This window comes from Rhodococcus sp. 66b (assembly GCF_002076325.1).
Classification (GTDB): Bacteria; Actinomycetota; Actinomycetes; order Mycobacteriales; family Mycobacteriaceae; genus Rhodococcus_F; species Rhodococcus_F erythropolis.
The window spans coordinates 387,431-472,106 of sequence record NZ_MUZB01000003.1 but is presented as its reverse complement, the minus strand read 5'-3'; the positions used below and the strand labels follow the sequence as shown (position 1 = coordinate 472,106).

General features: G+C 62.5%; 74 protein-coding genes (1 of these 74 only partly in view). 36 read left to right on the top strand and 38 right to left on the bottom strand.

Annotated features, from left to right (window positions below):
• Nucleotides 1-117: 117 nt before the first annotated feature.
• Both B0E55_RS07885 and B0E55_RS07880 read right to left on the bottom strand, forming a co-directional pair.
• Nucleotides 118-1,596 (bottom strand): amidase, encoded by a 1,479-nt coding sequence (locus B0E55_RS07885; RefSeq protein WP_080909445.1) that lies wholly within the window; start codon nt 1,594-1,596, stop codon nt 118-120.
• A gap of 137 nt (nt 1,597-1,733) precedes the next feature.
• Nucleotides 1,734-2,843, bottom strand: coding sequence for a ring-opening amidohydrolase (locus B0E55_RS07880; RefSeq protein WP_003946033.1), 1,110 nt, complete (start codon nt 2,841-2,843; stop codon nt 1,734-1,736).
• Between the two features lie 223 nt (nt 2,844-3,066).
• On the opposite strand from B0E55_RS07880, the gene upp reads away from it, so the two are divergent.
• The 4 genes from upp (at nt 3,067) to B0E55_RS07860 (ending at nt 8,504) form a co-directional block, all read left to right on the top strand.
• The gene (gene upp / locus B0E55_RS07875) at nt 3,067-3,690 is read left to right on the top strand and encodes a uracil phosphoribosyltransferase (RefSeq protein ID WP_019746096.1); all 624 of its coding nucleotides are present in this window, start codon (nt 3,067-3,069) and stop codon (nt 3,688-3,690) included.
• 92 nt (nt 3,691-3,782) lie between these two features.
• Nucleotides 3,783-5,480 (top strand): PucR family transcriptional regulator, encoded by a 1,698-nt coding sequence (locus B0E55_RS07870; protein WP_080909417.1) that lies wholly within the window; start codon nt 3,783-3,785, stop codon nt 5,478-5,480.
• Nucleotides 5,481-5,769: 289 nt separating this feature from the next.
• Complete coding sequence (locus B0E55_RS07865; protein WP_020909750.1) at nt 5,770-6,996, top strand: CaiB/BaiF CoA transferase family protein; 1,227 nt, start codon at nt 5,770-5,772, stop codon at nt 6,994-6,996.
• The gene (locus B0E55_RS07860) at nt 6,993-8,504 is read left to right on the top strand and encodes a carboxyl transferase domain-containing protein (RefSeq protein WP_080909416.1); all 1,512 of its coding nucleotides are present in this window, start codon (nt 6,993-6,995) and stop codon (nt 8,502-8,504) included. Before B0E55_RS07865 ends, B0E55_RS07860 begins: the two co-directional genes overlap by 4 nt.
• A 103-nt stretch (nt 8,505-8,607) precedes the next feature.
• Here B0E55_RS07860 and B0E55_RS07855 read toward each other — a convergent pair whose 3' ends face one another.
• The 3 genes from B0E55_RS07855 to B0E55_RS07845 form a co-directional block, all read right to left on the bottom strand.
• Nucleotides 8,608-10,041 carry a uracil-xanthine permease family protein gene (locus B0E55_RS07855; RefSeq protein WP_020971407.1) on the bottom strand — a complete coding sequence of 478 codons (1,434 nt, stop codon included), beginning with the start codon at nt 10,039-10,041 and terminating at the stop codon, nt 8,608-8,610.
• 148 nt (nt 10,042-10,189) lie between these two features.
• Nucleotides 10,190-11,833 (bottom strand): PucR family transcriptional regulator, encoded by a 1,644-nt coding sequence (locus tag B0E55_RS07850; protein ID WP_019746100.1) that lies wholly within the window; start codon nt 11,831-11,833, stop codon nt 10,190-10,192.
• Nucleotides 11,834-11,935: 102 nt separating this feature from the next.
• Nucleotides 11,936-13,051, bottom strand: a complete 1,116-nt coding sequence (locus tag B0E55_RS07845) for an XdhC family protein (protein ID WP_007735213.1) — start codon at nt 13,049-13,051, stop codon at nt 11,936-11,938.
• 282 nt (nt 13,052-13,333) lie between these two features.
• Between B0E55_RS07845 and B0E55_RS07840 the strand changes: the two genes are divergently transcribed.
• Genes B0E55_RS07840 through B0E55_RS07830 form a run of 3 tightly spaced genes read left to right on the top strand, consistent with a single transcriptional unit; the run spans nt 13,334 to nt 15,880 of the window.
• On the top strand, nt 13,334-14,521 hold the full coding sequence (locus B0E55_RS07840) for a CaiB/BaiF CoA transferase family protein (protein WP_080909444.1): 1,188 nt from the start codon (nt 13,334-13,336) through the stop codon (nt 14,519-14,521).
• A gap of 43 nt (nt 14,522-14,564) precedes the next feature.
• Nucleotides 14,565-15,224, top strand: a complete 660-nt coding sequence (locus tag B0E55_RS07835) for a TetR/AcrR family transcriptional regulator (protein ID WP_021346115.1) — start codon at nt 14,565-14,567, stop codon at nt 15,222-15,224.
• Complete coding sequence (locus B0E55_RS07830) at nt 15,221-15,880, top strand: enoyl-CoA hydratase-related protein (protein ID WP_020971410.1); 660 nt, start codon at nt 15,221-15,223, stop codon at nt 15,878-15,880. Before B0E55_RS07835 ends, B0E55_RS07830 begins: the two co-directional genes overlap by 4 nt.
• On the opposite strand, the gene B0E55_RS07825 is transcribed toward B0E55_RS07830, so the two are convergent.
• Complete coding sequence (locus tag B0E55_RS07825; RefSeq protein ID WP_230091044.1) at nt 15,848-16,393, bottom strand: hypothetical protein; 546 nt, start codon at nt 16,391-16,393, stop codon at nt 15,848-15,850. The genes B0E55_RS07830 and B0E55_RS07825 overlap by 33 nt on opposite strands.
• 97 nt (nt 16,394-16,490) lie before the next feature.
• Between B0E55_RS07825 and B0E55_RS07820 the strand changes: the two genes are divergently transcribed.
• Nucleotides 16,491-17,222 (top strand): hypothetical protein, encoded by a 732-nt coding sequence (locus tag B0E55_RS07820; protein ID WP_020909757.1) that lies wholly within the window; start codon nt 16,491-16,493, stop codon nt 17,220-17,222.
• Here B0E55_RS07820 and B0E55_RS07815 read toward each other — a convergent pair.
• Nucleotides 17,214-18,605 carry an amidase gene (locus B0E55_RS07815; RefSeq protein WP_080909415.1) on the bottom strand — a complete coding sequence of 464 codons (1,392 nt, stop codon included), beginning with the start codon at nt 18,603-18,605 and terminating at the stop codon, nt 17,214-17,216. The two genes, B0E55_RS07820 and B0E55_RS07815, sit on opposite strands and share 9 nt — an antisense overlap.
• Before the next feature lie 150 nt (nt 18,606-18,755).
• On the bottom strand, nt 18,756-19,067 hold the full coding sequence (locus tag B0E55_RS07810; RefSeq protein WP_007735219.1) for an ArsR/SmtB family transcription factor: 312 nt from the start codon (nt 19,065-19,067) through the stop codon (nt 18,756-18,758).
• A gap of 91 nt (nt 19,068-19,158) precedes the next feature.
• Here B0E55_RS07810 and B0E55_RS07805 point away from each other — a divergent pair, with 91 nt between their 5' ends.
• A complete protein-coding gene (locus tag B0E55_RS07805) occupies nt 19,159-20,217 on the top strand; it encodes an SDR family oxidoreductase (protein ID WP_080909414.1) in 1,059 nt (352 codons plus the stop codon).
• 142 nt (nt 20,218-20,359) lie between these two features.
• A complete protein-coding gene (locus tag B0E55_RS07800) occupies nt 20,360-21,658 on the top strand; it encodes a T3SS (YopN, CesT) and YbjN peptide-binding chaperone 1 (RefSeq protein WP_080909413.1) in 1,299 nt (432 codons plus the stop codon).
• 24 nt (nt 21,659-21,682) lie between these two features.
• On the opposite strand, the gene B0E55_RS07795 is transcribed toward B0E55_RS07800, so the two are convergent.
• From B0E55_RS07795 to B0E55_RS07770, 6 genes are all read right to left on the bottom strand, one after another.
• A complete protein-coding gene (locus B0E55_RS07795; RefSeq protein ID WP_041815441.1) occupies nt 21,683-23,872 on the bottom strand; it encodes a transglycosylase domain-containing protein in 2,190 nt (729 codons plus the stop codon).
• A gap of 112 nt (nt 23,873-23,984) precedes the next feature.
• Nucleotides 23,985-24,194: a hypothetical protein gene (locus B0E55_RS07790; RefSeq protein WP_019746112.1), complete on the bottom strand. Its 210-nt coding sequence runs from the start codon at nt 24,192-24,194 to the stop codon at nt 23,985-23,987.
• 22 nt (nt 24,195-24,216) lie between these two features.
• Nucleotides 24,217-25,053, bottom strand: coding sequence for a carbohydrate ABC transporter permease (locus B0E55_RS07785; protein WP_019746113.1), 837 nt, complete (start codon nt 25,051-25,053; stop codon nt 24,217-24,219).
• The gene (locus B0E55_RS07780) at nt 25,050-26,225 is read right to left on the bottom strand and encodes a carbohydrate ABC transporter permease (protein ID WP_020971415.1); all 1,176 of its coding nucleotides are present in this window, start codon (nt 26,223-26,225) and stop codon (nt 25,050-25,052) included. Before B0E55_RS07780 ends, B0E55_RS07785 begins: the two co-directional genes overlap by 4 nt.
• A 20-nt stretch (nt 26,226-26,245) precedes the next feature.
• Entirely contained in the window at nt 26,246-27,535 is a 1,290-nt protein-coding gene (locus B0E55_RS07775) for an ABC transporter substrate-binding protein (protein ID WP_003946022.1), read from the bottom strand.
• 170 nt (nt 27,536-27,705) lie between these two features.
• On the bottom strand, nt 27,706-28,779 hold the full coding sequence (locus tag B0E55_RS07770) for an ABC transporter ATP-binding protein (RefSeq protein WP_003946073.1): 1,074 nt from the start codon (nt 28,777-28,779) through the stop codon (nt 27,706-27,708).
• A gap of 114 nt (nt 28,780-28,893) precedes the next feature.
• On the opposite strand from B0E55_RS07770, the gene B0E55_RS07765 reads away from it, so the two are divergent.
• Genes B0E55_RS07765 through B0E55_RS07755 form a run of 3 tightly spaced genes read left to right on the top strand, consistent with a single transcriptional unit; the run spans nt 28,894 to nt 30,639 of the window.
• Nucleotides 28,894-29,718 (top strand): DUF2786 domain-containing protein, encoded by an 825-nt coding sequence (locus B0E55_RS07765; RefSeq protein WP_024487897.1) that lies wholly within the window; start codon nt 28,894-28,896, stop codon nt 29,716-29,718.
• Entirely contained in the window at nt 29,715-30,212 is a 498-nt protein-coding gene (locus B0E55_RS07760; protein WP_047889992.1) for a TIGR04338 family metallohydrolase, read from the top strand. The genes B0E55_RS07765 and B0E55_RS07760 overlap by 4 nt, the downstream gene beginning before the upstream one ends.
• A gap of 58 nt (nt 30,213-30,270) precedes the next feature.
• Complete coding sequence (locus tag B0E55_RS07755) at nt 30,271-30,639, top strand: helix-turn-helix domain-containing protein (protein WP_031332119.1); 369 nt, start codon at nt 30,271-30,273, stop codon at nt 30,637-30,639.
• Here the strand turns inward: B0E55_RS07755 and B0E55_RS07750 are convergent, their stop codons facing one another.
• Together B0E55_RS07750 and B0E55_RS07745 are read right to left on the bottom strand one after the other, a co-directional pair.
• Complete coding sequence (locus tag B0E55_RS07750) at nt 30,640-31,227, bottom strand: ATP-dependent Clp protease proteolytic subunit (protein ID WP_003945993.1); 588 nt, start codon at nt 31,225-31,227, stop codon at nt 30,640-30,642.
• 4 nt (nt 31,228-31,231) lie between these two features.
• Nucleotides 31,232-31,840, bottom strand: a complete 609-nt coding sequence (locus B0E55_RS07745) for a ClpP family protease (RefSeq protein ID WP_020909763.1) — start codon at nt 31,838-31,840, stop codon at nt 31,232-31,234.
• A gap of 302 nt (nt 31,841-32,142) precedes the next feature.
• On the opposite strand from B0E55_RS07745, the gene B0E55_RS07740 reads away from it, so the two are divergent.
• On the top strand, nt 32,143-32,937 hold the full coding sequence (locus B0E55_RS07740) for an LLM class F420-dependent oxidoreductase (RefSeq protein WP_080909443.1): 795 nt from the start codon (nt 32,143-32,145) through the stop codon (nt 32,935-32,937).
• On the opposite strand, the gene B0E55_RS07735 is transcribed toward B0E55_RS07740, so the two are convergent.
• Genes B0E55_RS07735 through B0E55_RS07725 form a run of 3 tightly spaced genes read right to left on the bottom strand, consistent with a single transcriptional unit; the run spans nt 32,859 to nt 37,170 of the window.
• Nucleotides 32,859-34,088: a CaiB/BaiF CoA transferase family protein gene (locus tag B0E55_RS07735; protein ID WP_080909412.1), complete on the bottom strand. Its 1,230-nt coding sequence runs from the start codon at nt 34,086-34,088 to the stop codon at nt 32,859-32,861. The genes B0E55_RS07740 and B0E55_RS07735 overlap by 79 nt on opposite strands.
• Nucleotides 34,085-35,800 carry an acyl-CoA dehydrogenase family protein gene (locus tag B0E55_RS07730; RefSeq protein ID WP_080909411.1) on the bottom strand — a complete coding sequence of 572 codons (1,716 nt, stop codon included), beginning with the start codon at nt 35,798-35,800 and terminating at the stop codon, nt 34,085-34,087. Before B0E55_RS07730 ends, B0E55_RS07735 begins: the two co-directional genes overlap by 4 nt.
• The gene (locus B0E55_RS07725; protein ID WP_080909410.1) at nt 35,800-37,170 is read right to left on the bottom strand and encodes an MFS transporter; all 1,371 of its coding nucleotides are present in this window, start codon (nt 37,168-37,170) and stop codon (nt 35,800-35,802) included. The genes B0E55_RS07730 and B0E55_RS07725 overlap by 1 nt, the downstream gene beginning before the upstream one ends.
• A 146-nt stretch (nt 37,171-37,316) precedes the next feature.
• Between B0E55_RS07725 and B0E55_RS07720 the strand changes: the two genes are divergently transcribed.
• Nucleotides 37,317-38,195, top strand: a complete 879-nt coding sequence (locus B0E55_RS07720) for a LysR family transcriptional regulator (RefSeq protein ID WP_080909442.1) — start codon at nt 37,317-37,319, stop codon at nt 38,193-38,195.
• Here B0E55_RS07720 and B0E55_RS07715 read toward each other — a convergent pair.
• From B0E55_RS07715 to B0E55_RS07705, 3 genes are read right to left on the bottom strand one after another with little or no spacing between them, the layout of a single operon-like run.
• Nucleotides 38,192-39,883, bottom strand: a complete 1,692-nt coding sequence (locus B0E55_RS07715) for an acyl-CoA dehydrogenase family protein (RefSeq protein WP_080909409.1) — start codon at nt 39,881-39,883, stop codon at nt 38,192-38,194. The two genes, B0E55_RS07720 and B0E55_RS07715, sit on opposite strands and share 4 nt — an antisense overlap.
• A 10-nt stretch (nt 39,884-39,893) precedes the next feature.
• Nucleotides 39,894-41,399 (bottom strand): class I adenylate-forming enzyme family protein, encoded by a 1,506-nt coding sequence (locus tag B0E55_RS07710; RefSeq protein WP_080909408.1) that lies wholly within the window; start codon nt 41,397-41,399, stop codon nt 39,894-39,896.
• Between the two features lie 36 nt (nt 41,400-41,435).
• The gene (locus B0E55_RS07705) at nt 41,436-42,071 is read right to left on the bottom strand and encodes a TetR/AcrR family transcriptional regulator C-terminal domain-containing protein (RefSeq protein WP_007735239.1); all 636 of its coding nucleotides are present in this window, start codon (nt 42,069-42,071) and stop codon (nt 41,436-41,438) included.
• A gap of 175 nt (nt 42,072-42,246) precedes the next feature.
• Between B0E55_RS07705 and B0E55_RS07700 the strand changes: the two genes are divergently transcribed.
• The 11 genes from B0E55_RS07700 to B0E55_RS07650 all read left to right on the top strand — a co-directional run bounded on the left by B0E55_RS07700 (nt 42,247) and on the right by B0E55_RS07650 (nt 54,435).
• A complete protein-coding gene (locus B0E55_RS07700) occupies nt 42,247-43,227 on the top strand; it encodes a helix-turn-helix domain-containing protein (protein ID WP_080909407.1) in 981 nt (326 codons plus the stop codon).
• A 204-nt stretch (nt 43,228-43,431) separates the two neighbouring features.
• Nucleotides 43,432-44,493: an aliphatic aldoxime dehydratase gene (oxdA, locus tag B0E55_RS07695; RefSeq protein ID WP_080909406.1), complete on the top strand. Its 1,062-nt coding sequence runs from the start codon at nt 43,432-43,434 to the stop codon at nt 44,491-44,493.
• 115 nt (nt 44,494-44,608) lie between these two features.
• Nucleotides 44,609-44,977, top strand: coding sequence for an ArsR/SmtB family transcription factor (locus tag B0E55_RS07690; RefSeq protein ID WP_019746129.1), 369 nt, complete (start codon nt 44,609-44,611; stop codon nt 44,975-44,977).
• A gap of 45 nt (nt 44,978-45,022) precedes the next feature.
• A complete protein-coding gene (locus B0E55_RS07685; protein WP_080909405.1) occupies nt 45,023-46,429 on the top strand; it encodes a substrate-binding protein in 1,407 nt (468 codons plus the stop codon).
• 114 nt (nt 46,430-46,543) lie between these two features.
• Nucleotides 46,544-48,109: an amidase gene (locus B0E55_RS07680; RefSeq protein WP_080909404.1), complete on the top strand. Its 1,566-nt coding sequence runs from the start codon at nt 46,544-46,546 to the stop codon at nt 48,107-48,109.
• A 73-nt stretch (nt 48,110-48,182) separates the two neighbouring features.
• A complete protein-coding gene (nthA, locus tag B0E55_RS07675) occupies nt 48,183-48,806 on the top strand; it encodes a nitrile hydratase subunit alpha (protein ID WP_080909441.1) in 624 nt (207 codons plus the stop codon).
• 26 nt (nt 48,807-48,832) lie between these two features.
• Entirely contained in the window at nt 48,833-49,471 is a 639-nt protein-coding gene (nthB, locus tag B0E55_RS07670; RefSeq protein ID WP_019746133.1) for a nitrile hydratase subunit beta, read from the top strand.
• 98 nt (nt 49,472-49,569) lie between these two features.
• Nucleotides 49,570-50,769 carry a zinc metallochaperone GTPase ZigA gene (zigA, locus tag B0E55_RS07665; RefSeq protein ID WP_080909403.1) on the top strand — a complete coding sequence of 400 codons (1,200 nt, stop codon included), beginning with the start codon at nt 49,570-49,572 and terminating at the stop codon, nt 50,767-50,769.
• Between the two features lie 31 nt (nt 50,770-50,800).
• Nucleotides 50,801-51,715, top strand: a complete 915-nt coding sequence (locus tag B0E55_RS07660; RefSeq protein ID WP_080909402.1) for an SMP-30/gluconolactonase/LRE family protein — start codon at nt 50,801-50,803, stop codon at nt 51,713-51,715.
• A 151-nt stretch (nt 51,716-51,866) separates the two neighbouring features.
• Nucleotides 51,867-53,684 carry an ABC transporter substrate-binding protein/permease gene (locus B0E55_RS07655; RefSeq protein ID WP_021346139.1) on the top strand — a complete coding sequence of 606 codons (1,818 nt, stop codon included), beginning with the start codon at nt 51,867-51,869 and terminating at the stop codon, nt 53,682-53,684.
• A 4-nt stretch (nt 53,685-53,688) separates the two neighbouring features.
• On the top strand, nt 53,689-54,435 hold the full coding sequence (locus B0E55_RS07650; protein ID WP_019746137.1) for an amino acid ABC transporter ATP-binding protein: 747 nt from the start codon (nt 53,689-53,691) through the stop codon (nt 54,433-54,435).
• Here B0E55_RS07650 and B0E55_RS07645 read toward each other — a convergent pair.
• The 7 genes from B0E55_RS07645 to B0E55_RS07615 all read right to left on the bottom strand — a co-directional run bounded on the left by B0E55_RS07645 (nt 54,421) and on the right by B0E55_RS07615 (nt 59,850).
• A complete protein-coding gene (locus tag B0E55_RS07645; RefSeq protein WP_070386712.1) occupies nt 54,421-55,602 on the bottom strand; it encodes an RNA polymerase sigma factor in 1,182 nt (393 codons plus the stop codon). The two genes, B0E55_RS07650 and B0E55_RS07645, sit on opposite strands and share 15 nt — an antisense overlap.
• A gap of 8 nt (nt 55,603-55,610) precedes the next feature.
• Nucleotides 55,611-56,018, bottom strand: coding sequence for a YciI family protein (locus B0E55_RS07640; RefSeq protein WP_021346141.1), 408 nt, complete (start codon nt 56,016-56,018; stop codon nt 55,611-55,613).
• A 97-nt stretch (nt 56,019-56,115) separates the two neighbouring features.
• A complete protein-coding gene (locus B0E55_RS07635) occupies nt 56,116-56,730 on the bottom strand; it encodes a response regulator transcription factor (protein WP_019746140.1) in 615 nt (204 codons plus the stop codon).
• Nucleotides 56,727-57,869, bottom strand: coding sequence for a sensor histidine kinase (locus B0E55_RS07630; RefSeq protein ID WP_047889971.1), 1,143 nt, complete (start codon nt 57,867-57,869; stop codon nt 56,727-56,729). Before B0E55_RS07630 ends, B0E55_RS07635 begins: the two co-directional genes overlap by 4 nt.
• Nucleotides 57,870-57,890: 21 nt before the next feature.
• The gene (locus tag B0E55_RS07625) at nt 57,891-58,682 is read right to left on the bottom strand and encodes an ABC transporter permease (protein WP_080909401.1); all 792 of its coding nucleotides are present in this window, start codon (nt 58,680-58,682) and stop codon (nt 57,891-57,893) included.
• On the bottom strand, nt 58,679-59,617 hold the full coding sequence (locus B0E55_RS07620) for an ABC transporter ATP-binding protein (protein ID WP_080909400.1): 939 nt from the start codon (nt 59,615-59,617) through the stop codon (nt 58,679-58,681). The genes B0E55_RS07625 and B0E55_RS07620 overlap by 4 nt, the downstream gene beginning before the upstream one ends.
• Nucleotides 59,614-59,850 (bottom strand): hypothetical protein, encoded by a 237-nt coding sequence (locus B0E55_RS07615; RefSeq protein WP_019746144.1) that lies wholly within the window; start codon nt 59,848-59,850, stop codon nt 59,614-59,616. Before B0E55_RS07615 ends, B0E55_RS07620 begins: the two co-directional genes overlap by 4 nt.
• A 234-nt stretch (nt 59,851-60,084) precedes the next feature.
• On the opposite strand from B0E55_RS07615, the gene B0E55_RS07610 reads away from it, so the two are divergent.
• Nucleotides 60,085-62,166, top strand: a complete 2,082-nt coding sequence (locus B0E55_RS07610; protein ID WP_080909399.1) for a PhoX family protein — start codon at nt 60,085-60,087, stop codon at nt 62,164-62,166.
• Between the two features lie 79 nt (nt 62,167-62,245).
• Here B0E55_RS07610 and B0E55_RS07605 read toward each other — a convergent pair whose 3' ends face one another.
• The 3 genes from B0E55_RS07605 to ggh form a co-directional block, all read right to left on the bottom strand.
• Nucleotides 62,246-67,450, bottom strand: a complete 5,205-nt coding sequence (locus tag B0E55_RS07605) for an isopeptide-forming domain-containing fimbrial protein (protein ID WP_241896029.1) — start codon at nt 67,448-67,450, stop codon at nt 62,246-62,248.
• 979 nt (nt 67,451-68,429) lie between these two features.
• Nucleotides 68,430-69,125, bottom strand: a complete 696-nt coding sequence (locus B0E55_RS07595; RefSeq protein WP_370334015.1) for a glycoside hydrolase family 25 protein — start codon at nt 69,123-69,125, stop codon at nt 68,430-68,432.
• Nucleotides 69,126-69,232: 107 nt separating this feature from the next.
• On the bottom strand, nt 69,233-70,570 hold the full coding sequence (gene ggh, locus B0E55_RS07590) for a glucosylglycerate hydrolase (protein WP_080909398.1): 1,338 nt from the start codon (nt 70,568-70,570) through the stop codon (nt 69,233-69,235).
• Between the two features lie 110 nt (nt 70,571-70,680).
• Between ggh and B0E55_RS07585 the strand changes: the two genes are divergently transcribed.
• From B0E55_RS07585 to B0E55_RS07575, 3 genes are all read left to right on the top strand, one after another.
• Nucleotides 70,681-71,379 carry a haloacid dehalogenase type II gene (locus B0E55_RS07585; RefSeq protein WP_080909397.1) on the top strand — a complete coding sequence of 233 codons (699 nt, stop codon included), beginning with the start codon at nt 70,681-70,683 and terminating at the stop codon, nt 71,377-71,379.
• 72 nt (nt 71,380-71,451) lie between these two features.
• Complete coding sequence (locus tag B0E55_RS07580) at nt 71,452-72,363, top strand: cation transporter (RefSeq protein WP_080909396.1); 912 nt, start codon at nt 71,452-71,454, stop codon at nt 72,361-72,363.
• A 119-nt stretch (nt 72,364-72,482) separates the two neighbouring features.
• Nucleotides 72,483-73,844, top strand: a complete 1,362-nt coding sequence (locus B0E55_RS07575) for an HNH endonuclease signature motif containing protein (protein ID WP_080909439.1) — start codon at nt 72,483-72,485, stop codon at nt 73,842-73,844.
• A gap of 49 nt (nt 73,845-73,893) precedes the next feature.
• On the opposite strand, the gene B0E55_RS07570 is transcribed toward B0E55_RS07575, so the two are convergent.
• Nucleotides 73,894-74,895, bottom strand: coding sequence for a PHP domain-containing protein (locus B0E55_RS07570; protein ID WP_019746152.1), 1,002 nt, complete (start codon nt 74,893-74,895; stop codon nt 73,894-73,896).
• A 60-nt stretch (nt 74,896-74,955) separates the two neighbouring features.
• On the opposite strand from B0E55_RS07570, the gene B0E55_RS07565 reads away from it, so the two are divergent.
• The gene (locus B0E55_RS07565; protein WP_020971441.1) at nt 74,956-75,366 is read left to right on the top strand and encodes a TIGR03668 family PPOX class F420-dependent oxidoreductase; all 411 of its coding nucleotides are present in this window, start codon (nt 74,956-74,958) and stop codon (nt 75,364-75,366) included.
• Nucleotides 75,367-75,510: 144 nt separating this feature from the next.
• Entirely contained in the window at nt 75,511-76,263 is a 753-nt protein-coding gene (locus tag B0E55_RS07560; RefSeq protein ID WP_021332577.1) for a cyclase family protein, read from the top strand.
• Here B0E55_RS07560 and B0E55_RS07555 read toward each other — a convergent pair.
• From B0E55_RS07555 to B0E55_RS07540, 4 genes are all read right to left on the bottom strand, one after another.
• Entirely contained in the window at nt 76,260-77,792 is a 1,533-nt protein-coding gene (locus B0E55_RS07555; RefSeq protein WP_080909438.1) for a GGDEF domain-containing protein, read from the bottom strand. The two genes, B0E55_RS07560 and B0E55_RS07555, sit on opposite strands and share 4 nt — an antisense overlap.
• Nucleotides 77,793-77,941: 149 nt before the next feature.
• Entirely contained in the window at nt 77,942-78,820 is an 879-nt protein-coding gene (locus B0E55_RS07550) for a metal ABC transporter permease (RefSeq protein WP_020909820.1), read from the bottom strand.
• Nucleotides 78,821-78,823: 3 nt separating this feature from the next.
• A complete protein-coding gene (locus B0E55_RS07545; protein ID WP_019746157.1) occupies nt 78,824-79,555 on the bottom strand; it encodes a metal ABC transporter ATP-binding protein in 732 nt (243 codons plus the stop codon).
• A complete protein-coding gene (locus tag B0E55_RS07540) occupies nt 79,552-80,478 on the bottom strand; it encodes a metal ABC transporter substrate-binding protein (RefSeq protein ID WP_029256784.1) in 927 nt (308 codons plus the stop codon). Before B0E55_RS07540 ends, B0E55_RS07545 begins: the two co-directional genes overlap by 4 nt.
• Before the next feature lie 77 nt (nt 80,479-80,555).
• Here B0E55_RS07540 and B0E55_RS07535 point away from each other — a divergent pair, with 77 nt between their 5' ends.
• The 4 genes from B0E55_RS07535 to B0E55_RS07520 all read left to right on the top strand — a co-directional run bounded on the left by B0E55_RS07535 (nt 80,556) and on the right by B0E55_RS07520 (nt 83,977).
• On the top strand, nt 80,556-81,233 hold the full coding sequence (locus B0E55_RS07535) for an SDR family oxidoreductase (protein WP_070796666.1): 678 nt from the start codon (nt 80,556-80,558) through the stop codon (nt 81,231-81,233).
• 139 nt (nt 81,234-81,372) lie between these two features.
• Entirely contained in the window at nt 81,373-82,152 is a 780-nt protein-coding gene (locus tag B0E55_RS07530) for a TIGR04222 domain-containing membrane protein (protein ID WP_060938774.1), read from the top strand.
• Nucleotides 82,086-83,072 carry a TIGR04222 domain-containing membrane protein gene (locus B0E55_RS07525; RefSeq protein WP_225989606.1) on the top strand — a complete coding sequence of 329 codons (987 nt, stop codon included), beginning with the start codon at nt 82,086-82,088 and terminating at the stop codon, nt 83,070-83,072. Before B0E55_RS07530 ends, B0E55_RS07525 begins: the two co-directional genes overlap by 67 nt.
• Nucleotides 83,069-83,977: a TIGR04222 domain-containing membrane protein gene (locus B0E55_RS07520; protein WP_080909395.1), complete on the top strand. Its 909-nt coding sequence runs from the start codon at nt 83,069-83,071 to the stop codon at nt 83,975-83,977. The genes B0E55_RS07525 and B0E55_RS07520 overlap by 4 nt, the downstream gene beginning before the upstream one ends.
• On the opposite strand, the gene B0E55_RS07515 is transcribed toward B0E55_RS07520, so the two are convergent.
• Nucleotides 83,906-84,676 carry the 3' portion of a Glu/Leu/Phe/Val dehydrogenase family protein gene (locus B0E55_RS07515; protein WP_069146759.1) on the bottom strand. The gene runs 336 nt beyond the window's last position, so 771 of the gene's 1,107 nt are visible here — the last part of the coding sequence; its start codon lies off the right edge, out of view; its stop codon occupies nt 83,906-83,908. The genes B0E55_RS07520 and B0E55_RS07515 overlap by 72 nt on opposite strands.

Sequence of the window (84,676 nt, the reverse complement as noted above, 5' to 3'; positions counted from 1 at the left end):
CGCGAGAGACGACAAACGCGCCGTTCTTCTCCACAGCGCCCATGTCCGCGAACCCGTGCCACAATGCCGAAGCCATCGTCGTTCTCTCCCAACTGGATACGTTCGAAATAGATTAGGTCAGTTCACGCGGAGTGCGGGAGGAAGAACCCGCTCGACCCACTGGGTTGCCTGCTCGAATGCGTAGGCGAGTTGGAGTACGTCCAAGTCGGCTCCGTGCCGACCGATGATCTGGATACCCATGGGAAGCGAACGATCGTCGAAGCCGACCGGCATCCCCGCAACCGGAACCCCGGCCATCGTCCAGGGAACAACCGTCTCCATCCACCGGTGATACGTGTCCATCGACCGCCCGTCGACGGTCTCGGGCCAGTGAGTGTTCTTGTCGAAAGGAAACACCTGAGCACTCGGCGCGAGAATGTAGTCGTAGGTTTCGAACATCTTGGTAATGGCCGACAGCCAGCCGTTGCGGGCCTCCGCAGCCTTGGTCACGTCGAGTGCCGAGAGGGTGACCGCATGCCCGAGTTCCCACAACAGTTCGGGCTTCATCAACTCACGCAAACTCGGATCGTTGTACTGATCGATCAAACCGAGCTGCGCCCACCAACGCCATCGCAGGAACAGTTGCCAGATGTCCTCGGGTTTGAAGTCGGGAAGCGCAGCCTCGACGCGGCACTCCAACTGTTCGAAGACCTCGAACGAGGATTCGCACAACTCGAGAACTCCAGGTTCGGTTGCCAGGTACCCGTTCCAGTCACCGACCCATGCGATCCGAGAGCCCTTCAGATCCCGTGCGAGGCTTTCGGCGAACACAGCGGGATTCTCACGAATCCCCAACGGTGCATAGGCATCCGGTCCCGCCATCGTGGAGAGCAGGTGAGCCACGTCGGTGACGGTTCGGCCCATCGGACCCACAACAGCGCCCTGAGCGATGAATCCCGTCTCCGGTATCCGACCCCAGGAAGGTCGAAACCCAACAACGTTGTTGAACGCCGACGGGTTTCGGAGCGAACCCATGTAATCGCTTCCATCAGCCACCGGCAGCATGCGAAGCGCCAACGACGCTGCGGCGCCTCCGCTGCTACCGCCGGCAGTGCGCGAATTGTCGTACGGCGACACCGTCGTACCCCACACCGGGTTGTACGTCTGCGATCCGAGCCCGAACTCCGGTGTGTTCGTCTTGCCGATCACGATGGCACCGGCAGACTTGATCCGCTTGACGAACAGGTCGTCCTCTTCGGCGATTCGATCCGCGAACATCGGCGACCCGGACGTGAACGGCAGACCCTTGGCTGCCGAAAGATCCTTCACCGCATGCGGAAACCCGTGCATCCAACCGAGATACTGCCCACTCGCCAACTGCGAATCACGCTCGCGCGCCTCCGCCGTCAACGCTTCCCGATCCCGCAATGCGACGATCGCGTTCACCGCCGGGTTATGTACTTCGATCTGATCGAGGAAGCTGTCCATCACCTCGACACACGACACTTCACGCCTGCGTATCAGACCACTGAGCGTGACCGCATCGGCCATGACGAGCTCGCGATTCTCGGGCGCACCGGAAACGCTCTCGTCGACAGGGTCAGCAGCATGAACCATCGTGAATCCTTTCAAGCAGTGAAGTGGGTTGCGCCGGCAGAATCTCGGTCGGATTCGCCGCCACCGGCAACTGATTCGAGGACGAATTACCGGTGGCGGCGCGCGACTGTCGAAGTTTCCAGCGAGGTTCTTACCGGCTACTGACCGAGATCGACGATGGCGGCGACAGGGCCGCCGCCCTCGGGGCCCTGATGCGCTGCCGAGACCGAGACGAACACTGCCGGATCACCGGTGACAGCTGCCGTGACTCCACCTACGCACGACTTGATCTGGCGGTGCCAGTGCACATCGGAGTCGTCGAGCATCGCATTACGACGGCCGCGGACCGTTCCGTCCTGGCTGGCCTCGCACTTCAAGAACACGTTGACGAGTTGACCGTCCAGGTCGCTCGAGTGCGGCCGCTCCGGAAGTTCGAGTCCGGCGTCACGGATCGCCGCCCAGATGCCGTCCTGGTCGAGCGGATCCTTCATCACGCTGTGGCCGATCCGGTAGCGTCCGCCGACGCCACGTGCGTTACCGACGACAACGATCTGAGCACGGTCCAACTCGACGCCGGACGAGCAGGATGCAACAGAGGAGAAGAGCTCGCGGCTGTGCATGACATCCTCGTCGGTCGGCATGTCGATTTCGCCGAGTGCAACCGCGATTCCGAGCGCCGTACCGCCGTTGGACAGGTCCATCGACTCATGAGTCTGTTCGGTCCACACGGTCTTGCCGCGACTCTTGGCGTCACGGATGGTGTGGATTGTCAGCAACGGAGTCTTGGTCTGTACGTAGTGCACGTCGGCGGGATCGGTGATTCCGGCATCGGCCATCGCATCTTTCACTGCCGCAGCTACTTTGGTGATCATTGCGGTACGACCGATGTCCTCGGGCAGCAGCTGCTCACTCATGGCGACACCCACGGTCAGTCGCGGCTCGTCGGTCTTGGTGACCTTGTCTGCCGGTACCGTCGCGAAGATCGTCGCGTGCGGGCTGATCACACCGTCCGTGCCGCCTGACCAGACGATCGGCACCTCCGCCACCTCTTCGGGGCTGCGATTACCCTTGGCGGAGAGAACCTCTCGAAACGCTCGGTCCGCGATGATTCGCGTGTAGTCGTTGACGCCGCCGTTACCCTCGGTTTTGCCGATGACTGCAATGACGCGGTCGGCCTCGAGGACACCGTCGTCGATCAGCTTGGCGAGCTCACTGGCGTCGGAGACGCTGTGTAGCGGAACCTTACGGACCTCGATTGCTTCGGGCATTGGCATCTCCTTGTATAGGGAATCGTGGAGGCAAAATTGGGCCTTGACAGCTCCTGGCGCCCAGCCCAGCCGAGCGGTTCGGAACTGCCATGCCGACCACGCTATGACGACTCGAACCCTTCGGCATCGTCAATAGTTGCCCAAACGAAAACCGCGATTGGTTATTTCGACTCCAATTCACCGGTTGTGCGCCGCCCCATCGGTTCTCACTTACGATTCGACCATGGACACCACTGTTGTCGACCATCCGCTGGCGGCATCGCTGCTCACGACCATGCGCGACGCTCGCAGCGACAACGCAACTTTCCGGTCCGCCTTGCGCAGACTGACCCATATGTTGGTCTACGAGGCCATGCGCGGCGCAGAAGTGGAACAGTTCGACATCGAGACGCCAGTTGCTCCGACGCTGGGAGTGCGGCTGGCAAATCCACCGCTCCTGGTACCGGTCTTGCGAGCAGGCCTCGGCATGGTCGAGCAGGCGAGTGCCCTTATTCCGCAGGCAGGTGTCGGTTTCGTGGGAATGGCACGAGACGAGAAGACACACCAACCGGTTCCGTATCTGGAGTCCCTGCCCGCTGATCTGTCGGGCACCCCCGTCTACGTCCTCGATCCGATGTTGGCGACCGGTGGATCCATCATCCGCACAATCGATCTGCTCATTGCACGCGGAGCCACCGATGTGACTGCAATATGTGTCGTCGTGGCTCCGGAGGGGATCGAAGCACTGAGGAACTCCGGACATCCAGTCAGGCTCCTCACTGCGAGCATCGACGACGGCCTGAACGAAAATGCTTTCCTGGTACCTGGACTCGGAGACGCGGGCGATCGCCAATTCGGACCACGGTAGTTGGCAGACATACGGAGAACCACTCATTTCGAGAGGCTATTTTCGTCAACTGTTGACAATGTTCGTCGCGTGATCGAGCGTAGTCTCGCGACATGGATAGATCTGCCAAATATTCGAGCGAAGAGCTTCAACATTTGCCAGAAGGTGGCGACTACAGACTGACGGTTCGGGATGTCCTCGAGCTGCCCAGTCTGCGTGGAGCCGAAGTCCTTGCCGGGCACGGGGGCTTGCGCCACCTCGTTCAATCGGTGAACGTGATGGAAGTACCGGACATCCTCGCTTGGGTGAAGCCGAACGAACTGTTGGTGACAACCGGGTTCCCGCTGCGTTACGGGCGAACCGGAGAGCTTCTCGACGATACAGATCTCAGCGACCTCGTCGACGGTCTCGCACGCCGAGGAGTCGCGGCACTTGCCGTTAAAACGGGCCGCTATCTCGACGAACTGCCGGAAGCCATGCTGCACATGGCAGAGCAGCGAGGGCTGCCGTTGTTGGTTCTTCCCGTCACCGCAGGATTCGACGAGGTGATCTCGGAGGTCTTCACCAAGTTGGTGGCGAAGCAGTCTGCGGCACTCGACATTGCCGATCGTCTTCACCGCTCGTTGACGTCGATCGTCTTGGAAGGTGGCGATCTACCCCAGATCGCCGCGGAATTCGCCGCGCTTTTCGACGTCAGCGTTCTCATCTGCTCGCCGGACGGAAGAGTGTTGACGGAGGCCGGAGATTCAGCCGCGCTGAACGCGCTTCCGTTGTTCGAAAGCACCGGTCGGTTCCTGACCGAACGGGTCGCTGTCGGTTTACAGAACGCGCCCAAAGGATTTCCTGGTCAGTTGGCGCTCACCCGGGTGGTGGCCGGCGGCACCGACCACGGCCGAATGGTCGCGTACGCCGGCACCCACGAACTCGGCGCAGTTGTCGTCCAAGCGCTGGAGCGAGCGGCCACCGTTGCTGCGCTGGCCGTCACCAAGCAGCTGGCAGTTGCGGCAGTGGAATCCAAATTCCGCGGCGACTTCCTCCGCGACGCACTGATAGGTGAAGCCGGCTCGCCGGCGGAAGTGAGCGCGCACTTCACCCAGTTGGGGTGGGATGTCACTCGTCCACTTGCCGTAGTGGTTGCAGAACTCGACGTCGATCACCCGGAATCCCAGCACGCGAATTCCACGCGCACGGACCAAGATCGACTCAGCGACGGCTGGCAACAAGTGGTACGCACCCACGAGCGGACGGCACCCTCCGTCGGGTTTCGACACGAGGTGGTCACGCTTTTCCCCACCAGCACCGACCGTGCGGTTCGGGACATCGAAGGGTTGGTGCGCAAGGTTGCCGGAGATCGCACCAGCGGCCGCCGCTCCTTCAGCACGGGAGTGAGCCGGGTGATCTACTCCCCGGCCGATCTACCTGCTGCCTACGACCAGGCCTGTACGGCCGTGGTCGTCGGCCGACGTATCAACGGGCCGGGCCAGATCGCGCACTTCGACGAACTCGGCGTACACCGACTCCTCTCGCTCCAGACGGACAAGAGCGAACTGCGTTCGTTCACCGATGACGTTCTGAAGTCACTGTCGGCGGACAACGCCGAAGCCGCAGATTTGCGTCTGACACTCCAGACGTTGCTCGACTGCAATTGCAATGTCGCCGAGGCGTCCCGGGCACTGCATATGCACTACAACACTTTGCGATACAGAATCGGAAAGCTGGAGAGCGTCGTCGGATCGTTCACCGACGACCCCGTCCTTCGATTGAACGTCTCACTCGCCCTGCAGGTCATGAAGATGCACGAAATGTCATGAAGATGCACCCAATAGGCTGACAGAGCGCCCCAATTACGGTTCGATACAACCGCAATCGCGCCATGCGTTGAGCGTTCGTCACTTCTTACCCACCACTGATACCCGTCATCGGCAAGGTTACCCATGTGCCGTTGACCGGTGCGCGCTTACGGTTCGAAAGACGGGCCGCACATACCTCCTTCAGTGGCCCTGGCCGATTTCTCGGTCCAGTGGACCGGAGTCGACCGAACTACGGAGGCCTCAACCACCAACTGGCTCAGCCAATTACACCAGAACACGGCGGTGCGACATGAACTCGACTTCGAAGCCTCACAACACAAGTGCTCGTAGTGGTCCGCTACACGACGTGATTGTCGTCGACCTCACGCGCGCACTCGCGGGTCCTCACGCGGCAATGATGCTCGGCGATCTGGGTGCCGACGTGATCAAGGTCGAATCACCTCACGGTGGCGACGACACCCGTGGGTGGGGGCCGCCTTTTGTGGAGCCCCCGCTGGAACCACCGAACACGCAACGGGAATCGACGTACTTCCTCTCCACGAACCGGAACAAGAAGTCGATCACGCTCGACCTCAAATCCGACAGCGGGCGCGCAACCCTCGAAGATCTTGTCTGCCGCGCCGACGTTCTCATGGAGAACTTCCGCACCGGAGTTCTCGATCGACTCGGATTCTCCACCGAGCGGCTGGCCGAACTCAATCCTCGACTGATCGTCCTGTCCATCAGCGGTTTCGGCCACGACGGCCCGGAAGGTGGTCGCGCCGGCTACGACCAGATCGCCCAGGGGGAAGCCGGACTCATGTCGCTGACCGGCTCGAGTCCGGACGACGTTCAACGAGTCGGAGTTCCGATCGCCGATCTTCTCGCCGGAATGTACGGGGCGTTCGGCGTCGTCGCGGCCTTGAAGGAACGCGAACAGACGGGGAGAGGCCGTGTCGTTCGAACGTCGCTCTTGGCCAGCGTGGTCGGCGTTCACGCGTTTCAAGGAACGAAGTGGACCGTCGCCGGCGAGGTAGGCACAGCGCAAGGCAACCACCATCCCTCCATCGCACCGTACGGACTCTTTCGTACCGGCGATGGCGCAGTGCAGATCTCGGTCGGCAGCGAAAGCCTGTGGAGAAGATTCTGCGAAGGGTTCGAACTCGATCCCGACGCCCCCGGTATGGCAACAAACGCCGAACGCGTCGAGAATCATTTCCAGGTAGTCGAATTGATCGAACGTACCTTCAAACCGTACTCGCGTGACGAGCTTCTGACCGAACTCGACCGTATCGGAATACCGGCAGGACGGGTTCGGACGATCTCCGAAGTGTACGAATGGGAGCAGACCCGATCACAGGGATTGCTCGTCGACGTCGACCACAGCACGCTCGGCAACATCACACTGCCCGGGCCGCCGCTGCGATTCTTCGATCCGGACGGAACCGAAGTGACGGAGACCCGGCACACCGCACCGCCGGTACTCGGTGAAGACACTGACGAAGTCATGTCGTGGCTACAAGGATTCACCCGATGAACCGCCTGACGGCTCGCGACTTGCTCGACCTGGTGATCGATGCCGGCACCTGGGAGTCGTGGGATACCCCTCCGATCCCCGTCGCGACCGACTCCGATTACGCCGAAGCACTTCTGCGGGCGCAGGAGAAGACCGGGCTCGACGAGTCCGTCCTGACCGGAAGCGCCTCCGTCCGAGGCCGCCGTGTGGCAATCATCGTCTGCGAGTTCGGTTTTCTCGGCGGATCGATCGGCGTGGCGGCGGGCGAACGCCTCGTCGTCGCCATCCGTCGAGCGACGCAAGAGCAGCTGCCCCTTCTTGCGCTTCCCACCTCCGGAGGAACGCGTATGCAGGAGGGGACAACGGCATTTCTGCAGATGGTCAAGATCACCGCGGCGCTCATCAAGCACAAAGAAGCGCACCTGCCCTACATCGTCTACCTCCGAAACCCCACCACCGGAGGCGTATTCGCGTCCTGGGGGTCACTCGGTCACGTGACGATCGCGGAGCCAGGAGCCCTCGTGGGATTCCTCGGCCCCCGGGTGTTCGAGGCTTTGTACAACTCACCTTTCCCCGTCGGTGTCCAGACAGCGGAGAACCTTCACGAGCACGGACTCATCGATGCGGTGCGGCCGCCAGACCAGCTCGCCGAAATCGTCGACCGCGCATTGCGCATCATCACCTCGAGACGTCGTGGGTACTCGTTGCCGAGTGACCCGTGCTCGTACGATTGCCCACCCGATACGTCGGCGTGGGAATCCGTCGTCGCATCCCGACGCGAAGACCGACCGGGAATCCGGGAAGTGTTGCTCAATTCCGCCTCGGACATGCTCCCGCTCAACGGAACCGGCCAAGGCGAGAACGATCCCGGCATCATGCTCGCGCTCGTTCGCTTCGGCGACATGCCCTGCGTCCTTCTCGGACAGGACCGACGCGGACAGACTGCTCACTCCCCACTCGGCCCCGGCGCTCTGCGGGAAGCTCGGCGAGGGATGCGGCTTGCCGCAGAGCTCGACCTGCCGTTGGTGACGATCATCGACACGGCAGGCGCGGCACTGTCGAAGGAAGCCGAAGAAGGTGGATTGGCCGGCGAGATCGCTCGGTGCATAGCCGACATGATTTCACTCGAGGTCCCGACCATTTCCCTCCTGCTCGGGCAGGGCACCGGCGGCGGCGCCCTGGCACTGATTCCGGCCGATCGAGTGCTGGCGGCCCGCCACGGTTGGCTCTCGCCCTTACCTCCCGAGGGGGCGAGCGCGATCATGTTCCACGACATCACGCACGCTCCGGAGATGGCGGCCGGTCAAGGGATACGGTCCTTCGATCTGCTCACGGGCGGCATCGTCGATCGGGTCATCCCCGAATTTCCCGATGCCGCGGACGAATCCGCCGCATTCTGCACTCGCGTCGGAGCGGTACTGCACTACGAGCTGAGCGTGCTCAGTGCTACCGATCCGACTGAACGGCTCATCACCCGCACCGAACGCATCGACCGTATCGGCCTGGTCGAAGCCAGCACTGCCGTCTGATCGATCAGCACACAGAACACAGAACACGCACACACCGCGAAAGGCCGGACATCCTCCAAGGAGGATGTCCGGCCTTCGACAATCGAGCACACTCAGCCAAGCGTCACGTGAGCTGCGGGGCGGGTTCTTCCCGTTCGCCGCCGGGAGCCTTCGAATCCGGCTTGTTCGGTTCCGGATTCTTCGCATTCAGCTCCGGGTTCTTCGAACCGATGAACTGGCACAGGTGGTACATCCCGATCACGACGATGGTGCCGAGCGCGATGCCGCTGAGCGAGAACGTGTCACTGAACTTCAGAGCCGTGTCGCCGATACCGATTATGAGGCCGGCCGCGATCGGCATGAGGTTGAGCGGATTGCCGAAGTCGACACCGTTCTCCTTCCAGATCTTGGCGCCGAGCAGACCGATCATGCCGTAGAGCACCACGGTGATTCCGCCGAGAACACCGCCGGGTGTCGCCGAGATGACGGCACCGAACTTGGGGGAGAAGCCGAGCATCATCGCGACGATGCCGGCGACCGCGTAAGCGGCGGTGGAGTACACACGGGTCGCTGCCATGACACCGATGTTCTCGGCGTACGTCGTGGTGGGCGAACCGCCGACGCTGCTGGCGATAGCGGTGGCGAAACCGTCACCGGCGAGCGCGCGTCCCATGTACGGATCGAGATCGTCGCCGGTCATCTCTGCGACTGCCTTGACGTGGCCGGCATTCTCCGCGATCAACGCGATGACACCGGGAAGGACCAGGATGATGAATGTCAGGCTGAACGACGGGGCATGGATGCCGACGATTCCGTTGGCCTCGTCCGAGAACGGGGGCAGGCCGAACCACGACGCCGACTGCACCGAATCCCAGTTGACGCGGAAGTGCTCGGTGATCTGACCGGTGCCTGCGTCGTACGAGGTGATCGTGCCCGAGACCCGGTCGAGGATCCAGGAGAGGACGTAGCCGAAGATCAGCGCGAGGAAGATGGCGATGCGCGCCATGAAGCCACGTAGCGCGATACTCATGACGATCAGGGCCACCATGACGATCAGAGCCACCCACTGGTCCTGCGGCCAGTACAGCCCCGCGACGACGGGTGCCAGGTTGAATCCGATCAGCATCACCACTGCGCCGGTCACCACCGGGGGAAGAACCTTGAATACGACCCGGCCACCGAGGAAGTGGATCGCGATACCGATGGCTGCCAGGACCAGTCCGGACACCAGGATCGCGCCGGTCACCTCTGCGGACGTTCCGCCTTGGGCACGAATGGCGGCGATACCGCCGACAAAGGCCGCCGACGTACCGAGGTAGCTGGGAATGCGTCCCTTGACCACCAGCAGGAAGAAGAGCGTACAAAAGCCCGACATCATCACGGCAAGTTGAGGATTGAGCCCCATGATGATCGGGAAGACGAACGTCGCGCCGAACATCGACACCACGTGCTGGCTGCCCAGCCCGATGGTTCTTCCCCAGCTGAGCCGCTCGCCGGGAGCGACCACTTCACCCGGTCTGATGTTCTTTCCATCTCCGTGCAACGTCCAAATCGGCATGATGGGACCTTTCGTGCAGAGGAAGGTGTCCGAACGCTGAGTGTGCTCCAGCTCACAAAACACCGTGACTGGAGTGAAACGCTATTACAGCGCAGGGGTATCGACGTGATGACAATCTGCCAGAACCCACGGACTCGGATTGGCAATATTAGTGATTGATGCCGCGCATCGCGGTTATCTTCAGTGCTAGAGACAGATCCAGCCGGAGCTCGGGTTGCGCCGTGAAGGGTCCAAGCATTTTCTCCAGCTTAACGACCCTGTAACGCAGTGTGTTGTAATGGAAGTGGAGCTTGCGCGCTGTCTCGGCGATGTTGATGTTGGTCGCGAGCAAGACTTCCAATGTCTTGCGCATGTCCTGCGCTTCGGCAGTTTCCTCCGTCAGTTCCCGCAGTGTCTCCCGCGCGAACGTCTCCAGCTCGTTTTCGTCCTCGACCAGACTGAGCAGTCTGTACACACCGAGATCGTCGAACTGAGTCACCGTCCACGGACCGGAGATCCGGCGTCCGACGGTCAGTGCGGTGCGCGCCTGACTGTAGAGCGCGGGGACGGCGTCGATCGCCGCTGTCGGCCGGGACACCCCGACACTGAACGGCCTTCTCCCGCCGCCACCTTCACCGCGAACGACCGTGACGAGGTCCCGCACCAATGCCATCGTGTCGGTGCCGACGCCCATGACGATCACCGTCTCGCCCGTCAGCGCGGTCACCGCCGCACCGGGATCGCGGTGGGCGATCGCCCCGGAGAACGCCATCGCCTGGCGATCGACGACGGGCAGCCGAGCGGGCGCCGCAGAGGCCGGTTCGTCGATCGGGTCCGGCTCGATCGAGACGATCACCAGCGGGCGATCGAAGTCCCAACCGAACGTCTTGGCGTGGGAGACAACGTGATCGTGGTCCCCGGCCCGGCCGAGGAGCAGGTCGTGAACGAAGTTGGCGCGATGGCGTTCTTCCACCGACGCCACGGCCTGCTCACGGGTGATGACCAACGCGCACACCGACGCCGCTCGCTCGACCAGGTACTGGTCGTAACTCGTCATCACGCGCTCACCGGTGAACAACGCGAGACGCCCGTGGTCGATGTGATTGGCGGAAATCGCGGACACCGCGATGAATTGACCGTCGAACTCGTGCAGACCCAACCCGCCCTCGACGGTGTCGGTCCGCAGACGACCGGTGGAATCGACGGCGGGACAGGCAGACAGATGCTTGCGCTCCGCGGCATCCCCGGCGCGGCAGATCTCGCGTCCGTCCGAGGTGGTGATCAGGGCGGCGCCCTTCATCTCCCGTGCGATGACCTCGGTCAATTGTGGGAGGCCACCGCCGCCCATCACGACGTCGACCAGCAGCCGTCGCAAGCGCTCGGCCCCGAACATGGCGTCGATCTGGGCCGACTCCGTCTGCTCACGGTCTCTCGCCGCAGGGTGATCGCACGCACCGTGAAAAACCAGGAGCGGGAAGCCGGCGCTTTCGGCCGCGTCGACCAGTTCCGGCGCGAGAGTGTCCCCGTCTGCGCCGAATTGGACGGCGAGCGCTGCAACTCCGCGCGTCGACAACCGTCCGACAAATGCTTTGAAGGTTTCGGTGACCCGGGCGAGGGTTTCCGGCGTGGTGATCAGCAACTGTCCGTGTCGCAGCCACGGTCCGATGTCCGGAACCGCCATGAATCCCACCCGGGCTACCGTCGGGTCTTCGGAGCCGCCGGCGACCTTTCGAACACCAGGAAGGAGCGGGGTTCGAAGAAGTTCGGAGAGAACAGCATTCACCTCGGATGCCGGTACGGCCGGGTTTGCCACTTGGCAGGCACCTCGATTTCATTCGGATCACGGAAGATGGTTCACGAAAGAAACGATCCTATCCCCACCGAACACAAGATGTCCGAATTCAGCGCAGTCGACTCAGGCCGTTCGATGCAGGGCGGTCGGATTCTCCTGAGGTGGCGGGTGGATCGGCCCCTGCAGATCCCGCAGTTCCAAACCGGATGCATTGCGCAGGGTCTTGGTCATCTCGGCGAGGATCGACACTGCAGTCTCCTCCGGCGTCCTGGCGCCGAGATCCAACCCGATCGGTGAGTGCAGACGCCCCAACTCGGCGTCGGTAACGCCTCGCTCCTTCAACAGCGCCACCCGACGCTCATGCGTCGCACGACTTCCCATCGCGCCGACGTATGCAGCCGGCGAACGCAGAGCGATCTCGAGCAAGGGGATGTCGAACTTCTCGTCGTGCGTGAGCACGGCCAGGACGGTTTTGTTGTCGATCGGTGCGGTTTCGAGGAACTTGTGTGGCCACATCACGACCAGATCGTGGGCGTCGGGAAAGCGCGCCCGTGTCGCGAAGACCGGCCGTGCGTCCACGACGGTCACTCGGTAACCCGCAAAGGCGCCCAACGTACACATCGATGCCGCGAAGTCGATGGCCCCGAACACGTACATCCGCGGTAGTGGCGCGAAGATCTCGACCAGCAGGTCGTGCTGCGAATCGATGAGGGTTCCCGCCGGCGCGACAAAGGCTACGGACTCACCGGTGTCCATCGTGCGCAACAGGATGGAGACCTCGTCCTCCGTGGCATCCAGATCCCCGCTTCGTCGGCCGTGCTCGACGACGAGGTGCCGCGCCGGCGCTCCCGGACGCACTTCGGTGACCACGACGACGGGCGTATCGGCTTCGATCCGTTCACAGACCTGACCGAACTCGACGAAATCGGCTCCGACGGCCTGGACGAACACTTCGATGGTTCCGCCGCAGGTCAGACCTACTCCGATGGCGTCGTCGTCGGAGACGCTGAAGACCTCGACGCGACTGGTGCCGTCGGCGAGAACCTCCTGGGCGATCTCGTACAGTGCACTCTCGATACACCCGCCCGAGACGCTGCCGACTACCTCCCCGGAGCGTGAGACGGCCATCGAAGCACCGGGCATGCGCGGTGAGGATCGCCAGGTACGGACAACCGTCGCCAGTGCAAAATCCTCGCCGCGGGCGTGCCACTGCGCCAGCTGAGTGGAAATGTCGCGCATCGCCTCGCCTCCCGCTTGCATCGCCGTCCGTAGAGAGTTCACGGTATCGGCCCACCGCAATCCTGCCTGTCACACAATGCGCCTAAATCCGGGCCCTGCAGTTGTGCAATGTCGCCGTCGCATCACCGTGCGCTCTCGACCAGTGTTGTCACCGAGCCCAGCCGAAAGCAGGCCTGACCTTCATTCTTCCCCTCTCCGACGATCACTGCAGCGGTAATTCACGCAGATGGTGCGACGGATCGAGTGGGCGACGTTGCACACCACAGAACCGAGGTTTCTCCCATGGACCAATTGCTCAGCGGTATCAAAGTTCTCGACCTCACCCGCGCTCTCGCGGGCCCTCTGTGCACGTCGCTGCTCTCGGACTTCGGCGCCGACGTGGTCAAGGTCGAAACCCGTGGCTCCGGCGACAGTTCGCGTCAGTGGCCGCCGTTCGACGGCGATCGAAGCCTCTACTTCGCTTCCGTGAACCGCGGCAAGAGGTCGATCGCCATCGACATGCGCAGTGACCGCGGGCGGAAACTGCTTCGCAGCCTGGCCCTCGACGCGGATGTGCTGGTCGAGAACTTCCGTCCGGGAGTGCTGGCCGACATGGGGCTCGATCCCGATTCGCTCGAGCAGGAGAATCCGGGTCTCGTCGTGATGAGCATCAGTGGTTTCGGCCCGGTGGGCCCGGACCAGTTCGCGCCCGGACTCGATCAGGTGGCCCAGGGCATGTCCGGGTTGATGTCGGTCACCGGCGCCGGGGAACAGACCCCGATGCGGGTCGGTATCCCCATCATCGACACGGTCTCGGGCATCTACGCGGCGCTGGGTATCACGGCGGCGTTGGCTTCGCGCGGACGCGACGGTCGTGGGCACCGCGTGCAGACCTCGTTGCTGGAATCCGCGATCTCGATCATGACCTTCCAGGCGCAGGACTACCTGAGCACCGGGCGGGTGTCGACGCCGATCGGCAATACGCACCCGACGATCACGCCGTACGGCGCTTTCGACACTGCCGACTTCCCGATCAACATTGCCACCGGCTCGGACAAGCACTGGATCGCGCTGTGCTCGGTTATCGGCGACCCCGATCTCGCCTTCCGTGCCGAATATGCCACGGGTAAAGAACGTTTGGCGCACCGAGACCAACTGACCAAAGAACTCGAGGACCTACTGACCACGAAGGGCGCCGCACAGTGGATCGCCGAGATCCGCGGTGCCGGAATCCCCTGCGGCCCGATTCATTCGATCGATCAGGTGTTCTCCGACCCGCAGGTCGAGGCATTGCAGATGGTCGAGCAGACCCAGAGCGCCGACGGAACATCGATTCCCGTTGTCCGCGGACCGTTCTGGGTGGACGGCAAGACCCTTCCCGTCAGGAATGCGCCACCCATGACTCTCGGCGGTGACGCCGACGGCGTACTCACCGACTTCGGCCTGCGCCCGGAGGAGATCGAGGATCTTCGCGCAAATTCGGTGATCTGACCGCACACTAGTAACAGAGCAGACGCTCTGTTACTGTGCGTTCATGCCTCGGCCACGCGTCCACGATCTCGACACGCTGCTCGACGCTGCCGAAAAACTTGCCGCCACTGCCGGGCCGAGCGCTGTCACGGTCAGGGCGGTCTCCGACGCCACCGGTGTATCCAACGGGGCGATCTATCACGCATTCGGCTCTCGCAGTGGACTGGTCGGTAGCGCGTGGCTGCGTGCCGCGCAACGATTTCTCGCGCTTCAGCAATCGAGAGTGGACGACGCTCTCGCGGACCCCGCGCCGACCTCCGCGGTTTCCGCCGTCGTCGCAGCCGCCGAAGTTCCGGCCGTCTTCGCGCTCGACTACCCACAATCCGCGTTGCTGCTGCTGACGATTCAGCGCGACGAACTGCTCGGCACCGACGTCCCTGCCGACATCGCCGAGAAACTCACACAACTCGACCGGTCTCTGGTCGACTTGTTCATCCGGTTGTCGACCGCGCTCTGGGGCCGCAAGGACGGCCGAGCCGTCGAAGCAATCGAGGCCTGTGTTGTCGGCCTGCCTACCGGACTGCTCATTCATCCCGCCAAACGCGCCGACGGTTGGCGAGTCCCCGACGCCGCAGCACGCGCGCGGTTGGATGCCGCCGTTCGAGCGGTTCTGCATCTCGACCCACCACTGCCCAAGCCCCGCAACAGGAAAGGCCAATCATGACCGCAACTCTGCGCTTCGAAGACAAGATCGCCGTTCTCGATCTCGGTGAGGACGAGAATCGATTCTCGCCGGATTGGCTCGATTCCGTCGACAAGCTACTCGACCAGGCTTTAAGCGAAGGCGCACATGCCCTGGTCACCACGGCGACGGGCAAGTTCTACTCCAACGGACTCGACCTCGACTGGCTGGGCGCGAACGGCGACAAGGCGAAGTGGTATGTGCAGCAAGTCCAGTCGCTGTTCGCCCGGATGCTGACGTTCCCCATGCCCACCGTCGCGGCGATCAACGGCCACGCCTTCGGAGCGGGCGCCATGCTCGGCATCGCGCACGATTACCGCGTCATGCGCGATGATCGCGGCTACTACTGCTTCCCGGAGGTGGACATCAACATCCCCTTCACCGAAGGAATGGCAGCTCTCATCCAGGCCAAGCTCAGCCCGGCGTCGGCAATCGTCGCCATGACCACGGGGCGGCGATACGGCGGAAGTGACGCATTCGCAGCCGGTTTGGTGGACTTCACCGCATCCGTCGATGCTTTGACCGCGAAGGCCATCGAAATGGTTGCGCCGATCGGCCCGAAGAATGCGGGCACACTTGGGGCAATCAAATCGACGATGTTCGCTTCAGTGGTCACCGCTCTGAACACCGACGGCTAAGAGCGCTGGACTGCGTTCTCGCAGAGCCGCTTCCAGATCATCGGCAACACTTTCGGGATCGCGGCCTTCTGTGCTCAGAACCACGTCGACCCCACTGAGCGTCGGCATCGAACCGGCCAGCAGTTGTGACGCTTCCACCAGATCGTCCAGCCCGGCCCAGCCGGCCGGTTCACGTTCGACGATTCTGGCGAGCAACGTATCCGGATCGGCCTCGAGGCGCGCCAGCAGGTACCCCTCGGCGCCGGTCGCGGCCAGCAAGGCATGCCCGTAGTCGTCGTCTTCGACGGTCGCCGTGAGGAACAGGAGTTCGTACCCCGCTTCCCGGTACGACGCGCACAACATCCCGACGTGTGCGATTGCCCGCTCGGTTCCCAGCGGCGGGTAGCACCGCTCGAGTTCGTCCACCTCGATCATCGCGTTGCTCACCCCGGCCTCGCCGAGTCGATCGTGAAGCGCGGTCAGCACGGAACTCTTCCCCGCGCCCGGCGGGCCTGTCAGCAGTAGTACGAACACGTCCTCCACTATTCCAGAGCCTTGTGCAGGCGCGGGGCGGCGAGAAGGCTGGAGAAGACAGATTGACGTGCACAACAGCCCTGATCGGAGCACAGCGATGACCACCACGATCACCGAAATCGCGCCGGACATCTACCGACTGTCGACCTTCGTGGACGAAGCGAACCTCACGATGAACCAGTTTCTCGTCGACGGCGAGGAACCCTTGCTCTTCCACACCGGGCAGCGAGCGTTGTTCACCTCAGCTTCCGACGCACTCTCCACGCTGATCGACATCGATCGTCTGAAATGGATCACGTTCGGTCACGTCGAGGCCGACGAGTGCGGGTCCATGAACTCCTGGCTTGCGGCGGCCCCCGAAGCACAAGTGGCGCACGGCGCGATGGGGTGCTTCGTTCAGGTCAACGATCTGGCCGATCGGGCGCCACTTCCCTTGCAGGACGGCGACGTCCTCGAAACCGGCAGGCGCCGCGTTCGGCACATCGACACCCCGCACGTCCCGCACGGTTGGGACGCGGGCCTGATGTTCGAGGAGACGACGTCCACGCTGTTCTGCGGAGACCTCTTCACAGCGTTCGGGCACCACCCCGCGACTACCGAGCACGAAATCGTCGGTCCCGCTTTGGAAGCCGAGGACTTGGGCCACGCCACCTGCCTCACCCCGGATCTCGAACCCACGATCCGCGCCCTGGCCGACCTCGAGCCGCGGATTCTGGCTACCATGCATGCACCGACGTACTACGGCGACTGCGTCACCACGCTTCACGACCTAGCCGACTCGTACGCAACACGTTTCGCAGCCGAAACCGAAAGATGGAAGTCAGACTAGAGCTTGCGCATTCGACATGATTCGCGCCGCCACGGACAGCGCAACGTGCTCGTGGAACGGCCGCGCCACCACTTGCACTCCGACCGGTAAACCGTTGCGGGAGAGTCCTACCGGAAGCACGACCGACGGAAGGCCGAGCACACTGATCGCCCGGCAACTCGCGAGCGCGTCCATCCACGTGAGTTCGCGACCGCCCACCTCGAAGCTCTCCACACCGAGCGGCGGAGCGAGCACCGACGCAACCGGCAGAATCAGGACGTCGCCCACCTCGCCGAGGAAGTCGGTGATCAACACCGCGCGATCCGCCCACAGCGCTTCCACCTCGGCGGAACTCCGATCATGGCCTGCCGCAAGCATGGCGGTGATGTCCGCGTCGAAAGAGTGCACTGAACCTGCTGCGAGAGAGTGGATGTCCGCGTGAGTCTCGACCGATCGCAACGCGCCGAACAGTACGTTAGCCCGCGGCAGAGCCAGACCGTCGTACTCGCTCGCATCCAGACTGTTCGCCGCCGAGCGAACCGCCGCCAGGATTTCTTCGTCGACAGGCATGGTCCCTTCGCCGGGTGCCCAGCGGATGTCGAGGTGTTCGACGTCGACCGACTCCGGCTCGGTCCACGAGAAATGCGGCTTCGACAGGACGCGCAGCGCAAGCGTCGCATCACCGAGGTTGCGGGCCAGTGGGCCGATGGTCTGGATCGTGCCGTGCATCGTCGCCGGATTGGCGAGTACCCGTCCATCCGAAAGCACGCCGGGGTATTGCCCTTCCGGGTCGATACGGCCGAGCGTCGGGCGAACCGAAGTGAGGCCGGTGCAGTGGGCGGGCCAACGCACCGAGCCACCAAAATCCGTACCGAGTCCGAGCACGCTCATTCCGGCAGCAACCGACGCGGACTCACCGCCACTCGATCCGCCGGGGGACCGGACGACGCCGTCCGGTCGCACCGGGCTGGCCGTGGTTCCGAACAGTTCGTTGCGCGTCAGGCCGCACGCGCCGAATTCCGGCGTGTTGGTCTTGCCGATCAGGATTGCGCCGGCAGCCTTGAACGCTGCAACGGCCGGGGCGTCGACGGCCGGTATGTTGTCCGCCAGAGTGCGAGAACCGGCGGTGGTACGCACGCCGGCAGTAGCGATCAAGTCCTTGACCGTGAACGGAACCCCGGCAAGGGGACCGAGTGTCTCGCCGAGAAGGCGACGTTCGTCCAGGCTGTCTGCGGCCGCACGCGCGTCCTCGGCGCACACGGCGACCAGTGCGTTGAGCTCGCCGTTGCATTCGTCGACCCGTGCGAGATGATCTTCGACGACGGTCCGCGCCGACGCCTGACCCGATCGCACGGCTTCGGCGATGGATCGGGCATGACGGCCCACCCAGCTCTCACGACTCATCGCATGCCTCTCCTCGCCGGACTCCTCTGCCGAGCGTAAGGACCGCGAGCAACCCGAGAAACGACCACAATGCACATACCGACAGCTCCGGCGATGTGAGGTTTTGCCACAACGTCCGCGGTTCCGGAGGGATCGGTCAGGTGCTGGTACCTACAAGCCCTGCCTGATGAATGCAGCAAGCTTCTCGATCTGTTGCTCGTTTCGTTTGTAATGCCTCCACTGGCCGATTCGTGTGGTGGTGACCAGATCCGCAGCCTGGAGTGCGGCCATGTACTGAGACGCAGTCGATTGCGACACCTTCGCCCTCGCTTGTATGTGCTTGAGGCACACTCCGACCTCCTCGGCAGGCTCGAGCTGAGGGGGAAAGCTCCCGGGGTCTTTCAACCACTGCAGGATTTGTACACGCATCGGGTTGGCCAGCGCCTTGAACGCCGTTTCCCACTCGGTTGTTGCGTCTTCCATGCTCGAGATCATACCGCTAGATCGCGAAATGCCGATATATATGGTTCACTCCCTATATCGCAACATCGCGATATTCCAATGGGAGGCTGAAATGGTGCATCACAATAAAGTCGCACTCGTGGTCGGAGCCCGAGGTGTGATCGGTGGGAACTTGATCGATCACCTCGAATCAACCGGCGAATGGAAGATCATCGGACTCTCGCGCCGAGGCGGCACGAACACCGACCGGGTCGAACACATCGCAGTCGACCTGCTCGATCCTTCCCGGACTGCAGCGGCACTGAGCGGACTGGACGACGTCACCCACGTCTTCTACGCCGCCTATCAAGACCGCCCGACATGGGCCGAGCTGGTTCCGCCCAACTTGGCGATGCTGGTCAACACTCTCGACGCCATCGAACCCGTTGCCGGCGGACTCGAGCACGTCAGCCTGATGCAGGGCTACAAGGTTTACGGGGCACATCTCGGACCGTTCAAAACTCCGGCCCGCGAGAGCGATCCACCGCACATGCCACCCGAGTTCAACGTCGACCAACAGCAGTTCCTCGAACGCAGGCAGCTCGGCAAGTCGTGGACGTGGTCGGCGATCAGACCCTCGGTCGTCTCCGGATTCGGATTGGGCAACCCGATGAACCTCGCGATGGTCATCGCCGTCTACGCGACCATCTCGAAGAAACTGGGTGTCCCACTCCGATTCCCCGGCAAGCCCGGCGCGTACACCAGCTTGATCGAGATGACCGACGCCGGACTCCTGGCCGAAGCAACGGTCTGGGCCGCGACCAATCCCGAGTGCGCAAATCAGGCGTTCAACATCAACAACGGCGACCTGTTTCGCTGGCAGGAAATGTGGCCGAAGATCGCAGCCTTCTTCGACATGGACGTCGCACCTCCGCTCCCGATGTCCCTCGATGTCGCAATGGCGGACAAGGAGTCGGTGTGGGATGAACTCGTCGAGGAACACCAACTTGCTCGGACCCCGTATTCCGATGTCTCGTCCTGGGGGTTCGGTGACTTCGTATTCGGATGGGACTACGACTTTTTCGCTGACGGATCGAAAGCTCGGCGGTTCGGATTTCACCGCCACGTCGACACCGAAGCGATGTTCCTCGACATCTTCGCCAATCTGCAGGCTCGGAAGATAATCCCCTGACTACGAACATCGTCACTTCGGATCCTACGAACGCTGTCACTGTCGGACCCCGGGACTACCGTCGTAGGCGGGGTTTGAAAAGCAGGGGTTTCGGCGAGTCGTCGGTAGGGCCCCATGCGCCCCCCGGACCAGAGGAGCGACGATGTCGGACAATACTTTCGATCTGGAAATCCTGAGTGCCTGGACTACTTTCGAGACTCATCTCGCTCGCTACATCTCCGTGATGGAGGACGACGACACTCTCGTGGTGGAGTCGCATTACGACAGCATGGACGAACTGGCCGACGCACCCGCGTGCATCCAGTTCTTCGCGTGGAATCAGACCTCCGTGCGCTGTGAAGTCCCTTCCAACAGGTTTCTGCATCCACTGCGGATGCTCGAACCGGCAGATCACTCCGCACTGCTCGACATGGGGTTCAGCGCTCCCGATCTGTGCGAGCACGAGCCCGAGGGCAACGGGTCCATGTCCTTCTACATCGACGTCGACCGCGCTCGTCCCGAGGAACTGGTGACAAAGGTGCTCCGCGTCTTCCGCGAGATGTGGAGCATTGCGCACCCGTCGTTCCTGCGTGCCAGCACCAGTGGACGCGAGTCGACGCCGGCGTTCGCCACGACGCCGTCGCACGCTCCCTCGGGTTCGGGTGACATGCTGCGGATCCTGGTCGACGGAGCCGTCGAACGCCTTCTCGGTCATCCGCCCAAACGTGACGACGACGGCGACATCCCGCTGGTCCGCGGTGAGCAGGTCACCTATGTTCGTGTCCTCGAGGACGACGAGTACGTGGAGGTGTTCTCGCGGGTCGTGCATTCGGTGGAGAACCTCGATAACGCTGCTGTTGTTCTCGCCCAGCTCAATCGGCAGTGGCCGACCATCAAACTCATTCTCGTCGAGCAGAGTGTGCTGGGCGTTGTGCGGGTGGACGGCGCACCCTTCGTCGCCGAGCACCTCCTCCGGGCTCTGCGCTCGTTCGCCGAATTGGCCGAAGCATCGGAAGAACTCGCCGAAGAACTGGGCGGGCAACCCATTCGCGCTACCGGAGACACCGCCTTCAACGACGGGATGGCCTCCGAGCACGAAGATCCCGGTGCCGAATATGAGTCACACGAGTGCCACGAATTTCCTCCGGCACTCATGGCGCTCCTCGAACTCGACGCCGACGGAACGGGCGAGCTCAGCGCCGAAGAGGTTGCCGTGATCTGTGAGCACGACCGCGACACCATTCTCGACTACCTGAGGATCAGCCAGGAGCAGGAGACGGCGTGGCACGAGGCGTTGACCGAGTCCATCCGGCGCAAGGACGACGACACCGACCTGTGTGCGGGCGAAAAGCGCGCGTGGACGCACGCGATCCGCAACCTCAGGCGCGGACTGCGCGTCGTCGTACTTCCCGCCAAGGATGCAGCGCCGACCCAGCTCGGCCTCTTCGACGATCAGGCCTGAGAGCCGGAAATCGAGCGCTACTTGTCAGCCCGGTAGCGGGATGACGATGCCAGGCAAGATCTCGATCTGACGCGGCAACTGGGGAAGCTGCGGCACTTCGATCGGCGGCAGGCCGGGCACCTCGATGGGCGCTGGGGGAGCGGCCGCGCCCGTCGTGGGCGTGCCCGTCCCGTCACCCGAGGTCACACCGGAGTTGGCGGGAACGCCGGCCTGCCCGCCGATGGGATCGGGCCACGGGAAGCTCTCCCAGTCGGAGCCCTTCAACGCGCCGTCCATCGTGCTCTTCCAAATGTCCGCAGGCACTCCGGAGCCGTAGATCAAACCACCGTAGGAGTTGGTGATGGCCTGCGCGTCGGAAGTCCCGATCCACACCGCGGTGGACAGCGACGGCGTGTAACCGACCATCCACGCATCCTTGTTCTGCCCCGTGTCACCCAACTGCGCGGTGCCGGTCTTGGCAGCAGACGGGCGTCCACCGGCGAGCGCGTGACCGTTCGAGTACGACGCGATCGGCAGCATTGCCTGCGTGATGTTGTCGGCAACGGCAGCATCGAGACGACGCTCACCGGGAGAGACCGGGCGATCGAGCAGGACTTCACCTTCGGCCGTCACGACCTTCTGGATGAAGTGGGGCTGCTGGTACACACCGGAGTTGGCGAGCGTCGCGTAAGCGGACGCCATGTCGATAACACGAGACTGATACTGGCCGAGCACGATTCCGTTCTCCGGTGGGCCACCCTCCTGTGTGAGCGTCGGGTAGTCGAGTCCGGGAATCTGTTCGGGGATGCCGGCCAGATGGGCGGCGTCGGCGATCTTCTGGGCACCGTTCTCCATCGAGAGCATCAACCGGTAGAAGCTGGTGTTCAGCGAACGCTTGAGTGCCTCGGCGATGGTGCATCGACCACAGGATTCGCCGCCGACGTTCCCGATGGTCACACCGTTGATCGTGAGCGGTGAACTGTCGAACCGTGCGGACAGCGGAATGTCTTCCATCAATGCTGCGACCAGGCCGAAGACCTTGAACGCTGAACCGGTCTGCAGCGGCGCCTGGGCGTAGTCGAATCCCGCTCCGTCGTCACCGCCGTAATAGGCGTCGACGCCACCGGTCTTGGGGTCGATGGACACTACTGCGGTCCGCAGGTCTTCCGGTTCACCGTCGAGATTCCGCTTGACGGCGCCCAGCGCAGCTTCCTGCGCAACCGGGTCGATGGTTGTCGTGATTTGCAGACCAGCGGTGTTCAGCGTCTGGTCGCTGATACCGGCCTCGGCCAGTTCCTTGAGTACCTGAGTCTTGATGTGGCCTTCGGGTCCGGGCGCCTGGTTCAGATCGGTCGGCCGATTGGCGGGGGCGACAGCCGGGAACTGCATCGCGTCGCGATCCGTCTTGGTCAGGCTGCCCAGTTCCACCATGCCGTTGAGAACGTAGTCCCAGCGCGCTTGCAGCGCGGACAGATTGGTCTCGGGGTCCAGGAACGACGGGCTCTGGATGACGGAAGCGAGAACTGCGCCTTCCTCGACGCTCAGCTCACTGACCGGCTTGTCGAAGTACGCGTTCGACGCGGCGGCGATGCCGTAGGCACCGCGACCGAAGTAGATGGTGTTGAGATACGCGGCAAGAATGTCGTCCTTGGACCATTCGCGCGCCATCTTGGCGGAGATGACAAGCTCACGCAGCTTCCTGTCGATACTGCGCTTGTCACCGACCAAGACGTTCTTCACGTATTGCTGAGTGATCGTCGAGCCACCGCCGGCGCTTTCCTTGCCCATCACGTTGTCTCGGGCAGCGCGAGCAAATCCGGAGATCGAGAAGCCGGGGTTGGTGTAGAAGTTGCGATCCTCCGCCGAGAGCACCGAATCGCGGACGTGAATCGGGATGGCCGACAACGCGACCTCGGTGCGGTTTCCCTCCGCCGGCACTACCTTGCCGAGCACGGTCGTGCCGTCGGCCATGTAGATGGTGGACACCTGATTGGTCTGCATGTCCGAGGGGCGCGGGACGTCGGTCCGGCTGTACGCGACAGCAAATACCGACGCAGGCACGATGATCATCAGGAGCACGAGAACGTAGATGGTCCGCCGGACGTACCGCCACTTGGAGCGCTGCTTCTTCTCCGGCTTGGCCGACTTGCTCGACCGTGGGGAATTAGCCGACTTGCCCGATCGAGCCGACGACTGATCGCCACCCGTCGCACTCGATCTGTTCGATGGACTCACTCAACACTCCCGGTCGTGGATCCGGACTTACCGGCACCATTCCACCAGGGTGATATCTCGATCAGATAACTCCCGGCAACTGCGATACCGAAATGTCACCCTACCGGGCTGGCTACTCGCGACGTTCTGCTCGGACCGCGTTCCGATATCCGCGGAACGCCAGCCCGAGAGCGACGACGCAACCGAGCAGCACCAAAGACGGCATCACGCCGGGGTCACCCTTGACGATCGCGACCACAGCGCCGATCAACGCCATGAGGGCGAAGACCGAGATGAAGCCGGCGATCAGCTCCATGCGCTGGGCGCGCGAAGCCCGCCTCATCGAAACCGCGCGCAGGCGCGCATCACGACTTGACGCCGCCTGCGGTCAGACCGGCGATGATGCGTCGCTGGAAGATGAGAACCATGATGACCAGCGGGATCATCACAAGGGTTCCGCCGGCCATGATCGAAGTGTACGGCGTGACGAATGGGTCGGTTCCGGAGAATTTGGCCATCGCCACCGTGACGGGCGCGGTTTTGTCACTCGAGAGTTGCAGCGAGAGCAGGTACTCGTTGACCGTTGCGATGAAAGCCAAAATCGCGGTGGTGAACAGTGCCGGCGCGGCGAGCGGCAGCATGATCAGACGGAACGCCTGGCCACGGGTGGCGCCGTCGATACGCGCCGCTTCTTCGAGCTCCCACGGAAGTTCGGAGAAGAACGACGTCAGCGTGTAGACCGTCAGCGGCAGCACGAACGAGATGTTCGGGATGATCAGCGCTTTGTAGCTGCCGATCCAGCCGATGTCGGTGAACAACTGGAACAGCGGGGTCACGAGGGCGACGACCGGAAACATGGACGCGCCGAGGATGATTCCGGTGACGAAGTATTTGCCACGGAAATCGAAACGCGAGAGCGCGTACGCCGTGAACACGCCGATGACCAAGGCGATCAGCGTGGTCGCACCCGCGATGATGAGGCTGTTCATCAGTGCCCGGGTGAAGTTCACCTTCGCGTCGGGATCGAGCGCCGCGGTGAAGTTGGACAGCGTGAGATTGGTGGGCCACAGCGACGTCGAGAACGTGTCAGCCGGGTCGCGCAACGCCGTCACGATCATCCAGTAGCAGGGAGCGAGTCCCCACACGATGATCAGTACGACGCCGATGTAGGTGCCGATCTTGCCGCGTAGTGCCTTGTTCATACCGGCTCCCCCTTCCGCTGCTTTTCCTGCGTGCTGACCGCATTGGCTCCGAGGAATCGGACCAGGATGAAGGCCACAGCGAAGATGATGAGGAACGTGATGGTGGACAGGGCCGAAGCCGAATTAGCGCCGACGCGCATCTGATCGACCACCAGAACCGAGATGGTGGAGGTGGCGGGATTGGATCCCATCATGATCGCGGGCAGGTCGTACATGCGCAGCGCGTCCATCGTGCGGAAGAGCACGGCCACCATGAGTGCGGGCTTGACCAGCGGAAGCGTGATCATGCGGAATCGCTGCCAGGCCGTCGCGCCGTCGACCTTGGCGGCCTCGTAGACGTCGGCGGGAATCATCTGCAGACCCGCGAGAATCAGCAACGCCATGAACGGCGCGGTCTTCCAGACGTCGGCGACGACGATCGCGAATCGTGCCGGCCAGGGATCCGCCGTCCACAGGATGTTGGTGCCGAGGATCTTGTTGGCAATGCCGTCGTTCGCGAAGATGAAGAACCACAGCTTCGCGGTGACGGCGGTGGGGATGGCCCAGGGAATCAGCACGGAGGCGCGGAGCAAACCGCGGCCGCGGAACGTCTTGGCCATGATCAGCGCCATCGACAGACCGATCACCGTCTCGAGCAGAACGGTGACGACGGTGAAGCCGAACGTATTTCCGATCGACTGCCAGAACTGCGATCCGAGCGTGCCGGGCGGGCAGGGAATCGAGCCGTTGGCGGTGTTGCAGGACTGGGTGATCCAGTTCTTGTAGTTCTCGAACCACGTGAACTGACCGGTGACGAACATGCCGGTCTCGGGGTCGAGCTTCTTGCCGTCGCTGTGCATCGACATCCAGATCGCTCGTCCGAGCGGATACAGAATGATGACGGCGAGAACGATCAGCGACGGTGCGACGAACGCCCACACCGGAACTCGTCGACGCTTCTTCGGCTTGTCGGCCGACGCAGGCGGGGGCGAGGTCGGTGGGGGTGGAGTAGCTGCAAGGTCAGGCAGAACCTTGGTCAGGGATGTCCCTGCTGCCTCGGATGCCGACGGCTCTTCTAGCGGTTCCGGTGCACGGTGTCTCCCACCAACGCCCGAACGGTCGGGACCGGTTGAACCGGCCCCGACCGTGGGGTTGGTAGGCACAGCCGCGGAAGGATCCTGCGGTTCTGCCATTGCTTATTGCTCCTGGTAGATCAGTTACCGGCGGTTTCGATGCCGGCCTTGGTGTCCGCCAAAGCCTGCTCGACGGTCTTCTCGCCGCGAATAGCAGCGTAGGTGTTGTCGGAGATCGACTTCGACACCTGCGTGTAGTACGGCGTGACGGGGCGCGGCTGAGCGGTAGCGAGTGCTTCCTTCAGGGTCGCGAAGTACGGGAACTGAGCGAGCACTGCCGGGTCGTCGTAGACAGCCGAGAGGACGGGTGCGCCGCCGACCTCGGTGAAGTACGTCTGCGACTTCTTGGTCTGCATGAACTCGAGGAAGTCACGAGCCGTTGCCGGCGCGTCGGAGTACGCGCTGATGCCGACGTTGTAACCGCCGACGGTCGAAGCGCCCGGTCCGTCGACACCCGGAAGAACGGTGTAGCCGTACTTGCCGGCAACCGAGGTCTTCTCACCGTCGACCGAGAAGCCGGACCACGTGCGCATGAAGAGTGCCTTGCCGTCACCGAACGCGGTCTGCGACTCGCCCTCGGAGTAGGTCAGTGCTTCCTGCGGGATGGTGTTGTCGGCGAAGTTGTCGACGATCGACTGAACGCCTGCCTTCGTCTTGTCGTCGATGGCCGGGGTGAGTCCGTCCGGGCCGACCCACGGGCCGTCGAAAGCGTTGGTGATCTCGGTGGTGTTGACCGTCAGGCCCTCGTAGTTCTTGAACTGACCGATGTAGCAGGAGATGCCGGCTTCGACAGCCTTCGGGCAGTTTTCCTTGAGCTCGGCCCACGTGGTGGGAGCCTTCTCGACGAGGTCCTTGCGGTAGTACAGGAACGCGGCGTTGGTGTTCTTCGGCGCTGCGTAGAGCTTGCCGTTGTAGGTGCCCGAAGCGACGGTCGACGGCAGGAGGCCGGACTCGTCGATCGCGAGGTCACCCTCGAGCGGCAGCAGCCAGCCGTTTGCGGCGAACTGAGCGGTGTTGACGACGTCGACGCCGATGAGGTCGTACTCGTCGCTCTTGGCCTGCATGCGCTGGGTGATGTCGTCGACCTGCGCGTTGGCTTCCTTGGCCAGCGGCTTGAGCGTGACCTTCTCGTCCGGATGCTCCGCATTCCAGTCGGTGATGATGTTTTCGAGCGCCTCGTTCAGGGCATCCTGCCCCTCGACGATCGTGATGGGTCCGCGGCCTTCGCTCGAGGACGATCCCCCGGATGCGGCCGTGGTGCTGGTTCCGCTGTCCTTGTCCGAATCGGACGAGCAGCCTGCCAGTACCAGCATGGACGCTGCCGTGGCTGCAATTGCAGCGCGGCGCATCGCCTTCGAGTTCAGAACCATGGATTCGCTCCCCGTATGTGTATGACAAATAGACGGTCACCGAGAGCCGGCTCACGGCATGCGCCATGGGTGCCGGCTCCCGGCATCGGCCCCTACTGTGGCACGAGACACCCCTACTTGTGGGTATTACGCCGAACCTGAATCGGTCATGTGTCGTTTGACAGGTCCGCCTAACCCAGGCGACGCCCGTCGGTGGTGGCAAAAATGTGCACCTTCTCAGGGTCGACGCGCAGGTTGACTCGCTCGCCCTTCTGCGGCGGGTTGCGCCAGTCACCACGCGAAACGATCTGCTGCAACCGTCCGCCGATCGTGGTGCGTCCGTAGACGTAGGCGTCGGAACCGAGTTCCTCGACGACGTCGACCTCCATCGGCAGGCCTTCGGCGGCGATCTCGAGGTGCTCGGGGCGAATACCCAGAACAACCTCGGTTTCGACGACACCGTTCATCGTCTCGCGCGGAACCGGAACGATCCCGTCACCGAATGCGACGCCGCCGTCGACGACGGGGAGGGTGAAGAGGTTCATCGCGGGTGAACCCATGAAGCCGGCAACGAAGACGTTCTTCGGCTTGTTGTAGAGCTCGCGCGGCGAGGCGCACTGCTGCAGGATTCCCTTTTCGAGGACTGCGACGCGGTCACCCATCGTCATGGCCTCGACCTGGTCGTGGGTCACGTAGACCATCGTCGTCGCGAGGCGTCGTTGCAGCTGAGCGATCTGCGTGCGTGTCTGAACACGGAGTTTCGCGTCGAGGTTCGAGAGGGGCTCGTCCATGAGGAAGACCTGCGGCTGGCGGACGATGGCGCGGCCCATCGCCACTCGCTGACGCTGACCACCGGACAGCGCCTTGGGCTTGCGGTCGAGGTACGGCTCGAGATCGAGCATCTTCGCGACCTCTTCGACGCGGGCGCGGATCTCCGTCTTGTTGGTTCCGGCGAGCTTGAGCGCAAAACCCATGTTCTCGGCCACCGACATGTGCGGGTACAGCGCGTAGTTCTGGAAGACCATCGCGATGTCGCGCTCTTTCGGTTCCTGACCGGTGACGTCGCGGTCGCCGATGAGGATGCGCCCGCTGTGGACGTCTTCGAGCCCGGCGAGCATGCGCAGGGTGGTCGACTTTCCGCAGCCGGATGGTCCGACGAGGACGAGGAACTCGCCGTCCTCGATCTCGAGGTCGAGCTTGTCCACTGCCGGGGTGTTCGATCCGGGGAACAGGCAGGTGGTGCTCTCGAAAGTCACTGAAGCCATGACGGGGTTGATCCCTTCTACCGGCAGGAACGTGCCGGACGATCCAAGTTGAGGGTGAGCGTGTGCGCTAGCAGCATAAACGTCCGTGTCGGCGCGCGAGCGTAGTCTTTCACGGTGAGTTCGGAGAAGATGCTGACCCGCATCGGTGCGCTGCTTCGCCAAGCGGAGTCCACCGACAATCCACACGAAGGTGAAGCCTTCATGGCCGCCGCGCAGCGGTTGGCCACCGGTTCCGCGATCGACCTGGCGGTCGCGCGGGCGCACACCGCGTCCTCGGAAAAACGTGCGACACCCACTCAGCGGCTCATCACCATCGGCGAACCGGGCAAGCGTGGGCTGCGAACGTACGCCCAGTTGTTCATCGCGATCGCCGCTGCCAACGACGTACAGTGCGACATCGCGCAGACGTCGGCCGTCATCTACGCCTACGGCTTCGCCGGTGACATCGACGTGTGCGAAGCGCTGTACTCGAGCCTGCTCTTCCAGATGGTCCGTGACTCCGACGCGTACGTGCGCTCCGGGGCGTACCGCGGCGAAACGTCCGTGCGGACCGTCGTCGAAACTCGTGGACGACGACGCGTCAACACGCAGGTCCGCAAGCCGGTGGCCGGAGTGACGGCGCGCCTGAACTTCCAGATGGCGTACGCGTCCCGCATCGGCGCTCGGTTGGCCGAGACGAAGCAGGAGACGGAGAAGGCAGCGATCGCAGAATCTGCCACGTCGTCTTCGGAAACCGCACTCGTGCTGCGCAACAAGGAAATCGAGCTCAAGGACTACTACTCATCCAACTCCAAAGCGCGCGGGACGTGGCGGGGTGGTGGCCGCGCGAGTGCCGGGCATTCCTCGCATGCTCGACGAGCGGGTGATCGGGCGGCGCGCTCCGCACGTCTGGGAAACCTTCCGGAGATCGGCGGGGTGCGCGGGCAGCTCGACTCGTGAGGGATACGCAGCGGAGCGCCGTTTACGAGGCAGAGACGTTGGTACGCACCATGTTCGATCGCGCCGACGAGCGCGGACTTCGGAGCGTCGAGGTCATGGGTTCCACCATCACGTTGCCGGTCGAGCGCAAATTCGGTTCCGTGGAGTCGGTCCAGGCGTACTGCGATCAGCTACTCGGGCTGAACTGGGTACTCGCGACCTGGCCTCGCGCAACCGTTCCGGTGTCCGTACGCTCCCGCGCCGGCAATGCCGCCGCTCACTACTCGAACGACGTCATCGCCGTCCCGGACGACCGTGACGGCCGGTGGGCGCTACGCGAATTCGTTGTCTTGCACGAACTTGCGCACCACCTCGGCGACCCCACTTCCGACGAGGCCTCCCACGGGCCCGAGTTCGTCGACCGCTATACGAGCCTGGTCGGTGAGATCATCGGACCCGAGGCGACCTTCGTTCTTCGAGCGATGTTTCTTGCTGGTGGTGTTCGAACGGACTAGATGTCAGCCCTCGGTGAACCGGGTGGTGTGCGAACCGGTCGGCTGGAATACTCGGCCTATGGATGCGCCGCGCAGACTGGTCCTGGTCCAGGGTGAGTCGGACCTCCCCGATCCGGCTGTCGCCGTGCGCAAACCCCCGCTGATTCGTGAAGCCTACGGACGAGTGCTGCGGGAGGTCAGACGCGATCAGGACCGAACTCTCGACGACGTGGCCGCAAAGGTCGGGATGTCGAAGCAGTACCTCTCAGAGATCGAACGGGGCAAGAAGGAACCGTCGTCGGAAATTCTGCGCGCCATCTGCGAAGCGCTCGGGATGCCGCTCGAGCACCTGCTGTTCCGAGCGGGCAACAGGATCGTTGCGCTCAACTCCCTCACCTTCGGACATTCTCCCGCACCGATCTCCGGTCCCGTCCTGATGGCAGCCTGATCAGTTCCCTTCGATGAGGGTGTCAGCCAGTCCGTAGGAGATAGCGTCGTCGGCAGTGAAGATCCTGTCTCGATCGGTGTCCTTGCGGAGCCGCTCGACGCTCTGACCGGTGTGCTTACTCAGAATCGCCTCGGTCTGCTCCCGGATTCTCAGGATCTCGGCTGCTTGAAGCGCGAGGTCCGAGATGGTGCCGCTACCTTGCGTCGACGGTTGATGCAGCAGCACCCGCGAATGGGCAAGAACATGCCGATGGCCCGGAGTACCTGCGGCCAGAAGCACTGCAGCAGCCGAAGCCGCTTGACCCATGCAGTACGTCGAAATCGTCGGTTTCAAGAACTGCATGGTGTCGTAGATCGCGAGCATCGCCGTGGTGGAACCGCCGGGAGAGTTGATGTACAAACCGATTTCGCGATCCGGGTTGTCGGCTTGCAGATGCAGCATCTGAGCCATCACGACGTTGGCGACGCCGTCGTCGATCTCTGTGCCGAGAAAGACGATGCGTTCGTTGAGCAGCCTGCTGAAGATGTCGAAAGATCGCTCACCCGTTGGTGTTCGCTCGATGACACTGGGAATCGTGTACTGGGACATGACGTCACAATCCGATCTTGGGGAAGGTGGCTTGCGGTGCGATCTCGGCGAAGGACGTCACGACGCGGTCGACGATTCCGTACTCACGCGCCTGCTCGGCGGTGAACCAGCGATCCCGATCGCTGTCGGTCTCGATCTCTTCGACGGTCCGGCCCGTTTCGGCGGCGAGGATTTCCTGCGATTGACGCTTCATCAGCTCGAGACTCTCGGCCTGGATCGCAATGTCCACCGCAGTGCCACCGATACCCGCCGAAGGTTGGTGCATCATGATGCGGCTGTGCGCCAGGCTGATTCGCTTGCCGTGGGTGCCGGAGCAGAGAAGCACCTGGCCCATGCTGGCGGCGAAGCCCATCGCGACCGTCACGACGTCGTTGGGGATGAGCTTCATCGTGTCGTAGATGGCCAGGCCGGCAAACACCGATCCGCCAGGTGAATTGATGTAAAGCACTATGTCGCGCTTGGGGTCGGTGGTGGCGAGGAGCACCAGTTCCGAACACACACGTTCGGCCATGGCGTCGTTGACCTCGCCAGTGAGCAGAATGGTTCGCTGTCGGAAGAGCCTGTCTGTCAACAGGTCACGGTAGCCGGTGTCGGTGGGCGCTTCAGTAGTCATGAATCCATTCCTACCGGCGCAGCGATGCCGGGGCCCCGCCTGTCTGCTGTGGGCAGACCACCCCTGTTTTTACCCGCCCCTTTTTTTGCCCGCCCCTTTTTTTGCCCGCCCCCCTTTTTGCCTGCCCCCCCTTTTTGAGCGAACGGCATGTTCAGTCCATCTAAGGCGCCGAAAGTACCGTTCGCTCGAAAAGGGGTGGGTACAAGAGCGGGCAAACCCGTCACCGACGGCGGCGGTAGCGGTACCGCGCACACCCGGCCATGATGGGAGAAGACAACCATTCCTCTCGTCAGGAGCGTGGCATGACTCGTCCGGTACGCATCGGTGTTCAACTCCAACCCCAGCACGCACCCGATTACGGGTTGATACGCGACGCCGTCTTGCGGTCCGAGGACGCCGGGGTGGACATCGTCTTCAACTGGGACCACTTCTACCCGTTGACCGGCGATCCCGACGGCGCCCACTTCGAATGCTGGACCATGCTCGGCGCCTGGGCCGAGCAGACCGAACGCGTCGAAATCGGCGCCCTGGTCACCGGTGGTGGCTACCGCAATCCGGATCTGCTCGCTGACATGGCGCGAACCGTCGACCACATCAGCGGTGGGCGCCTGATCCTCGGAATCGGTGCCGGCTGGTTCGAGAAGGACTACGACCAGTTCGGATACGACTTCGGCACTCCCGGTTCACGGCTGAAACTGCTGGGCGAATACCTCCCCCGCATCACAGGCCGCCTGGCGAAGGGCAACCCGCCGCCGACGCGCAACATCCCGGTCCTCATCGGGGGGGGCGGCGAAAAGAAGACTCTGCGCCTGGTCGCCGAGTACGCCGACGTCTGGCACAGCTTCGGTGACCGCGAGACACACCTGCGCAAGTCAGGCATCCTCTCCGACCATTGCGCCGACGTAGGCCGGAACCCGCTGGAAGTAGAGCACTCGGTTCCGTGGCCTGGGCTCGAGAATGCTGCTGACCTGGTCGCCGACGGTGTCTCGCTCTTCACCGTCGGCGTCAGCGGACCGGACTACGACCTCACGACGCTTGCCGAGGCCATCGGTTGGCGCGACGACAACACGCCGCCTGCGTTGAGCGGGCTGGCCTGAGCGGTACCAAGGACTGCGTCGTTGTCGGCGCCGAGAACGGGCGGCGCCGACGTCAGACGTGGCCTCTGGCCGGAGAAGTTGACCGGAAAGGCCACTTGCTTCAACGGTCCGAGCGTCGGATGGTCGACGGTTCCGACCATTCCGAGCGCGGCGGTGTGGGGATCGGAGTAGATCTCGTCGAGATGCCGGATCGGTGAGACCGGTACGGCGCGTTGGGCGAGAAGAGCGCACCAGTGTTCGACGGTTTGCGACGCGAAGGCGCTGGTGAGTTCTCGTTCCAGACTCTCGCGGTTCTCCACCCTGTCGCGGTTGTGGGCAAAACGCGGATCGGTGACCAGTTCACTCCTTCCGATGGCCTCGCACAGCGACGCCCACATCGCGTCGTTGCCGACAGCGATGACGAAGTACCCGTCGCTGGCAGGAAATGCTTGATACGGAGCAAGATTCGGATGACCGGAGCCCAACGCAGTCGGGCGCTCACCGGTGGCGAAGTAACTGGTCGCCCAGTTCACGTGCATTGCGAGTTGGCACTCGTACAGCGACGTGGTTACGTACTGTCCGCGCCCGGTCCGGCCTCGCTCGACCAATGCAGCCAGGACACCGACCAGTCCGAAAAGCGCTGCGCCCAAGTCTCCCAACGCAAACCCGGATTTCATCGGAGCACCACCCGGTTCACCGGTGAGCGACATGAGCCCACCCGCGGCCTGCGCGATCATGTCGTACCCCGGTTCGTCGCGCAGCGGTCCTTCTTCACCGAAGGCAGAGATGTGCAGGGTGATCAGATGCGGGTATCGCTCGGACAGCGCCTGGTAGTCGAAGATCTTCTGTAATCCGCTGCCCGGTTTGAAGTTCTCCACGACTACATCGGTCTCTTCGAGCATGCGGTGGATGATCTCCTGTCCTTCGGTGGACTTGAGGTCGATCGTGACCGACTTCTTACCGCGGTTGATCGCGAGGTAGTAGGCCGCATCTACCCCGACGAAGGGAGGTCCCCACGAACGCGTGGGGTCGCCGCCTTCAGGGTGTTCGATCTTGGTGACGTCGGCACCGAGATCGGCAAGCGACATGGTTGCGTACGGCCCGGCAAGGATCTTCGACAGATCTAGAACACGGACGCCGGCGAGGGGTGTGGGACCTGTTGGCGAGTTCACCGATGACCACCTGCTACAGAGAGGAACTCGGCTACGACGTCACGTGCATCATCCAGCTCGACGTCACCGCCGTCGGTGATCACGTCGAGATTGCCGAGCGCAGCCGACGGCACCTTCCCGGCAAGACCGGCCAGGTAGGAATTCGCCACCAGCAGTGACCGGTACCCATTACCGTGTCGGATGCCGTGATCCGCAAGATCGAAAAGCAGGGTCGCCATGACGGTACGAGCGAGCTCGTCGGCATACTTTGCGCTGGCGGCCTGGGCGGCATCGTCAGATCCGGAGATCAGACGATCTCCTTCCTCTACCAGTTCCTCCCAGCGCCGCAACAGAACTCCGGCCCCGGCTTCGCAATCCGGTCCGACGGTGGACAAGATGTCCGTCATCGCTTCCGCGACCGTGCGGTGCGAGTTGAACTTGCGTAGGCACCGAAGTACGTCCAGCGCAATGACATTGCTCGAGCCCTCCCAGATCGAGCCCAAGTGGGCATCCCGCACTAGTCGCGCGTTGGCCCATTCCTCGATGTAGCCGTTTCCTCCGCGCACCTCCATGGCCTCGCCGGTGACCACCCGCGCGCGTTTGCAGACAAAGTGTTTGGCGATCGGTGTCAGTACCCTGATCAGTGCGCGCGCCTGTTCGTCGCCGCCGTCTGCTGCCTGAAGACACTGTGCGCTGTACGCGACCAGGGCCAGCGAAGCCTCGGCATCGAGTGCAAGGGGAAGAAGCGTCGCCCGCATCAGCGGCTGGTCGAAGAGCTTCTTACCGAACACGACTCGGCTCTTCGAATGCTCGACGGCTTCGCGGACTGCTCGGCGCATGAGAGCGCTCGAACGCATCGCATTGGAGAGGCGAGACGTGTTGACCATCTCCGCCATCTGGCGGAACCCTCGATCGAGTTCACCGACCTGGAGTGCGTGCGCGCGGTTCAGCGTCACCTCGCCGCTCGGCATGGAACGCGTACCCAGCTTGTCCTTGAGACGATCGATCGTGAGGTTGTTGCGCTCGCCGGATCCCACGGTCTTGGGCACCATGAACATTCCAACTCCACGCGTCGAACCATCCTGTCCGCCCGGGAATCTCGCGAGGGTGATGATCACATCGGCATCCGGGTTGGAGGCGAACCACTTCTTGCCCGTCAGAACCCATCCGTCACCGTCGCGCTCGGCGCGTGTTTCGGTGCAGGCGATGTCGGTGCCTGCCTGAATCTCGGTCATGAACATCGCACCCGTCTTCGCCTGCTCGGGGTCCGTCGACGTCAACGCGTCGATCCAGGGCGAGAACACGGCCGGATCACCGAACATACGCAGGGTCCGCGCGGCAGCATCTGTCATCGACACCGGGCAGGCCAGCCCGAACTCTGCCTGCACGAAGATGTACGACGCGAGGTACTTCGCGAGTGGCGGATGCACGGAGTCCCATCCGTGCAACCCTTTTCGGTGCGACATCGCGGACAGGCCGTACTCGTTGTACGCCGCCCGGCACAGTTCCAGGTAGGCCGGGTGATAGGAAATCCGGTCGACGCGGTCACCGGCCTTGTCGAATTGCTGCAGCACCGGCGGGTTCTTGTCTGCGATGTCGGCAAGCTCGGACAAGCGGCCGGCGGCATCTCGGCCCAGTCGGTCGAGCAATCCGTTCAACGTCTCTCGGTCCGCCCCGGCGGTCCATCTGTCCACTACCGCTGTCAGAGCGGGGTCGGTGTGTGCAAAGTTCATCAGTGGTCAACGCCTTTCAGGGTGGAAACATCGGTCATGTTCGAGGAACTCGTCGAATCCGGCCCTTGCGCGTGCAGAGCACTCCTGCGCAACAAAGCAGTCATACAGACAAGGGACAGAACGACATACACGAGCCCAAGAGCGACGACCGGCCAGATCGAGTTGGTTCGCGTCAGCAGATACTGGCTGACCATCGGGGCCGTTCCGGCAAATACGGCGGTCGACAATTGGTACGACAGAGAGATGCCGGTATACCGAACATTGGTGGGGAAAACCTGCGCCAGAATGCCGGCCAACGCGGCGTAATACATTGCGTGAGGCGCCGTCGCGAGGACCATACCCAGAATCGCCAAGGGCACGGAGCCCGTCTGAACCAGCACGAACATCAGTGGTAGCAGCACGATCTCCGGAAGCAGCATCCAGCGGACCGCTTTCGACGGATCGATCCGCGTGGCCAGCACAGCGCCGAAAGGCTGTACGAGCGCCTGGGCTACCAGTGCCACGGTGATCACGAGGAGGAAGTCACTGCGCTCGAAGCCGAGATCCGTTGTCGCCCAAGAGAGCGCAAAGGTTGTCTTGACGTACGTGATGGCAACACCGGCAACCACAGCGCCGACGCCGAGAGCAAGTTCGACGGGATGCGAACGCAACACTTCGACCAGCGGCATCCGTGTACGTTCTTGTGCCGCAACAGCCTTCTTCATCTCGGGTGTCTCGGAGATGTGCAGTCGGATGTAGAGAGCGACGATCACCAAAGCTGCGGATCCGAGGAACGGCAGACGCCAACCCCACGACTCGAACACGGAATCCGACATCAACGTCAGGCCGAGGAAGGCCAGCGTCGCGAGCAGGTTGCCGACCGGTGAACCCTGCTGCGCAAACGCACCGTAGAGCACCTTTTTCTTCGGGGGAGCGAACTCGGTGGCGATCAATACGGCGCCACCCCATTCGCCGCCCATGGCAATGCCCTGGAGAACACGCAGTGCCACAAGCAGTATCGGCGCCCAGATCCCGATCTGGGAGTACGTAGGGAGGAGGCCGACACCGACGGTTCCCAACCCCATGAGCGCGAGGGTGATGATCACGGCGTTCTTGCGACCGAACTTGTCTCCGAAATGACCGAACACCACTCCGCCGACCGGTCGAGCCACGAATCCCACGGCAAAAGTCGCGAAGGCTGCGAGTGTTCCCACCGCCGGCGACGCATCCGGGAAGAACAGCGGGCCGAGCACCAAGGCGGATGCGGTTCCGTAGATGTAGAAGTCGAACCATTCGATGGTCGTTCCGACAAACGCCGTGATTCCGGCCTTGCGTGCCTGTTTGGTGTTGTATTCAGGCGGATTGATGTCTTGACCTGGGTGTTGATCCACGGTTCTCCCTGATTCTCGCGTCGGGCATCACCAAGGGATGCAATGTGAGGCGTGAATCACTATCGTCCGAAATCCATGTAGAGTCCAAGACTTAGTTCGACTCATTTATGTGGAAGAACCACATAATGAAACCCGGGAGGAGCGACATGGAATTGCGTCAGCTGCGCGCGTTTCTCGCAGTCGCCGACGAACTTCATTTCGGCCGGGCCGCCGAGCGACTCCACATCGGGCAGTCCCCGCTCAGCCAGACCATTCGGGCGCTCGAGCGCGAACTCGGCACCGACCTGTTTATCCGGACCACCAGATCAGTGCAATTGACCGCAGCCGGCGAAGCCTTGGTCACGCCCGCACGAATCATCGAAGCGCAGATCGCCGTCGTACGAGATATCGCATCAGCGGCGTCGACCGGGGAAACAGGCCGTGTCACGGTGGGTTTCGGCGGAACGGGCGGCTACACGGTGCTGTCGGCCCTCACACGATCGCTGGCCGACTCCCATCCGGGAATCGAACTGGACCTACGGCCGCAGATGTACTCGGGTGAGGTGCTCGACGCTCTCCGACGCGGAACACTCGACATGGGCATAGTCGGCCTGCCCATTCCGCGCGGATTCGAGACTCACACTGTGCGCGAGGAAACCTTGATGGTCGCGGTCCCCGCCAGGCATCACCTCAGTACCAGGGACTCGGTGTCACCGGAAGACCTGGCAACCGAGCGATTCGTGATGTATCCCGCCGAGCACGGCTCGGTGGTGCGCGATGCGACGTTGTCCGTCTGCGCCACAGCAGGTTTCACGCCCACCGTCGCGCACGAAGCCCCCGATCCGTACAGCCTGTTGGCCATGGTCGGAGCGGGGGTCGGGATCGCCGTCGTCGTGGAGTCGACGGCGCATCTGTCCATGGACGGGGTCGTGTACCTGCCGATCGCCGGGGCCACGCCCACGCTGAAAATCGCGATGGCATGGCGACCCAACAATCCGACGCCGGCAGTACACACCGTCACCAGGGTACTGAGGGAGCAGCCTTAGGCTCTCGCGATAATTCCCGCGAAATCTGTTCCCACAGGCAGAGTTCCGTACTCGTGACCACGGTCGGCGCCGAGGCGAGCGGCAATGAACGCATCGGACGAAGCGGCCGGGGAGTGGCGCACCATGAGCGAAGCCTGCAGCGCCAACGCCATTGCCTCGACGACGGTCCGAGCGCGGAACTGGGCGTCGGCGGGTGCCATCGTGGCGAGCTCACCGAGTTGGCGTCGTACCCGATCGAGGTGATGATCGAGGACCGGGTTGTTGCCGCGAGCGAGGTTGACCTCGTGGTCGAAGGCGGCAACGGAGTCGGGTTCACGGGTCATAGCGCGCAGGACATCGAGCGCGATGACGTTGCCCGACCCCTCCCACACGGCCATGACGGGCTGCTCACGGTAGCGACGGGCAAGCGGGAAGTCCTCGGTGTAGCCGTTGCCGCCCAGGCACTCGAGTGCCTCGTAGGAGTGGTGCGGGCCGCGCTTGCAGATCCAGTACTTCGCAACAGCCGTCGCTAGTCGGCGGAACGCCTTTTCCTGCTCGTCCGCGTCCTCGTCCTGCGCGCGAGCCAATCGTAGTGCGGTGATGGTGGCGGCTTCGGATTCGAGAGCCAGATCTGCAAGCACCGAGGTCATCGCCGGCTGATCTGCCAGGACGGCACCGAAAGCGCTGCGGTGCCGTGCATGCCACACCGCTTCGGCGACCGACTGACGCATACCTGCCGTGCTGCCGAGGATGCAGTCGAGTCGCGTCTGGGACACCATTTCGATGATGGTCCGCACGCCACGACCCGGTTCGCCGATCATGGTGCCGACGGTGCCGTCGAGTTCGATCTCGGACGACGCATTGGACTTGTTCCCCAGCTTGTTCTTCAGACGTTGGATGCGGAAGACGTTGCGCGTGCCGTCGGGCAGGATGCGGGGGAGAAGGAAGCAGGAAAGCCCCTCACCGGCAGCACCTTCGGCCTGAGCAAGAACCAGGAACGCGTCGGACATCGGCGCGGAGCAGAACCACTTGTGTCCGGTGAGCAGGTAGTCCGCACCCGGACCGCCACGTCCGGCCGGCTTGGCGATGGTCGTGTTGGCTCGCACGTCGGAGCCGCCCTGCTTTTCCGTCATCGACATTCCGAATATCGCGGATGCCTTTCCGGGAGCATCCAACTCGGGGGTGTAACTCCGAGAAAGGGCTCGCGGCGTCCAGAGAGCGGCCACGTCCGGTTGCAGCTCGAGCGAGGGGATCACGGCGTGCGTCATGGAGATTGGGCACGCGTGGCCCGGTTCGACCTGAGAGAACAGCATGAATGCCGCGGCCCGAGCCACGTTGGCACCCGGCTTGGGGTCAGCCCAGGCAGAGGTGTGCGCACCGTGCGCTACGGCAGCAGAGATGATCCGGTGATACGACGGATGGTATTCGACCTCGTCGATGCGGTTTCCCCAGCGATCGAAGGTCTTCAATTCGGGGATCACCGTGTTGGCCAGCTCGGCGTCGTGCTGGAACCCGGCACTGCCGACCAGTTCACCGATGTCGGTGAGTTCACTTGTGGCCCAATCCGCGTCGTGGCGCGCGACCCCTTCGGCCAGGACCGTATCGAGCAGGAACTCGTTGACGTCCGTGCGCGGTACCGACTGGTTGAGGACTGCATGGGTGCGATGCGGAGCCGGGTGGGTGACGGTCTTCTCGGAAATATCAGTCATGACAGGCCTTTCAGCTCGCTGCGCGGATGAGGTGCTTCTGGATCTTGCCGGTCGGTGTACGCGGAAGAATGGTCGCGAACACGACTTCACGCGGAATCTTGTAGCGCGCCAACTTGTCCGAGAGGTAGTCCTTGATGTCGTCGGCGCTGATGACATCCGGTTCACGCCAGACGACGTGTGCGACGACGGTCTCGCCCCATTCTTCGTTGGGTTTTCCGACAACGGCGACGTCGACGACGTCCGGGTGGCCGGAGATCACGTCCTCGACCTCCTTGGAGTAGACGTTCTCACCGCCCGTGATGATCATGTCCTTCGCGCGGTCGACGATGAAGAGGTAACCGTCCGCATCCTTGCGCGCCAGATCGCCGGTGCGATACCAACCTCCGTCGGCAAAAGCAGCCTTCGTGGCAGCGGGGTCGTCGAGGTACCCCTGCATGACGGTGTCGGCGCGCAGCCAGATCTCACCGATCTGATCGGGCTCCGCGTCGGTGCCGTCATCGGCAACCAGGCGCAGGTCGACGCCGGCCAGCGCGACGCGGCCGATCGAGCCCGCCTTGCTCAACTGCTCCTCGGGGTACAGCACAGTGCCCACCGGCCCGGTCTCGGTCATGCCGTAGACCTGCCGGAATTCGGTGGTGCCGTACGACTCCACCAGTCGCCGAGCGACATCCGCGCCGATCGGTCCGCCGCCGTACAACCACGCACGAACGCTTCCGAGGTTGTAGTCGGCAAAGTTCGACACGAGGTTGAGTGCAGTGGTGTAGATGACCGGCGGGCCGAAGCAGAGGGTAATACGTTGTTCCTGAACAGTTTCCAGGAATTTGACGGGATGGTACTCGCGCAGCAGCACGACGGTTCCGCCCATGTAGAGCGTGGACATGAACCAGTTGTTGAGCGGGGAAGCGTGCCAGATCGGGACGGCCATGAGCAGGCGCTCGTCCCGAGTCGTCGACACGGCGAGGGCCGCGGTGACGGCAACACCGACGACGTTGCGGTGGCTGTGGACGCAGCCCTTGGGCGAGCCGGTGGTCCCCGAGGTGTAGAGGATTTCAGCCGGATCGTTCTCGTCGATGTCGATACCGTCAACGCCCTCCTGGCGGGTGATGGCGTCGTCGAAGAAGTCGAAACCGTCTGCGACAGAGTCCGTGCTGATCAGCTTGGCCGTTGTCTCCAGTCGACCGACAACCGGCGCCAACTCACCGTCGAAGACGCACACCGACACCTTCGCGTGTCCCAGCACGTAGGCAACTTCCGGAGTCTGCATCTTGTGGTTGATGGGGACCACGACGGCGCCCAAGCGCCAGGCACCGAGCATCGCGTACACGAATCCCGGAGTGTTGTAACACATCAGCGCGACGCGGTCGCCCGGCTGCACGCCCAGCGACTGCAAATAGCCTGCGGCGCGTCGACTTCCGTCCTGAACCTGGGAGTACGTGTGATCGTGACCGTCGAATATCAGGAAGGGTTTGTCCGGGGTCTTGGTGACGTTGCTGTCGAATACGCGAACGATGTTCATCGAAGTCCTTGTCGGAGAATCACGCTCGAAGAGAGTTCATTCCATCGAGCTGTTGAGTACGGCGTCGGGTATCTGGAGAGTGGCGAAGATGACGGCGACCGCCTCCTCGAGGGAGTAACCGAAGCTCTCGCCGGTGGCAGTTTTCTGAATGACGAGGCCGAAGATCGCAGACCAGAAGGCCTTGGATTCGACGTCGATGCCCGCGCGCAGCTGCCAGCCGGTGCGGATCAAGGTACGGAGGAGGGCTGTTTCACCCGAGGAATGCAGAGTGCGAAGCGTCTCGGAGATCAGATCGCGGAGTTCACCACGGCGACCCGTCATCATCATCGCTTCCACGAACAGTTCGACGCTGGGAGCGCCCGAGCCGAGGAGTGATCCGACCAGCTTCTCGGTGTAGTCGCCCACGGTGTCGGCGTCGGCGGCATCGACCTCGGCACGCTTGCCTGCGCGCAGAACGGCTGCACACGCCACCTCGACGAAGAGCTTCTCTTTTGAGCCGTAGTAGTAGGTCACCTGGTTTGGATGGGCGCCGGCGGCGGTGCAGATCTGCGCGATGGACACGCTGTCGCCATGTTCGAGGAAGAGCTCGGTTGCAGCGTTGAACAGTGCCATGCGCGTCTGCTTGCCCGACTCACGCGTCGCGCGCGCTGCGGGAACTGACTCGGTGACCATCACGAACTCCTACTTGTTTGTATGACAAACAATAACTCGGCGTTGTTTGTATGGCAAACAATTTCTCCCGACGTGATGACATGTCGACTCCTATCGACATGTCCGATGTGCGGGATTACTCTCTGAACATCGAGCACCCGAGAACTTCGGCTTTTCTGCGAGGAGGCGCCCTGCAATGCTCGCGCGATCCGGCTTCTCCCTGCCCACCCGCACGACTCTCACGGGCGACTGGGCAGATTTGTTGCGTGAGCATTTTGTCGCGCTCGACGTATCCGATATCGAAGACGGCGATGGATTCAGCGGGGCCGTGCACTCGGCCCAACTCGCACACGTTCGGGTGTCCGCAGTTCAATCGATGGAACAACGAATAGTCCGTAGCAGCAGCCTGATCAAGAGTGACGGTGCGGACTATCTGCAAATTGGCATGATCCGCCGCGGTAGCGCGGTAGTGCGGCAAGACGCCCGCGAATGCGTCCTGCGACGTGGCGACTACGTCCTGTACGACACCACGCGCCCCTTCGATTGGCAGATCGAGGGACACGCACACGACGGCATCTGGGGACTCGAGGTGTTCACCTGGCCACGGTCATACCTGTCCCTCAGCGACGCGGAGGTCACGAGCTTGACAGCCATTGCCTTCGACGGACACGCGGGCCTGAGTGGCCTGCTGGGTCGCTTTCTTCACGATCTTGCCTCCGTCCGCATGACGTCCGACGCGAGCGGAGACGAGGAGGAAGTCGTCAACGAGATCGGCAGCCTGGTCAAGTCGGTTCTTCACGCAACCGCGCGTCCGATCGTCTCCCGGCGAACTGGCCTGTACGAATCCGCTCTGTCGGCCATAGACGCCCGCCTCGCTGACCCGGCCCTGTCTCCGGTGGACATCGCGGGATCAGTCAAAGTCTCCATTCGCCAGTTGCACCGAGCCTTCGCCGAACACGGCACAACGGTGTCGCGTTCGATTCGCAGCCGTCGACTCGACGGTTGCCGTCGTGAGATCGTGCAACGCCACGGCATAGAGCGGTCGCTGACCCAGATTTCTCACCGCTGGGGATTCACCGACCTGGCCGCCTTCAGTCGCGCATTCAAGGCGGAGTTCGGGATCAGCCCGCGGCAATACCGGTCGCAAGCAGTGGCCCCCACAAGTACTGCTCGCTGATCTGTAACATCCTCGGACACTTACCCATTCAACATGATGTTCAAAACGTTCTGTCGCCGACGCCTATCCACAATTCTCGGCGCGGTAGGCCAAGTATCGGGCGCTGACGGCCAAGTTTGCTCGGCCTCGCGGGCGTAGATTTTCGGCACGGCGTTGCCAAGTGCCAGGCACCCGATCCGACCACCTACATCACAGGGAGCACTCATGGAATCTGCAATCGGTGAACATCTTCAATGCCCGCGCACGCTGACCAGGCGCGTTCCGGATACCTATTCGCCACCATTTCCCATGTGGGTCGGGCGTGCGGACGACACATTGCACCAGGTCGCGATGGGCTATCTCGGCGTGCAGTTCCGCGGCGAGGATCAGCGCTCGGCAGCACTGCAGTCCATGCGGGATATTGTCGCCGGCTTCGACTTGCCGGACGGACCGGCACATCACGATCTGACCCACCACATCGACAACCAGGGCTACGAGAATCTGATCGTGGTCGGGTACTGGAAAGATGTTTCTTCCCAACATCGTTGGAGCGCATCAGCTCCGGTGGCCTCCTGGTGGGAGTCCGAGGACCGCTTGTCCGACGGATTGGGGTTCTTCCGGGAGATCGTGGCACCGAGAGCCGAACAATTCGAGACGCTCTACGCGTTCCAGGACGATCTCCCCGGAGTGGGAGCCGTCATGGACGGTGTCAGCGGCGAGATCAACGAGCATGGCTACTGGGGTTCGATGCGCGAGCGCTTTCCGATCTCTCAGACCGACTGGATGCAGGCCTCGGGCGAACTACGGGTCGTCGCCGGTGACCCCGCCGCAGGTGGGCGGGTAGTAGTGCGGGGACACGACAACATCGCACTGATCAGATCCGGGCAGGACTGGGCCGACGCGGAAGCAGACGAGCGCAGCCTCTACCTCGACGAAATCCTGCCCACTCTTCAATCGGGCATGGACTTCCTCCGCGACAACGGCCCGGCCGTCGGGTGCTACAGCAACCGTTTCGTACGCAATATCGACATCGACGGAAACTTCCTCGACCTGAGCTACAACATCGGTCACTGGGCCTCACTCGACCAACTCGAGCGGTGGTCGGAATCCCACCCGACCCATCTGCGGATCTTCACGACGTTCTTCCGGGTCGCCGAGGGCCTGTCGAAATTACGTCTCTACCATGAGGTCTCGGTATTCGATGCCGCCGATCAGCTGTACGAGTACATCAACTGCCATCCCGGGACCGGGATGCTGCGCGACGCGGTGACCACCGCCGCGCACTGACCGAAGCCGCCGGAAATCTTCGGCGACGTTCTTTCCCTCGGAGGCAACTCGAGATATGTTGACGAGTGTCGACATATCTCAGTAGAGGCCATCGAGGAAGCGCGGACAGCACACAGTGACTACTCAACGAAACGAAGAGTTGGCCTTTGCTGTGCTGGCCGACCAGGTGCGCCGACAGATTCTCGACACTCTGGCTACCCACGGCGAATGCAACGCAGGCTTCATCAGCGATCAAATTTCGACGGTCGGTCGCACCACGGTATCCACACATCTCAAGGCGCTGCGGCTGTCCGGAGTTATCGTCGAACGCCGTCAAGGACGTCATCGCTTGTTTTCGATCGATCCGTCTGGGCCCGCCAACGATGCACTCCAGTTCCTGCGCGACGTCCTCGGGCGAGCACTGGAAGCAGGTTCGAATACCTCCGAGTTGCCGACCACGGCGACTGAGGATTCCGACGCGGCTTCGGTGCGTCGCCGGGCTTGAGGCCCTGTTTGAGCCCCAGCATCTATTTCAGGCAGGAAGTAGAACGTGCCAGGTCTCTCCGTAACGGCACAGATCGTGACGACGGACCCACCAGGGTCAGCCTTCGAGCGCTTCGAAACGGGGCAACTGCTCGAACTCGAATGTGAGCAACTGACGGTCGGGGCCGCCGTCGCCATCTCCCTTCCCGTCGGCGACGGCTCACGCGCAGATGTAGCCGGAATGCCGATCACTCTGTTGGGGTACGTCGCCGGCGTGAAGCGGGGCCGCTCGGTCGTGATCGTGCACCACCAACCGTGGCGCGGCCGTCTGACGATCCGGTTCTTTCCCGACGGCACCGGCACCCGACTCGTTCTCGAGTCCAGCCTCGATCAGGACGGCATTTCCTGGCTTGCCAACAAGCGCGGATTTGCTCCACCCGAACCTCCGCGCTCCGACCGACATCGGATCGGACTGCTGGTCAGCAAATCCGGCTCGGCGGCTGTATTCGCCCAGGCCACAGAAACACTCGCTGCCCTGGCGGTCGAAGAGATCAATGCCGACGGCGGTGTCGGCGGCGTTCTCGTCGACTTGGTGATCGGCGATGACGCTTCCGACTCGGCGGCCGGAGCGGCGACCGCACTGCGATTGGTGAAAAGCGGATGTCGCGCCATTTTTGCGTGCGTGACGTCGTCGACCTTCAATGCCGCTGCATCTGCGTTGCAAAACACCGGTGTGTTGTTGGTGCACACAGTTCTCAACGAAGGAGGTCGATCGCGTCCGGGGATCCTTCGATTGGGTGAGCGGCCACTCGACCAGACGCGAGCGGGCATACCCGCAATGATGTCCGAGACCGGTTCTCGCACTTGGTTCCTGGTCGGTCAGCAGTATTCGTGGTCGTTCGGAGCACATTGGGCGGCTCGGCGTGTGATCGCCGAATCCACAGGTTCGGTGGCCGGCGAAGTCTACGTACCGTTGGGAACAACCGACTTCTCACGGATCATCGAGTCGATAATCGACTCCGGGGCCGAACTGATTCTTTCCACCCTGGTGGGCCATGACGAGGTCTTCTTCGAACGGCAATGCGCCCAGCACGGACTGCGGGCCACCACGCGGACGTTTGCGCTGGTCCTCGACGAGGCCACTCAGCAGCTCATCGGCAATTCCGATGCCGACGGAGTCTGGGCGGCATTCGGCTACTTTCAATCCGCAGCCGGCGAGCACGACCTCGAAAAGCGATACAGCGCAAGCTCGAACGAACTCCTGCCTCCGCTCAGCTCTCTGTCGGAGACAACGTACGAAGCGATCGTCGCTTACGCACGCGCAGTCGAACGAACGTCGGCAAGCGATCCGGAAACAGTACTTCGGCAGCTTGTCACAACGTCGAAAAGCTCGACGGACACCGGCGTTCCACTGCATCGGCCGATTCTGATCGCTGAATCACGCCATGGGCGTCTGTACCCCCGCTCTCTCTGAGCGCGCGTAACCCGAACTTAACGAGTCAATATGTCGATACCTATTGACGCAATTACTGATCCGGCCCTAGTCTGAAAGACAAGTGAAGCCGATCACATCAGGAGCACACTTCTCATGGCGACAATCCGACCTGACGACAATGCAATAGACACCGCTGCAAGGCATTACGGCATCACTCTCGACCAATCAGCCCGGCTCGAGTGGCCGGCATTGATCGACGGAGCACTGGGCTCCTACGACGTCGTCGACCAGTTGTACGCCGACGAGGCAACCCCGCCGACCACGTCACGCGAGCATGTGGTGCCAACTGCGAACGAAAACCCCTTGAGCGCTTGGTATGTGACCACAAGCATCCCGCCGACGTCGGACGGCGTCCTGACCGGCCGACGCGTGGCGATCAAGGACAACGTGACCGTGGCCGGAGTTCCGATGATGAACGGATCTCGGACGGTAGAGGGATTCACTCCGTCTCGCGACGCAACTGTGGTCACTCGACTACTGGCGGCCGGTGCAACCGTCGCAGGCAAAGCTGTGTGTGAGGACCTGTGTTTCTCCGGTTCGAGCTTCACACCGGCAAGCGGACCGGTCCGCAATCCATGGGACTCACAGCGTGAAGCAGGTGGATCATCCGGTGGCAGTGCAGCTCTCGTTGCAAACGGTGACGTCGATTTTGCCATCGGCGGGGATCAAGGCGGATCGATCCGGATACCGGCGGCATTCTGCGGCGTCGTCGGACACAAGCCGACGTTCGGGCTCGTCCCGTATACCGGTGCATTTCCCATCGAGCGGACAATCGACCATCTCGGCCCGATCACACGCACGGTCCACGATGCCGCACTGATGCTCTCGGTCATCGCCGGTCGCGACGGTAACGACCCACGCCAAGCCGACAGCGTCGAAGCAGGTGACTATCTGTCCACTCTCGACTCCGATGTGGATGGTCTGCGAATCGGGATCGTTCGAGAAGGTTTCGGGCACGCGGTCTCACAGCCCGAGGTCGACGACGCAGTCCGCGCAGCGGCACACAGTCTGACCGAAATCGGTTGCACGGTAGAGGAAGTAAACATCCCGTGGCACCTGCATGCTTTCCACATCTGGAACGTGATCGCCACGGACGGTGGTGCCTACCAGATGTTGGACGGCAACGGATACGGCATGAACGCCGAAGGTTTGTACGATCCGGAACTGATGGCATACTTTGCTTCTCGACGCATTCAGCACGCCGACGCTCTGTCCGAAACCGTCAAACTAGTGGCCCTGACCGGCCACCACGGCATCACCACCCTCGGCGGCGCGAGCTACGGCAAAGCCCGGAACCTCGTACCGCTCGCCCGCGCCGCCTACGACACTGCCTTGAGACAATTCGACGTCCTGGTGATGCCCACACTGCCCTACGTCGCATCCGAATTGCCGGCGAAGGACGTGGATCGTGCAACCTTCATCACGAAGGCTCTCGGGATGATCGCCAACACGGCACCATTCGACGTGACCGGACATCCGTCCCTGTCCGTTCCGGCCGGCCTGGTAAACGGGCTTCCGGTCGGAATGATGATCACCGGCAAGACCTTCGACGATGCGACGGTCCTCCGAGTCGGGCGCGCATTCGAAAAGCTTCGCGGCGCGTTTCCGACGCCTGCCGACCACATCTCCGACTCTGCACCACAACTCAGCCTCACCTAGTCCTGTATCCGCACTTGCACAAAAAATTCCACCGATTCACACATGATCAGCCCGCATAGAAAAGGTGAACCAGATGTCAGTAACGATCGACCACACAACGGAGAACGCCGCACCGGCCCAGGCGCCGGTCTCCGATCGCGCGTGGGCCCTGTTCCGCGCACTCGACGGTAAGGGATTGGTACCCGACGGTTACGTCGAGGGATGGAAGAAGACCTTCGAGGAGGACTTCAGTCCAAGGCGCGGAGCGGAATTGGTCGCGCGGGCTTGGACCGACCCCGATTTCCGGCAACTGCTTCTCACCGACGGTACCGCCGCGGTTGCCCAGTACGGATATCTGGGCCCCCAGGGCGAATACATCGTGGCAGTCGAAGACACCCCGACCCTCAAGAACGTGATCGTGTGCTCGCTGTGTTCATGCACCGCGTGGCCCATCCTCGGTCTGCCGCCGACCTGGTACAAGAGTTTCGAATACCGTGCACGCGTGGTCCGCGAGCCACGGAAGGTTCTCTCCGAGATGGGAACCGAGATCGCGTCGGACGTCGAGATCCGCGTCTACGACACCACCGCCGAAACTCGGTACATGGTCCTACCGCAACGTCCCGCAGGCACCGAAGGCTGGAGCCAGGAACAACTGCAGGAAGTCGTCACCAAGGACTGCCTGATCGGCGTCGCAGTCCCGCAGGTCCCCACCGTCTGACCACCCCGACAAGAAAGAAGCACACCATGGATGGAGTACACGATCTTGCCGGAGTTCAAGGCTTCGGCAAAGTCCCGCATACCGTCAACGCCGACATCGGCCCCACCTTCCACGCCGAGTGGGAGCACCTGCCGTACAGCCTGATGTTCGCCGGTGTCGCCGAACTCGGGGCCTTCAGCGTCGACGAAGTTCGATACGTCGTCGAGCGGATGGAGCCCCGCCACTACATGATGACCCCGTACTACGAGCGGTACGTCATCGGCGTCGCGGCACTGATGGTCGAAAAGGGAATCCTGACGCAGGAAGAGCTCGAAAGCCTTGCAGGAGGACCGTTCCCACTCTCACGGCCAAGCGAATCCGAAGGCCGACCGGCTCGCATCGACACAACCACCTTCGAGGTCGGTCAGCGAGTACGTGTGCGAGACGAATACGTTCCCGGGCATATTCGAATGCCTGCTTACTGCCGAGGACGGGTGGGGACTATCGCTCACCGGACCACAGAGAAGTGGCCGTTCCCCGACGCAATCGGTCACGGCCGCAACGACGCCGGCGAAGAACCCACCTACCACGTGACGTTCGCTGCGGAGGAATTGTTCGGCAGCGACACCGACGGCGGAAGCGTCGTTGTCGACCTCTTCGAGGGTTACCTCGAGCCTGCGGCCTGATCTTCCAGCATTCCAGGCGGCGGTCACGCGATCGCAGCGGTTCGCGTGACCGCCGCCTGATCACAACGATTCACTCATTCGGAAGGACACTGGAAATCATGGTCGACACACGACTTCCGGTCACGGTGCTTTCAGGTTTCCTGGGCGCCGGGAAGACGACGCTACTCAACGAGATCCTGCGCAATCGGGAGGGCCGCCGGGTTGCGGTGATCGTCAACGACATGAGCGAAATCAACATCGACAGTGCAGAAGTCGAGCGTGAGATCTCGCTCAGTCGCTCCGAGGAGAAACTGGTCGAGATGACCAATGGCTGCATCTGCTGCACTCTGCGAGAGGATCTTCTTTCCGAGATAAGCGCCTTGGCCGCCGATGGCCGATTCGACTACCTTCTCATCGAATCTTCGGGCATCTCCGAACCGCTGCCCGTCGCGGAGACGTTCACCTTCATCGATACCGACGGCCATGCCCTGGCCGACGTCGCCCGACTCGACACCATGGTCACAGTCGTCGACGGCAACAGTTTTCTGCGCGACTACACGGCTGGGGGTCGCGTCGAAGCCGATGCCCCGGAAGATGAACGAGACATCGCGGATCTGCTTGTCGATCAGATCGAATTTGCCGATGTCATCCTGGTGAGCAAGGCCGATCTCGTCTCGCAACAGCACCTGGTCGAATTGACCGCGGTCCTACGATCTTTGAACGCAACTGCTGCGATAGTTCCGATGACTCTCGGCCGTATCCCACTCGACACGATTCTCGATACCGGCTTGTTCTCGCTCGAGAAAGCTGCTCAGGCCCCTGGATGGCTACAAGAACTCCAAGGTGAACACACCCCCGAAACCGAGGAGTACGGAATCGGTTCGGTGGTGTACCGCGAGCGCGCGCCCTTCCACCCACAACGCCTGCATGATTTCCTGAGCAGCGAGTGGACCAACGGAAAGTTACTTCGGGCCAAGGGCTACTACTGGAATGCCGGTCGGTTCACCGAGATCGGGAGTATTTCTCAGGCCGGTCATCTCATTCGCCACGGATACGTCGGCCGTTGGTGGAAGTTTCTACCCCGTGACGAGTGGCCGGCCGACGACTACCGTCGCGACGGAATCCTCGACAAGTGGGAAGAACCTGTCGGTGACTGCCGACAAGAACTCGTCTTCATCGGCCAATCCATCGACCCGTCTCGACTGCACCGAGAATTCGACGCGTGTCTACTCACCACAGCCGAGATCGAACTCGGGCCAGACGTGTGGACCACCTGGAGCGACCCCCTGGGCGTCGGCTATACCGACCAGACCGTTTGATATTGGTCCGATTTGCCGTAAGTTGTGCGCAATGGGGCTATCACGCAACCGAACTCGGGCGTTGTTGATCGTCGCGGCAATCGCAGCCGGGACCGCTGCCGCGGCGACGCCGGCGGAGGCCACCTGGACAACCGCGCCGATGTGCGGCGACTGGCAGGTCGAGACCGTAGCCCAAGGGTTGGAACAGCTCGAAAACCTCGAGACCGATGACAACGGCGGGTTCTACCTCTCCGGCGAGTCGAAGATCTATCACGTCGACGCCGAAGGACAGGTACGAACCGTCCTCGACGGCATGGCTGCTCCTGGCGGTTTGCAGCTCGACGGTTCGAGGCTGTCCTTCCTCACCAGACAGGACGGCAAGCTGTGGCAACTGGACACCACGACGGATCAGCTGTCCGCGCCCGCCGACTTCGCGGGCAACGGCTTGCTCCGCCTACCTGACGGCGATCTTCTGACGACGTGGGTCGGAACGGAGGGCGGCCCGTCGAAGGGCGTGTCGCGCTATCAACATGACTCCCGAACCGTCGTACCCAATTGGGCCGCAGTGCCACGTTCGGAGGGGCTCGCGCTCAGTCCGGATCATCGAGCCGTGTACACCGATGATCTGTTCACAGGTCAGATCATTCGAGTCCCTGTGGATACCCCTGATGCGTGGGCCGTTGTCGCAACCGTCCCGAGCCCGGTACCCGGTCTCGACGATCTGACCGTGTCGCGGGATGGGATGCTCTACGTCGCTGCTCACCTCGAGGGCGCGATCTATCGTGTAGATCCCGAGACCGGGCAGTCCTGCGTCGTCGCTTCGGGTCTGTCGGGTGGGTGGACCGGGCCGAGTTCAGTGCGTATCGGCCGGGACGGCGACGGCTGGGCGCTCTACGTCACCGGCTTCGACGGGACACTGCGCCGCCTGGTACCTCCGGCGGGCGTCGAACTCGCACTGGTTCGGTAACTCCGTTCTCTTCGAGACGGGATTCTCCGACCTGGCGATACTTAAAATCACGCTGATTTGAAGGCATGCCCGCAGCGCAGCGGCCGCTTGTCCGAAAACTGTCAACAGTTCTACACGGAGAAATGGCTACCCTTAGGTTTACGCTGCTCGCATGTTTTCTTCCGTCGCAGCGAAGATCCGCCTGGTGGTGGCACTGCTCCTCACTGCCCTCCTGGCGCTGACTCTGTCATCGTGCTCGAGTGGCTCGGATTCGTCGGCAGCCCCCACAGACCTGTGTGCACCTCCAGGAGTGGGAGCCGCAACCGCGGCGCCCACCAATCTGGATGCGGCAGCGGGTGCGGGCGCCGAAGACCGGTACACCACGGCCACCGTCACCCCGGTCGATCGGATCGACACCTCGAAGCTGAACTTGATCAAACCCGGGGTCATCACAGTCGGCACGCTCGGTGACGCGCCCCCGAGCATCTGCGTCAATTCCGAGAATCAGTACACCGGATACGACAACGAGCTGCTGAAGGCCGTCGCGGACAAGCTGGGCCTGAAGGTCGAGTTCGTCGGCACCGAGTTCGCCGGGCTTCTCGCCCAGGTTGCCGGTCGACGCTTCGACGTCGGCTCGTCGTCCATCACCACCACAGACGACCGTCGCAACACCGTCGGCTTCACCAACGGCTACGACTTCGGATACTTCTCCCTCGTCGTGCCTAACGGCAGCCCGATCACCGGCTTCGGAGACCTGGACGCATCCAAGCGCATCGGCGTCGTGCAGGGAACCGTGCAGGACGACTACGTCGTGAACACTCTCAAGCTCGATCCCGTGAAGTTTCCCGACTACGCCACGGCGTACGCGAACCTCAAGTCCGGACAGATCGACGCCTGGGTAGCTCCGTCTCAGCAGGCCGAAGGCGCAATCGCTCCCGGTGACCCGACCTCGATCATCCAGAACACCTTCTCGGTCAACAACTTCGTCGGCTGGGCGGTGAACAAGGAGAACCAGCCGCTGATCGACGCCCTCAACTCGGGCCTCGACGCAGTCATCGACGACGGAACCTGGTCTCAGCTGTACGCCGACTGGGTACCGCGCCAACTCCCTGAAGGCTGGAAGCCCGGATCCAAGGCCGCGGCCACTCCGGAACTGCCCGACTTCGCAGCCATTGCGGCAGAAAACGCAGCAAACGGTGACGGTGGCGATACCGCGTCGTACCAACCGAAGTCGACGCTCGAACAGCTCAAGGACACGTTCTTCGACTGGGATCTGTACAAGAAGGCATTCCCCGATCTCCTCAAGACCGGTCTTCCCAACACCCTGATCCTTGCGCTCGCGTCTGGCATCATCGGCACGGTCCTCGGCATGCTGCTCGCTGTCGCCGGTATCTCGCGCACCCGTTGGCTGCGCTGGCCGGCCCGCGTCTACACCGATATCTTCCGTGGCCTGCCCGCCGTCGTCATCATCTTGATCATCGGGCTCGGAGTCGGACCGATCGTCAAGGGAATCACTGGCAGCAATCCGTACTGGCTGGGCGTCGCGGCGCTGTCACTGCTCGCGTCGGCGTACATCGGTGAGATCTTCAGATCCGGTATCCAGAGCGTCGAGTCCGGGCAGCTCGAGGCTTCACGCGCCCTCGGCTTCAGCTACCGCAAGTCCATGTCGCTGGTCGTCATCCCGCAGGGTGTACGACGCGTTCTGCCGGCGTTGATGAACCAGTTCATCTCGCTGATCAAGGACTCGTCGCTGATCTACTTCCTCGGTCTCCTCGTCACCCAGCGGGAACTCTTTGCCGTCGGACGTGATCTCAACGCCCAGACCGGCAGCCTGTCCCCGCTCGTTGCGGCAGGCTTGTTCTACCTTGCTCTGACCATCCCGCTGACGCACCTCGTCAACTACATCGACAACCGGCTCCGGACCGGACGCGCCGACACCTCAGGCACGTTGGATCCGCTCGAGCAGGCCATCGTCGTGGAAAGGGGCTGAGGACATGACCACCAGCTCTGAACTGAAGTCCGTATCGCTCACCGGCAAGGACCTGCATCTGTCCTTCGGTGCCAACAAGGTGCTTCGCGGCGTCAACCTGCACGTCGACGCCGGAAACACCGTCACCGTCATCGGGCCCTCCGGTTCGGGCAAGTCGACGCTCCTGCGCGTGCTGAACCGTCTGCACGAGCCTGAGCAGGGTGACGTGCTGCTCGACGGGAAGTCCGTCCTGAAGGACAACCCCGACGAGCTTCGCCAGCGAATCGGCATGGTGTTCCAGCACTTCAACCTGTTCCCGCACAAGACCGTCGCCGAGAACATCGCGCTCGGGCCGAACAAGCTCAAGGGGTTGTCCAAGGAACAAGCTCGGGCGCTCGCGCTCGAGCAGCTGGATCTGGTGGGGCTCAAGGAGAAGGCGGACTCGCGGCCCGGCAACCTTTCCGGTGGTCAGCAGCAGCGCGTCGCCATTGCCCGCGCCTTGGCGATGAAGCCCGAGGTCATGTTCTTCGACGAGGCGACGTCAGCTCTCGACCCCGAACTGGTCAAGGGCGTTCTGGCGTTGATGGCCGATCTCGCGAAGTCCGGTATGACCATGGTCGTCGTGACGCACGAAATGGGCTTCGCGCGTTCCGTTTCCGACAAGGTGCTCTTCATGGACCGCGGCGCCGTTGTCGAAACCGGTACTCCGGAACAGCTTTTCGACGATCCCGAGACCGATCGACTGCAGGCGTTCCTGTCACAGGTTCTCTGACCCAGGACGCTTCAGAGATCGACGGGCGTTGATCCTCGACGCCTGAAGCATCAGATGATCACGTTCGGCGAGGTTGGATGCCTTGTGCGCTGCATCGGCATACAACCTCGCCGCCGTCTCCACGTCTCCGTCGCGTTCACGGAGATAGGCCTCGACTGCGGCATGGCGTGGAAGTGAATCGTCCAGCGCTGCAAGAGCTGCCAAGCCGGCGCGTGGCCCGTCCGCCTCGCCGACCGCCACCACTCGGTTGAGCCGGACGATCGGGCTGTCGGTCAGGGCTGCGAGTTCGTCGTACCACTCCACGATCTGCACCCAATCGGTCTCGTCTGCTGTGAGAGCGTCGGCATGAAGTGCGGCAATCGCGGCCTGGGCTTGGAACTCACCCAGTCGGTCGCGAGCGAGGGCTCCCTGAAGGATCACGACCCCTTCCGCGATCGTCTCGGTGTCCCACCGTCCGCGGTCCTGCTCGGCAAGCGGAACCAGGCTGCCGTCTGCGGCAGTGCGCGCGGCGCGGCGAGCGTGATGAAGCAGCATCAGAGCGAGCAACCCCGCCACCTCGGGATGATCGATCGCAGCGGCGAGCTGCCGGGTGAGCCTGATGGCCTCGGCAGCCAGGTCGACGTCGCCGGAGTACCCCTCGTTGAAGACCAGATAAAGGACACGTAGAACGGTGGCGACATCGCCGGGTTGCTCGAACCGCACGCCGGAGACCGTGCGCTTGGCTCGGCTGATGCGCTGAGCCATCGTCGCCTCAGGCACCAGGTAAGCCTGCGCAATCTGGCGAGTGGTCAGCCCGCCGACAGCGCGCAGCGTAAGTGCAACGGCGGACGACGGCGTCAACGACGGGTGAGCGCACAGAAAGTAGAGCTGGAGTGTGTCGTCCACGCCCGGCACCGACCCGCTGACCGGCCGCTCGCCTGGCTGCTCGTCAACCAGAAACTCCCGCTTGCGACGAGCCGCATCCGACCGGATCCCGTCGAGGAACCGCCGCCAGGCCACTGTGACCAGCCAGCCCTTCGGGTCCCGCGGCGGGTTGTCCGGCCAGGTCCTGACCGCCTCGAGCAGAGCATCCTGCACGGCATCCTCGGCCGACGCGAAATCTGCTCCGCGGCGAACGAGGATGCCGAGCACGCTCGGAGTCAGACTTCGAAGCAGCGTGTCGTCCATGAGAGTCGTCAGTCCGTGATGGTCGGCGGCTCGGTCAGGAACGGGCGCAGTTCGAGCCATTCGTGAATCGGCTTCCCGCCTGCGCCGGGCGCGGCCGAGAGCTCCCCGGCCAATTCGACGGCTCGGTCGTAGTTGTCGACGTCGATCACCATCCAGCCGGCAATGAGGTCCTTGGTTTCCGCGAACGGGCCGTCGGTGACCGGCGGGCGACCCTCACCGTCGTACCGGACAAAGGTGCCCTCAGGAGCGAGAGCCTGACCGTCGACGAACTCGCCCGCCTTCTCGAGCCGATCCGCGAAGTCCTGCATGTACTTCACGTGGGCCGTGATCTCTTCCGGTGTCCACTGGTCCATCGGCACGTCGTTGACTGCAGCCGGAGCGCCGCGGTAGTGCTTGAGCAGCAAGTACTTGGCCATCGTGAATCTCCTCTGTGTCGGTGCCACCCATTCTGGTCGCACTTCACTACAGGGACGAAGCAAGTCGGGGATTCTCGACATCGCAGGGCCTTCGGCCCTAAATCCACCCCTGCCGGCGGGCGATCACTGCAGCTTCGTGCCGATTGGCCGCACCGAGTTTGGTGACAGCTGACGACAAATAGTTTCGGGTGGTACCCGCAGACAGGTGTGCCCGGGAAGCGATCTGCTCGATGGATGCCCCGTCGGCCGCGTATTCGAGTACGTCCGCCTCGCGCGGAGTAAGCGGTGAGTCGCCGGCGCCGATCGCCTCGGCAGCCAACGACGGGTCGACGTACCTCCCACCGGCATGGACGCTGCGGACCACCTCGGCGAGCGTCGCCGCAGGCGTCGTCTTCGGTAGAAATCCGCGGACACCTGCTGACAGTGCCTTCTTCAAGTACCCAGGACGCCCGTGGCTCGTCACGATGATCGAGACGCACCCCGAGACCGTCTGCGCAATCTGTTGCGCCGTCTCGATGCCGTCGATACCCGCCATCTGAAGGTCGAGCACGGCTACGTGAGGTTGATGCTTTGCAGCAGCGATCACGGCATCCTCGCCGGATTCGGCTTCTGCCACGACGACGATGTCGTCCTCGAGCGACAACATCATGGCCAGAGCCGAGCGGATCAGGTTCTCGTCGTCGGCCAGCAGTACCTTGATCGGCTCGGTCACCGAGACTCCTTCGTTCGGGACGGAAAGTGGGCGGTGAGGGTGAAGCGATCTTCGTCCTGGACGGTTTCGACAGTTCCTCCGACGGCGCCGACGCGCTCGCGCAATCCGTTCAGACCGGTTCCGTTGTTCGGCTCTGCGATCCGTGCGCCGTCGTTGGCAATCACGACGCCGTCCGCGGACACCTCGATGCTGCAATTCTCGGCACTGGAGTGCCGGAGAATGTTGGTCACGCCTTCACGGACGACCCACGCGGCGGCCTCGGCCAGTTCCACCGGCAGTTGATCTGCCGATCCACGTATCGCGGTGGAGATTCCGGCGGCCTCGAGCAGAGACTGCGCACCGGCCAGCTCCGATGCCAAGGCGATGGACCGGTATCCCCGAACCAACTCGCGCGCTTCGTCGAGAGAATCTTGCGCAAGTTCGCGTACTTCGTCCATCTGCGCGGCGGCACGATCGTCGCCGCGTCGTGAAAGAGTGGCTGCAAGTTCGCTTTTCACCGCAATTGCAGACAGCGCACGCCCGACGACGTCATGGAGATCGCGCGAAAATCGCAACCGCTCCTCGGCGACGGACAGGGCAGCGGCAGCTCCGCGAGCCTCGTCCAATTCGGTGACCATGCGAAGCAGCCACACCGACATGTAAACGGTCAGCCCCATGAAGGCGGCGACGATTCCGACGGACACGCCGCTTTCCGGACCCGCAAGCAGTCCCAGTACAACCCCGGCGGCCACCGAGCCCACGATCAGCCAGCGCAACGACGTCAACCCAGCAAGGGGCACGACAAGGATTGCCGCGAGCCAGAAGTACGGGCCGTTCTCGCCATTGCTTCCCAAGGCGATTCCCGCCGAGCAGAACGCGGACAACGTCATCACGGCAAGAGGAATCTGGACGGGCTTGGCCACGACTCCGCCCAGATCTGACATCCGAGAGACGGCGATGCCGCACGCAACGGCACTGATTCCGAGGAAGACACCCGACAGGTACCGATCCGCAACGATCTCGGTGACCGCACCGAAGCCACCGAAAACCACTGCGACCATGATGAACGATTGCCGCGTGTAGAGGCGAACCTTGTCGACGTTCGACGCGGTTCGCCACGTCCGTCTCGGATTCCAGCGTCCGAAGTTCTGCGCGATCATGCCCACTACCTTCTCAGAGTTCTACGAACGCGGTTCCCAGCGGAAGTGGACGTTCGCGATCAGAACCGAACCGACGATCCACGCCAGCATGACCAACAGCGGTTGCCCAGCCGAACCGAAGGTGTCGACAAATCCGGCCGCCGCACCGGGCGCATCGCCCAGATCAGCCAGTTCGCCAGTGGTCCGCCCCAGCCATCCGAGATTGAGAAGGTCGACTACTGCGGCCAGCGGAGTGAAATCGAGAATGCGAGCAACGTTGTCCGGCACGACATTCCTGATCGAAGACATACCTGCCGTCGCCAGAATCAGAATCGGCATGCAGGTGATCTGCGCCGCCTCTGCATTTCGCGTGACAGCCGAAGTGATCAACGCCAGCGCCGTGAAGAGCGCGGCGCCGCCGATCACCGCGACCAGCACCAGCACCGGATTGACCGGGGCACTGCCGCCCAGAACCATCACGGCGATTCCGACGACCACCGTCAACAGCGCGGTGAGAACCCACGACGGCACTGCCGGGCCCGCCAGGATCTCGGCGTCGCTGCATTCCCCGGTCCGTAGTCGCTTGAGAACCAACTCGTCACGGCGCGTCGCGTACACCGACAGCAGGTTGTAGAAGACCACGAAGACCAGAAGGAACAGTGCAAATACCTCGAGGCCTGCCGACACCGACTTGTCCGACAGCCCGCCGTCTCGCGACAGGTACAGCATTCCCACGGGAAAGATCAGCGGGAGGACGATTGCATTGAAGAGCAACAGTCGATTTCGTCCCAGGAGCGTGAACTCCGAACGAGACAGGGTTGCGATGCGGTTCATGCCGATGCTCCTTCGCGAGTTGCGTGATGATCGAATTGGTCTGCAATGGAGAGGAATACTGTCTCCAGGGACGCCGCTCGGGCATCCAAGCCGGTCAGCAAGACATCATTGTGCTGCGCCCACAGCAGCAGTTCCGTCAGCGTCTCCTGGACGGTGCGAGTGGTGATCACCACCAGATCGTTTTCGACGCGCACCTCGGCGCCGGCCAGCGCTGGGAGCGGAAGACCGGGGCGGTGCAGTTTGATCTGAGCGGGATGATCTGCGACGACGTCCGCCACGGTTCCGCTGCGCACGACCGATCCACGGTGCATGATCGCCAATTGGTCGCACAAGGATTCAGCTTCGTCGAGGTAGTGCGTCGTCAACATGATGGTGACGCCCGACGCTTTCAAGTCAGCGATCAATTGCCAAGTGTTACGACGACTTTCGGGATCCAAACCAGTAGTCGGTTCGTCGAGGAACAGTACGAGTGGCCGGCCGATGATCGCGCACGCCAGATCCAGTCGCCGGGCCTCACCGCCCGAGAGGAACTTCACGCGGGTATCGCCACGGTCGCGCATGTCCACGCGCTCGAGCACCTCGTCGACGGGAAGCGGATTCGAGCACGTTCCGGCCCACATCGCCAAACTCTCACGAGCAGTCAGGTCTTGGGGAAGCCCACCCTTCTGGAGCATGATGCCAAGCGACGGTCGAATCTGCTTGCGGTTGCGCACCGGATCCATTCCCAGAACGCGCACCGTACCGGCGCTGGCTCGTGAAAGGCCCTGAATCACTTCGAGAGTGGATGTCTTGCCGGCACCGTTTGTTCCGAGGAGGCCGAACAGCTCACCTTCCTGAACACTCAGATCCAGATTGCGAACAGCATCGAACGCCTCCTTGCCGGAGCCGTAGCGCCGCGACATTCCGACTACGTCGATCACGGGATCGCCCTTCATCGCTGCGCCTCCTCTCGGTTCCAGCTGCGCAGTCCGATCGTGAATCGAATGCCCGCGTAGACCGCGAGAGCGGCAACAAGAATCCAGGACACCGGATTGGAGCCGATGATCGCGAATACCCCTCCGATGATCGCGATGTTCACCACGATCACAACAAGTTCGCGGCCCATCGTGGGTGCGGGTCCGATGTCCATCAGGTCCGTCAGGAGGCTTCCCTCATGTGGTTCTCTCATGCCTCCAAGCCTCGCGGGAAGTCCGCGACGAAAACAGTGCACAGCGTCATCACCTGCGGTGACACCGTCATGGATCGGCGATGACAAATGTCATGCGACGTCCCCGCGGGGACGCGTCGTAAATTGCAGGTAAGGGTCGCCTCGTTGTTTTGCCGTTCATTTTTACGTTCCTTTACCCTCGCTTAGAGCTTCTACGGTTCCCGAAGTCCGTACATCGAATCTCGGGAGTTCACGGTGGCTATCAAGCCTTTGGCCTTGTTCGTCAAACACGACGGCGTGTCTGCACGCGCGTCGATCACCTGCCAGTACAAGTGCGGAAACGCGTGCTCTCATGAGGTCCCCAACACCTCGGGCGGCGAATACTTCCGCGATATCGCACGCACGGCACTGACTCGTCGCGGCATGCTCCGGGGCAGCGGCATGGCAGTGCTCGCGGTGGGAGCGGGCAGCGCCCTCGTCGCATGTTCGGACGAATCCGCAAGTGCCGAAACGGGAACCGGATCAACGAGCGGCAGCAGCGGCGGAACCACACCAGCGGGGACGAACTTCGACGCCGTCGCGCCCAACAAGGAAGACAAGGTCACCGTCCCTGACGGATACGATCAGGCCGTCGTCATCCGTTGGGGTGACGCCGTTCTCGCCGGAGCCCCGGCATTCGACTTCGACAAGCAGACTGCGGCAGCACAGGAACTGCAGTTCGGATTCAACAACGACTTCGCCGGACTGCTCCCGGTCGACGGGCAGCCCAACACCTACCTCCTCGTGGTCAATCACGAATACTCCACCGAGCCGGCGATGTTCCGCGGCTACGATGCGGAGAACCCGACCGAGGAGCAGTTCAAGATCGGCCTGGCCAGCCACGGACTGTCGGTCGTCCAGGTCAAGGGCGAATCCGACAACGGCAAGCTGGTACCGGAGATCGGATCGAACAACCGCCGCATCACCGGAACCACGGAGTTTGTCGTGACCGGCCCCGCTGCAGGTAGCGACTTCCTCAAGACGAGTGCCGATCCCACGGGAACCAAAGTGCTCGGCACCCTCAACAATTGCGCTGGCGGCGTCACACCTTGGGGCACAGTGCTTTCCGGCGAAGAGAACTTCAACCAGTACTTCGCGAACGCCGAGGGTGTCACCGATCCCACGGTGGCAGCACGGCTGAAGCGCTACGGTCTGGCCGGAGCCGCTTCCGAGCGCAAGTGGGAACGCTTCGACAAGCGGTTCGATCTGGTCGCAGAACCCAACGAGGTCAACCGATTCGGATACGTCGTCGAGATCGATCCCTGGGATCCGTCGTCGACTCCGATCAAGCACACAGCGCTCGGACGTTTCAAGCACGAAGCCGCCACCATTTACATCACGTCGGACGGTACCGTCGTCGCCTACAGCGGCGACGACGAGCGCTTCGACTACATGTACAAGTTCGTCTCGAGCCGAAAGATGCAGGACGGCAAAAGTCAGGCAGCCATGCGCCACAACATGACTCTGCTCGACGCCGGAACACTGTACGTTGCAAAGCTCAGCGGAAACTCCGCCGGCGAGATCGACGGAACCGGCAAACTCCCGTCGGACGGCAAGTTCGACGGAACCGGCGAGTGGGTAGCCATCCTGCGCACCGGCGAAGACGGCAAGGGCGAATCGCTGGTAGACGGTATGAGCGCCGAAGAGGTCGCCGTCTTCACCCGCCAGGCCGGTGACAAGGTCGGGGCAACGAAGATGGATCGCCCCGAGGACTTCGAGGCAAACCCGAAGAGCGGCAAGGTTTACGTCGCACTGACCAACAACACCAAGCGCGGAGTCGACGGTGGTGCCGCGGCCGACGAGGCGAACCCGAGGAACAACAACAAGAACGGCCAGGTCCTCGAAATCACCGACGACCACGCCGGCACCACCTTCGGCTGGAATCTTCTTCTCGTCTGCGGAGATCCGGCCACAGCCGATACTTACTTCGGCGGGTTCGACAAGAGCAAGGTCAGCCCCATCTCATGCCCGGACAACCTTGCCTTCGACCCGCACGGCAATCTGTGGATCTCCACCGACGGCAACGCACTCAAGTCCAACGACGGACTGTTCAGCGTTGTCCTCGAAGGCGAAAACCGCGGTGAAACAAAGCAGTTCCTCACCGTTCCCGTCGGCGCCGAAACCTGCGGCCCCATCGTGGACGAGAAGCGCGTCATCGTCTGCGTCCAGCACCCCGGCGAGACCGACGACGCCAGCATCGAAAGCCCCGCATCCCATTGGCCCGACGGTGGTTCCGCCCAGCCTCGCCCGTCGGTAGTTGCAGCCTGGAAGAAGGACGGATCTCGGCTCGGCTCGTAACACACACGAAAACGACTGTGGGGCAGATCGCATACTCTGCGATCTGCCCCACGTCGTTTACCTCAGATTCTCAAGAGAATCAGTTGTCACCATCCTCGCGACGCTTACGCGTCAGGAGAACAACACCCGTTCCCAGCGCCAGCAGCAGAACCAAACCGCCTGCCGCGAGCAACCCGGTGTTCACGCCACTCTCACCAGCGCCACCACCCGAGTTGATCGTTCCACCCTGAGGAGCAGACGTCGGCGGCTTCGGCTGACCCGGCTGACCCGGGTTTGCTGTCGGCGGCTTCGGCTGTCCCGGAACCGTGCTCGGAACCGGCTGACCCGGAACCGTCGGCGGTACGACGATCGGAGGCACAACGACGATCGGGGGAATGATGATCGTCGGTGTAACCGGCACCGTCGTGTTCGGAACCGTCGTGGTCGGCGGAACTGTCGTGACCGGCGGCGTTGTCGTCGGCGGCGTCGTTGTCGTCACGCCACACGGATCCACAATCTCCTCCGCGACAACTTCTTCTGTCGTGGTCTCCTCTGTGGTGGTCTCCTCCGTGGTGGTGGATTCCTCCGTACCGGTCACATCAGCGTCACCGGCAGTGGTCGCGCTAGCCGTCGTCGTCGCAACCGTTGTGGTCGGAACCATCCGCGTGGTCGTCGTCGTCGGAGGAACACAGGGCTCCGTCGTGACCGGCGGCGTCGTGGTGGTCGTCGGAGGCACCGTGGTGGTGGTCTCCGGCGGGTCCACCGGGTGTTCGGTGCAGAGAGCGTCGCCCGGAACACAGTCCACCGGCGGGTTCTCGCCACCAACCACCAGGTAGTTGTTCAGGACGCCCGGAGTGAATCCGGGACCTGACAACGTTCCGATCTCAGGATTGACCTTGACGGTGTACGTCACCGTCGCGCTCTCACCCTTGGCCAGCTTTCCGGTGACCGTGAAGACGTTGTCGACGACACCCGAAACAACCAGCGTGGAAGTAGTAGCCGGATTCTTCGTCATTACTGCATCGTCGAGAACATCGGTCAGATCGTCGTAGAAGCTGATCTCACCATCCGCGGTGCCCACATTCTTGAACGTGAGCGTGTACGTGATCTCCTGGCCGCCAACCACACGGTTCGTGGTGGACGGGTCAGAGGACTTCAGTACCTCGATTGCGGGAGTGCCATCAACCGGGTGTTCGGTCGTGACCGGCGGAGGAGTGATCTCCGGACCGGTCGGCGGCTTCGCAGTACCGGTGACCTTGTTGTTGACCAGAACCCCGCCGGCAACACCGTCGTTGACCTTCACCTGATAGGTCAGAACAACCGACTTACCGGCCTCGAGTGCACCCGTCCAGGAGAGCGTGGTGCCCTCGAGGGTCGGAGCAGTCGCGTCGACACCGTCGACCGTTGCCTTGAGCGAACCGTCCACCAACGCGGCGTTGTCGAGAACCTTCGACAGATCATCGGTCAACACCACCGGATCAAGGGTCGTGTTACCCGTATTGGCACCGGTCACCGTGTACGTGATCGTCCGACCAGCAGCAACATTGGTACCCGAGACCGGATCCGCAGTCTTCGCGACCGTGAACCCCGGAACCTGAACCGGATGCGTCGTGCACAGCTGCGTCGCCGGATCACACACCTCCGGAGGATCAACCGGAGGAGTCGTACCCGGAACAACGAAGTTGTTCAAGAACACCCCACCGACGACATCGGCATTGACCTTCACCGAATACGTCACCGTCTTGCTCTCACCGGCCGCCAAGGTTCCCGTCACCGAGAAACCATCCGTGCCGACCATCGCAGCAGCCAACGGAGCCTCAGCAGTCAAACCACTGAGAACACCCTTGTCCACAACCTGACGCAGATCGTCGAAGTACGCGACCTCACCCGCACCGTTACCGGTGTTCGAGAACGTGAGCGTGTACTTGATGTCCTGACCGGCAACAACATTCGAACCCGACACCGGATCAGAAGACTTCACCACAGCGATCTTCGGAGAGACCACCGGATGCGTCGTGCACAGCTGCGTCGCCGGATCACACACCTCCGGAGGATCAACCGGAGGAGTCGTACCCGGAACAACGAAGTTGTTCACGAACACCCCACCGACGACATCGGCATTGACCTTCACCGAATACGTCACCGTCTTGCTCTCACCGGCCGCCAAGGTCCCCGTCACCGAGAAACCATCCGTGCCGACCATCGTCGCAGCCAACGGAGCATCAGCAGTCAAACCACTCAATGCACCCTTGTCCACAACCTGACGCAGATCGTCGAAGTACGCGACCTCACCCGCACCGTTACCGGTGTTCGAGAACGTGAGCGTGTACTTGATGTCCTGACCGGCAACAACATTCGAACCCGACACCGGATCAGAGGACTTCACCACAGCAATCTTCGGAGACACCACCGGGTGTTCGGTCGTGACCGGCGGAGGAGTGATCTCCGGACCGGTCGGCGGCTTCGCAGTACCCGTGACCTTGTTGTTGACCAGAACGCCGCCGGCAACACCGTCGTTGATCTTCACCTGGTAGGTCAGAACAACCGACTTACCCGCCTCGAGTGCACCCGTCCAGGAGAGCGTGGTGCCCTCGAGGGTCGGAGCAGTCGCGTCGACACCGTCGACCGTCGCCTTGAGCGAACCGTCCACCAACGCCGCATTGTCGAGAACCTTCGACAGATCATCGGTCAACACCACCGGATCAAGAGTCGTGTTACCCGTGTTCGCACCCGTCACCGAGTACGTGATCGTCTGACCAGCAGCAACATTGGTACCCGAGACCGGATCAGCAGCCTTCGCGACCGTGAAACCCGGAACCAAGTGATTCGTCTCCACAGAAGGAGGAGTGATCTCCGGACCGGTCGGCGGCTTCGCAGTACCGGTGACCTTGTTGTTCAAGACTGTGCCCGCGGCAACGCCGTCGTTGACCTTCACCTCATAGGTGAGAACGACGGACTTACCGGCTTCGAGAAAACCAGTCCACGAAAGGGTGGTGCCCGACAGAGTCGGATCAGCGGCAGGAGCACCGTCGACGGTCGCCTTCAGCGAACCGGGAACGACAGCGGCGTTATTGAGAACCGCACCCAGATCATCGTTGATCTTTACCGGATCGAGCTTCGTCTTACCGGTGTTGGTTCCGGTGACGGTGTACTTGATCGACTCGCCCGCCTGAACCGTCGAACCGGAAATCGGATCAGCAGTCTTCTCCAGTTTGAAGCCGGGAACCGAGTGATTCGTCTCCACCGTAGGAGGAGTGATGTCCGGACCGGTGGGTGGCTTCGCAGTACCGGTGACCTTGTTGTTCAGAACCGTGCCCGCGGCAACGCCGGCATTGACCTTCACCTGGTAGGTCAGAACAACAGACTTACCAGCCTGGAGATTGGCGGACCACGACAAAATGCTGCCCGACAGGGTCGGAGCAGCGACAGCAGCACCGTCGACGGTCGCCTTCAGCGAGCCCGGAACGACAGCAGCATTGTTGAGAACCGCACTCAGATCGTCTTTGATCGTCGCGGGAGTCAGGGCCGTCTTGCCGGTGTTAGCACCGGTGACCGTGTACGTAATGGTATCGCCGGCCTGAACCGTCGAACCTGTCGCGGGCACAGCGGTCTTCGCGACCGTGAACCCGGGCATGGGATGCGTCGTGCAGAGATTGGTTGCAGGATCGCATGTTGTGGGAGGAGTTGTTGTCCCCGGAACGAGGTAGTTGTTCAGGACTTTGTTGCCACCGTCTTTGACCGTGACGGTGTAGGTGACAGTCCCTTTGCCGCCGGCTGGCAATGTGCCGCCGACTTTGATTTTGTCGGCGCCGTCCAATGCAGCGGTGAGTCCGCCTGTAGCAGCACCGACCGCAACCGTTCCGTCATCAATGACGTCGGCAAGGAAGTCCGTGTAGTCGATCGTTGCCGGCGCAGTGCCGGGATTCTCGAAATTCAGAGTGTAGGTGATTGTTTGGCCGATATTGACCGTCTCACCGGTAGGTGGTGACGACGACTTCTTCACGAGAACCGGAGTGTTCTTGACCTTGCAGTACACGTTGTCGCCCGGTGTGAGTGCTGCCTGCGCAACGTCCCCGACCCTGAGCGCCTGGGTCACACCGTTTACCTGGCAATCCCATGACGTCGCATAGTTCGCGGTCTTGGTCGCCGAGGTAGTTGGCTTCTCCCAGAACGTGACAGGAGTAGGTGTCGTATCTGCGAGGAGCGTACGCCAGCCAGTCGATGCCGTCGTATCTGTAGCGCCGGTCGTGGTGCTCTTGATCTCGGTCGCTGCAGCAGCACCCGCGTTTGCGTGGTGGCCGGTGCTCATGCCGATAGTGAAATCGTCACCGGGGGTGACGCGCGTGAGGTCCTTGTCGATCTTGACCTTCGAGAGCAGGACACCGAAAGCCAGACCCTGACGAGAGGTCGCCAGAACGGTATTACCGAACGTCGCCGCGAAGTTGGTTGGAGCGGTCGATGCAACAACCAAAGTGCCCGGCGAATACTCCTGGTTGTTGACCAGGTTCCAAGAATCGCATCGGACGGTGGTGGCGGGCATAGCCGTCAGCCCACCGTCACAAGCGCGAATTCCGGGATAGCCAGGTTCGTCAACACCAACTGTGCGCGCGATTTGTCGCAGCGGCTTGTCCGAATTGAAGGTGAGGAACTCTTTGTCGGTTGATGTGTTTGCGTCAGTCGACTCGGCATCGGCTGCTACGAGACCGTAGTTGTACACCGTGCCATTGGGCCCGGTCATCACGATGTTCTTGAGCGACACCGTCCCGCCGGATTGTCCATTCACGGAGGACTTCTGGTAGATCGCGGGCTTGATCGTCGACGGCACACCCGTGTAGGCGGACGTTCCCAGCGCTGAGTAACTCAACGTGGGGAGTGCCTTCGCTTCGACCCCCTGATGCGTCTTTCCTGCTACCGAGTCGGTGAGGAAAGCCTTGAAGTTGATCTTGTAGCCCTCGGTGAGCTGGATTTCCATCGACTGCCCGGCCGCGGATGTGGCCGCGGCTTCGTTGAGCGCCGACATGTCGATCCAACAGATGTTCTGCGAGAAAGGGCCAGTGTTAGGGGCGCTGAAGGCACAGCCCTTTGCGGGCTGTTCGTCCGGCAGGACAGCAGCACGAGCCGGCGTCTGAGCCTGAACGGGACCGCCGAGCGTCGCGGCCGGCTGCGCTGATGCAGCTACTGCCGTCGCGCCGGAGAGGCCGAGAATCATCGCGATGGCGGTCCACACCACCGTCCACGCTCGCACCCAGGGCGGGAGCCCTGCGGTGAATAAGGCCGACCTTGTCGGCGGTATGTCGTTAGGCATTTCTTACTCCCCAGGATGTGCCTGATCGATGTTCGGTGGACGGAGATGCGAGAGCGCTGGCGCGAACTCCCGATTGATCGGTTGGTTCGGGTCGATCCGCCTGTTTTCGGCTGATCGACCTCACACCGGACGCTGTTGCCGGTCCTGTCATTCGAGCTCCTCTTCGGAAACACCTGCGTGTTGGAAGAGCCGCCCTGAACAGGACCTTGGCCCTCGAAATCCGTGCAAATCGAGAGCAACCTTCCAGTTATCTGGTTCAAGATAACAGATAACCGGGAGCTTGCCCATCGAAAGTCAGACAAAGCAGACCGATCGACGTTTTTGTTCGTAGATCGGACAAGCTTCGAGGAGCAGCGTTGTTCAAGCGGACAATTCAGCCCTCGGAGTACGGCACCGCTCCGAACGCGATGGCATTCGGCGTTTCCGCTGACCAGATCGGGTGACGACCAACTTCGAGGGCGACAAGGAATCTGGACAAATGCCCAATATGGATAAGGCCTGTTGGATGCGCCACAGCGCCTCGAACCATGAGCGGGAACTCCGTACTGAATGGAGGCCGATCACCCGTGCGAGCACGTCGAAATTTTTCGAATTGATCCAGACCACACCCGGCGACGGCTGCCGGTAACGAAGTACTCCGGGGCTCCGATAATTGGATTGCGAGGTGCCATCTTCGACCGAAACCGAGCGGGCGCCTTCGAGCCAGACCCAACTTCAAGTCCGTTTTGTAGCTTTTCAATTGGAGCGGTCCTGCTCATTTTCTGCCATAGCTATCTTCTGATCCTGCTCAGCTAGTCGAAAGTTCAGCGACTGTGGCTACCACTCGGCAGAATTCTCGTAACTGGCGAGCAACAACCGGACTAACCGGCCAAGATTCGCAAGAGTGCCAAAAAGGGCCCTTCCGCGTTCCTCGAGACAAATGCCTCGAGGGCGAAAGGGCCCGAACCGGGCACCACGGAGCCAAGGGCCCCGCCGCAAGCTAGCTGCTGCCGAACCCCACACTGTTGGCGTAGCGATCGAAATCGCCCTGCGCTCCGCTGTAGACGTTGATATCAGTGTTTCCGGTGATCCCGGGGATGCGTCCGGTGCTGGTGTACTGCCAGAAGGTCCAGTTGGACCAACCGCCGGGCAGCGGGCCCGGAGCGTTCTGCCCGTTGTAATCGGCGATCCACAGCGGGTAGTGGTTGAACTCGGTGGTGTTGGCCATCTGAGTGCGCCAGAAGTTGGGATACGTGTAAATGATTGGCTGCCGCCCGGTGAGTGCCTGGACTGTATTCAGGTAGCGATGAGTCCAGTCGATGACCTGACCGGCGGGCAGTCCCTTCGCGTCCTCGAGATCCAGTACGGGCGGCAGGTCACCAGGTCCGTTGATACCCAGGACGATCGCCGAATAGAAGGCGGCCTGGGCTTCGGGGGACTGGCGAACATCTGCGTAGTGGTAGGCCCCGCGCGAGACGCCGGCAGCCCGCATGACCAGGCAATCCTGGATGAAGTACGGATTGACGTAGTTGAGCGACTCGGTGGCCTTGACCATCGCGAACTCGTGCCCTGACGCCTTGACCTGGAACCAGTCGATTCCGGTTCCGTCCACGTGCTGCCACGACGAGACGTCCGGGCCGCGGGGAGCGTCGGCAGCGGCGAGGCCAGGTGCCGTGATCGCGATGGCAGCTGCCATCGCGATCGGGGTGAGCTTGCCCAGTGTCCTGACGATCCGTCGCTCGACCATTTCCCGAGAGTAAGGTCGACTAGTCCGTTTTGTCCGCTAATTCAGGGAATGTTCACTCAACCGAGCCAATCGAGAACAGCCGCCGCGGTCCACGACTGTTGCATGCTGCCTAGCGGCTCACCGGTGAAAGGCTCGTAGTACTCGGCAAAACTGCCATCACTGGCCTGCCGCAACCCCTCCGAACGCAAGACGTGCGATCGCTCGGCCCACCCCCGACGCGCGAACGCCCACGAGAACAACCACGTGATCACCGGCCACACTGGGCCACGCCAATACTCCCGAGGACGGAAATCGCCGGAAACCGGAGACGTCGACGGTGGGACGGCAAATCGCATGTCCGGGTGACCACAGAATTTGGGCCCCTCGAAAGTACGCAACAGAGCGCGCTCGGCATCGCGGCTCAGGCCGCCACACAGCAACGGCGCAAACATCGCGATGGTCTCGGTATGAACCCATCGTCCGGTGCGAAGATCGAAATCCTTTGCTGCACCCGATCGTTCATCGGTGGTGGCAATTACGCCCTGCCGGAATCGATCTGCCCAACCGCGCAGATCACGGACGTCGGAGTTTGGTCGCGAATGCTCCTCACCGATAGTTGCCAAAACGTCACATGCCATCGAGAAAACCGCACTGACAAACACGTCCTCCACGGCAAAACTCATGGCAGTGGCGAGTTGAGAATCCTCGTACCTCACGGCCTTCATCTCTTCGAGAAGCCAAAGGTAGCGGTCATATTCGTGATCCGTGGGTCGCTGAGACAAGTCGGTCACCACAGCGAGATCAGCGCGCTGATACGCAGGCACTTGTCCCGCAACAACATTCGCGTATGCCAGATCCCATCGCGGAGAATTGTCCATCCCCGATTCCCACCCGTGATAGAGCGCGATGCGGCCGTTGCCGTCGAGATCGCGGGCCTCCGCCAACCAGCGGTGCCACCGAACCAGATCGCTCCAGCGCCGGTCGAGGAACTCTTCCGCGACCGCACGCGTCGTACGTCCGTGCCGACGCGAATGATCGAGAATCCGCTGCACCGCAATCGCGTGAACGGGGGGTTGGGTGATTCCCGACGTAGCGGTACCCAAAGGAGCATGCGCTGCCAGCGCATTGACATCCCGACGCGTCGGGCCGGGGAAGTAGCCGTCGACACCGTTCGCGAACACGATGTGCGGAATCATTCCGTTCTTCCACTGAGCCGAAAGCAAGGTATCGAGCTCTACTACCGCCCGTTCGACGCTGAGCGGCGCCAAACCTACCGCGACGAACGCGGCGTCCCAGCTCCACATGTGGGGATACAGCTTCGGGGCAGCGCTGGTCATCGTGCCCAGGTCGTTTCCGCGCAGCAGGTAGGCAGCTCGGGCGGCGAGCTGAGTCGGGGTAAATCCGCGGTCGGCCATAGATGTCTATTTTGCGACGCGCGGCGCCTTTGCGCTCATCGAGCACGAATCGGGCGCCGCAACCGCGATAATGTGGCAACACCGTCAGGCGATCTCGAAGTGGAGGGCTTGTGCGCGAGAAGATCAAAGCACTGCTGTTCGACGTCCAGGGCACAGCGACCGATTTTCACAGCACCCTGTGCCGAGAGGCCCGTCGGATCACCGACGCCGACGTCGACTGGCCAAGATTCGTCAATCTCTGGCGCGCTGAGTACTTCGCGAACACCTCCGAGGCCGACGACGCCACAGGCGAATGGGTGACAGTACATTCGGTGTACCGCGAGGCTCTGCGCAAGCTGTTGGCCCGCGAGAGCATCGAACTTTCCGATGCCGAACAGGAAGAACTCACCACCGCCTGGAAATTCCTGGACCCGTGGCCGGACACCGTCGCAGGCCTGACAACCCTGCGCCAGCAGTACACAATCGCTGCCTTGTCCAACGCCGACGTGAATGCCGCAGTCAGCATCTCCCGGCACGGAAATCTGCCATGGCATGCCGTCTTCACCGCCGAAATGGCCGGTGTCTTCAAACCAGATCCGAGGATCTACCACCTGGCTGCTCGATACCTCGGGTTCGACCCGGCCGAGATCATGATGGTTGCCAGCCACAAATATGACATCCGGGCGGCCAAAGCTCTCGGGTTCCGCACAGCCTTCATAGCCCGACCACTCGAATTCGGAGCCAGGGGCAATCCCGATGTGTCATTCTCCGACGAGTTCGACATCAACGCCGAGGACTTTCTCGATCTGGCAGCGCAATTGGTCCACTGATGCCGTGCCTGCGCGTCGTTGCTGGTATTCCTACGTGAAGGAATATCGAAACGGACAGGCGGTTTGGATTTCATGGGCACCAAGGAAGACAGCGCTACCCGCGAACGCAAGGCCCTGCGGTACTCGCTCGTGGTCGCAACGGCGTTGGCTGTGGTCGCCGCATTCTGGGGCTGGATCTCGCAGTCCCAGGTGATCCTGCTCGACGGTGTGTACGCCCTCATCGGAATGGTGTTGACGGCGCTGTCGCTGCGGGTCTCGCGGATAGCCGACTCGGGCCCCACCGCACGCTTCCCGTTCGGTAAGGAGGCATTGATCCCGGTAGTCATCGCTGTCCAGGGCATGGCGCTACTGGCGACGCTCGCCTACGCCGCAGTCGAGGCAGTTCGTGTCATCCTCGCGGGCGGAGCCGACGTCACCGCGGGGTCTCTGGTGGCATACGGCGCTGTCAGCGCAGTGGTGTCGATCATCATCTGGCGATACGTCGGACAAGTCGACCGCACATCTGATCTGCTCGTCGCCGAAGCCAGGCAATGGGGAGCGTCGGCTGCCTTCAGCGCGCTGGTCGCAGTCGGTGCTGTCGCCGCAATGATCCTGGGCCGCACCGATTTCTCCGACGCCGACCGATATGTCGACTCCGTCTTGGTCCTCCTCGGCTGCGCGATGCTGGTCCCGCAACCGTACGCACTTCTGCGAACCGCACTGATCGAACTCCTCGAAGGTGCTCCCGGCGAAAATGTTCAGGCCCGCGTGCACGAAGCCATCACCGCCGTCCGCGACGAATTCGGCTTGGACGAACCGACTCTCACCATGAGCAAGGTGGGTCGCAAGCTGTATATCGAAGCGACGTTCATGGTCGCGCCACACAGCTGGGACATCGACGGTGAAGACGCAGTTCGACGCTCGTTCGCCAACAGCCTCGCCGATCTCCCCTACGAACCATGGCTCAACATCGAACTGACCACAGATCCGGCGCTGATGCTCTAGAGGCGGAATCTCCTCTCGAACAACAGAATCACGACGGCCGGGCCCACCGCACCTTCCCGAAAACGTCCTTGACTCGAAAGTATGTTCGAGTATGATGGGAGATGGAACGGGGGGTTCTCATGACGATCGACATCACCGACGACGCTGTCACTGCCGTGGTCAACAGCTCCGCTGTGGGTGTGCGCGGACGATTGTGGCGGCTGCACCCCACCGACGTCCGCGAGATCGCCATCACCGCGTCAGCGGAAATCCTTCGCCTGGAAGCCATTCGAGTGGCCGCCGTCGACACCCTGACGTTGAACCCGGACGAACAAGTACTCTGCTACCGCGGCACCGGACAATGGCTCGCGAACCACACCATGCTGCAAATCTCCACCGGCAGAAGAATCGCAACCCTAGGCAAAGCCCTACGGTCGTTTCCCGAGATCGAAGACCAATTCGATGCCGGCGACCTCACTTTCGAGCACGCAGCACTGATCGTGGCGTTCTGCGAATCCCCACCCAAAACAATGCCCGACGCCGCGCTACCGTACTGCCGCGACACACTCCTCGCCGCAGCATCCGGCGTCGAAGCGACCACCGTCAAACTGCGCTACGCCATCAGCGTCCTCGAGCACATGTTCGAATCCGACGACATACCGCCAAGCGAAGACACCGATCGGAACGAACTGCGCATCTCCCCGACCCTTAACGGAAGAGTCGCCGTCCGAGGCGATTTCGACGGAGTGACCGGCGAGATGCTTCTCTCCGCCCTCTCCAGCCTCTCCATGCCCACCCCCGCCAAGGACGGCACACCCGACAAACGACCCGCCGCCACACGCAACGCAGACGCCATGGCAGAACTCATCCGGCGCTACCTCGACAACGCTGCCACCGGTATCGACGGCGGCCAACGCCCACACCTGAACGTGCACATCAACGCCAAAGACCTGGCCTACCACCGTGAATGCGCCACAACGGGTGACGGCTCAACACCTGGCCCGTCCGAGGACGACGATCCCGGCATGCCGGATCTCGACATTCCCGATCTCGACAACCAAGATCTCGATGTCGGCCACATGCCCTGGATGGGACCACTGAGCGTCGGCCGCACCCGCATGATCGCCTGCGACTGCATGCTCGGCGCCGTCCTCCTCGACGAAAACGGTGCCCCACTCGACGTCACCCCACTCAAAAGGCTTGTCACCGCGGCACAACGCACCGCACTGATCGCCCGCGACAAAGGATGCGCCTTCCCCGGCTGCGACTGCGTCCCTGCCTGGACCGACGCCCACCACATCAAACACTGGGCAAAAGGAGGACCAACCGTCATGGACAACCTGGTCCTGCTCTGCCGAACCCACCACACCCTGATGCATCGAAAACCCGGATTTACCGGGCAATGGGAAATCCGGATAGGCGCTGATCACTTGCCCTGGTTCATCCCCCCGCCGGGCATCGCCCCCGACCGAAACCCCCGCCGCTCCACCACACGACGCTGAACCCGGAGGTCACCGAGCAACCGCCTCGGTGACCCATTCCGGCATGCTCTCAATTTCCCGCCCACTCCAGAAGATTTTCGGCGGTCCACGTATTGATCACCCGATCCGCTTCGACGCCGCACTTTTCGGCCCGGTCACAGCCGTAGCCCTGCCAAGCCAGCTGACCGGGGGCATGGGCGTCGGTATCGATGGAGAAAAGACAATCGAGATCGCGGGCCAACTCGATCAAACGCGAAGGCGGGTCACGACGCTCCGGTCGGGAGTTGATCTCGACGGCGGTCCCTGATTCTCGGCAAGCCTCGAACACTTTCTCCGCATCGAACTGCGACTCGGGCCGGGTTCCGCGAGCACCCTCGACAAGACGCCCAGTGCAATGCCCGAGAATATCGACACGCGGATTTCGCACTGCAGCAAGCATTCTGCGGGTCATCGCCTCACGTTCGGACCGCAGCTTCGAGTGCACGCTCGCTACCACGATGTCGAGTTCGTCGAGTAGATCGGGATCCTGATCGAGTGAACCGTCCTCGAGGATGTCCACCTCGATTCCCGTGAGGATGCGGAAGGGAGCCAGTTCGGCATTCAAACCGGCTATCACGTCGAGTTGAGAACGTAGGCGCTCCGCGGACAGCCCGTTGGCAACAGTGAGGCGAGGCGAATGATCGGTGAGGGCGCAGTAGTCGTGGCCGAGTGCTGCTGCGCGTCGCATCATCTCTTCGATGGGGCTTCCGCCGTCGGACCAGTCGGAGTGTGTGTGGAGATCGCCGCGCAGCGCTTGGCGCAATGGGCCGTCGCCGATGGGCTCGGCCTGCCCCCGCAGTTCCTCGAGATACTCGGGGACGCCGTCGTACGACTGGGCGATGATCATTGCCGTCTTGGGCCCGATGCCGGTGAGAGCCTTCCAACTGTCGGCCTTCCGGCGAGACTCCTTCTGCTCGTCGGACAATCCAGCAAAGACCTCCGCAGCTCGGCGATAGGCCTTGACGCGGTGCGTTTCAGCGCGTGATCGTTCGAGCCAGTAGGCGATCTCCCGAAGCGCTTCATCCGGTTCCATGAGACCACTGTTCCGTCAGCAGCGGCTCGCGGCAAGCCTTGATCCCCTTACGCTGTGAATATGGACGACCCGAGAGCACGATTTGAAGCCGCGCGGGTGGCTCACCTGGCAACGGCAGATGCGGCCGGCGTTCCGCACATCGTGCCGCTGGTATTCGTTTTGGTCGGCGACACCGTCTATTCCTGCGTCGACCACAAACCGAAGACCACCACCGCACTTCGCAGGCTCCGGAACATCACCGAGACGGGGCGTGCGAGCCTGCTCGTCGATCATTACGACGACGACTGGTCCGCGCTCTGGTGGGTCCGCGTCGACGGACGCGCGGAGGTCCTCGGCCCCGGCACCAAGGAGTCCGAGAGCGCAATCGATGCTTTGGCCGCAAAGTATCCGCAGTACGTAGATCACCGACCGCACGGACAGGTGATAGCCGTCCGCGATGTGGAGTGGTCGTCATGGTCGGCAGCAGCCTAAGGTTCTGTCCTAGTGTTCAAGGAGCGAAAGTGATTGCAACACTCTCAATTCGGGCAAATTGGCGGGGGATCGATGAAACGACGACAGTTACTTCAGCGCGCAGCCACAGGCCTGGCGCTGGTAGCGGGACCTCAGGTGATCGACATGGGTAGCAGTTCCGGAAGCAGCCAAGACGCAACAACCCCGTTGGATGAGCTGTTGCAAGTCGTTTCGCTCTCCCACGTGAACGACCCCGCGACCACGCCGATTTTTCCCGGCGATCCCGCGTTCACTCTCGACACAGCGGCAACCATCGCAGACGACGGCTACTACCTCCAGTACGTCAAGGAGGGTGAACACACGGGCACACATTGGGGCGCACCCGCGCACTTTCAGGAAGGTGGACTCACAGCCGACCAACTCGATCCGGCCGACCTCTTCCTTCCCGCAGTGAAGATCGACATCCGGGACAAGGCTGCCGCCGATTCGGACTATGCGCTCACGGTCGCGGACCTTCAGGAGTGGGAAACGCGCAACGGCAAGATCCCCGATGGAGCGGCCGTAGTTCTCTGGACCGGTTGGGAATCGCGCTGGGGTAGCGAAGAATATGCCAATGCCGATGCCGAGGGTGTCACCCACCAACCCGGATTCTCGGTGGACGCGGCGCAGTGGCTGATAGACACCGGACGCTTGGGCACCCGCGGAGCATTGGGAACCGACACCTTCGGTCCCGACCTCGGAAACGACGAGACCTACCCCGTCTCGACGCTCCTGTACGACAAGCATCGAATCAGCCTGGAGAACTTGAACAATCTTGCCGCCCTGCCAACCACCGGGGCGAGCATCCTTGTCGGTGGCGCGATCAACAAGGCCGGATCGGGTTCACCGGCAACGATCTTCGCACTCTTACGGCGCTAGTCTTCGCGGCGATCGCAGTAGACGACAACAGCGCCCTTTCCGCTTCTCTTCGCCTCGTACATCGCCGCATCGGCTCGGCGGAGAAGAGCGTGTGCACTCAGCGGCTCGTCCGCCAACTCGAACTTCGCGACACCAACGCTCGCACCCACCGACACCGATGTTTCTGCAGTCTGATCAGAACTGAGCGCGTCGACGATCCGGCGGGCTACGACGACGGCGTCGTCGATCGGGCCCTGCAGAAGCACGGTGAATTCGTCGCCGCCGAATCGAGCGACAAATGCACTCTCGGGAACCGCTTCGCGCAGACGCGCCGTGAGGGCAACCAGTAACCGGTCACCGGCCGGGTGCCCGTAACGATCGTTGACCTGTTTGAAGTCGTCCAGATCGACAAGCATCAGCACCCAATCGGAGTTCGTGAGGCGATAGTTCTCGATGGCGCTCGCGAAGTGTTCGTCGAATGCGGCCCGGTTGGCGAGCTCGGTGAGTGGGTCGTGATGCGCTCGGTACCGGAGCTCGTCCTGCGCAGCGGAGATCTGTTGGAGGAGCGCGTCGTTCTCGAGGAGCGTGAGTATCTGGCGCACCAGCGCGAGAACCAGCACGCCGACGCCGAGTATCACGACCACGGCATCGAGGTTGCCGACGATCAGTGCCTGAACAGTCACGATCGTCGCGATCACCGCGATCAACAGATACGGCAGCAGCAACTGAGTCCGATCACTTCGCCACTGCTGTGGCGCGTCGCGGTTCCGAGGCTCGGTTCGCTTCGTCAGCGCCGCCAAGGCGATCAAAGGCGGCCCCGCGATGAACCCGGCATCGGCGATGGTCGGCATACTCTCGGCGCCGATCGCGACCAAGTACGCGTACAAACTGTCCGAAAGGGAGAGCATCACCAACCCGCACCCGAGGAACGTCAGCGGTTCGCGGATCTCGGCAACGGCCTTCGGCCCGATGACCATCAGCAAGACCATCGCGATCAGAACGAAGTCGGTGATCGGATACATCACCGCGACAAGAAACCCGAGAGATCCCGTCGGACCGGTATGAACGACGGCGCCCAGGGCGGTCGTCCACGTGAGGATGAACAATCCACCGACAACGACAAGACCGTCGAGCGTCAGCACGAGCCAGAGATGGATCGGGCCGATCGCCTCACGCCGGGGAGACTCACGTACCAGCGACAGAAGCGCCGGTACGGCAAACACCGGGAACATGAAGAAACCGATGTCCGCGATCGACGGCGACGGAAGTGGTACGTGGAGAACCGAGCGGTAGAACGCCCAGAAGAACATTCCGAGGGTCCAGCCGGCCATACCGAGAGCCATCAGAGTTCGCCAACGACGCTCGACTCCGTGATGGCGCCGCGACGTCCACCAGCACACCACAGTCGCAGTGGCGCCGCCGACGAGCTGTGCGACATCGTCCACCAGAACCGCGGTTCGTGGGCTGAGCAGCCCGGATCCGGCGAGGACGATGACCGCAACAACGACGCCGAGAACCAGCCACGTGCGTCGTGCTCGGAACTGCGTCATCGAAGGGCCCATCGGTGTTCAAGGCGTCACCACCGATTGTCTAGCAGCCGGCATCGTTGCGGCCGGAATGTTTGTGGTGACGAATGCCCGTACGAACCTACCCGATTTGGTAGCGGATTGTTAACTGGACGAACGATCAAGACCGCCCGTCAAGCCACGGCGCTGTATTCCGCTCGGGTCCTACGCCGCTGCGAAGTCCATTTCGCGATGACCCCCTGCGACGGGCTGAACAGGTACACCAGGGCGAATACGATGCCCTGCGTCATCACAACCATGCCCCCGGAAGCTGTGTCGAGGTAGTAGCTGACGTAGATACCCGTAATCGCGCAGATCGCGGAAACCACTGGAGCTATCACCAGCATCCGCGAGAACTTGTCAGTGAGAAGGTAGGCCGTCGCGCCGGGGATGATCAGCATCGCCACCACCAGCACGACTCCGACAGCTTGCAGCGCCACAACGGACGTGAGTGCGAGGACGCCGAGTAGCAGCGCTCCGAGACGCTTAGGCGAAAGACCTATCGCGTTGGCATGGATCGGGTCGAAGGCAAACAACGTCAGATCGCGACGCTTGATCAACAGAATGCTCAACGCCAACGCGCCGAGTATCGCGACCTGCAGAAGATCGGACGAGCTCACCCCCAGCAGGTTGCCGAAAATGATGTGGTTGAGATCGGTCTGGCTGGGGGTCACCGAGATGAGAACCAAACCGAACGCAAAGAGAGTCGTGAAGACGATACCGATCGCGGCGTCTTCCTTGACGCGGCTGGTGTTACGGATCAGTCCGATCAGTGCGACGGCGATCAGCCCGAAGATCAAGGCCCCGATGGCAAATGGAGCGCCGACGACGTAGGCGAGGACAACACCGGGCAGGACAGCGTGCGACACTGCATCACCCATCAGTGACCACCCGATGAGCACCAACCAACAACTGAGCACCGCGCAGACAACCGCCGCCACAACCGCAACGGCCAACGCGCGCACCATGAATCCGTACTGGAGAGGATCAAGTAGCAGTTCTACGAGGTTCATCGATCAGGTCCTGTCCATCACGTCGAGACCGAAAGCCAGGGCGAGGTTTTCCGGTTGAAGCACGGTGTCCGGGTCGGCGTGCACCAGAACCTTGCGCATGAGCAGTACCGCCTCGTCGCAGAGTTTCGGCACCGCGTGGAGGTCATGTGTCGAGACCAAGATCGATCGGCCGTCGGAAGCCAACTCTCGTAGCAGCGTCGAAATCGTTGCCTCGGAACGCTTGTCGACGCCGGCAAAAGGCTCGTCCAGCAACAGTATCGACGCGTCCTGTGCGATACCGCGTGCGACGAACGCGCGCTTCTTCTGACCACCCGAGAGCTGACCGATCTGACGATCCGCAAATTCTGTGAGCTCTACCCGCTCGAGAGCCTCTGCCACCGCCTCGCGATCTGCACGCCGCGGACGTCGCAAGAACCCGAGGTGGCCGTACCTACCCATCATCACGACGTCACGGACACTGATCGGGAAGGTCCAGTCGACGTCTTCACTCTGCGGCACGTATCCGACGCGGCCGCTCTTGCGCGCAGCGGCTGCGTCGAGACCGGCGATTCTCACAGAGCCGTTGTCCGGCTTGATCATTCCCATGATCACCTTGAACAGGGTCGACTTTCCTGAACCGTTCATACCGATCAATCCGCAGACGCTTCCGGAATTCAACGTCAGATCGACATGGTCCAGTGCGTGGACCTCGCCGTAGTGAACACTGACGTTTTCGACGCGAATGGCTTCGTTCATGATTTACCACCGGTCAGACCGCCGAGGATGACGTCGGTGTCGTGGCGAATCATGTCCAGGTAGGTGGGCACGGGACCGTCGGATTCGGACAGCGAGTCGACGTACAGCGTCCCACCGAATTTCGCACCGGTCGCCCCGACAACCTGCTGCATGGGGGCATCCGAGACCGTCGACTCGCAGAAGACGGCGGGAACGGAATTGGCCCGGACGAAGTCGATCGCGGCGATGATCTGCTGCGGCGTCGCCTGCTGCTCGGCATTGACCGGCCAGATGTAGGCCTCGCTGAGTCCCGCGTCCCTGGCCAGATAGGAGAACGCACCCTCGCAACTGACGAGTGCGCGCTGACCTGCGGGCAATGCCGCCAGCCCACTGACCAGGCCGTCCTGAACTGCTTGCAGTTCCGCCTTGTACTTCGCGCCGTTCTCCGCAAATGCCGAGGCGTTGTCCGGGTCGAGGTCGCTGAAAGCAGTCACCATGTTGTCGACGTAAATCTGCGTATTCAACGGAGACATCCATGCATGCGGATTGGGCTTGCCCGCATAGGCGTCGCCGGCGATCGGAATGCCTTCGACGCCGTCGCTGACCACGACGTGTGGCACGTCCAGACCGTTGACGAATTTCGCGAACCACGCCTCGAGGTTCATGCCGTTGTCGAGGATCAGATCGGCTTCGCTCGCCCGCCGAATGTCTCCGGGCGTCGGCTCGTAGCCGTGAATTTCTGCCCCTGCCTTGGTGATCGACTCGACGCGAAGGTGATCGCCGGCAACGTTCTGGGCGATGTCCGACAGCACGGTGAACGTGGTGAGCACCACCGGGCGGTCGTCGTCGGAGCCGGAATTCACCGCAGAACAGCTGGAGAGAAGCAGGGCGGCGAGGGCGGCAATTCCCAGGCGGCGGAAGTTCTTCGCGTCGCGAGTCGTCATGGTCGAACTCTAATATGTGGGTAAACAAATACACAAGTTCGTATAGCCGAACAATTCACACTCGATAGGCTCGGACCATGCGTCCTACTGCCTTGATCACCGGTTCCAGTCGCGGCCTCGGAGCTGCCATCGCACGCGAACTGGCGCCGACACACGACCTGCTGCTCGGTGCACGATCCGCGCAGGCCCTCGAACCGATCTGCGCGGAACTACCCGGATCGACGCCCCTACCCCTCGACCTCACGGACTACGACGCCGTCGCGGTCGCCGCCTCGTCCATCACGACGCTCGACGTGCTGGTACACAACGCCGGCGTGGCCGACATCGGAACCATCGAGGAATCCTCGGTCGATCAGTGGCGACGCACCCTCGAGGCAAACGTCATCGCCGTCGCCGAACTCACTCGTGTCCTCCTTCCTGCCCTCAGGGCAGCCGGTGGCCACGTCGTACTGATCAATTCGGGTGCCGGACTGCGCGCCAACGCCGGCTGGGGCTCGTACGCGGCCAGCAAGTTCGCCCTGCGCGCTTTCGGAGACGCACTGCGCCTGGAAGAGCCGTCCTTGCGGGTCACCTCCATTCACCCCGGTCGGATCGACACCGACATGCAGCGCGACATCGTCGCCGGCGAGGGCGACGAGTACGACCCGGAACGCTTCCTGAAGGCCTCCACTGTGGCGCGTGCCGTACTCACTGCCGTCGAAACACCGTCCGACGCACACCCCACGGAGATCGTGCTTCGACCTACCGGCCGGTAAATCCCCAGTTCGCCGGTAACGGAATGATGACGATGGCCACCCGGATATCGCTTTTCCCGGTACTGGCCCGATACTGACATCAGTTGTCGGACAAAGAGACTGGACTGGTTCTCAGGAGTTCATCGAGAGGTGGTGTGCGATGCATGATCATACGAATACGTGGGGAATTTCCACCGAGGCTTTCCTCGGGTGGTACGTCGCCGCTGCCACCGGAGCGGTGGTGATCGCACTTGTGATCAGAGGCGTCGCCATGCGCAAGCCCACACCTGCATTGCGCACACTCACACCACCGGAGATGGGTGTACTGACCAGCGACGAGCGTGCGGTACGCGCTGCCGTGGCAGAACTCGAGAGTGCTGCATATTCTGCCGGCCAGGGTCAGCATGACCGCTTCACCCGCATCGTCCGCCAGCGGATCGACGACGCCGGTGGAACTGCCGTGCCCTCCCGGCTCGTGCCGACACTTCCGCTGCCCCTGTTGGAGCTTCGTAGTGACCTGGTGCAGGCCGGCTACCTGAACGGCAATCGTGAACACACTTTGACGCGATTGTCCGTGGTACCGGTCGTTATCGTCGCCGTGGTCGGCACGATCAGGACCGGATTCACTGTCGTGAACGAGAACCCGGTGGGATACCTTCCGCTCGTTGTCGTCTGCCTCGCCCTGATAGTCGTAACCCTTCTCCGCCTGAGCCGACGCACTCGTTTCGGCCAGGTCGAATTGAGTCGCCTGAAGGACGAATACTCCTACCTCACACCGAATTTCCAACCGTCGTTTGCTACCTACGGGGCGACGTCGGCGGGTATTGCCGCGGCACTCTTCGGTCCGGGTCGCGACGGCGGTTGGGCACCCGGATGCGGCGGCGGGTCTTCACCGTCCAGTTGCTCGACCTTCTCGAGCACCGTGAGCTGTGGGGGGTGAGTGCGGTGAACAACTACTACTCAGCCGACACGTGGGGGATCCCCAGCCAGACTTTCCTTCAGTGGTACCTGGTGGCGGCTGCCGTCGCGATCGGACTCTCGCTGTACAGCCGAATGACTGCGCGCCGGTCGCCCGTGGTCGTCGACTCGGTCCGTCGGCCGCTCACTCCTCCCGAGATCGGCGCCTTGACCAGTGACTACCAGGCCGTTCTGGCGTCGATGGCTATTCTGCGCAGCGCCGAACTGATCAGCACCGAAGGAAAGACCAAGCTGGCACTCACTGCGGAGGACAAGAGTCGTCTCGACTGGTTCACCCGTACCGTGCACAAGCGACTCGGCAACGGAAAGGTCCCGCTGCGGCAGGTGCGTCTGATGGGACGGCTGAACGTCGCACTCGCACAACTACGTACGACGCTGATCGACGAGGGATACTTGCAACGCCCGCAGGACGGGCTGACTGCTGCCTTTCGGACCGTTCCGATCCTGGCGGTAATTGGTCTCGGCGTAGTCCGTCTCGTCGCCGGCATCGCCGGCGGTAAGCCGGTCGGGTTTCTGCTCCTCACCATCATCGTTCTCGCGCTGATGATTCCACTTCTCCGCATCAAGCGTCGTCGGACAGCTTTGGGCGACAGCGAGCTTCGACGCCTCAAGCACGAAAACTCGTACCTCTCACCGAAACTGCGGCCCGCGTACACGAGCTACGGTCCCTCGCTCGCCGGGCTCTCGGCGGCGCTCTTCGGTTCGGGAGCTCTGGTTCTGATCGATCCCGCGCTGGCGGGAGCAGTGGCTGCGGGCGCCGCGTACAGCCCGGGTGGCGGGGGTTCGAGCTACTACAGTTGTGGCTCCTCATCCGGATCGTCCGGCTCGGACGGCGGTGGCGGCAGCGGTAGCAGTTGCGGCGGCGGGGGGTGTGGGGGATGAGCACGCATGCAGCCGACACGTGGGGGATCCCCAGCGAGGATTTCCTCTACGGCTACATAGCCGTATCGGCCACGCTCATGGTTCTCACTCTGGGGTGGCGTCTGATGATCCGGGCACGCCGGCACGGGTACTCAACCGAGCACGGGTATTCCGCCGAGCAACTGACGCCTCCGGAAGTCGGAATGCTCACCGGCGAGTCACGCGCCATCGCAGCATCGTTGGCAATCCTGCGTAGCGCTGATCTGATCACCACCGACGGCGCTGTCCTGCGCCCGTTGGGCCCTGGCGACGAAACCCTGGACTGGTACACCCTCACCGTGTACCAGCGCCTGGCCCAGCAGGCTCTACCCCATCGTCGGCGGCAACTCGCCGAGCGCATGACGGTGGAAACAGCTCGCCTACGAAACTCTTTGGCGGACCGGGGATACCTGACCTCCGACAGCACCAGGCGTTTAATCTTTCTCTCCACAGTTCCGTTGAAGATCCTGGTGGCCGTGGGTATCGTCCGCGTTGCTTTCGGACTGCACAACGACAAGCCCGTCGAGTTTCTGATTCTCGCCGTACTCGTCACCGGGTTCAGCATCCCGCTGCTCGGGCTCAACTTCGATCGCACCACCTCGGGCAGTGCGGCACGTTCGGAACTGACCACGGCACACGCCTACCTGTCCCCGCGCAACAAGCCTGCCTTCTCCGCCTACGGCCCACGCTTGGCGGGGATGTCCGCCGCTCTCTTCGCCGGTTCGGCGATGCTGATGATCAATCCCGCCTTGGCCTCCGCCGCCGGAATCGGTGCCGACGGCAGCGGAAGTAGCGGGGGTTCGGACGGTGGCGGTTCAGACGGGGGAGGCGGCAGCTGCAGTGGGGGTGGCGGATGTGGCGGCGGCGGTGGTGGATGCGGGGGATAGCCGCGTCCGGGCGAGCAGAAGCGCTGCGGCCTCGGTAGTGATGCCACGTTCCTCGCTCAACGAATACACCTCGTCCAGAGTTCGACCGATCCCTCGGGTTCGTTCGACGACATCGTCTTCGTTCCACCCCAGGACTTCTCGCCCCACGAGGTGAAAGGCTCCGCCTGCGTTCGCGACGAAATCAGGGGCACAGAGAACCCCGCGGCTCCGCAGAACCTCGCCCGCAGCGGCATCGGTCAAGATGTTGTTTGCTGCGCCTGCCACGGCCAGAGTCGGAATCGACGCAGCAGCAGCGGAATCGATGATGCCTCCCATCGCACAGGGAGCAAAGAGGTCACACGACGTTCGAAGTACCTCGTCCGCAGGAACGATCGTGTGCCCCGCAAGAGAAGCCGCCTCGAGGCGCTGCGGGTCCGTATCGGCAACAAGCAGGCGTGCCCCAGCCTGCGCCGCGAGACGCACAACATCTCCGCCGACGGCGCCGAGCCCCTGAACCAGCACCTTTCGGCCGTCGAGTGTTCCGAGTCCACGACGACGCGCCGTGGCCTTCATCGCTTCGAACACGCCCAGAGCCGTGGCGTGCGCGCTGGAACCGGCGCCACCGTTGTCGACCGAACGCCCGAAGACGTACTTGGTGGTGCGACTGAGCTGATCCATGTCGGAAGAGTTGGTGTTGACGTCAGGACCGGTCCAGTAGTT

Excerpts from the sequence above, each read along its gene's own strand:
- B0E55_RS07605 (WP_241896029.1), bottom strand. The coding sequence starts at position 67,450 with ATGCCTAACGACATACCGCCGACAAGGTCGGCCTTATTCACCGCAGGG.
- B0E55_RS07545 (WP_019746157.1), bottom strand. The coding sequence starts at position 79,555 with ATGAACGAAGCCATTCGCGTCGAAAACGTCAGTGTTCACTACGGCGAG.
- B0E55_RS07715 (WP_080909409.1), bottom strand. The coding sequence starts at position 39,883 with ATGACTGATATTTCCGAGAAGACCGTCACCCACCCGGCTCCGCATCGC.
- B0E55_RS07830 (WP_020971410.1), top strand. The coding sequence starts at position 15,221 with ATGACCGCAACTCTGCGCTTCGAAGACAAGATCGCCGTTCTCGATCTC.
- B0E55_RS07755 (WP_031332119.1), top strand. The coding sequence starts at position 30,271 with ATGGATGCGCCGCGCAGACTGGTCCTGGTCCAGGGTGAGTCGGACCTC.
- B0E55_RS07815 (WP_080909415.1), bottom strand. The coding sequence starts at position 18,605 with ATGAGTCGTGAGAGCTGGGTGGGCCGTCATGCCCGATCCATCGCCGAA.
- B0E55_RS07705 (WP_007735239.1), bottom strand. The coding sequence starts at position 42,071 with ATGGTCACCGAGTCAGTTCCCGCAGCGCGCGCGACGCGTGAGTCGGGC.
- upp (WP_019746096.1), top strand. The coding sequence starts at position 3,067 with ATGGACACCACTGTTGTCGACCATCCGCTGGCGGCATCGCTGCTCACG.
- B0E55_RS07615 (WP_019746144.1), bottom strand. The coding sequence starts at position 59,850 with ATGAGAGAACCACATGAGGGAAGCCTCCTGACGGACCTGATGGACATC.
- B0E55_RS07575 (WP_080909439.1), top strand. The coding sequence starts at position 72,483 with ATGACGATCGACATCACCGACGACGCTGTCACTGCCGTGGTCAACAGC.
- B0E55_RS07550 (WP_020909820.1), bottom strand. The coding sequence starts at position 78,820 with ATGAACCTCGTAGAACTGCTACTTGATCCTCTCCAGTACGGATTCATG.
- B0E55_RS07800 (WP_080909413.1), top strand. The coding sequence starts at position 20,360 with ATGTCGGACAATACTTTCGATCTGGAAATCCTGAGTGCCTGGACTACT.
- B0E55_RS07845 (WP_007735213.1), bottom strand. The coding sequence starts at position 13,051 with ATGCGCGACATTTCCACTCAGCTGGCGCAGTGGCACGCCCGCGGCGAG.
- B0E55_RS07680 (WP_080909404.1), top strand. The coding sequence starts at position 46,544 with ATGGCGACAATCCGACCTGACGACAATGCAATAGACACCGCTGCAAGG.
- B0E55_RS07650 (WP_019746137.1), top strand. The coding sequence starts at position 53,689 with ATGACCACCAGCTCTGAACTGAAGTCCGTATCGCTCACCGGCAAGGAC.
- B0E55_RS07880 (WP_003946033.1), bottom strand. The coding sequence starts at position 2,843 with ATGCCCGAAGCAATCGAGGTCCGTAAGGTTCCGCTACACAGCGTCTCC.
- B0E55_RS07810 (WP_007735219.1), bottom strand. The coding sequence starts at position 19,067 with ATGGAAGACGCAACAACCGAGTGGGAAACGGCGTTCAAGGCGCTGGCC.
- B0E55_RS07730 (WP_080909411.1), bottom strand. The coding sequence starts at position 35,800 with ATGAACTTTGCACACACCGACCCCGCTCTGACAGCGGTAGTGGACAGA.
- zigA (WP_080909403.1), top strand. The coding sequence starts at position 49,570 with ATGGTCGACACACGACTTCCGGTCACGGTGCTTTCAGGTTTCCTGGGC.
- B0E55_RS07625 (WP_080909401.1), bottom strand. The coding sequence starts at position 58,682 with ATGAACCGCATCGCAACCCTGTCTCGTTCGGAGTTCACGCTCCTGGGA.
- B0E55_RS07775 (WP_003946022.1), bottom strand. The coding sequence starts at position 27,535 with ATGGTTCTGAACTCGAAGGCGATGCGCCGCGCTGCAATTGCAGCCACG.
- B0E55_RS07660 (WP_080909402.1), top strand. The coding sequence starts at position 50,801 with ATGGGGCTATCACGCAACCGAACTCGGGCGTTGTTGATCGTCGCGGCA.
- B0E55_RS07860 (WP_080909416.1), top strand. The coding sequence starts at position 6,993 with ATGAACCGCCTGACGGCTCGCGACTTGCTCGACCTGGTGATCGATGCC.
- B0E55_RS07580 (WP_080909396.1), top strand. The coding sequence starts at position 71,452 with ATGGGCACCAAGGAAGACAGCGCTACCCGCGAACGCAAGGCCCTGCGG.
- B0E55_RS07630 (WP_047889971.1), bottom strand. The coding sequence starts at position 57,869 with ATGATCGCGCAGAACTTCGGACGCTGGAATCCGAGACGGACGTGGCGA.
- B0E55_RS07885 (WP_080909445.1), bottom strand. The coding sequence starts at position 1,596 with ATGGTTCATGCTGCTGACCCTGTCGACGAGAGCGTTTCCGGTGCGCCC.
- B0E55_RS07595 (WP_370334015.1), bottom strand. The coding sequence starts at position 69,125 with ATGGCAGCTGCCATCGCGATCACGGCACCTGGCCTCGCCGCTGCCGAC.
- nthB (WP_019746133.1), top strand. The coding sequence starts at position 48,833 with ATGGATGGAGTACACGATCTTGCCGGAGTTCAAGGCTTCGGCAAAGTC.
- B0E55_RS07740 (WP_080909443.1), top strand. The coding sequence starts at position 32,143 with ATGACTCGTCCGGTACGCATCGGTGTTCAACTCCAACCCCAGCACGCA.
- B0E55_RS07620 (WP_080909400.1), bottom strand. The coding sequence starts at position 59,617 with ATGAAGGGCGATCCCGTGATCGACGTAGTCGGAATGTCGCGGCGCTAC.
- B0E55_RS07565 (WP_020971441.1), top strand. The coding sequence starts at position 74,956 with ATGGACGACCCGAGAGCACGATTTGAAGCCGCGCGGGTGGCTCACCTG.
- B0E55_RS07785 (WP_019746113.1), bottom strand. The coding sequence starts at position 25,053 with ATGAACAAGGCACTACGCGGCAAGATCGGCACCTACATCGGCGTCGTA.
- B0E55_RS07530 (WP_060938774.1), top strand. The coding sequence starts at position 81,373 with ATGCATGATCATACGAATACGTGGGGAATTTCCACCGAGGCTTTCCTC.
- B0E55_RS07700 (WP_080909407.1), top strand. The coding sequence starts at position 42,247 with ATGCTCGCGCGATCCGGCTTCTCCCTGCCCACCCGCACGACTCTCACG.
- B0E55_RS07570 (WP_019746152.1), bottom strand. The coding sequence starts at position 74,895 with ATGGAACCGGATGAAGCGCTTCGGGAGATCGCCTACTGGCTCGAACGA.
- B0E55_RS07780 (WP_020971415.1), bottom strand. The coding sequence starts at position 26,225 with ATGGCAGAACCGCAGGATCCTTCCGCGGCTGTGCCTACCAACCCCACG.
- ggh (WP_080909398.1), bottom strand. The coding sequence starts at position 70,570 with ATGGCCGACCGCGGATTTACCCCGACTCAGCTCGCCGCCCGAGCTGCC.
- B0E55_RS07640 (WP_021346141.1), bottom strand. The coding sequence starts at position 56,018 with ATGGCCAAGTACTTGCTGCTCAAGCACTACCGCGGCGCTCCGGCTGCA.
- B0E55_RS07535 (WP_070796666.1), top strand. The coding sequence starts at position 80,556 with ATGCGTCCTACTGCCTTGATCACCGGTTCCAGTCGCGGCCTCGGAGCT.
- nthA (WP_080909441.1), top strand. The coding sequence starts at position 48,183 with ATGTCAGTAACGATCGACCACACAACGGAGAACGCCGCACCGGCCCAG.
- B0E55_RS07835 (WP_021346115.1), top strand. The coding sequence starts at position 14,565 with ATGCCTCGGCCACGCGTCCACGATCTCGACACGCTGCTCGACGCTGCC.
- B0E55_RS07520 (WP_080909395.1), top strand. The coding sequence starts at position 83,069 with ATGAGCACGCATGCAGCCGACACGTGGGGGATCCCCAGCGAGGATTTC.
- B0E55_RS07560 (WP_021332577.1), top strand. The coding sequence starts at position 75,511 with ATGGGTAGCAGTTCCGGAAGCAGCCAAGACGCAACAACCCCGTTGGAT.
- B0E55_RS07745 (WP_020909763.1), bottom strand. The coding sequence starts at position 31,840 with ATGACTACTGAAGCGCCCACCGACACCGGCTACCGTGACCTGTTGACA.
- B0E55_RS07820 (WP_020909757.1), top strand. The coding sequence starts at position 16,491 with ATGACCACCACGATCACCGAAATCGCGCCGGACATCTACCGACTGTCG.
- B0E55_RS07645 (WP_070386712.1), bottom strand. The coding sequence starts at position 55,602 with ATGGACGACACGCTGCTTCGAAGTCTGACTCCGAGCGTGCTCGGCATC.
- B0E55_RS07655 (WP_021346139.1), top strand. The coding sequence starts at position 51,867 with ATGTTTTCTTCCGTCGCAGCGAAGATCCGCCTGGTGGTGGCACTGCTC.
- B0E55_RS07710 (WP_080909408.1), bottom strand. The coding sequence starts at position 41,399 with ATGAACATCGTTCGCGTATTCGACAGCAACGTCACCAAGACCCCGGAC.
- B0E55_RS07865 (WP_020909750.1), top strand. The coding sequence starts at position 5,770 with ATGAACTCGACTTCGAAGCCTCACAACACAAGTGCTCGTAGTGGTCCG.
- oxdA (WP_080909406.1), top strand. The coding sequence starts at position 43,432 with ATGGAATCTGCAATCGGTGAACATCTTCAATGCCCGCGCACGCTGACC.
- B0E55_RS07555 (WP_080909438.1), bottom strand. The coding sequence starts at position 77,792 with ATGACGCAGTTCCGAGCACGACGCACGTGGCTGGTTCTCGGCGTCGTT.
- B0E55_RS07805 (WP_080909414.1), top strand. The coding sequence starts at position 19,159 with ATGGTGCATCACAATAAAGTCGCACTCGTGGTCGGAGCCCGAGGTGTG.
- B0E55_RS07720 (WP_080909442.1), top strand. The coding sequence starts at position 37,317 with ATGGAATTGCGTCAGCTGCGCGCGTTTCTCGCAGTCGCCGACGAACTT.
- B0E55_RS07855 (WP_020971407.1), bottom strand. The coding sequence starts at position 10,041 with ATGCCGATTTGGACGTTGCACGGAGATGGAAAGAACATCAGACCGGGT.
- B0E55_RS07750 (WP_003945993.1), bottom strand. The coding sequence starts at position 31,227 with ATGTCCCAGTACACGATTCCCAGTGTCATCGAGCGAACACCAACGGGT.
- B0E55_RS07870 (WP_080909417.1), top strand. The coding sequence starts at position 3,783 with ATGGATAGATCTGCCAAATATTCGAGCGAAGAGCTTCAACATTTGCCA.
- B0E55_RS07770 (WP_003946073.1), bottom strand. The coding sequence starts at position 28,779 with ATGGCTTCAGTGACTTTCGAGAGCACCACCTGCCTGTTCCCCGGATCG.
- B0E55_RS07525 (WP_225989606.1), top strand. The coding sequence starts at position 82,086 with ATGCGGCGGCGGGTCTTCACCGTCCAGTTGCTCGACCTTCTCGAGCAC.
- B0E55_RS07840 (WP_080909444.1), top strand. The coding sequence starts at position 13,334 with ATGGACCAATTGCTCAGCGGTATCAAAGTTCTCGACCTCACCCGCGCT.
- B0E55_RS07790 (WP_019746112.1), bottom strand. The coding sequence starts at position 24,194 with ATGAGGCGGGCTTCGCGCGCCCAGCGCATGGAGCTGATCGCCGGCTTC.
- B0E55_RS07540 (WP_029256784.1), bottom strand. The coding sequence starts at position 80,478 with ATGACGACTCGCGACGCGAAGAACTTCCGCCGCCTGGGAATTGCCGCC.